114 protein-coding genes (2 of these 114 cut by a window edge) are annotated in these 111,058 nt (G+C 67.8%); 71 read left to right on the top strand and 43 right to left on the bottom strand.

Features of this window, described 5'->3' with window-relative positions; genetic code table 11:
• Together ACIP5Y_RS05500 and ACIP5Y_RS05495 are read left to right on the top strand one after the other, a co-directional pair.
• Positions 1 to 125, top strand: partial view of an LLM class flavin-dependent oxidoreductase gene (locus ACIP5Y_RS05500; RefSeq protein WP_400347821.1) — the final stretch only. Its footprint begins 1,087 nt before the window's first position; 125 of the gene's 1,212 nt are visible here — the last part of the coding sequence; its start codon lies beyond the left edge, outside the window; it ends in the stop codon at positions 123 to 125.
• 1 nt (position 126) lies between these two features.
• Positions 127 to 1,158, top strand: a complete 1,032-nt coding sequence (locus ACIP5Y_RS05495; protein ID WP_400347819.1) for a zinc-binding dehydrogenase — start codon at positions 127 to 129, stop codon at positions 1,156 to 1,158.
• Positions 1,159 to 1,297: 139 nt separating this feature from the next.
• Here ACIP5Y_RS05495 and ACIP5Y_RS05490 read toward each other — a convergent pair whose 3' ends face one another.
• Positions 1,298 to 3,025 (bottom strand): nitroreductase family deazaflavin-dependent oxidoreductase, encoded by a 1,728-nt coding sequence (locus ACIP5Y_RS05490; RefSeq protein ID WP_400347817.1) that lies wholly within the window; start codon positions 3,023 to 3,025, stop codon positions 1,298 to 1,300.
• A 112-nt stretch (positions 3,026 to 3,137) separates the two neighbouring features.
• Between ACIP5Y_RS05490 and ACIP5Y_RS05485 the strand changes: the two genes are divergently transcribed.
• Positions 3,138 to 3,722, top strand: a complete 585-nt coding sequence (locus ACIP5Y_RS05485; protein ID WP_400347815.1) for a TetR/AcrR family transcriptional regulator — start codon at positions 3,138 to 3,140, stop codon at positions 3,720 to 3,722.
• Between the two features lie 5 nt (positions 3,723 to 3,727).
• Here the strand turns inward: ACIP5Y_RS05485 and ACIP5Y_RS05480 are convergent, their stop codons facing one another.
• Entirely contained in the window at positions 3,728 to 4,591 is an 864-nt protein-coding gene (locus tag ACIP5Y_RS05480) for a ribokinase (RefSeq protein ID WP_400347814.1), read from the bottom strand.
• 76 nt (positions 4,592 to 4,667) lie between these two features.
• On the opposite strand from ACIP5Y_RS05480, the gene ACIP5Y_RS05475 reads away from it, so the two are divergent.
• Positions 4,668 to 5,303: a helix-turn-helix transcriptional regulator gene (locus ACIP5Y_RS05475; RefSeq protein ID WP_400347813.1), complete on the top strand. Its 636-nt coding sequence runs from the start codon at positions 4,668 to 4,670 to the stop codon at positions 5,301 to 5,303.
• Here the strand turns inward: ACIP5Y_RS05475 and ACIP5Y_RS05470 are convergent.
• Positions 5,290 to 6,489 carry an MFS transporter gene (locus ACIP5Y_RS05470; protein ID WP_400347811.1) on the bottom strand — a complete coding sequence of 400 codons (1,200 nt, stop codon included), beginning with the start codon at positions 6,487 to 6,489 and terminating at the stop codon, positions 5,290 to 5,292. The two genes, ACIP5Y_RS05475 and ACIP5Y_RS05470, sit on opposite strands and share 14 nt — an antisense overlap.
• Before the next feature lie 77 nt (positions 6,490 to 6,566).
• On the opposite strand from ACIP5Y_RS05470, the gene ACIP5Y_RS05465 reads away from it, so the two are divergent.
• Positions 6,567 to 7,334, top strand: a complete 768-nt coding sequence (locus tag ACIP5Y_RS05465) for an AraC family transcriptional regulator (protein ID WP_400347809.1) — start codon at positions 6,567 to 6,569, stop codon at positions 7,332 to 7,334.
• Positions 7,335 to 7,379: 45 nt separating this feature from the next.
• Here the strand turns inward: ACIP5Y_RS05465 and ACIP5Y_RS05460 are convergent, their stop codons facing one another.
• Together ACIP5Y_RS05460 and ACIP5Y_RS05455 are read right to left on the bottom strand one after the other, a co-directional pair.
• The gene (locus ACIP5Y_RS05460) at positions 7,380 to 7,739 is read right to left on the bottom strand and encodes a GNAT family N-acetyltransferase (RefSeq protein ID WP_400347808.1); all 360 of its coding nucleotides are present in this window, start codon (positions 7,737 to 7,739) and stop codon (positions 7,380 to 7,382) included.
• Positions 7,739 to 9,253, bottom strand: a complete 1,515-nt coding sequence (locus ACIP5Y_RS05455; RefSeq protein ID WP_400347806.1) for an MFS transporter — start codon at positions 9,251 to 9,253, stop codon at positions 7,739 to 7,741. Before ACIP5Y_RS05455 ends, ACIP5Y_RS05460 begins: the two co-directional genes overlap by 1 nt.
• A gap of 150 nt (positions 9,254 to 9,403) precedes the next feature.
• Between ACIP5Y_RS05455 and ACIP5Y_RS05450 the strand changes: the two genes are divergently transcribed.
• Genes ACIP5Y_RS05450 through ACIP5Y_RS05440 form a run of 3 tightly spaced genes read left to right on the top strand, consistent with a single transcriptional unit; the run spans position 9,404 to position 13,080 of the window.
• Positions 9,404 to 10,672, top strand: a complete 1,269-nt coding sequence (locus tag ACIP5Y_RS05450; protein ID WP_400347804.1) for a glutamate-5-semialdehyde dehydrogenase — start codon at positions 9,404 to 9,406, stop codon at positions 10,670 to 10,672.
• A 28-nt stretch (positions 10,673 to 10,700) separates the two neighbouring features.
• Entirely contained in the window at positions 10,701 to 11,585 is an 885-nt protein-coding gene (locus ACIP5Y_RS05445) for an AAA family ATPase (protein WP_400347803.1), read from the top strand.
• 1 nt (position 11,586) lies between these two features.
• A complete protein-coding gene (locus tag ACIP5Y_RS05440) occupies positions 11,587 to 13,080 on the top strand; it encodes a VWA domain-containing protein (protein WP_400347801.1) in 1,494 nt (497 codons plus the stop codon).
• An 18-nt stretch (positions 13,081 to 13,098) separates the two neighbouring features.
• On the opposite strand, the gene ACIP5Y_RS05435 is transcribed toward ACIP5Y_RS05440, so the two are convergent.
• Positions 13,099 to 13,560: a MarR family winged helix-turn-helix transcriptional regulator gene (locus ACIP5Y_RS05435; protein ID WP_400347799.1), complete on the bottom strand. Its 462-nt coding sequence runs from the start codon at positions 13,558 to 13,560 to the stop codon at positions 13,099 to 13,101.
• Positions 13,561 to 13,662: 102 nt separating this feature from the next.
• Between ACIP5Y_RS05435 and ACIP5Y_RS05430 the strand changes: the two genes are divergently transcribed.
• From ACIP5Y_RS05430 to ACIP5Y_RS05420, 3 genes are all read left to right on the top strand, one after another.
• Positions 13,663 to 14,292 (top strand): class I SAM-dependent methyltransferase, encoded by a 630-nt coding sequence (locus ACIP5Y_RS05430; protein WP_400347797.1) that lies wholly within the window; start codon positions 13,663 to 13,665, stop codon positions 14,290 to 14,292.
• Positions 14,293 to 14,336: 44 nt separating this feature from the next.
• Positions 14,337 to 14,822, top strand: coding sequence for a hypothetical protein (locus tag ACIP5Y_RS05425; RefSeq protein WP_400347795.1), 486 nt, complete (start codon positions 14,337 to 14,339; stop codon positions 14,820 to 14,822).
• Positions 14,823 to 14,895: 73 nt separating this feature from the next.
• A complete protein-coding gene (locus ACIP5Y_RS05420; RefSeq protein ID WP_400347793.1) occupies positions 14,896 to 15,231 on the top strand; it encodes an MmcQ/YjbR family DNA-binding protein in 336 nt (111 codons plus the stop codon).
• 7 nt (positions 15,232 to 15,238) lie between these two features.
• Here the strand turns inward: ACIP5Y_RS05420 and ACIP5Y_RS05415 are convergent, their stop codons facing one another.
• The 4 genes from ACIP5Y_RS05415 to ACIP5Y_RS05400 are packed head-to-tail and all read right to left on the bottom strand — an operon-like array spanning position 15,239 to position 19,209.
• Positions 15,239 to 16,258 carry a hypothetical protein gene (locus tag ACIP5Y_RS05415; RefSeq protein WP_400347792.1) on the bottom strand — a complete coding sequence of 340 codons (1,020 nt, stop codon included), beginning with the start codon at positions 16,256 to 16,258 and terminating at the stop codon, positions 15,239 to 15,241.
• A 28-nt stretch (positions 16,259 to 16,286) separates the two neighbouring features.
• Positions 16,287 to 17,129 (bottom strand): hypothetical protein, encoded by an 843-nt coding sequence (locus ACIP5Y_RS05410; protein WP_400347790.1) that lies wholly within the window; start codon positions 17,127 to 17,129, stop codon positions 16,287 to 16,289.
• Positions 17,126 to 18,163 (bottom strand): hypothetical protein, encoded by a 1,038-nt coding sequence (locus ACIP5Y_RS05405; protein WP_400347789.1) that lies wholly within the window; start codon positions 18,161 to 18,163, stop codon positions 17,126 to 17,128. Before ACIP5Y_RS05405 ends, ACIP5Y_RS05410 begins: the two co-directional genes overlap by 4 nt.
• Positions 18,160 to 19,209 carry a hypothetical protein gene (locus tag ACIP5Y_RS05400; protein ID WP_400347787.1) on the bottom strand — a complete coding sequence of 350 codons (1,050 nt, stop codon included), beginning with the start codon at positions 19,207 to 19,209 and terminating at the stop codon, positions 18,160 to 18,162. The genes ACIP5Y_RS05405 and ACIP5Y_RS05400 overlap by 4 nt, the downstream gene beginning before the upstream one ends.
• Positions 19,210 to 19,389: 180 nt before the next feature.
• Between ACIP5Y_RS05400 and nadD the strand changes: the two genes are divergently transcribed.
• The 8 genes from nadD to holA all read left to right on the top strand — a co-directional run bounded on the left by nadD (position 19,390) and on the right by holA (position 26,831).
• Entirely contained in the window at positions 19,390 to 20,034 is a 645-nt protein-coding gene (nadD, locus tag ACIP5Y_RS05395) for a nicotinate-nucleotide adenylyltransferase (RefSeq protein WP_400347785.1), read from the top strand.
• On the top strand, positions 20,031 to 20,450 hold the full coding sequence (rsfS, locus tag ACIP5Y_RS05390; protein ID WP_400347783.1) for a ribosome silencing factor: 420 nt from the start codon (positions 20,031 to 20,033) through the stop codon (positions 20,448 to 20,450). Before nadD ends, rsfS begins: the two co-directional genes overlap by 4 nt.
• A complete protein-coding gene (locus tag ACIP5Y_RS05385) occupies positions 20,447 to 21,106 on the top strand; it encodes a histidine phosphatase family protein (RefSeq protein ID WP_400347781.1) in 660 nt (219 codons plus the stop codon). Before rsfS ends, ACIP5Y_RS05385 begins: the two co-directional genes overlap by 4 nt.
• Positions 21,096 to 21,962: a diglucosylglycerate octanoyltransferase gene (gene octT / locus ACIP5Y_RS05380; protein ID WP_400347779.1), complete on the top strand. Its 867-nt coding sequence runs from the start codon at positions 21,096 to 21,098 to the stop codon at positions 21,960 to 21,962. The genes ACIP5Y_RS05385 and octT overlap by 11 nt, the downstream gene beginning before the upstream one ends.
• Before the next feature lie 32 nt (positions 21,963 to 21,994).
• Complete coding sequence (locus ACIP5Y_RS05375) at positions 21,995 to 22,837, top strand: DegV family protein (protein ID WP_400347778.1); 843 nt, start codon at positions 21,995 to 21,997, stop codon at positions 22,835 to 22,837.
• A 116-nt stretch (positions 22,838 to 22,953) separates the two neighbouring features.
• On the top strand, positions 22,954 to 24,078 hold the full coding sequence (locus ACIP5Y_RS05370; protein ID WP_400347777.1) for a ComEA family DNA-binding protein: 1,125 nt from the start codon (positions 22,954 to 22,956) through the stop codon (positions 24,076 to 24,078).
• 361 nt (positions 24,079 to 24,439) lie between these two features.
• Positions 24,440 to 25,756 carry a ComEC/Rec2 family competence protein gene (locus ACIP5Y_RS05365; protein WP_400347775.1) on the top strand — a complete coding sequence of 439 codons (1,317 nt, stop codon included), beginning with the start codon at positions 24,440 to 24,442 and terminating at the stop codon, positions 25,754 to 25,756.
• A gap of 103 nt (positions 25,757 to 25,859) precedes the next feature.
• A complete protein-coding gene (gene holA / locus ACIP5Y_RS05360; RefSeq protein ID WP_400347774.1) occupies positions 25,860 to 26,831 on the top strand; it encodes a DNA polymerase III subunit delta in 972 nt (323 codons plus the stop codon).
• Positions 26,832 to 26,854: 23 nt separating this feature from the next.
• Here the strand turns inward: holA and ACIP5Y_RS05355 are convergent, their stop codons facing one another.
• Positions 26,855 to 27,835: a zinc-binding alcohol dehydrogenase family protein gene (locus ACIP5Y_RS05355; RefSeq protein WP_400347772.1), complete on the bottom strand. Its 981-nt coding sequence runs from the start codon at positions 27,833 to 27,835 to the stop codon at positions 26,855 to 26,857.
• Positions 27,836 to 27,938: 103 nt separating this feature from the next.
• Here ACIP5Y_RS05355 and ACIP5Y_RS05350 point away from each other — a divergent pair, with 103 nt between their 5' ends.
• Positions 27,939 to 28,544, top strand: a complete 606-nt coding sequence (locus ACIP5Y_RS05350) for a TetR/AcrR family transcriptional regulator (protein ID WP_400347770.1) — start codon at positions 27,939 to 27,941, stop codon at positions 28,542 to 28,544.
• Positions 28,545 to 28,563: 19 nt separating this feature from the next.
• Here the strand turns inward: ACIP5Y_RS05350 and ACIP5Y_RS05345 are convergent, their stop codons facing one another.
• Together ACIP5Y_RS05345 and rpsT are read right to left on the bottom strand one after the other, a co-directional pair.
• On the bottom strand, positions 28,564 to 29,310 hold the full coding sequence (locus ACIP5Y_RS05345; RefSeq protein WP_400347768.1) for an LGFP repeat-containing protein: 747 nt from the start codon (positions 29,308 to 29,310) through the stop codon (positions 28,564 to 28,566).
• 208 nt (positions 29,311 to 29,518) lie between these two features.
• A complete protein-coding gene (gene rpsT, locus ACIP5Y_RS05340; RefSeq protein WP_400347767.1) occupies positions 29,519 to 29,782 on the bottom strand; it encodes a 30S ribosomal protein S20 in 264 nt (87 codons plus the stop codon).
• 370 nt (positions 29,783 to 30,152) lie between these two features.
• Between rpsT and ACIP5Y_RS05335 the strand changes: the two genes are divergently transcribed.
• From ACIP5Y_RS05335 to ACIP5Y_RS05320, 4 genes are all read left to right on the top strand, one after another.
• Positions 30,153 to 31,703: a circularly permuted type 2 ATP-grasp protein gene (locus ACIP5Y_RS05335; RefSeq protein ID WP_400349144.1), complete on the top strand. Its 1,551-nt coding sequence runs from the start codon at positions 30,153 to 30,155 to the stop codon at positions 31,701 to 31,703.
• Between the two features lie 113 nt (positions 31,704 to 31,816).
• Positions 31,817 to 32,782, top strand: a complete 966-nt coding sequence (locus tag ACIP5Y_RS05330; RefSeq protein WP_400347765.1) for an alpha-E domain-containing protein — start codon at positions 31,817 to 31,819, stop codon at positions 32,780 to 32,782.
• Positions 32,779 to 33,621, top strand: a complete 843-nt coding sequence (locus ACIP5Y_RS05325; RefSeq protein ID WP_400347763.1) for a transglutaminase domain-containing protein — start codon at positions 32,779 to 32,781, stop codon at positions 33,619 to 33,621. Before ACIP5Y_RS05330 ends, ACIP5Y_RS05325 begins: the two co-directional genes overlap by 4 nt.
• A 77-nt stretch (positions 33,622 to 33,698) precedes the next feature.
• Positions 33,699 to 34,478 (top strand): aquaporin, encoded by a 780-nt coding sequence (locus ACIP5Y_RS05320; RefSeq protein ID WP_400347761.1) that lies wholly within the window; start codon positions 33,699 to 33,701, stop codon positions 34,476 to 34,478.
• A 7-nt stretch (positions 34,479 to 34,485) separates the two neighbouring features.
• Here the strand turns inward: ACIP5Y_RS05320 and ACIP5Y_RS05315 are convergent, their stop codons facing one another.
• Together ACIP5Y_RS05315 and ACIP5Y_RS05310 are read right to left on the bottom strand one after the other, a co-directional pair.
• Complete coding sequence (locus ACIP5Y_RS05315; RefSeq protein ID WP_400347760.1) at positions 34,486 to 35,067, bottom strand: type II toxin-antitoxin system PemK/MazF family toxin; 582 nt, start codon at positions 35,065 to 35,067, stop codon at positions 34,486 to 34,488.
• A 56-nt stretch (positions 35,068 to 35,123) separates the two neighbouring features.
• A complete protein-coding gene (locus ACIP5Y_RS05310; protein WP_400349142.1) occupies positions 35,124 to 35,792 on the bottom strand; it encodes a TetR/AcrR family transcriptional regulator in 669 nt (222 codons plus the stop codon).
• A gap of 101 nt (positions 35,793 to 35,893) precedes the next feature.
• Here ACIP5Y_RS05310 and ACIP5Y_RS05305 point away from each other — a divergent pair, with 101 nt between their 5' ends.
• The 4 genes from ACIP5Y_RS05305 (at position 35,894) to ACIP5Y_RS05290 (ending at position 44,377) form a co-directional block, all read left to right on the top strand.
• A complete protein-coding gene (locus tag ACIP5Y_RS05305) occupies positions 35,894 to 37,330 on the top strand; it encodes an MFS transporter (protein ID WP_400347758.1) in 1,437 nt (478 codons plus the stop codon).
• Positions 37,331 to 37,441: 111 nt separating this feature from the next.
• Positions 37,442 to 39,280 (top strand): translation elongation factor 4, encoded by a 1,839-nt coding sequence (lepA, locus tag ACIP5Y_RS05300; protein ID WP_400347756.1) that lies wholly within the window; start codon positions 37,442 to 37,444, stop codon positions 39,278 to 39,280.
• Positions 39,281 to 39,722: 442 nt separating this feature from the next.
• The gene (locus ACIP5Y_RS05295) at positions 39,723 to 42,566 is read left to right on the top strand and encodes a hypothetical protein (RefSeq protein WP_400347755.1); all 2,844 of its coding nucleotides are present in this window, start codon (positions 39,723 to 39,725) and stop codon (positions 42,564 to 42,566) included.
• Positions 42,563 to 44,377, top strand: coding sequence for a hypothetical protein (locus ACIP5Y_RS05290; protein WP_400347753.1), 1,815 nt, complete (start codon positions 42,563 to 42,565; stop codon positions 44,375 to 44,377). Before ACIP5Y_RS05295 ends, ACIP5Y_RS05290 begins: the two co-directional genes overlap by 4 nt.
• Positions 44,378 to 44,440: 63 nt before the next feature.
• Here the strand turns inward: ACIP5Y_RS05290 and ACIP5Y_RS05285 are convergent, their stop codons facing one another.
• Positions 44,441 to 46,492, bottom strand: coding sequence for a glycoside hydrolase family 15 protein (locus ACIP5Y_RS05285; RefSeq protein WP_400347752.1), 2,052 nt, complete (start codon positions 46,490 to 46,492; stop codon positions 44,441 to 44,443).
• A gap of 120 nt (positions 46,493 to 46,612) precedes the next feature.
• On the opposite strand from ACIP5Y_RS05285, the gene ACIP5Y_RS05280 reads away from it, so the two are divergent.
• Both ACIP5Y_RS05280 and ACIP5Y_RS05275 read left to right on the top strand, forming a co-directional pair.
• Complete coding sequence (locus ACIP5Y_RS05280) at positions 46,613 to 46,849, top strand: hypothetical protein (protein WP_400347751.1); 237 nt, start codon at positions 46,613 to 46,615, stop codon at positions 46,847 to 46,849.
• 126 nt (positions 46,850 to 46,975) lie between these two features.
• A complete protein-coding gene (locus ACIP5Y_RS05275) occupies positions 46,976 to 47,230 on the top strand; it encodes a hypothetical protein (protein ID WP_400347750.1) in 255 nt (84 codons plus the stop codon).
• Between the two features lie 7 nt (positions 47,231 to 47,237).
• On the opposite strand, the gene ACIP5Y_RS05270 is transcribed toward ACIP5Y_RS05275, so the two are convergent.
• Positions 47,238 to 48,305, bottom strand: coding sequence for a M48 family metallopeptidase (locus ACIP5Y_RS05270; protein WP_400347748.1), 1,068 nt, complete (start codon positions 48,303 to 48,305; stop codon positions 47,238 to 47,240).
• A 126-nt stretch (positions 48,306 to 48,431) separates the two neighbouring features.
• Between ACIP5Y_RS05270 and ACIP5Y_RS05265 the strand changes: the two genes are divergently transcribed.
• The 5 genes from ACIP5Y_RS05265 to ACIP5Y_RS05245 all read left to right on the top strand — a co-directional run bounded on the left by ACIP5Y_RS05265 (position 48,432) and on the right by ACIP5Y_RS05245 (position 52,542).
• Positions 48,432 to 48,521, top strand: coding sequence for an Ms4533A family Cys-rich leader peptide (locus ACIP5Y_RS05265; protein ID WP_379199892.1), 90 nt, complete (start codon positions 48,432 to 48,434; stop codon positions 48,519 to 48,521).
• 196 nt (positions 48,522 to 48,717) lie between these two features.
• Positions 48,718 to 49,758 (top strand): sulfate ABC transporter substrate-binding protein, encoded by a 1,041-nt coding sequence (locus tag ACIP5Y_RS05260; protein ID WP_400347746.1) that lies wholly within the window; start codon positions 48,718 to 48,720, stop codon positions 49,756 to 49,758.
• Positions 49,759 to 49,886: 128 nt separating this feature from the next.
• Positions 49,887 to 50,687: a sulfate ABC transporter permease subunit CysT gene (gene cysT / locus ACIP5Y_RS05255; protein WP_400349140.1), complete on the top strand. Its 801-nt coding sequence runs from the start codon at positions 49,887 to 49,889 to the stop codon at positions 50,685 to 50,687.
• On the top strand, positions 50,684 to 51,493 hold the full coding sequence (gene cysW / locus ACIP5Y_RS05250) for a sulfate ABC transporter permease subunit CysW (protein ID WP_400347745.1): 810 nt from the start codon (positions 50,684 to 50,686) through the stop codon (positions 51,491 to 51,493). Before cysT ends, cysW begins: the two co-directional genes overlap by 4 nt.
• Positions 51,490 to 52,542, top strand: coding sequence for a sulfate/molybdate ABC transporter ATP-binding protein (locus ACIP5Y_RS05245; RefSeq protein ID WP_400347744.1), 1,053 nt, complete (start codon positions 51,490 to 51,492; stop codon positions 52,540 to 52,542). The genes cysW and ACIP5Y_RS05245 overlap by 4 nt, the downstream gene beginning before the upstream one ends.
• A 72-nt stretch (positions 52,543 to 52,614) precedes the next feature.
• On the opposite strand, the gene ACIP5Y_RS05240 is transcribed toward ACIP5Y_RS05245, so the two are convergent.
• The 4 genes from ACIP5Y_RS05240 to ACIP5Y_RS05225 all read right to left on the bottom strand — a co-directional run bounded on the left by ACIP5Y_RS05240 (position 52,615) and on the right by ACIP5Y_RS05225 (position 58,993).
• Complete coding sequence (locus ACIP5Y_RS05240; protein ID WP_400347742.1) at positions 52,615 to 53,595, bottom strand: aldo/keto reductase; 981 nt, start codon at positions 53,593 to 53,595, stop codon at positions 52,615 to 52,617.
• A 75-nt stretch (positions 53,596 to 53,670) separates the two neighbouring features.
• The gene (locus ACIP5Y_RS05235) at positions 53,671 to 57,150 is read right to left on the bottom strand and encodes a carboxyl transferase domain-containing protein (RefSeq protein WP_400347740.1); all 3,480 of its coding nucleotides are present in this window, start codon (positions 57,148 to 57,150) and stop codon (positions 53,671 to 53,673) included.
• Between the two features lie 69 nt (positions 57,151 to 57,219).
• Entirely contained in the window at positions 57,220 to 57,804 is a 585-nt protein-coding gene (locus ACIP5Y_RS05230; protein WP_400347738.1) for a putative glycolipid-binding domain-containing protein, read from the bottom strand.
• Between the two features lie 109 nt (positions 57,805 to 57,913).
• On the bottom strand, positions 57,914 to 58,993 hold the full coding sequence (locus tag ACIP5Y_RS05225) for a CobW family GTP-binding protein (protein ID WP_400347736.1): 1,080 nt from the start codon (positions 58,991 to 58,993) through the stop codon (positions 57,914 to 57,916).
• A gap of 110 nt (positions 58,994 to 59,103) precedes the next feature.
• On the opposite strand from ACIP5Y_RS05225, the gene ACIP5Y_RS05220 reads away from it, so the two are divergent.
• On the top strand, positions 59,104 to 60,582 hold the full coding sequence (locus ACIP5Y_RS05220) for a PucR family transcriptional regulator (RefSeq protein ID WP_400347734.1): 1,479 nt from the start codon (positions 59,104 to 59,106) through the stop codon (positions 60,580 to 60,582).
• Positions 60,583 to 60,645: 63 nt separating this feature from the next.
• Here ACIP5Y_RS05220 and pucL read toward each other — a convergent pair whose 3' ends face one another.
• Positions 60,646 to 61,566 (bottom strand): factor-independent urate hydroxylase, encoded by a 921-nt coding sequence (gene pucL, locus ACIP5Y_RS05215; RefSeq protein WP_400347732.1) that lies wholly within the window; start codon positions 61,564 to 61,566, stop codon positions 60,646 to 60,648.
• Between the two features lie 198 nt (positions 61,567 to 61,764).
• Between pucL and ACIP5Y_RS05210 the strand changes: the two genes are divergently transcribed.
• Positions 61,765 to 63,159, top strand: a complete 1,395-nt coding sequence (locus ACIP5Y_RS05210) for a uracil-xanthine permease family protein (protein WP_400347730.1) — start codon at positions 61,765 to 61,767, stop codon at positions 63,157 to 63,159.
• Here the strand turns inward: ACIP5Y_RS05210 and ACIP5Y_RS05205 are convergent.
• From ACIP5Y_RS05205 to glp, 3 genes are read right to left on the bottom strand one after another with little or no spacing between them, the layout of a single operon-like run.
• Positions 63,111 to 63,536: a molybdenum cofactor biosynthesis protein MoaE gene (locus tag ACIP5Y_RS05205; protein ID WP_400347729.1), complete on the bottom strand. Its 426-nt coding sequence runs from the start codon at positions 63,534 to 63,536 to the stop codon at positions 63,111 to 63,113. The genes ACIP5Y_RS05210 and ACIP5Y_RS05205 overlap by 49 nt on opposite strands.
• Positions 63,529 to 64,572 carry a bifunctional molybdenum cofactor biosynthesis protein MoaC/MoaB gene (moaCB, locus tag ACIP5Y_RS05200; protein WP_400347727.1) on the bottom strand — a complete coding sequence of 348 codons (1,044 nt, stop codon included), beginning with the start codon at positions 64,570 to 64,572 and terminating at the stop codon, positions 63,529 to 63,531. The genes ACIP5Y_RS05205 and moaCB overlap by 8 nt, the downstream gene beginning before the upstream one ends.
• A gap of 45 nt (positions 64,573 to 64,617) precedes the next feature.
• A complete protein-coding gene (gene glp, locus ACIP5Y_RS05195) occupies positions 64,618 to 65,823 on the bottom strand; it encodes a gephyrin-like molybdotransferase Glp (protein WP_400347725.1) in 1,206 nt (401 codons plus the stop codon).
• Positions 65,824 to 65,932: 109 nt separating this feature from the next.
• Between glp and moaA the strand changes: the two genes are divergently transcribed.
• The 3 genes from moaA (at position 65,933) to ACIP5Y_RS05180 (ending at position 67,748) form a co-directional block, all read left to right on the top strand.
• On the top strand, positions 65,933 to 66,991 hold the full coding sequence (moaA, locus tag ACIP5Y_RS05190) for a GTP 3',8-cyclase MoaA (RefSeq protein WP_400347723.1): 1,059 nt from the start codon (positions 65,933 to 65,935) through the stop codon (positions 66,989 to 66,991).
• Positions 66,984 to 67,226: a MoaD/ThiS family protein gene (locus tag ACIP5Y_RS05185; protein WP_400347722.1), complete on the top strand. Its 243-nt coding sequence runs from the start codon at positions 66,984 to 66,986 to the stop codon at positions 67,224 to 67,226. The genes moaA and ACIP5Y_RS05185 overlap by 8 nt, the downstream gene beginning before the upstream one ends.
• A 108-nt stretch (positions 67,227 to 67,334) precedes the next feature.
• Positions 67,335 to 67,748, top strand: coding sequence for a DUF1003 domain-containing protein (locus tag ACIP5Y_RS05180; protein ID WP_400347720.1), 414 nt, complete (start codon positions 67,335 to 67,337; stop codon positions 67,746 to 67,748).
• 25 nt (positions 67,749 to 67,773) lie between these two features.
• Here the strand turns inward: ACIP5Y_RS05180 and nadE are convergent, their stop codons facing one another.
• Positions 67,774 to 68,613 carry an ammonia-dependent NAD(+) synthetase gene (nadE, locus tag ACIP5Y_RS05175; protein WP_400347718.1) on the bottom strand — a complete coding sequence of 280 codons (840 nt, stop codon included), beginning with the start codon at positions 68,611 to 68,613 and terminating at the stop codon, positions 67,774 to 67,776.
• A gap of 5 nt (positions 68,614 to 68,618) precedes the next feature.
• On the bottom strand, positions 68,619 to 69,206 hold the full coding sequence (locus tag ACIP5Y_RS05170) for a TetR/AcrR family transcriptional regulator (RefSeq protein ID WP_400349138.1): 588 nt from the start codon (positions 69,204 to 69,206) through the stop codon (positions 68,619 to 68,621).
• Between the two features lie 206 nt (positions 69,207 to 69,412).
• Between ACIP5Y_RS05170 and ACIP5Y_RS05165 the strand changes: the two genes are divergently transcribed.
• The 7 genes from ACIP5Y_RS05165 (at position 69,413) to ACIP5Y_RS05135 (ending at position 77,127) form a co-directional block, all read left to right on the top strand.
• Positions 69,413 to 69,979, top strand: coding sequence for an NAD(P)H-dependent oxidoreductase (locus tag ACIP5Y_RS05165; RefSeq protein WP_400347716.1), 567 nt, complete (start codon positions 69,413 to 69,415; stop codon positions 69,977 to 69,979).
• Between the two features lie 233 nt (positions 69,980 to 70,212).
• Positions 70,213 to 71,073, top strand: coding sequence for a G1 family glutamic endopeptidase (locus ACIP5Y_RS05160; RefSeq protein ID WP_400347714.1), 861 nt, complete (start codon positions 70,213 to 70,215; stop codon positions 71,071 to 71,073).
• 438 nt (positions 71,074 to 71,511) lie between these two features.
• Entirely contained in the window at positions 71,512 to 71,751 is a 240-nt protein-coding gene (locus ACIP5Y_RS05155) for a redoxin NrdH (protein ID WP_397003201.1), read from the top strand.
• Positions 71,752 to 71,819: 68 nt separating this feature from the next.
• Positions 71,820 to 72,290 (top strand): class Ib ribonucleoside-diphosphate reductase assembly flavoprotein NrdI, encoded by a 471-nt coding sequence (nrdI, locus tag ACIP5Y_RS05150; RefSeq protein WP_400347712.1) that lies wholly within the window; start codon positions 71,820 to 71,822, stop codon positions 72,288 to 72,290.
• Positions 72,291 to 72,349: 59 nt separating this feature from the next.
• Positions 72,350 to 74,431 carry a class 1b ribonucleoside-diphosphate reductase subunit alpha gene (gene nrdE, locus ACIP5Y_RS05145; RefSeq protein ID WP_400349136.1) on the top strand — a complete coding sequence of 694 codons (2,082 nt, stop codon included), beginning with the start codon at positions 72,350 to 72,352 and terminating at the stop codon, positions 74,429 to 74,431.
• Positions 74,432 to 74,560: 129 nt separating this feature from the next.
• Positions 74,561 to 75,538, top strand: a complete 978-nt coding sequence (locus tag ACIP5Y_RS05140) for a zinc-binding alcohol dehydrogenase family protein (RefSeq protein ID WP_400349135.1) — start codon at positions 74,561 to 74,563, stop codon at positions 75,536 to 75,538.
• Positions 75,539 to 76,113: 575 nt separating this feature from the next.
• Positions 76,114 to 77,127: an alpha/beta hydrolase gene (locus ACIP5Y_RS05135; protein ID WP_400347710.1), complete on the top strand. Its 1,014-nt coding sequence runs from the start codon at positions 76,114 to 76,116 to the stop codon at positions 77,125 to 77,127.
• On the opposite strand, the gene ACIP5Y_RS05130 is transcribed toward ACIP5Y_RS05135, so the two are convergent.
• Both ACIP5Y_RS05130 and ACIP5Y_RS05125 read right to left on the bottom strand, forming a co-directional pair.
• Positions 77,128 to 77,370: a hypothetical protein gene (locus tag ACIP5Y_RS05130; protein ID WP_400347709.1), complete on the bottom strand. Its 243-nt coding sequence runs from the start codon at positions 77,368 to 77,370 to the stop codon at positions 77,128 to 77,130.
• Between the two features lie 171 nt (positions 77,371 to 77,541).
• Complete coding sequence (locus ACIP5Y_RS05125; RefSeq protein WP_400347707.1) at positions 77,542 to 78,804, bottom strand: PucR family transcriptional regulator; 1,263 nt, start codon at positions 78,802 to 78,804, stop codon at positions 77,542 to 77,544.
• A gap of 167 nt (positions 78,805 to 78,971) precedes the next feature.
• On the opposite strand from ACIP5Y_RS05125, the gene ACIP5Y_RS05120 reads away from it, so the two are divergent.
• Positions 78,972 to 79,148, top strand: coding sequence for a hypothetical protein (locus tag ACIP5Y_RS05120; RefSeq protein ID WP_400347706.1), 177 nt, complete (start codon positions 78,972 to 78,974; stop codon positions 79,146 to 79,148).
• 1 nt (position 79,149) lies between these two features.
• On the opposite strand, the gene ACIP5Y_RS05115 is transcribed toward ACIP5Y_RS05120, so the two are convergent.
• From ACIP5Y_RS05115 to ACIP5Y_RS05105, 3 genes are all read right to left on the bottom strand, one after another.
• Complete coding sequence (locus ACIP5Y_RS05115) at positions 79,150 to 79,803, bottom strand: histidine phosphatase family protein (protein ID WP_400347704.1); 654 nt, start codon at positions 79,801 to 79,803, stop codon at positions 79,150 to 79,152.
• Positions 79,804 to 79,897: 94 nt separating this feature from the next.
• The gene (locus ACIP5Y_RS05110) at positions 79,898 to 81,202 is read right to left on the bottom strand and encodes a sensor histidine kinase (protein ID WP_400347702.1); all 1,305 of its coding nucleotides are present in this window, start codon (positions 81,200 to 81,202) and stop codon (positions 79,898 to 79,900) included.
• Positions 81,199 to 81,885: a response regulator transcription factor gene (locus ACIP5Y_RS05105; RefSeq protein WP_400347700.1), complete on the bottom strand. Its 687-nt coding sequence runs from the start codon at positions 81,883 to 81,885 to the stop codon at positions 81,199 to 81,201. Before ACIP5Y_RS05105 ends, ACIP5Y_RS05110 begins: the two co-directional genes overlap by 4 nt.
• Positions 81,886 to 82,220: 335 nt before the next feature.
• On the opposite strand from ACIP5Y_RS05105, the gene nrdF reads away from it, so the two are divergent.
• A complete protein-coding gene (gene nrdF, locus ACIP5Y_RS05100; protein WP_400347699.1) occupies positions 82,221 to 83,192 on the top strand; it encodes a class 1b ribonucleoside-diphosphate reductase subunit beta in 972 nt (323 codons plus the stop codon).
• Positions 83,193 to 83,288: 96 nt separating this feature from the next.
• Positions 83,289 to 83,540 carry a hypothetical protein gene (locus ACIP5Y_RS05095; protein ID WP_400347697.1) on the top strand — a complete coding sequence of 84 codons (252 nt, stop codon included), beginning with the start codon at positions 83,289 to 83,291 and terminating at the stop codon, positions 83,538 to 83,540.
• A gap of 83 nt (positions 83,541 to 83,623) precedes the next feature.
• Here ACIP5Y_RS05095 and ACIP5Y_RS05090 read toward each other — a convergent pair whose 3' ends face one another.
• Positions 83,624 to 84,730, bottom strand: a complete 1,107-nt coding sequence (locus tag ACIP5Y_RS05090) for an iron-siderophore ABC transporter substrate-binding protein (RefSeq protein ID WP_400347696.1) — start codon at positions 84,728 to 84,730, stop codon at positions 83,624 to 83,626.
• Positions 84,731 to 84,917: 187 nt separating this feature from the next.
• Between ACIP5Y_RS05090 and ctaD the strand changes: the two genes are divergently transcribed.
• The 8 genes from ctaD to ACIP5Y_RS05050 all read left to right on the top strand — a co-directional run bounded on the left by ctaD (position 84,918) and on the right by ACIP5Y_RS05050 (position 92,108).
• Positions 84,918 to 86,654 carry a cytochrome c oxidase subunit I gene (gene ctaD / locus ACIP5Y_RS05085; protein ID WP_400347695.1) on the top strand — a complete coding sequence of 579 codons (1,737 nt, stop codon included), beginning with the start codon at positions 84,918 to 84,920 and terminating at the stop codon, positions 86,652 to 86,654.
• A gap of 251 nt (positions 86,655 to 86,905) precedes the next feature.
• Positions 86,906 to 88,135, top strand: a complete 1,230-nt coding sequence (serB, locus tag ACIP5Y_RS05080) for a phosphoserine phosphatase SerB (protein ID WP_400347694.1) — start codon at positions 86,906 to 86,908, stop codon at positions 88,133 to 88,135.
• 54 nt (positions 88,136 to 88,189) lie between these two features.
• On the top strand, positions 88,190 to 88,675 hold the full coding sequence (locus ACIP5Y_RS05075) for a protease inhibitor I42 family protein (RefSeq protein ID WP_400347693.1): 486 nt from the start codon (positions 88,190 to 88,192) through the stop codon (positions 88,673 to 88,675).
• A gap of 97 nt (positions 88,676 to 88,772) precedes the next feature.
• Positions 88,773 to 89,516 (top strand): peptidyl-tRNA hydrolase, encoded by a 744-nt coding sequence (locus ACIP5Y_RS05070; RefSeq protein WP_400347691.1) that lies wholly within the window; start codon positions 88,773 to 88,775, stop codon positions 89,514 to 89,516.
• A 46-nt stretch (positions 89,517 to 89,562) separates the two neighbouring features.
• Positions 89,563 to 89,784, top strand: coding sequence for a hypothetical protein (locus tag ACIP5Y_RS05065; RefSeq protein WP_400347690.1), 222 nt, complete (start codon positions 89,563 to 89,565; stop codon positions 89,782 to 89,784).
• A 25-nt stretch (positions 89,785 to 89,809) separates the two neighbouring features.
• Positions 89,810 to 90,643, top strand: coding sequence for an ABC transporter ATP-binding protein (locus ACIP5Y_RS05060; protein WP_400347689.1), 834 nt, complete (start codon positions 89,810 to 89,812; stop codon positions 90,641 to 90,643).
• 121 nt (positions 90,644 to 90,764) lie between these two features.
• Positions 90,765 to 91,214 (top strand): MoaF-related domain-containing protein, encoded by a 450-nt coding sequence (locus ACIP5Y_RS05055; RefSeq protein WP_400347688.1) that lies wholly within the window; start codon positions 90,765 to 90,767, stop codon positions 91,212 to 91,214.
• 51 nt (positions 91,215 to 91,265) lie between these two features.
• Entirely contained in the window at positions 91,266 to 92,108 is an 843-nt protein-coding gene (locus ACIP5Y_RS05050) for an NUDIX hydrolase (protein ID WP_400347686.1), read from the top strand.
• Here ACIP5Y_RS05050 and ACIP5Y_RS05045 read toward each other — a convergent pair whose 3' ends face one another.
• Positions 92,109 to 92,318, bottom strand: a complete 210-nt coding sequence (locus ACIP5Y_RS05045; protein ID WP_400347685.1) for a hypothetical protein — start codon at positions 92,316 to 92,318, stop codon at positions 92,109 to 92,111.
• Positions 92,315 to 92,494, bottom strand: a complete 180-nt coding sequence (locus tag ACIP5Y_RS05040; RefSeq protein WP_400347683.1) for a hypothetical protein — start codon at positions 92,492 to 92,494, stop codon at positions 92,315 to 92,317. Before ACIP5Y_RS05040 ends, ACIP5Y_RS05045 begins: the two co-directional genes overlap by 4 nt.
• Before the next feature lie 73 nt (positions 92,495 to 92,567).
• On the opposite strand from ACIP5Y_RS05040, the gene ACIP5Y_RS05035 reads away from it, so the two are divergent.
• From ACIP5Y_RS05035 to ACIP5Y_RS05025, 3 genes are read left to right on the top strand one after another with little or no spacing between them, the layout of a single operon-like run.
• On the top strand, positions 92,568 to 93,335 hold the full coding sequence (locus ACIP5Y_RS05035) for an enoyl-CoA hydratase-related protein (protein WP_400347681.1): 768 nt from the start codon (positions 92,568 to 92,570) through the stop codon (positions 93,333 to 93,335).
• 47 nt (positions 93,336 to 93,382) lie between these two features.
• The gene (locus ACIP5Y_RS05030; protein WP_397003149.1) at positions 93,383 to 94,360 is read left to right on the top strand and encodes a class I SAM-dependent methyltransferase; all 978 of its coding nucleotides are present in this window, start codon (positions 93,383 to 93,385) and stop codon (positions 94,358 to 94,360) included.
• Between the two features lie 19 nt (positions 94,361 to 94,379).
• Complete coding sequence (locus ACIP5Y_RS05025) at positions 94,380 to 95,564, top strand: class I SAM-dependent methyltransferase (protein ID WP_400347679.1); 1,185 nt, start codon at positions 94,380 to 94,382, stop codon at positions 95,562 to 95,564.
• Between the two features lie 48 nt (positions 95,565 to 95,612).
• Here ACIP5Y_RS05025 and ACIP5Y_RS05020 read toward each other — a convergent pair whose 3' ends face one another.
• The gene (locus tag ACIP5Y_RS05020) at positions 95,613 to 96,011 is read right to left on the bottom strand and encodes a PPOX class F420-dependent oxidoreductase (RefSeq protein WP_400347677.1); all 399 of its coding nucleotides are present in this window, start codon (positions 96,009 to 96,011) and stop codon (positions 95,613 to 95,615) included.
• An 11-nt stretch (positions 96,012 to 96,022) separates the two neighbouring features.
• The gene (locus ACIP5Y_RS05015) at positions 96,023 to 97,030 is read right to left on the bottom strand and encodes an SMP-30/gluconolactonase/LRE family protein (RefSeq protein ID WP_400347675.1); all 1,008 of its coding nucleotides are present in this window, start codon (positions 97,028 to 97,030) and stop codon (positions 96,023 to 96,025) included.
• Between the two features lie 125 nt (positions 97,031 to 97,155).
• Between ACIP5Y_RS05015 and ACIP5Y_RS05010 the strand changes: the two genes are divergently transcribed.
• Positions 97,156 to 97,593, top strand: coding sequence for a MarR family winged helix-turn-helix transcriptional regulator (locus ACIP5Y_RS05010; RefSeq protein WP_400349133.1), 438 nt, complete (start codon positions 97,156 to 97,158; stop codon positions 97,591 to 97,593).
• 13 nt (positions 97,594 to 97,606) lie between these two features.
• Here the strand turns inward: ACIP5Y_RS05010 and ACIP5Y_RS05005 are convergent, their stop codons facing one another.
• On the bottom strand, positions 97,607 to 98,068 hold the full coding sequence (locus ACIP5Y_RS05005; RefSeq protein WP_400347673.1) for a MarR family winged helix-turn-helix transcriptional regulator: 462 nt from the start codon (positions 98,066 to 98,068) through the stop codon (positions 97,607 to 97,609).
• 69 nt (positions 98,069 to 98,137) lie between these two features.
• Here ACIP5Y_RS05005 and ACIP5Y_RS05000 point away from each other — a divergent pair, with 69 nt between their 5' ends.
• Complete coding sequence (locus ACIP5Y_RS05000; protein ID WP_400347671.1) at positions 98,138 to 98,575, top strand: MarR family winged helix-turn-helix transcriptional regulator; 438 nt, start codon at positions 98,138 to 98,140, stop codon at positions 98,573 to 98,575.
• 1 nt (position 98,576) lies between these two features.
• Here ACIP5Y_RS05000 and ACIP5Y_RS04995 read toward each other — a convergent pair whose 3' ends face one another.
• Positions 98,577 to 99,974, bottom strand: a complete 1,398-nt coding sequence (locus ACIP5Y_RS04995; RefSeq protein ID WP_400347669.1) for a PQQ-binding-like beta-propeller repeat protein — start codon at positions 99,972 to 99,974, stop codon at positions 98,577 to 98,579.
• Between the two features lie 142 nt (positions 99,975 to 100,116).
• Here ACIP5Y_RS04995 and ACIP5Y_RS04990 point away from each other — a divergent pair, with 142 nt between their 5' ends.
• Complete coding sequence (locus ACIP5Y_RS04990) at positions 100,117 to 100,863, top strand: acyltransferase (RefSeq protein WP_400347668.1); 747 nt, start codon at positions 100,117 to 100,119, stop codon at positions 100,861 to 100,863.
• Between the two features lie 32 nt (positions 100,864 to 100,895).
• Positions 100,896 to 101,447 (top strand): DUF1697 domain-containing protein, encoded by a 552-nt coding sequence (locus ACIP5Y_RS04985; protein ID WP_400347666.1) that lies wholly within the window; start codon positions 100,896 to 100,898, stop codon positions 101,445 to 101,447.
• A gap of 109 nt (positions 101,448 to 101,556) precedes the next feature.
• Here ACIP5Y_RS04985 and ACIP5Y_RS04980 read toward each other — a convergent pair whose 3' ends face one another.
• From ACIP5Y_RS04980 to ACIP5Y_RS04970, 3 genes are read right to left on the bottom strand one after another with little or no spacing between them, the layout of a single operon-like run.
• Entirely contained in the window at positions 101,557 to 102,819 is a 1,263-nt protein-coding gene (locus ACIP5Y_RS04980; protein WP_400347664.1) for a glycosyltransferase family 4 protein, read from the bottom strand.
• Positions 102,816 to 104,372, bottom strand: coding sequence for a 1,4-alpha-glucan branching protein domain-containing protein (locus ACIP5Y_RS04975; protein ID WP_400347662.1), 1,557 nt, complete (start codon positions 104,370 to 104,372; stop codon positions 102,816 to 102,818). Before ACIP5Y_RS04975 ends, ACIP5Y_RS04980 begins: the two co-directional genes overlap by 4 nt.
• Positions 104,369 to 105,151, bottom strand: a complete 783-nt coding sequence (locus ACIP5Y_RS04970; protein ID WP_400347660.1) for a class I SAM-dependent methyltransferase — start codon at positions 105,149 to 105,151, stop codon at positions 104,369 to 104,371. Before ACIP5Y_RS04970 ends, ACIP5Y_RS04975 begins: the two co-directional genes overlap by 4 nt.
• Positions 105,152 to 105,342: 191 nt before the next feature.
• Between ACIP5Y_RS04970 and ACIP5Y_RS04965 the strand changes: the two genes are divergently transcribed.
• From ACIP5Y_RS04965 to ACIP5Y_RS04945, 5 genes are all read left to right on the top strand, one after another.
• The gene (locus tag ACIP5Y_RS04965) at positions 105,343 to 106,128 is read left to right on the top strand and encodes an electron transfer flavoprotein subunit beta/FixA family protein (RefSeq protein WP_400347658.1); all 786 of its coding nucleotides are present in this window, start codon (positions 105,343 to 105,345) and stop codon (positions 106,126 to 106,128) included.
• Positions 106,129 to 106,163: 35 nt separating this feature from the next.
• On the top strand, positions 106,164 to 107,123 hold the full coding sequence (locus tag ACIP5Y_RS04960; protein ID WP_400347657.1) for an electron transfer flavoprotein subunit alpha/FixB family protein: 960 nt from the start codon (positions 106,164 to 106,166) through the stop codon (positions 107,121 to 107,123).
• Positions 107,124 to 107,224: 101 nt separating this feature from the next.
• Positions 107,225 to 107,620: a hypothetical protein gene (locus ACIP5Y_RS04955; RefSeq protein ID WP_400347656.1), complete on the top strand. Its 396-nt coding sequence runs from the start codon at positions 107,225 to 107,227 to the stop codon at positions 107,618 to 107,620.
• A gap of 9 nt (positions 107,621 to 107,629) precedes the next feature.
• A complete protein-coding gene (locus ACIP5Y_RS04950; RefSeq protein ID WP_400347655.1) occupies positions 107,630 to 108,571 on the top strand; it encodes an aminoglycoside phosphotransferase family protein in 942 nt (313 codons plus the stop codon).
• Between the two features lie 81 nt (positions 108,572 to 108,652).
• On the top strand, positions 108,653 to 109,774 hold the full coding sequence (locus ACIP5Y_RS04945; protein ID WP_400347654.1) for an alpha/beta hydrolase family protein: 1,122 nt from the start codon (positions 108,653 to 108,655) through the stop codon (positions 109,772 to 109,774).
• On the opposite strand, the gene ACIP5Y_RS04940 is transcribed toward ACIP5Y_RS04945, so the two are convergent.
• The gene (locus tag ACIP5Y_RS04940; RefSeq protein ID WP_400349132.1) at positions 109,771 to 110,631 is read right to left on the bottom strand and encodes a LysR family transcriptional regulator; all 861 of its coding nucleotides are present in this window, start codon (positions 110,629 to 110,631) and stop codon (positions 109,771 to 109,773) included. The two genes, ACIP5Y_RS04945 and ACIP5Y_RS04940, sit on opposite strands and share 4 nt — an antisense overlap.
• 115 nt (positions 110,632 to 110,746) lie before the next feature.
• Here ACIP5Y_RS04940 and ACIP5Y_RS04935 point away from each other — a divergent pair, with 115 nt between their 5' ends.
• Positions 110,747 to 111,058 carry the 5' portion of an NAD(P)/FAD-dependent oxidoreductase gene (locus ACIP5Y_RS04935; protein WP_400347653.1) on the top strand. 984 nt of this gene lie beyond the right edge of the window, so only the first 312 of its 1,296 coding nucleotides appear in the window; its start codon is at positions 110,747 to 110,749; the stop codon falls past the right edge of the window.

Here is a 111,058-nt window from a genome sequence, read left to right as displayed (position 1 = left end):
TGGACTGGGCCAGTGTCAATAGCGAGCGGCTCATGTCCGGTATGCGCGCCGGCGTCGAAGCCGCCTTCGAACGGCACGCCCAGGCCCTGCAGGCCGCCCTCACGCCCGCCCAGGAAGGAGAGTGACATGCGTGCGGTAGTCATGCGCAACCGGAAGCTCGTCGTCGACGAAGTGCCGGAGCCGGTGCCGGGTCCCGGCCAGGTGCTGGTGGAAACCATTGCCTGCGGCATCTGCGGCAGCGATAAACAGGCCCTGGATTACACCGACGAATTCCTCCGGGCCAGCCGCGACAGCGGAGTACCGACCTTCCTGTTCGACCCGCACCGGGATCTCGTCATGGGCCACGAACTCGCCGCGCGGGTCGTGGGCGCGGGACCGGATACGCCATTCGTGGAGGGCCGGAACGTCGTCGCCCTGCCATGGGCGCTCGATGCCGCCGGCGGCATCCACGGCGTCGGCTACTCCAACGAGTTCCCCGGCGGGTACGGCGAGCGAATGGTGTTGCAGGCCATGGCTCTCGAACCCATCCCCGAGCACGTACCCCCGCATGTCGCCGCCATGACCGAACCCCTGGCCGTGGGTTTCGGCAATGTGGCCCGTACCGGTATCGGGCCCGAGGGCACCGGCATCGTGATCGGTTGCGGTCCGGTCGGTCTGGGCGCGGTCGCCGCCCTGGCCGAACGCGGCGTCGCGCCGATCGTGGCGTCGGATCCGTCCGAGCTCCGCCGGGAAGCGGCACTGCGGCTCGGGGCGCACCGCGTCGTCGACCCGAATACCGAAGATCCCGTGGAGGTCTGGCAGGAGCTCGCCGCGCCCGGTCAGAAGCTCCACGTCTGGGTCTGCGCCGCGGTCCCGGGTCTGCTCAACGACCTCATGTACAAGGTCCCCCGCGAGACCGCGATCCTCCAGATCGGCGCCGTCATGACCGACGACGTCCTCCGCCCGATCGTCGGCATCTACAAGGACATCTCGCTGCAGATGTGCATGGTCTACCCCCACGAGGAGTACGCGAAGACGTTGCACCGCATAGCCGAAGGCACCATCGACGCCGCCTCCCTCATTACCGACCAGGTCGGTCTGGACGACGTCGCAGGCGCCATCGAATCCCTGCGGAATCCCGCCGACCACATCCAGATTCTGGTACGCCCCAACCAGTGACGACCCGGCACGACGAAAGCCGCGACCGACGTCACGCAGTGCGTTGTCGCGGGCGCGGCCCGTCCGGCGTCATCGCGACCAACGGGCCGAAACGCCGGCGCTCACGACTCCGCTCCCGATAGGGCGGGCCGTCTTCCCACTATCGGTCGTTGAACGTGATTCGGACTGTCACGGGCGTGGTCTCGAGGGCCGCGAACATACCGCGGGCCACGCCGCCGAGCGCGGGGTGCGGGGCGAAGGTGCGGGCGCGGGCCACCACATCGTCGTCCGGGAGGAATATGGCCAGGCCGGACAGCCACCGATCACCCTGGCGCACCCGGATATTCGGGTTCGCCGACAGGTTGCTGCCCCAGCCGGAGCGCATGCCGTGCTGGCAGATGGCCCAGGCGCCGCCGCCGTCGCGATCGAACAGAACGGAGACCGGGACGCGGCGGGGCCGGCCGGACTTGCGGCCGACAGTTTCGATCTCGGTGGCCAGGGCGGTGTGGATACCGACCTTGCCGAGGGCGCGGACGGTGGGATTCATGACGTAGCGGCCGATGGCGCGCTCGCGGCGGAACTTGCGGGCGGTCTTGTCCGGCATGGGGTTTCCGTCCTTTCCGGTAGTGCGCTGGGCGGCGGCGCGCTTGCTGCGGAAGGCGTCGAAGCCGTTGCGGCGCAGCATGGTTCCGGCAGTAAGGAGGGGGGAGCGGTTGAGGTCGGGGTCCTTGCCCGCGCCCAGGCGGTGCAGTTGGTCGGTGTGCCATTGCAGGTCGAGGGCGCCGTCGGCGGACTTCAGGCTGCGGGCGGCGGCCAGGCGCGGCGGCAGGCCGAGGGTGATGTGCGGGGCGTGCAGGACCGCTACCCGTTCGCTGAGGAGATCGGCTGCGGCGGTGGGGAATACGGCTGCGGGGCGGCCGATGCCGACCAGGTCGCAGATATCGTCGGAGACGGCCTCGGACATGGCGGTGCGGGAGCGGAAGCCACCCGTTACAGCGATCGGGACGGTGCCGGCGGCCTTACGGGCGGACTCGGCGTAGTCGAGGAAGTACGCCTCGCGGGCCCTGGTGCTGGCGGAGGCGGTTTGCGGGCGGCCCATCATGGCGGGGGATTCGTAACTGCCGCCGCTGATTTCGAACATATCGAGCTGCTCGGCGGACAATTCCTCGATGACCGCGCGTGACTCCTCCTCGGTGAATCCGCCGCGCTGGAAGTCGGCCGAATTCAGTTTGATGCCCAGGCCGAAGCCGGGGCTCACCGAAGCGCGAATACTGCGGGCCACCTCTACGACGAACTGCCGCCGGCGCTCCGCGTCACCGCCCCAGGCGTCGGTGCGCTGATTCGACAGTGGTGAGAGGAACTGGGAGACCAGATAGCCGTGGGCGCCGTGGATCTGGACGCCGTCGAAACCGGCGGCCTCGGCGACGCGGGCGGCCGTGCCGAAACGCCTGATGATGTCGAGGATCTCGTCCTCGGTGAGGGCACGCGGTGCGGGGATACCCGGAATACCCATGGCCAGGGCCGAGGGGGCGACCGCGCGGGTGCGGGTGACGATCGGATTGGCCTGCCGGCCCGGATGATTGAGCTGCACCCAGACCTTGCTGCCGCCGTCCTTGGCGATCTTGGCCCAGCGGGTCAGGGTGGCCAGATCGCGTTCGTCCTCCATGGCGACATTGCCGGGTTCGCCGCAGTGGCGGCGGTCGACCATCACATTGCCGGTCACGATCAGGCCGAACCCGCCCTGACTCCAGCGCGCGTAGAGTCGTTCCAACCGCCCGTCGGGCGCATTGTCCGCACCGGCCAGGCCCTCGCTGAGGGCGGATTTCACGAGCCGGTTGGGGAGGACCTGGCCACTGGCCAGCGGCAGGGGATCGTGCAGCGTCGTCATGGTGGCCCCGATCGATCGTCGAAGGAAGTGCGGCGGTCTACACTCGGGTAGACCAATCGGTATAAAAGAACCGTAGTACACCGATCGGTATACAGGCAAGGAAGGATCTCCAATGGGAGCGCGCGACCGCCTCATCGACAGCGCCATCGCCCTCATGCGCTGCAATGGCATCGCCGGCACCGGCATCTCCCAGCTGCTGGAACACAGCGGGATCTCACGCCGATCCATCTACCTCAACTTCCCCGGCGGCAAATCCGAGCTCGTCGCCGAGGCCACCCGCACCGCCGGACAGGCCTCCAGCGCCCTCATGCGCGCCCTCACCAGCGGCGCCGACCTGGCCAACGTCATCTCCGCCTTCCCCGGCATGTGGCGTGAAGGACTGCTGACCAGCGACTTCCGGGCCGGCTGCCCGATCGTCGCCGCCGCCCTCGGCCGCTCCGAATCCCCGGAGGCGGCCGACGTCGCCGGCGAGACCTTCACCGAATGGGAAAGCATCCTCGCCGACCGCCTCGAAGCCGAAGCCGTCGCACCCGAAACCGCGAAATCCCTCGCCACCACCATCGTGGCCGCCGTCGAAGGCGCAGTGATCATGTCCGCCGCCACCCGCACGACGGCACCCCTCGAGCGCGCCGCCCAGCAGCTGTCCGAACTGGTCGCCCTGCACACAGGCAAGCGCGCCGCAGAGACTCGCGCCTAGCGCGATCAGGACTGCGCGGGCAGTGCTTGCTCGATTTCCTTGCGCGACGGGATGGCGGCGCTCGCACCGAGTTTCGTGGTGGCCAGCGCGCCGGCGGTGCAGGCCCAGGCCAGGGCTGTCGCGGGGCCTTCGTGCCAGTGGGCGGCGAGGGCGCCGGTGAAGGTGTCGCCCGCCCCGGTGGTGTCCACGACTTCGACTCGCAGTCCCGGATGAGTCAGTGAGCTGCCGTCCGGGCCGCGATAGGCGGCGCCCGCCGCGCCGCGGGTGGTGATCACGTGCGGCACTCCGGCCAGGACCGAATCCAGCTGCGCCGCTTCACCTTCGTTGACCACCGCCACGTCGATCTGCGCCCACAGCTCCGGCGGCAGCTCGCGCACCGGCGACGGATTCAGCATGACCGTCGTCTCGTGCGCGTGCGCATGCCGGGCGGCCGCCAGCACTGTCGGCACCGGAATCTCCAGCTGGCACATGAGCACATCGGCCGCCGCGAGCACATCCAGATCCGCCGCCTCCAGGGCGGTCATCCGGGAATTGGCCCCACCCACCACGATGATCGTGTTCTCACCCTCGCCGTCCACCACAATGGCCGCGATCCCACTCGGACCGTCCACCGTCCGCAGCCGCGAAACCCCCACGCCCGCATCCCGCAACACCCCGCGCAAGGCGTCCGCGAACACATCCGCCCCGACCGCCCCCACGAACTCCACCTCGGCCCCCGCCTTCCGCGCGGCAATCGCCTGATTCGACCCTTTCCCGCCCGGCACCAGCGCGAACCCCTCCCCATTGACAGTCTCGCCCGGCTCCGGCCGCCGCCCCACCGTCGTCACCAAATCCATATTGATGCTGCCCACCACCACAATTCGCGCCATGCCCCGGACCCTAGACGACCCCCACCCCAATCCCCGCCCCCTCGAACGTGTCGCCCCTCCGCGTCACAATCGAAGAGTGAGCAGCACCGAGCGGCCCCCGGACACCCGCCCTCGCCACGCCCCTGCCCCCGGTCACCCCTCCGACGCCGGTCGCCCCGCGGACTCCGATCGCGCCGCAGACTCCGGTCAGGTTCTCGACCCCGATCGTCCGCTCCGCCCACTCGAGCTCACCGCCACCGAGGCCACCGCGCTCCTGGCGGCGCTACCCCGTCTGGCCGGAACACCTTTCGCGGCTGCGGCACGCACCGCCGCCCGCAAGGTACTGGAGCTGCTCACCGATGGTGACGAGGCGCTGTCCACCAGTCTGAGCGACCGGATCCGCCTGCCGTCCGGTGAGTCGTTTGCCGTGCCACCGGAAGTGCTGGAAGCCCTGCTCCGCCGCCGGGTGCTGCGCCTGGAATACACCGACCGTCACGGCAATCCGACCGACCGGATCGTAGAACCCCTCGCCCTCCTCATCGGCGACCACTGGCAGCTCTACGCCTGGTGCCGAATGCGCAACGACCTGAGGGGCTTCCGGCTGGACCGCATCCACGGCGCCGACGTCCTCCACGACACCATCCCGAATCGCGACGTCGACCTCGCGCCCCTGCAAACCGGTACCGCTCGGCTCCTCGACGCGGCAGCACTCACCGCGCTCATTCGGAAGTGACGGTCTTCTGGTTGTGAGGCAAGGGGCTCGGGAGGAAGAAGGCCAGGGTCAGGGCGAGGATCGGGAGGCAGCAGACAGCGGTGATGGCTGCTTGCGGGCCGTGGCCGTCGGCCAGGGCGCCGAAGATCGGGACGAACAGGCCGCCGGCGCTGACCGCCAGGCCGAGGGTGACGCCCGCGGCGGTGCCGGGGCGGGTGGGCAGGTAGTCCTGGCCGAGCTTCACCAGGACGGCGAACGGAATGTTGGCGGTGATACCCGCCAGGACGGCCAAGGGGAGGCCCCAGAGCGGTGAGGGAGCGAGGCGGACCGCGATCGAGGCGGGAATCAGTGCGGCACTACCTATCTGGATGGTGCGCACCATCCCGAAGCGATCGGCCAGGCGGCCACCGCTCAACGTCCCCAGAACGCCACCGACCAGGAAGGCGGTCAAGGCCGCGCCACCCATGGCCGGAGACGCACCGAGGTGCTTGATCCAGAACAGAGCGATGAAGGTGTTCATGCCGAAGAAGATCGTCGAGCGCGCCACCTCCACCGCGGTGAGCAGTGCGAACGGCGCCCAGCGGTCATGGCCGCCGATCACCTTGGCGGCAGCCGTCTCCTGAATCCGCCGCCGCTGATACCGCCACAGCACGAAACCCATCAGCACCGCCGGCGGCAGGAACAGTGCCGTCGCACCGACGCCCAGCATGTCCAAGGCCGGAGTGGCCAGTGCGGGAGCGAGGAAGAATCCGACACTGCCGCCGGCCGCGAACAAACTCATGGCCGCCGCGCTGTCACCCGCATCGCGGCGAGCATCGCGCCCCGCCGCAGGATGGAATGCCGCGACGCCCAGACCGGACAACAGCAATAGCACCCACACCAGCGCATAACCGGGCGCGAGCCCGGCCGATCCCGCGCCGATCCCGGCGAGCGCCAACCCGGCCGGCGCCATCCACGGCATCCGCCGCCGATCGGCCAGCATCCCGAGCAGCGGTTGCGGCAGCGCACTACCCAGCGTGGCAGCCAGCGCGAGACCCGAGGCTCCGACATAGCTGTAGTGCCGCTCCAGCACGAAGAACGGAATACTCGCCGGCACCAAACCCTGATAGAAATCGTCGACAGCATGCGCAATAGCCCAGTACCGCATCCGATTCCACGCCGATTCGACCCGCTCGACCGCCGCTGATTCCGCTCGAACATTCACCATGACCGGTCCTCCTCTCGACTCTCAGGAAAGAGCGTAGAAATCCGGACCGTGGCTTACTTCCGATAAAATGCCAATCCATGTCGGAATTCCGCCACAATTCGGCCGCCGCGCAGCACGATGCCAAGGCCACCTCGGCTCAGCGGTTGCCGGCGGGGGCGCGCATCGATCGGCATCGGCATGCCGAGGACCAGATTGTCTATACGAGTTCCGGTGCGGCAGAGGTGCATACCGATGCGGGGCACTGGATCGCGCCCGGCGACCGCGCCATCTGGATTCCGGCGGGCTGCTGGCACGAGCACGATTTCTACGGGCCCACCCGATTTCACACGGTGGCGTTTCCGCCCGAGCGGCTCCCGCATCGCCGGACGCCCGCGGTGATCAGCGTCCAGCCGCTGCTGCGTGAGCTGATCATCGTCTGCTCCGATCCGCGCGATCTGCCCGCGAACGAGGTCGAGCGGCTGCGTCAGGTGCTGCTCGATCAGCTGGATCGGAGTCCCGAAGAGCCGCTGCGGCTTCCGGCCGCCCAGGATGATCGGCTACGCCGCACCTGCGATCTGGTCGCGGAGGATCTGACCGTGCAATGGACGCTGCCCGAACTGGGCCGGGTCGTCGGTGCGGGGGAGCGCACCCTGACCCGTTTGTTCCGCAGTGAATTCGCGATGACCTACCCGCAGTGGCGAACCCAGCTGCGTCTGCACCGGGCCGTGCAACTACTGGCGGGCGGTGCGGCGGTCACCGCGGTGGCGCACCGGTGCGGCTGGGCCACCCCGAGCGCCTTCATCGACGTCTATCGGAAGACCCTCGGCCATACTCCCGGCGACTATCACGTCGCGGGCATGCGCTGAGCAGCGCTGAGCGGGCGCGGACCGGCCGGCGCGCGTGAGAGCCGCTCAGCCCAGCGCGCTTTCGACGGTGGCGCGGGCCTGCGGGGTGACCGGGTCGAGGATGTCGTCGAAGTCGTGGTGCTTCTGGACGTAGTCGGCGACGAAGGGGCAGATGGGGACTATGCGGCGGCCGGCCTTGCGGGTGTCGGTGAGGGCGGCGCGGATGAGGCGGCTCGCGAGGCCGCGGCCGGCGAAGCGGGGGTCGATTTCCGTGTGGAAGAAGATGCGCTGGCGGGCGTTGTCCACGTACTCCGTCAGGCCGGCGCGCTCGCCGGCGACGTCGATGCGGTAGTACTGCGGGGCGGTGTCGGTGACCTGGGTGATGGTCGGTTCCGGTTGCTGTGCATCGGTCTTCGCGTCGGTCATCATCGCTCGCTTTCGGTCGGTGCGTTGTGCGCTGGTTCCAGGGGCGGGGCGGCCACCGGGCAATTGATGCGGCATTCGGGTTCGGCGGAGGGCGGGGCGGTGCGCAGGGCGTCGTTGCGCACGGTCGTGAAGGCCAGTACGGCCGCGGCCACCATGAGGACGGCGCACACCAGCAGGGCCATGCGGAAACCGTGCTGGAAGTCGGCGGGATGGGTGTAGGCCGCGCCGGTGAGTCCGGTCAGCGGCGGAATCGCCGCTACCGCAAGCAAACCGGCGGCGCGGGCCACCGCATTGTTGACGCCGGAAGCCACTCCGGCATGCCGTTCGTCGGCGGTGGCCAGCACTGTCGCGGTGAGCGGCGCGACCGCCAGGGTGAGCCCGGCGCCGAAAACCAGTGCGGCGGGCAGCACCACGGTCACGTAATCGGTGTGCGTGCTGATGCGGGTCATGAGCAGCATGCCGCCCGCCGCCAGCAGTACGCCGAGCGTGATGGGCAGTCGCGGGCCGATGCGCTGCGCCAGCGCCCCGGACCGCGCCGAGAACAGCAGCATGAGCACCGTCACCGGCAGCATGGCCGTGCCCGCCGCGATGGGCTTGAAGCCCGCCACCACCTGCAGGGTCAGCACCAGCAGGAAGAACACCACGCTCATGGCCCCGTACATCACGAACGTCACCACATTGATCGCCGTGAACTGCTTGGACGCGAACACATCCACCGGCAGCATGGCGGACGGATCGTGCGCGGGCCGGGACCGCCGCCGCTCGGTGAACACGAACCACACGCCCGCCCCGACACCGGCGATCGCACTGCCCCACACCAGTGTCAGATTCGTGTCCTTCTCCGGAGCCATGGTGAGCGCGTAGGTGATTCCGGCCAGGCACAGCGCCGCGAGTGCCGCGCCCCGCACATCGAACTTCCCGCGCGCCTGGGAGTCATAGGTTTCCGGCACATGCCGCACGGTCACCGCGAGCACCACCACGGCCAGTGGAATATTGAGCAGGAACACCCAGCGCCAGCCGGCCGCCTCCACCAGCCAGCCGCCCAGGAACGGCCCGATCGCGCCGGCGACACCGCCCAGCCCGGACCAGGCGCCCACGGCGCGCGCCCGATCCTCCGGCTGGAACGACGCTTGAATGATGGCCAGCGATCCGGGCGTCAGCAGCGCCCCGCCCACCCCCTGCAGCGCTCGCGCGGCGATGAGCATCGAAACATCCTGCGCCGCACCGCACAAGGCCGAGGCGACGGCGAACCACACCACCCCGATCAGGAAGATCTTGCGCCGCCCGAACCGGTCCCCGAGCGAACCGCCCAGCAGGATCAGCCCCGCCAGCGTGAGCGTGTAGGCGTTCACCGTCCATTGCAATCCGGCCATGGAGGCGCCGAATTCGTCACCGATGCGTGGCAGCGCCACATTCACGACGGTCGCGTCCAACATGGCCATCCCCGAACCGAGGACGGTGGCCAGCAGAACCCAACGGCCGGAAGCGGATGACAACCGAATGCTCGCGGTCATGACCACACGGTAGCGGGGCAAGCCGACACCTACCGGGCGAACCGGGCCTCGGGGCGAGCCGTCCGCTCCCAGCGAACCGGCCCGGCCCTCGCGGAGGCCGAGAGGCATCCGCGCCGTCGCCTATTGCCGACCGGTCAGTAATCTGTACCCATGACAGCAGGAACTGCCACCGACCTGGACAGCGTCCGCGAGGTGGTGCACGATGCGGCGCGCCGGGCCCGGGTTGCTTCGCGCACCCTCGCGCAGCTCACCACCGCGCAGAAGGATGCGGCCCTGCACGCCGCCGCCGACGCGCTGCTCGGCGCAAAGGACGCCATTCTCGGCGCCAATACCGAGGACATCGAGATCGCCCGCGCCGCGGGCACCGCGGAAGCGCAGCTGGACCGGCTGCGGCTGAGCGATTCCCGCATCGACGGCATCGCCTCCGGCCTGCGCCAGGTGGCCGGGCTGCCGGATCCCGTGGGTGTGGTGGTGCGCGGTTCCACGCTCCCCAACGGCCTGGAGATCCGCCAGGTGCGAGTACCGCTGGGCGTGGTCGGCATGGTGTACGAGGCGCGGCCGAACGTCACCGTGGACGCGTTCGGGCTGGCCCTGAAGTCCGGTAACGCCGCCCTGCTGCGCGGCTCCTCCTCGGCCGCCCGGTCCAATGCGGCCCTGGTCGCCGTGCTGCGGGAAGCGCTTGCGGCGCAGGACATCCCGGCCGACGCGGTGCAACTGCTGCCCGCCGAGGACCGTTCCAGCGTCACGCACCTGATCCAGGCGCGCGGACTGGTCGACGTGGTCATTCCGCGCGGCGGCGCGGGCCTCATCAATGCGGTCGTGCGCGATGCCCTGGTGCCCACCATCGAAACCGGCACCGGCAACTGCCATATCTTCGTGCACCGCGACGCGGATCTCGAGATGGCCGAGAACATCCTGATCAACGCCAAGACCCGGCGTCCCAGCGTGTGCAATACCGCCGAGACCGTCCTCATCGACAAGGCCATCGCCGATACCGCCGTCCCGCGGTTGATCAAGGCTCTCGAGGACAAGGGCGTCACCATCCACGGCGATCTGCCCGGACTGGTCCCGGCCACCGACACCGACTGGGCCGACGAATACCTCTCGCTGGATATCGCGCTCAAGGTCGTCGACGACCTGGACGCCGCCGTCGAGCACATCACCGAATGGGGCACCGGCCACACCGAGGCCATCGTCACCGGCGACCTGAAGGCCGCCCGCGAATTCACCAGCCGCGTCGATGCCGCCGCGGTCATGGTCAACGCCTCCACCGCCTTCACCGACGGTGAGCAGTTCGGGTTCGGCGCCGAAATCGGCATCTCCACCCAGAAACTGCACGCGCGCGGCCCCATGGGGCTGCCGGAACTCACCTCCACCAAGTGGATCGTGTGGGGCGACGGCCAGATCCGGCCCGTGTAACAAAGCTTTTCGAAGGAAGGAAGGGCGCGTGGCCGCTACCACCGCACCGAACCAGGAGCCGATCTTCTCGTCGGTCGACGATGTGATCGAACGTCTCGCCGGCACCGGCTACCTGGCCGACAAGGCCACCGCCACTTCGGTTTTCCTCGCCGACCGGCTCGGCAAGCCCCTGCTCGTCGAGGGCCCCGCGGGCGTCGGCAAGACCGAACTGTCCAAGGCCGTCGCCGAGGTGGCGGGCGCCGAACTGATCCGCCTGCAATGCTACGAAGGCGTCGACGAGGCCCGCGCCCTCTACGAGTGGAACCATGCCAAGCAGATCCTGCGCATCCAGGCCGGCTCCGAAAACAATTGGGCGGACACCAAAGCCGACGTCTTCACCGAGGAATTCCTCCTCGAACGCCCGCTGCTGACCGCCATCCGCCGCAGCGAACCCACCGTGCTGCTCATCGACGAGACCGACAAGGCCGACGTCGAGATCGAGGGTCTGCTGCTCGAGGTGCTGTCCGACTTCTCGGTCACCGTGCCGGAACTCGGCACCATCACCGCCACCCGCAAACCGTTCGTGGTGCTGACTTCCAATGCCACCCGCGAACTTTCGGAAGCGCTGAAGCGACGCTGCCTCTACCTGCACATCGACTTCCCGGACGAGGAACTGGAACGCCGCATCCTGGCGTCCCGGGTGCCCGAACTCAAGCCCGCGGTGGCCGCGCAACTCGTGCGGATCGTGCATGTGCTGCGCGGCATGCAGCTCAAGAAGCTGCCGTCGGTGGCCGAGTCCATCGACTGGGCGCGCACGCTGCTCGCCTTGAGTGCGAAGGATCTCGACGACAAGACGGTGCGCGCCACCCTCGGCGTGGTGCTCAAGCATCAGGCCGACCACGTGCGCGCACTCAACGAGCTGAAGCTGGCCTGACATGGCCGGCGGTTCGAACAACCCGCGCGGCCTGGTCTCGGCGGCCGTGCGGGCGGTGACCGGCACGCCCGCAGGGAAATCCGCGGCCGTACCGGGGCCGACGGCAGAGCACGGGCTCTCCGGGCATCTGGTCGGCTTCGTGGAAGCCCTGCGCGGCCGGGGAATTCCGGTCGGACCGTCCGAAACCGTCGACGCCGGACAGGTTCTCACCGTCCTCGACCTGATGGACCGCGAAGCCCTGCGCGAGGGTCTGGCCTGCGCACTGCTGCGCCGCACCACCCAGCGCAGCACCTTCGACGGCATGTTCGACCTCTGGTTCCCGGCCGCGCTCGGGGAACGTATCGGGGCCGACGAGGTCGAGATCCCGCAGCGGCCCGACGGTTCGGTCGACATCATCGAACTGCGCAAGCTGCTGGCCGAAATGCTCATGCAGGATCCGTCTCCGGAGCAGGCGCAGCAATTGCAGGCCCTCGCCGCGCAGATGGTCGAGCAGCTGGGGCAGTACAACGCGGCGGGCGGGCCGTCCTTCTCCGCGTATCAGACGCTCAAGGATCTGCAGCCGGAGATTCTGGTCAGCCGGATCATCGCCGGGCTCACCGCCGGTATGGACGCCACCGACTTCGACTCCGAGGTGGCCCGCCGTTCCGCCCGCGATCGCATCAAATCCTTCCGCGGCACCGTCGAGGCCGAGACCCGCCGCCGCGTCGCCGAACGCGTCGGCCGCGAACGCGTCGCCACCTACGGGGTGGCCCGGCAGGCCGAGGACGCCGACTTCCTGCGCATCTCCCAGAACGAACTGGACGAACTGCGTCGCAGCAGTCAGCGCCTGGCCCGAGTCCTGGCCTCCCGCTTGGCCGCTCGCCGCCGTCGCTCCCGCCGCGGCGAGATCGACCTGCGCAAGACCATGCGCAAATCCATGTCCACCGGCGGCGTACCGGTCAATCTGGTGACCCGCAAACCGCGACCGGGCCGCCCGGATCTGGTGCTGGTGTGCGATATCTCGGGCTCGGTGGCCGGGTTCTCCAGCTTCACCATGCTCTTGGTGAACGCGCTGCGTGAACAGTTCTCGCGAGTCCGGATCTTCGCCTTCGTGGACCGGGTGGACGAGGTGACGCAGATCTTCGATTCGGTGACGCCGCTGGATCAGATCACCAAGCGGATCTTCACCGAGACCAAGGTCGTCGGTATCGAGGGGCATTCCGATTACGGTTCCGCGCTGGAGGGTTTCGCCGCGGACTTCCCCGACGCGGTCACCAGCCGCACCTCGCTGCTCATTCTCGGGGACGGGCGCACCAACTATCGTGATCCGGCGCTGGGCACGCTGAAACGACTAGTGGACACCGCCAAGCACGCGTACTGGCTCAATCCCGAGGCCGAGAAGATGTGGGGCACCGGCGATTCCGCCGCGCAGCGGTACGCGGACATCATCGAGATGCACGAATGCCGCAATGCCCGGCAGCTCACCACGGTGGTCGGCCGGCTGCTGCCGGTCTGACCGCAGGCTGCCGCCGGTTCAGCTCTGCTCCAGTTCCCGCTGCCACGCCCGCAGCCCGGCCAGGAAGCCTGCGCGCTCCCCGGCCGTCAGCCGGCTCATGGCGCGCAGGAGGGAATCCGAGCGACGGTCGATGAACCCGCTCACCTCGTCGCGCCGGTCCGGCGGCAGGGAGAGTAGTACCCGGCGGTGATCGGCCGGATCCGGATCACGTTGCAGCCAGCCCGCTCTGGTCAGGTCGCCGGTGATCTGGCTGGCATTCGTGAGGCCGATGCCCAGCTGCTTGGCCAGTTCACTGACGCTGATCGACTCCGCCGACAGCACGGCGGCCAGCGCCGCGCCGTGCCTGGGGCTCAACCCGTGTGCCGCGAAAGCCTCGCGCAAGGATGCGGGCATGTCGGATCGGGCGCGCTTGAAATGCGCCGAGATCATCGGCACGACGGCCTTCAGCTCGCGCTGCTCTGCTGCGCTGACGGGTTCCACTCGACCTCCGGTTCCGGCCGCGTTCGGCCATTGACACCCTCATCATACTAGTTCAATAATGTGAACTGTTCACGAACTTGAACCTTTTGAGTGAGGTCACCCATGACGGATCCACACCCACCCGCCGAATTCTTCGAAACCGCCTACCGCAACCGCCGACCCGACGACCGCGGCCTCGCCGGCTGGGACATCGGACGACCGCAAACCGCCGTCATCGAACTCGAAGAAGCCGGTGAGATCGGCGGCGAAGTACTCGACATCGGCTGTGGCAGTGGCGAGAACGCGCTGTACCTGGTCGCCCGCGGGCACACCGTCACCGGCATCGACGCGGCGCCGGCCGCGCTGGCACTGGCCCGGCAGAAAGCCGCCGACCGCGGGCTGGAACTGACCCTCGACACCGCCGACGCCCGCGAAATGACCGGATACGAGGGCAGATTCGACACCGTCCTGGACAGCGGACTGTTCCACGTCTTCGACGAAACCGATCGCAAACTGTACGTCGACGCACTCCACCGCGTCACCAAAGCTGGTGCGCGCGTGCATATTCTCGCGGTCTCCGACAGCGCGCCCGCCGGCCCCGGACCGCGCCGGATCACGCCGGACGAGCTGCTCGCCGCCTTCGAATCCGGCTGGACCGTCGACACCCTGCGGCATATCGCCATGCTCGGGCGCCTCCCGGGTCTCACCGACGGCGATATTCCAGGGCTGCTGCTGACCGCGCGCCGGCAGTGACCTTCTCCACCGAAAACCGCAGAGCATCAAGGAGATAGAACGAGATGTCCCACCCGATAATCCTCGCCGTCCACATCACCATCGCGCTGGCCCTGACCATCCTCGTCGGCGTCCAGTGCGCCGAACTCGGCCGCATCCGCGAACCCGGCGCAGATACCCGCGCACTGCGCACCACCCTGCGCTGGATCCCGGGGTTGTCCCTGCTCACCTTCATCACCGGCGGGCTGGTGCTGGCCGACGGCGCCAAGGGCGGGCCGTGGGTGGCCGCGGGCGTGATCTCCACGGCCCTCATCGCGGCCGCCTCCGGCTGGACCCTGCGCCGGTTGCGCAATCCCGCCGACACCCGGCCCGCCCTCATCGCTGCTGTTCGGTGGGGAGTACCGGCCGTGACCCTCGCGGCGGCGTTCCTCATGGCCCTGCGCCCCGGCAATCCGTTCGCGGCGGCCGGACCGGTCCTCGGTGCGGCGGCCATCATGATCGGCGCCTACGTCGCAGCGGCCCGGCGGGCAACGGCTGCCGCGACCGTCTAGCTCCTGCCGGCGCCCCCGGTAAACTCGCCGTTCGTACCCGCTGAACAGCGAAACCGGGGGTGAGGAGGACACGATGGACGTACTGGCCTACTGCCTCACCAAACCGGGCGCCTGGCAGGACGAACCGTGGGAGGGCGACATTGTCGCCAAGGTCGGGGACAAGGTGTTCGCCTTCATCGGCGACGGGGAGTCCGTCGGCCTGAAATGCGGCCGCAATCGCGAAGAAGCCGACGAACTGGTCCGCATCTACCCGGACGACGTCTCGTCATCCCACTACATCGGGCGCTTCGGCTGGAACCGTGTCTACCTCGGTGGCAAGATCCCCGACGACGAGATCCGCGAACTCATCGACCTCTCCTACGAGGCCATCGTCGCCAAACTCCCCAAAGCCAAACGCCCCACGGCCTGAACCGCGTCTACTTCTCCGGCCCGAGATCGACCACCTGACCCGGATGCGCAAGCGACGCAACGGTGATGCGGCCACCCTTGGCCTGATCGATGATCTGCCCCTGCCACGCCACGAAGCAGGACGCCGCCTCACTGTTGTAAACCTTGTCCAGCACCGGGGCGATCGCCTTCGCGAAATCGCCTTCCGCGGCAATCAACTGACCCCGATACGGCCCGTAATACGGCAGGATCGCCTCCAGCACAACCGCTTCCACACCCTGCACCTGCGTGATGATCGGATCGATCAACGGCTGATTCGCCGTGATCACCGGAGCGATCTGCGCCAGCACCGGACCCACCAACTGCAGAATCGGCTGATACACCGAACCCAGCGCGAACGCCTCCGACGAGAACGGCCCCGCCAACGGCGCCAACCCGATCAACGAAGCAAGCCCACCCTGCTCCTTCGGCGCCGGCCACCCCAGCGGGCACGCGGGCTGCGTATTCACGGTCTGGGCCGCGAACGGACTACCCGGACCGATGGGCACCGAACTGTTCGGTGCCGCACCGGGAGCCAGCGGCGTAGCGTTCGCCGGTCCGCCACCCTGACCCAAAGGAACAGAGCTGGCAGGCGCGCCCCCGCCGCCGATCGGGACGGAGCTGCTGGGTGCACCGCCACCACCGAGCGGAACGGCGGCGGCCGGTACACCGGCGCCGCCGAGCGGCACGGCATTGCTCGGCGCCGGGCCACCCGCAATGGGAGCCGCGCTCTGCGGCGCAGTGGCATTCGGCGCCGGTGCACCCGCCGCGGGACCGCCCGCGGCCTGCGGCGAACCGTCCGGAACCGGTGCGGGCGCCACGGTCACCCGGCCGGGTGTGGAAGCGGCTGCGGTAGTGGGCTGTTCGGCCGCGACAACGGTCGAAACCCGTTCGTCGGCGCGCACGGTCAGCGTCGTCGCGGCGGCCGCGCTACCGACCACCGTGAGTGCGGCAATCGCGCGTATGGCGGCGACCAGGGCAGGGCGCCTGGTCGGTTCGGCGATGGTCATCGGTCGACTCCTGGTCGTGTGCTCGCGGCTATTTCTGTGGTGCCGTGGTTGGTGCGCTGTTGGCCGGGGCGGCGGCGGAGGGTTCGTAAATGCCTTCCAGGTGCCAGACGCCGGTGAAGCTGTTGAAGGGGCCGCCGACTATCAGGCTGGTCCACTCCAAGGTGAAGGCCTTGGTCTTCGGGTCGTAGGTGCCGGTGGCGGAAGGGCCCTGGGCGGCATCGGATTTGGGGCGGTCGAACCATTGGTGGCCTACCCAGTCCCAGATCTTCTGGACCTGCTCGGAGCCTGCTACCTGGGGGCCCTGTTTTTCGGGGGGCTTGGGGGCGCCCTGGTTGAATTCCTGGTCGTTCCAGGAGGCTGCCCAGGAGGACAGGTCGGCGGTGAGCTTGCCGTCGTTGTTCGTCACGGTCGGAGGCGGTACGTCGCGCTGGGTCTGCGGGTCGACCGGGTTGGTGGAGATACCGAACTCGACGGCGAAGAACTTGGTCGGCTCGGTGATCGAATCCGAGAGCGAATTGCCGTGGTCGAAGCCCGGTTTGGGCTCGCTCTGGTAGCCGCCGACGCGGAGGCCGCCCGCGGTGCCGGGGGAGAGGAGGGTGGTGGAACCGCCTTGGGCGGGGGAGTCGCCGTTGGGCATGTAAGGGCCGTTGTCCGGGGTACCGCCCGGCTGCACCATGCGGAACCAGGTGCCGTGCACCGTGTTTCCGTCGACCGTGCCGGGGGTGAAGCGGAGCAGGCCCACCAGCTGTTCGGGGCCGGTCGACGCCTTCTCCGAGGAGCTGCTGCCGCAACCGGTGGCGAACACCGCGGCGGTCGCGAGGACTGCCGCCATCGCGATCCCACGCAGGGCAAGATGAGATCGTCGGGTCATTCCGGGGCTCCTGCGGTGGAACCTGTGCGGCCGGAGCCGGTTCGGGACAGCCGGGGACCCGCGAGGGCCAGCGCCAGGATCAGTACGCCGGGCACGAGGTAGCCCCAGGCGAGGCCGCGGAAGGCGGTGAAGCCGAGCGGGCGGGTCGAATCGTTCAGTGCGACCACGGCATCGAAGTTGCCGACATTGTCGTTCATCGCACCGACCAGCGCGGCGAAACGCGAGGTCATCGGCTGCCAGCTCGCCTCCAGCGCGGTGATGCCGGTCAGGTCCGCAGTCGGATGAGCGGCCTGCACCGTGGCGACGTACCGGCTGTTCAACTCGCCGTCGGCGGCCACCAGAGTGACGAAATAGCCTTGTAGCTTGTGCACTTCGGACGTGGTGAGGATCGGCCGGAAGCCGTCGATGAGCGGCTGCGCGGCGGGCGCGGCCGGAAACAGGCCGCCGGCGATCGGAACCACGATCAGGCCCAGCCCCGCCAGTGCGGCCAGCGAGCGCCAGAAGACGCCACGCTTGCCCGCCGCGGCGGCACGGAAGCCGAATACTCCTGCGGCGATCAGCACCACGCCCGGCAAGGCCAGCAGCCACGGCAGTGAACCGAAAGGCGCGGTGCCGGAGAGCTTTCCGTAGTTGCCGCGATTGGCGTCGATCGTATTCAGCATGGACGACATATCCGCGTGGATTCCGGGATAGTCCCGGACGAAGGTTTCCACCCTCGGAAAGTCACCGGGCTGCTGCGATGCCGCCTGCAAGGCAAGAACATTCGTCCTGGCCTTGTCCAGCACCTGCAGATCGCCGCGGTAGCCGTCGATGCTCTGCTGCGTCATATACGGATGAAAGGCGTCGATCATGGCCTCGCCCTTGACCGCCCGCGGGAACATGCCCGACGCCAGCGGCGCGATCACCAGCAGCGCCCCGATCACGGCCAGCACGGCGAACGGCCACCGCGCCGCCACCCGCGCCGGCGCCCGCTCGACGTGCGAGACGAATTCGGAGTAGGCGGGCAGTTCCGAGAACGCGGGCACGGTCGTCATCGCCGGATCCGGACCAGGCGTCCGGCGGTGAAGAAGACAGCGGTACCGGCCACGGCGACGATCAGCAAGACCGGCACCAGCCACGAATTAGGCTGACCGCGCGGGATATCCACCGTCTTGGTCGCCAGCGCCGGAGCGGCCTGAACGGTCTGTGGGGCAACGCCACCCGGATTCGGTGCACCGGCCGGGGCGGAGGCCGGAGCCTGCGGTGCGACCGGATTCTGTGGCGCACCGGCAGCCGGCGGGGCAGCGGCCGGGGCCTGGGCTGCGCCGGGCGCGTCCGAGCTCGGAGCCTGGGGCGCAATGGATTCGCGGGCGGATGCGGCCGGCGGGGCGGCGATCGGCGCGGCCGCGGGCGCGGCCTGCGGCACCGTGCCCTGATAGTGCCCGGCCAGATGCCACAGTCCCGTGAAGTTGTTGAACGGCCCGCCGACGATCTGACTGGTCCACTCGATGACGTAATTGCCCGCCTGATCGATGCTTCCGCTGATCGGGCCGGTCTTGCCCGGCAGCCCGCCGCCCGGCTTCGGCGAACCCTGGTTGAACACTTGGTTGTTCCAGGTGACCCCGAGACTGCTCAGATCGCCGGACAGCCTGCCGCCGTCACTGAACAAGCGCGGCAACGCGGTTGCGGCGCCGGTCTGCGGATCGGTCGGATTGGTGGCCGTCGCGAAATCGACGCCGTAGAACCGCACCGGCGTGGTGACCCGGCCCGACTGCGCGTTCCCCGCGCCGTCGAACGCGGTCGCCGGCTGCGGCTGATAACTCCCGGACACCAGCCCGCCGTCCGTGCCCGCCGACAAGGGCGTCACCGTCTGATCACTGCAGCGCGAATCGCTGTTCTGCAGATACGGACCGCTCGCATCCCCGGTGGGCAGGATCATCCGGAAGAAACTCCCGGTCACCACTCCGTTCGCGCACACCCCCGGCGTGAGCGCGAACAACCCGTCCAGAGCCGTAGGCGCCGCATGCGCGGCCGGCGCCGCCAGCACCGACACGCCGACCGCGGCGATGGCCGCAGCAAACCGATACGAATTCCGTGACATGACGTGTTCCCTCGAGTGATCAGGTGCTATGGACTCCAGAAGTGGGGGCAGCACACACATGGCAACTCGAGTCCCGGGGAAAGTCGCGGGTTGCGGTCACGCTGATCCGAACCCGAGAAAAACTGCGGCCCCTCGGCCGCTGCTCGGGCCCGGCAATAGCCCCCGGTAAGCTCGCTTTTCGTGCAAACGAACGGGCGCCGCAAGCTAGGCGTGATGGGCGGCACCTTCGACCCCATCCACCACGGACACCTGGTGGCGGCCAGCGAGGTCGCCAACCGATTCGACCTGGACGAGGTCATTTTCGTGCCGACCGGTGAGCCGTGGCAGAAATCCGACCGGCATATCAGTCCCGCCGAGGACCGATATCTGATGACCGTCATCGCGACCGCGTCGAATCCGCGGTTCTCGGTCAGCCGGGCCGACGTCGACCGCGGCAAGGAGACCTACACCGTAGACACCCTCCGTGACCTGGCCGAACTCCATCCCGACGCCGATCTGTACTTCATCACCGGAGCCGATGCGCTGGCCAGCATCCTCACCTGGCACGATTGGTCGGAACTGTTCGAACTGGCGAAGTTCGTCGGAGTGAGCCGTCCGGGGTACGAATTGAATATCGACCACCTGGCCGACCATCTCCGCGACTACCCCGCCGACACTGTCACCATGATCGAGATTCCGGCCCTGGCCATCTCGTCCAGCGACTGCCGGCGACGCGCAGGCGAGGGACGGCCGGTGTGGTACCTCGTCCCCGACGGGGTCGTGCAATACATATCTAAACGGCACCTGTATGTGCCGGGAGGCAACGGGAAGGTAGAAGCAGGGTGAGCGCATCCGCCGAAGCACTGAAGATGGCAACGGTCGCCGCACTGGCGGCCGACGAGAAGCTGGCTTCCGATGTGGTCGTCCTCGACGTCTCCGAGCAGTTGGTGATCACCGACTGCTTCGTCATCGCGTCCGCGCCGAACGAGCGGCAGGTCAACGCCATCGTTGACAATATCGAGGAGAAGCTGCGCGAGGTCGGGCACAAGCCGGTACGTCGCGAGGGCACCCGCGAGGGCCGCTGGGCGCTGCTCGACTACGTCGAGATCGTCATCCACATCCAGCACAACGATGAGCGTGACTTCTACGGTCTGGAACGACTGTGGAAGGACTGTCCGCAGGTGCCGATCGACGGCATCGGTGATCCGCGCACCAATGTGGCCGCGACGGCCGGAGACGACGAGGCCGGGGACGACGAGTGAGTAAGCACGCCGGCGTCCGGCGGTTGATTCTGCTGCGGCACGGTCAAACCGAATGGAACGCCACCGATCGCATGCAGGGCCAGATCGACACCGAACTCAGCGAAGTGGGCAAGCGGCAGGCCAAGGACTGCGCCCGCGAAATGGCGTCCGGTGAGCTCCTGACCATCGTGGCCTCCGACCTCAAGCGCGCACACGACACCGCGCTGGCCGTCGCCGAACACGCCGCACTACCGGTACTCACCGACCCCCGCCTCCGGGAAACCGACCTGGGCGAGTGGGAAGGCATGAACCACACCGAAGTCGACGCGCTCTACCCCGGCGCCCGCAAGGCCTGGCGGCTCGACGCCACCTTCAGCCCGCCCGGCGGCGAGAACAAGCTCCAGGTCGGCGCCCGCGCGCTACCCGTGGTGCAGGAACTCTTCGCCGAGCGGGCCGACTGGCCCGGCCGTACCGTCATGCTGGTCGCGCACGGTGGGCTCATCGCGGCGCTGACCGCGGCACTGCTCGAACTGCCGCCCTCGAACTGGCCGGTCCTGGGCGGACTCGCCAATACCAGCTGGGTGCAGCTCACCAGCCACGGTCCGGGCCCCGACCAGCCCGGCTGGCGCCTCGACGTGTGGAACGCGCTCGCGAAGGTCGCCCCCGATGTCCTCTGACGGTCCCTCCGGAGAACGGCAGGCTTCCGAAGCGGAAGCGGTCCGGCAGCTGCCGGACGCGCTCCTCGGTGGAGCGGGGGCGCCGGAATCCGAAGCGGCGGAGTCCGATTCCGGGCCGGCTGCCGCTGGGGAACGCAAGACGCTGCTGGTGATCGCGGATTCGCTGTCCTACTTCGGGCCCAAAGGCGGACTGTCCGCGGATCATCCGCGGATCTGGCCGAATCTGGTTGCGGCCGAGCTGGACTGGGATGTGGAACTGGTCGCCCGGATCGGGTGGACCTGCCGGGACGCCTACTGGGCGCTGATCGGGGACCCGCGGGTGTGGGCGGCCGTACCGCGCGCGGGCGCAGTGGTTTTCGCGACCGGCGGCATGGATTCGCTGCCTTCGCCGCTGCCTACCGCGCTGCGCGAACTGATCCGGTATGTGCGGCCGCCGATGCTGCGACGCCGGGTGCGGGACGCGTACGGCTGGCTGCAGCCGCGGCTTTCGCCGCTGGGATGGCCGGTGGCCCTGCCGCCGCATGTCAGTGTCGATTATCTGGAGCAGTCGCGGAACTCGCTGGCGCAGTTGCGGCCCGAGCTGCCGGTGGTGGGAGTGCTGCCGTCCGTGCACAAGTGCGAGGCGTACGCGAGCGTGCACAACGGGCGCGAACCCATGGTGGCGGCCGTGCAGAAATGGGCTGCCGAGCATGACGTGCCGCTGGTGGATCTCGGGGAAGCGGTGCGCGACAACGTCTTCAACGGTCCCGCCAATCCCGACGGCATCCACTGGGGCTGGGAAGGGCACACCGCCGTCGCCCGCGCCATGGTGAAGGTGCTGTCCGAGGCGACCGCGCGCGAGGTACCCACTGCATGAAGGCCTGGCCACGCGGAGAGGGCCGCTGACCGATGACCGTGGTGGTTGTCACCGACTCATCGGCGAGCCTGCCCGCCGACCTCACCGGCGAACTCGGTGTCCTCTCCGTACCCCTGCACGTCCTGGTGGACGACCGCGAAATCCGGGAAGGCCTGGACGACTACGCCATCGACTACGGCTCCTCGACCGTCACCACCTCCGCCGCATCGCCCGGTGACCTGCGCGACGTCTACGAGAAGGCGCTCGAACTCAGCAATGGGGACGGGGTGGTGGCCGTGCACATCTCGCGGCAGCTCTCCGGGACCTGGGAGGCGGGGCGGCAGGCCGTCCGCGATATGGATGCGGGCGACCGGGTGCGGTTGGTCGACTCGCTGAGTGCGGGACTGGGCACCGGACTGCCGGTGCTGGCGGCCGCGCGCCGAGCACAACAGGGCGGATCGCTGGACATCGTCTATGACGCCGCCGTGGCCGCCGCCGGGCGCGGGCGCGCGTTCATCGTGGTGAACCGCACCGAGCAACTGCGGCGCGGCGGGCGATTGAGCACGGCCGCTGCGTTTTTCGGTACCGAACTGGTCACCAAGCCGATCCTGCAGATCGTGGACGGGCGGCTGGAACTGCGTGAGAAGGCCCGCACGCGATCCAAGGCGTTCATGAAACTCGTTGCGGCGGCGGTGGATGCGGCCGGTGAGGACGGGGCGGCGGTCGCGGTCCAGCATCTCGGTGCGGCGGAGGCGGCGGAGACCATCGCCGGACAACTGCGTGATCTCATTCCGGGGATCCGTGAGCTGATCGTCGCCGAGTTCGGGCCGACGCTCGGAGTACATCTCGGCATGGGCGCCGTCGGCGCCCTGGTGGTTCCCGGCGGATGCGGCTGACCTGCTGATGTCGTACCGGAATCCGGTTGTCCACAACCGATTCCGGTATCCACAGGCGCGCTGAAACCCCAGGTCGCGCCGAAGTCCGAATCAGGTATCCGCCATACCGTGGCCCCATGCCACGAATCGACGAAAGCACCCAGGTCCGCCGCCGGCTCGATGCCCTCACCGGTCCCGAACCACCCGCTGACTCCGAACGCGCCCACTCGGCGCGCTGGGACGAAGAATCCATCGAAGCGGCATCCCATGACGCCCACGACCCGGCTGAATCGTCCACGCCCCCATGGCTCTCCGAGCCCTGCGGCAGCGTCTCACTCTGGCACGACCGCCTGGTGCCCGAGCGTTTCCGCGGCACCCGCTGGGATCCCGGCCCACGCGGCGCGTTGATCATCGCCGCGATCGGCGTAGTCGCGGTACTGCTGGCCGGCTACGTATCCCTGCGTGAAGAGCCTGTGTCCCAACCGGTCCCGCCCATCGCCGTCGCCGGCGAAACCATCCCCGCCGACCCGCCGCCGGCCGACGGCGCAGCGGACTCGAACCCTGACGCGCTGAAAGGCGCTCCACCGGCGGCCCGGGACGCCGCAGGGACCCACAACCCTCAACCGGTCGACGCGCCCAACGCGCCCCTGCCGAGCCGAAACCCCGTGGGCACCAACCTGCCCGGCACCGCCACGCCCGGTACCACCACAGCGCCCGGCGCCGGTGCTCCCGTCGGTGGCACCGGCTCACCCGGTGGCGCTGCCCAGCCCGGATCCGCGGTTGTGGTGGTCAGTGTGGTCGGCTACGTCGAACACGGCGGCCTCCGCCGCTTCGCTCCGGGCGCTCGCGTAGCCGACGCCCTGCGCGCCGCCGCCCCACGCCCCGATGCCGACCTGTCCGGCTTGAATCTCGCCCAGCAACTCTGCGACGGCGACCAGATCGTGATCGCCCGCACCACCACAACGCGTCCCAATCCCCAGCAACAAGGCAGCACGGTAGTCAACGCGGCCCGCCCCACCGCTGCCGATCCAGCCGTCCCCACGACCTCCGCCCGCCCGGCCACCCCGCCCGCCAAGGTCAACCTCAACACCGCCACCGAAGCCGAACTCGACTCCCTCCCCGGCGTGGGCCCCTCCACCGCCCGCGCCATCCTCGCCTGGCGCACCCGCCACGGCCGCTTCACCTCCATAGACCAACTCTCCGAAATCGAAGGCATAGGCCACTCCCGCCTCGCCCGCCTCCGCCCGGCGGTGACCCTGTGACCGGCGGTGCCGGGCGGCCCGGCCCGGAGGTCGTGAGATGAACTCGGATGAGGACGAACGCGAAACAGCGGACGACGCTGAGGCCGATATTGAGGCCGCCGAAGCCGGAGAGGTTCTGGATGCGCGATTGGTGCCGGCGACGGTGTGTTGCTGGGGCGCAACGCTCGTGGCGCTGTTGTGGGGATGGCGGGCAGGAGTGGGCCTCGCGGTCGGATGTGCCGCAATAGGAATCGGGTTGTCGGTGCTCATGTTTCGGTCGGCGCGATCTGGTGGGGAAGCCAGAGGGAGCGGCGACCGAGATGGACAGCGTCGCGACGAGTGTAAGGAGAATGGCGGTCGGCAGCGGGTGGGGTGGGTTTTGGTGGGGGCGTTGGTGATCGGGGCGGGGTTTGCGGGGGCGGGGGCCTGGCATGAGCATCGGGTGGAGGTGCATCCGCTGCGGGAGGTGCGGAGTGGGCAGCGGCTGGTGGCGGTGGTTGTGGGGACGGATGATCCGAAGGCGGTGGCGGGCAAGCCGTTCGGTGGGCCGAAGGTCATGATGCGGGCGCAGTTGGTGGAGTATCAGCTGGGTGGGAGGACTGTGCGGGCCGGGGGAGCGGTGGTGGTGCTGGCACCGGCTGCCGCGTGGCGGGCGGTACTGCCGGGGCAGCGGGTGGAGTTTCGGGGGAAGGTGGGCCCGCCGTGGCGGACGGATCTGACCGTGGCGGTGCTCCGGGCCGAGGGTGCGCCGATCGCGATCGGCGCGGCGCCGTGGTGGCAGCGGGTGGCGGGGCGGGTGCGGAGAGACTTCGCGGATGCCGCGCAGCGGACATTGCCCGCGGATGCGGCGGGGTTGTTGCCCGGGCTGGTCATCGGTGACACGTCCCATCTGACCGAGCATGTGCAGAAGAACTTCGAGGAATCGGACCTGACCCACCTCACCGCCGTGAGTGGTGCGAACGTCACGATTCTGCTCGGGGTGGTGCTGGTTTCGATGCGGGCCCTCACCGTCGATCCGCGGTTCGGCGCAGCCGCGGCAGCCCTCGCGCTGGTGATGTTCGTGATCCTCGCGCGCCCTTCACCGAGTGTGCTGCGAGCGGCGGTGATGGGCGCGGTGGCACTACTCGGCATGTGCACTGGCCGGCGAAAGCAGGCACTACCCGCGCTGTGCACTGCTGTCATCGGATTGCTGGCCTGGTCACCGAATCTCGCCGTGGACGCGGGTTTCGCGCTGTCGGTGCTCGCCACCGCCGGTCTGATCGTGATCGCCCCCGACTGGTCGGAGTGGCTGATCATGCACGGCTGGTGGCGAATTCCGGCAGAGGCCTTCGCCGTGGCCGCTGCGGCGTTCGTGGTCACCACCCCACTGATGATCGCCATGAGCGGTCACCTGAGCCTGGTCGCCATCCTGGTGAACATGCTCGTAGAGCCGGTGATCGCCCCCATCACCATCCTGGGCGCAGCCGTAGCGATCCTCGCCTGCCTCTGGTCCCCCGCGGCCACCCTCGTGCTGCACTGCACCACACCCCCGATGTGGTGGCTGCTCACCGTCTCCGACCGCGCCGGCGCCTTGGGTGCCTCGATAAGCCTCCCCACCGGAACCCGCTCGGGCCTCATCGCCGCAGTCCTCTGTGCCCTCGTCCTGCTCGCCCTACGTCCCCGACCCCGCCCACCCGGCACCGAGGCATCGGACGCCTGACTGATCGATCAGTCAGGCCAGGCGGTGTGACGCGAGGCCCCGGTCCGCAAGCCGAGTGACACGGGGTGACGGGGTTGTCGGAGGGGACTCGTAGGATCGGGGCGTGAGCCAACGACCCGCGCCCCTGCATCTTGTGCTCGGTGATGAGGAATTGCTTGTCGAGAGGGCGGTGGGGGAGATTGCCGCGCAGGCTCGAGCTGCTACCAATGAGCCGGATTCGATGCCGGTGGATCGGATGCGGGCGGGGGACGCCAGCACGGCTGAGCTGGCTGAACTGTTGAGTCCTTCGTTGTTTGCCGAGGATCGGGTGATCGTGCTCGAATCGGCGGCCGAGGCCGGGAAGGATGCGGTTTCGGTGATTCAGGATGCCGCGGCTTCACCGCCCGAAGGGGTGGTGCTGGTGATCCTGCACTCCGGCGGTGGACGGGCGAAGGCGCTTGCGCCTGCCCTGCAGAAGCTCGGGGCGGTGGTGCACAACTGCGCGAAGCTCGCCAAGGCGGGGGAGCGGGTCGAGTTCGTGCGCAATGAGTTCCGGGCCGCCAATGTGCGGGTGTCGCCGGATGTGGTGCAGGCCCTCATCGAGGCGGTCGGCTCCGATCTGCGGGAATTGGCCGCGGCCAGTTCACAATTGGCGGCCGATACCGGTGGCAAGGTGGATGTGGCCGCGGTGCGGCAGTACTACTCGGGGCGGGCCGAGGTCACCGGGTTCGACGTGGCCGATCTTGCCGTGTCCGGGGATCGGCCCGCCGCCATGGAGGCGCTGCGCTGGGCCACCGATCGTGGTGTGCCCGCCGTCCTGCTTGCTGACGCCTTGGCGGATTCCGTGCACACCATTGCTCGGGTCGGCTCCGCGGGGCGTGGGGATCCGTTCAAGCTCGCCGGTGATCTCGGGATGCCGCCCTGGAAGGTGAAGAAGGCCCAGGGGCAGGTCCGTGGGTGGACTCCGGCCACTATCGGGGAGGCGCTCCAGGTCGTCGCCGCTCTGAACGCTGATGTGAAGGGGCAGGCGGCCGATACCGATTACGCCCTCGAACACGCGCTGGCGCGCATTCTCGATCTCCGCGAATCCGCCTGAGCGACACCGGCACTTGGTGCCCGTCACGGCACGAGAACGAGTTTGCCTGTGGCGGTGCGATTTTCGAGGCGGCGGTGCGCCTCGGCGGCAGCGGCCAGTGGAAGGACCTCCTCGATCAGCGGTGTGAGCAGGCCCGCCGACGCCAGGGCGAAGGCCTCGGTGCGGGCGGCGGCCACGCGGTCCGCCCAACCGGTGAGCCCGCCGCAGCCGACCACTGTCAATCCGCGGATCAGTAGATCCAGGGGCGTGTAATCCGGCGCCCCGTTCAGCAGGCCGTAGAGCAGGATGCGGCCGGTGCCCGGCGTCAACGTGTCCAGGAGCTCGGTGCCGGGGCCGCCGAGGGATTCGAAGACCAGATCCAGCCGCTCCGCACCGAGTGCCGCACGCACCTGCTCCGGCCACGCCGGATCGGTGTGGTCGACCACGACATCCGCGCCCAGCGCCTTCGCGCGATCCCGTTTGGCGGAAGTGCCTGCCGTGGCCACGATCCGGTGGGCGCCGCGATCCCGGACCAACTGGGTCAGGTACGCGCCGATACCACTGCCCGCGACCTCGATCAGCACATTCTCGGCCCCGGTCAGCCCGGCGGTGTGGAACAAGGCCAGCGCGACCGCGCCCTGCACGCCGAGAGTCAGCGCATCCGGTCCCGGGAGATCTTCGGGGATGGGCGTGAGCGTCGCGACCGGAGCGGTGCAGTACTCCGCGTAGGTCCCGCTGCCGAATTGCCCACCGCCGCCGTACATTACGAACACTCGCTGCCCGATCAGGCCGGCATCGACCTCGTCCCCGACGGCGGTCACCACGCCCACCGCCTCGAACCCGAACGTGGCCGGCGGCCCGCTGGGCATGGGGAACACGCCCGCTCGCATGAGCGTCTCGTGAAAGCTCACACCGATCGCCTCGGTGCGGACGAGTACCTGGCCCGCATCGGCCTCCGGAACCGGAATCTCTTGCAGCCGAAGCGCTTCGGGTCCACCGGGCTCGTGCAGAACGATTGCCTTCATGTTCACGTCTCTTCTCCATGAGCAGTTATCTGAACCAGTGGTTCATTTAATGAACGCTACTATATGAACCACTGGTTCAGATGTCTAGAGAGAAGAGCAGATCGTGGCCGAACCGCGCCGGGTGCGCGCCGATGCCGAGCGGAACCGCCACGCCATCCTGGCCGCGACCGAAAAGCTGTTGCGTGGAAGCGATCCCGGACAGGTGACCATCGAACGGGTCGCCGAAGCGGCCGGAGTCGGCAAGGCGACTGTGTTCCACCGGTTCGGCAATCGCATGGGGTTGATGCAGTCCGTCATGGAACAGCGGGCCACCGCACTACAGGAGGCGATGGTCTCCGGACCGCCGCCGCTGGGCCCAGGCGCACCGGCCCCGGAACGGTTCATCGCCTTCCTGGATGCGGTGACCGATCTCGTCACGCAGAACGCTGGCCTGATGACCGCGCACGATCATGCCGCCGCGGTGCGGAAGAACACTTCCGGTGAGCGGCAGGCGAATTCGGTCTATCAGACCTGGCATGCGCACGTCGCCGGGCTCATCGAGGAAGCCCGCCCGGAGCTGGACGGCGCACTGCTGGCGCATATCATTCTCGGCGGCATGCACACCGAACCGGTGGCCCAGCTCATTCGCGACGGCGAATTCGAGCGCCTGCGCACGAGCCTGCGCGATCTGGCGACCGCGCTGCTCGGCACGACGGGCGAACAACCCTGAGCCCCGGCGTGATCGGGCGCTACTGGGTCGAGGGCGACCAGGTGATCTTGCCGCCCTGGAAGTCCTGGGCCTTGCCGCCCTTGTAGTCGTATTCGTCGCCGGTCGGGTAGCCGTAGCGGCCGTTCTCGCCGCCGGCCCGGACCCAGTCGTCGCGGATGGCGCCCCACACGATGTGGGTGCCGGTGCTCTGCGAGGAGTAGATGGCGCCGCCCTCGAAGAGTTGGTTCACCGCGCTGGAACCCTTGCTCTGATCGGCGATGGGGAAGCCCAGCGCGCTGCTCTCCCAGCCGGCCGCGGCGTACTTGTCGCGGATCGCGCCGGACACCACATGTGTGCCCGCGCCGAGCGACCAGTAGATGGAACCGCCCTGGAAGTGCTGGAAGCGGCCGGGTTTCGAGGTCTCGCCCTCATCGGTGACCGCGTACTTCAGCGATCCGGCCTCGGAACCGGTGGTGCGCCACTTGTCGCGGATCGAGCCGCCGATGGCGTGCGCGTCGGTGGTCGCGGTCCAGTAGATGGACACATTGTTGGTGAAGTCCTGCTTGCGTCCGCCGCCGGCCGCATCGACCTCCGGGCCCACCGGGTCGCCGAAGAATCCGGGACCGCCCGCGCGGTCGTACTCCACCTCGATCTGCCCGCCCACATCGAACGGCCCGATCGGCCGGGCGTCGGCCATTCCGGCACCGGTGGCCAGCATGAGCGCGGCCGCGCTCGCCGCGAGCACTCCCCGGCCGACAGACGACAGATTTCTACGACGCGATGCCAAGACAACTCCCAACGCAGGTGACTCTCCGATTACCCCGACGTTCGCAGCCATCCTGCTGCGAACCAGGCGACGAGGCAAGTTGGCGTCGACGGCATCCGGGCCGTGCGCTGCGGTGTGGAGAGGTGAAACAGGTACAACAAAAGCCGCCGCGGTCATCGTGGCCACGGCGGCTGTTCGAAGTAAAAGCCGGTTTGTCTACCGGGGTTGATCAGCCGAGCTTGTTGAAAGCCAGCGACAGCGCCGACTTCTTGTTGGCGGCCTGGTTGGCGTGGATGACGCCCTTCGAGGCGGCCTTGTCCAGGCTCTTGCTCGCGGTCTGCAGCAGCTCGAGCGCCTTGTCCTTCTCGCCCGCCGAGGCGGCCTCACGGAACTTGCGGATCGAGGTGCGCAGCGCGGACTTCACCGACTGATTGCGCTGGCGCGCAGCCTCGTTGGTGCGGATCCGCTTCATCTGGGACTTGATATTGGCCACGCCGGTTCCTCTGGTTCCTTCGTTTGACGGGATGCAGGATGCAAAAGTCTTCGGGAGCGCACTACAACAGGCCTCGTAACCATGAAAACAGGCTGACGAGCCGACATAGGGCCGCACCGACGATCGAGGTTACCAGGCGACACAGTGACGTATGAAATCGGGCCCGTTCGCTACGTGGCTGAAACCAGAAATTTATCACCGTCCGACTGCGTGTTGCCCCTGCGTGACGGACGATTTTTGCATGACTCCCGCTGCCGCCGCGCCGAGTCCTTCAAGGGCATTGAATACGGTCGCACACGCTTCGTCCACGCACCCACCGGCGGGCGTCGCGCGCGAGAAACACGAGAGAACCGGTGTCTTCGCCGGTTACATGCCCGGCCGCTACGCCCAGGCATACGACGAGATGTTCGACACGTCCGGCCGCATCCGGGCGCCCTACCGGGGCATCTTCAATGCCCTGGCCGTGATCGACGCCGAGGAACTGGCCGCCCGCGCCGAAGCGCTGGCGCGGGCCTTCGTGGATCAGGGCATCACCTTCTCGCTGTCCGGACAGGAGCGGCCCTTCCCGCTCGACCTGGTACCGCGAGTCATAGCCGCCACGGAATGGACCAAACTCGAACGCGGCATCAAACAGCGGGTGCGGGCCCTGGAAGCCTTCCTCGCCGACGTGTACGGGGAACAGACCATCCTGCGCGACGGGGTGATCCCGAAACGACTCGTCACCTCCTGCGCGCATTTCCATCGCGAGGCGGCCGGGCTGGTCCCGCCCAACGGCGTCCGCATTCACGTCGCCGGCATCGACCTGATCCGCGACGAACACGGCGATTTCCGTGTGCTGGAAGACAATCTGCGCTCCCCGTCCGGAGTGTCCTATGTAATGGAGAACCGCCGCACCATGGCGCGCGTGTTCCCCGACCTGTTCGCCTCGCACCGGGTGCGGGCCGTCGGCGACTACCCGAGCAACCTGCTGCGCGCCCTGCGAGCCGCCGCCGCACCCAATGAGGCCGACCCGACCGTGGTCGTGCTCACCCCCGGCGTCTACAACTCCGCCTATTTCGAGCACTCACTGCTGGCCCGGCAGATGGGCGTGGAACTGGTCGAGGGCCGGGACCTGTTCTGCCGCGACAATGTCGTCTACATGCGCACCACCGCGGGCGAGCGGCAGGTGGACGTCATCTACCGGCGCATCGACGACACCTTTCTGGATCCCATGCAGTTCCGGCCGGATTCGATGCTCGGCGTCGCCGGAATCCTGAACGCGGCCCGCGCGGGCAGCGTGGTGCTGGCCAATGCGGTCGGCAATGGCGTCGGCGACGACAAACTCGTCTACACCTATGTGCCCGCGTTCATCGAGTACTACCTCGGCGAGAAACCGGTGCTGCCCAATGTGGATTCCTACCGCTGCTGGGAGCCCGAGGAACGCGACGAAGTGCTCGACCGCGTCGGCGAACTCGTGGTGAAACCGGTCGAGGGCTCCGGCGGATACGGGATCGTCATCGGCCCCGACGCCAGTGCCAAAGAGCTGGAAGCGATCCGGCGCAAGGTGAAGGCGAATCCGCGCGGATGGATCGGGCAGCCCGTGGTCCAGCTGTCCACCGTGCCCAGCAAGATCGACAACCGGCTCGCGCCCCGGCATGTGGACCTACGCCCCTTCGCCGTCAATGACGGCGACGACATCTGGGTCCTGCCGGGCGGTTTGACCCGGGTGGCGCTGCCCGCCGACTCGCTGGTCGTCAATTCCAGTCAGGGCGGCGGCAGTAAGGACACCTGGGTATTGGCGCCCAGAACCTCCGGCGCGGAACGCGAATTGGCGGGGGAACAGCTGGTCAGCGAAATGCATATCGCACCCGAACGCGACCAGTCGCGGGAGGTCGCGCCCGCGCACGGCAGCCAGCAGCAACAGCAACAACAACAGGCCTGAGCAGCAGGCCCACAACAGGCCCCGTGGCGGGCCGGCAACAGGTCCGGAAACGGGCCGGTATTTCGAAACAGCAATGGCGCTGGGCAGGTGACTACTTTTAGGCGGGACCGATCATGCTGGCGCGCAATGCCGAATCCCTCTACTGGATCGGGCGCTATGTGGAGCGCGCCGAATATACGGCGCGCATTCTCGACGTCGCGGTGCATCAACTACTCGAGGACGCCACCGTCGACCCCGACAAAACCTCACGAGTACTACTGCGGGTACTCGGAATAGAAACGCCTGCAAAGGAATTGGATGTCTGGTCGGTGACCGAACTGGTCGCCTTCGGCCGCGACGGCGGCTCTATCGTCGACTCCGTCGGCCGGGCCCGCGAAAATGCCCGGGGCGCACGAGAAGTCACCTCCACCGAAATGTGGGAATGCCTGAACGCCACCTACAACGGGCTGGCCGCCGCCGAACGCGCCGCCCGCGCGCTGGGCCCGCACGAATTCTGCCACTACATCACCGACCGGGCCGCCATGTTCGCCGGACTGTCCGACTCCACGCTCAGCCGCGACGACGGCTACCGGTTCCTGCTGCTCGGCAGATCCATCGAACGCGTGGATATGACTGTGCGGCTGTTGCTTTCCCGTGCGGGTGATCGCACCTCCTCGCCCGCCTGGGTGACGGTGCTGCGCTCGGCGGGCGCGCACGATCCTTATCTGCGCACGCACCGCGGCGTGCTCGACGCCAATCAGATCGCCGACTTCATCCTGCTGGACCGGCTCTTCCCGCGATCGGTCTTCCATTCCCTGCGTGTCGCCGAAACCTGTCTGCAGGAACTGGATCAACGGCCCAACAGTCGCTTCGCCGCCCGGCAGGAGGCGCATCGGCTGCTCGGCCGGGCGCGCAGCGAACTCGAATTCCTCCCCTCGACCGAACTGCTCGAGGACCTGCCCAGCAGATTGCTGTGGCTCCAGCAGACCTGCCGGGAAGTCGGGGAAGCGGTGGCGCTGCAGTACTTCCACGCCGAATCCTGGGTGGCCTGGACCGGGCTGCACGGCCGCAACAACTCGATGGTGGAGGAGCCCGCATGAGCTGGCGGATGCGGGTGGTGCACACCACCGGATACGTGTACGACGCACCGGTCACCCGGTCGTTCAACGAGGCGCGGCTCACCCCGCGCGCCGACAGCCGGCAGAACGTCATCCTGAACCGGGTCGAGACCGTGCCCTCCACCCGGTCCTACCGGTACATCGACTACTGGGGCACCAGCGTCACCGCCTTCGACCTGAACGCCCCGCACACCGAACTGGAGGTCACCAGCGCCTCGGTGGTGGAGACCGAACCGTTCGCCGGTCCGGCCGAAGAACTGTCGTGGGAGCAGTTGCGCTCCGCCGACGTCGCCGACCGCTTCGACGAACTGCTCACGCCCACCGCCTACGTGCCCCGCGAACGCCGCCTCGCCCCCATCGCCCGGCAGCTCTCCCGCGGCGTACCACCCGCCAAAGCCGTTGTGCGCGGCGCGGAATGGGTGCACCGGGAAATGAACTACCTGGCCGGCACCACCTCGGTGCACACCTCCGCCGTGGAGGCCTTCGCCGAACGACAGGGCGTCTGCCAGGATTACGCACACCTCACCCTGCTGCTCCTGCGCACCATGGGGATTCCCAGCCGCTACGTCTCCGGCTACCTGCATCCCGACCCGGCCGCCGAGGTCGGCGACACCGTCGCCGGGCAGATGCACGCCTGGGTGGAAGCCTGGACCGGGCAGTGGTGGGGCTACGACCCGACCAACAACATTCCCGTCACCGAGCAACACGTGTCCGTCGGCGTCGGACGTGATTACGCGGATGTACCGCCCCTCAAAGGTATCTTCAGCGGAAGCGGCTCGACCGATCTCGAAGTGACGGTGGAGATCACTCGGCTCGCGTGAGACGTGCTTCGCATGCGTGATTCAGCAGAACTACAGGTGTTTTCCGCTCCCGAGCGGGACGATCCGGAAGGTGGCTGATGTCTCCCACAGCGCAGGAAATCGTCGAGGAACTGGCGGAGAACGAAGGGATCTCCCTGGGCAGGAAGCTGTTCGCGGAGGCGCTCGGCACTTTTGTCCTGGTGCTCGCCGGTGTCGGCACCGCGGTCATCGCCGGTGAACGGGTGGGTGCGCTCGGCATTGCCCTCGCGTTCGGATTCACGCTGATGTTCCTGGTCTACGCCATCGGGCCGATCTCCGGCTGCCATGTGAACCCCGCGGTCACGGTGGGACAACTGCTGCTGGGCCGGATTTCGGCGCTCACGGCGGTCACCTACTGGATCGCGCAACTGCTGGGCGGATTCGCCGCGGGCGCCGTCGTCTACGCCGTCGCCAAGAACCTGCCGGCCTACGACCGGGCCACCAACGGGCTCGCCGCCAATGGCTGGGGTGCGCACAGTCCCTCGGCGACGGTGCTGGGTGATGTCACCACGGACGGCTACGGGCTCGCCGCGGCCATCACCGTGGAGGTGCTGCTGACGGCGCTGCTGGTGTTCGTGGTGCTCGCCTCCACCGATCAGCTCTCCGATGTGCCGCTGGCCGGACTGTCCATCGGTATCACCCTGGCGGTCATCAACCTGATCTCGATCCCGGTGGACTACACCTCCGTGAACCCGGCCCGCAGCCTGGCGGTCGCGCCGTATCAGGACGGCGCGATGCCGCAGGTGTGGGTGTTCATCGTCTTCCCGCTGATCGGCGGCGTGCTCGGCGCGCTGGTGTACGGCGTGCTGTACGGGCGCTCCCGAAACATGCTCAGCTGAAAGGCGTTCAGTACCAGTGGTATTCGGCGCACAGGCGGTGCGCGACCCGATCGAAGAGCTTGCGCTCCAGGATCGCGCCCTCGCGCCGGATACCCATCTCCGGCACATCCAGCACCCGATCCAGCCGCACCCAGCTGGGCCGGTCCGCGTGATCCCATGGGCCGGAACCGATGCCGACCCAGTTCGGGTGGTGCGCGTGCTCCTCATTGGACGAGAGCATCAGGCCGAGCAGGGTCCTACCCTCCCGGCCCACCACCAGCACCGGACGATCCTTGCCATTGCCCGGATCCTCCTCGTAAGGCACCCAGGTCCAGACGATTTCACCCGGATCGGCGCGACCGTCCAGCTGCGGGCAGTACACGATCTGCCGCGCCCGCTCCCGCGACGGCACCGCGGTCGACGCGGTCGGCCGGACCGTCACGCCGGGTCCCGGCTTCGGCGCGGCGACCGCGCGCACTGCCCGATCCCACAGCGCCGACGCCCGCACCCGCCCGAACAACTTGGGCGCCTGCTGCTTCGCGATCTGTGAACTCTGTTCCTTAGCCACGTTCCCCAACTGCTTCCCCAAGGCGTTCCACCTGCCGGCCATGACCGGCAGCCTAACGGCGGATGTCCGGTTTCTCATCCGGGCCGGATACGGGCAGTTCAGCCGGGTTGTACGGGGCGGGGGAGGGCGGTGAGGGCGGCCATGAAGAAGTCGAGGCCGAAGCTGTAGTGCCGCTCGGGCTCGCAGGAGGTCAGGTAGCCGGCGGCCTCCACGACTCGCGGATAGCGTTGCTGGGGAAGGGTTTCCAGGCGCAGGCGCTTCCGGCGGATCATCTCGGTGACGTCCTCGGGGGACTGTTGCGGGGTGGCGGCGCCCGGTTCGCCCAGGACCAGGGCGATCGCGGTGCGGAGGGCATTGCCGCAGATCGAGGCGGCGCGCTCGGTGTCGAAGCCGTACTCGGTGAGGATCTGCAGCGCGGTCTCGGTGGCCTCCAGGAAGCCGAGGCTCGGCTCGTGATCGCGGGGCATCTCCAGGAGCGGGACCAGGGTGCGGTGCGCGCGGAGCACCGTCGCCACCGATTCGACGAGCGCGCGGAACTGGTCCAGCAGCGGCAGGGAGCGGTCGCGGGCGGTGTCGACCCGATCCCAGAGGCGGTCGACGACGCCGCTGAGCAGCTCGTCCTTGTTCTTGAAGTGCCAGTACAGCGCCATCGGGGTGACGCCCAGATCCTGTGCCAGGCGCCGGATGGTGAGCGCCTCGAGGCCCTCGGCGTCGGCGAGTGCGAGCGCGGCGTCGGCCACCGTCTCCCGGCTCAGTCGGTTCTCCATTTTCGCCACTTGACAAATATACAACGTACAGGCTTTCCTGTACCTCGTACATGTACTTCGTATAGGAACGATGTACGAGCACTGCGTATAGGAGTCGCACGGTGCCAACACTGCCTCGCCGCTGGTGGGCCCTCATCGGGGTCTCCCTGGCCACCTTCATGACATTTCTCGACAACAACGTGGTGAACGTCGCGCTGCCGTCCATCCAGCGCCACCTCGGCCTCTCCATCTCCGGCCTCGAATGGGTGGTGAGCAGCTACATCCTGGTATTCGCCGGGCTCATGCTGGCCGGCGGACGACTCGCTGACCTCTTCGGACGCCGCCGCATGTTCCTCGGCGGACTCGGCGTCTTCACCCTCGCGTCACTGCTGGCCGGACTGGCCGACAGCCAGACCATGCTCATCGCGGCCCGCGTCCTGCAGGGCGTCGGCGCGGCCGCGGCCATCCCACCCACGCTGGCCATCATCTCCGGGCTCTTCCCCGACGACGCCGAACGCACCAAGGCCGTCGGAGTCTGGAGTGCCATCGGCGCGCTCGCCCTCGCACTCGGGCCGTTCACCGGCGGCGTGATCAGCCAGCATGTGGACTGGGGTTGGATCTTCCTGATCAACGTGCCCTTCGGGCTCGTCACCATGGCCATCACCGCCCTCACCCTCGACGAAACCCGTGAACGGGAACGCCGCCGCCTCGACCTGCCGGGCCTGGTGACCTCGACCGTCGCACTGTTCGCCGTCACCTACGCGCTCATCGAAGGCCACGATCGCGGCTGGACCTCGGCCGTGATCCTCGGCTGCTTCGCCCTCGCCGCCGCTGCCCTCGCCGCCTTCGTCACCGTCGAGATGCGCACCGCCGACCCGATGGTGGACATGTCCATGTTCCGGAACCGGATCTTCAGCGGCGGCGTCGTCACCATGATGCTGTGGGGCTTCGGCGTCATGGGCATCTACTTCTTCACCGCCATGTATATGCAGAACGTGCTCGGCTTCTCGCCGACCGCGGCCGGCGCGGCCTTCATCCCGATGGCCGTCAGCATGGTGGTGATCTCACCGATCGCACCCCTCGCCGACCGGCGGCTGGGCACCAATATCACCGTCGCGATCGGCGTCGCCGGCATCGTCGGCGCGCTGCTGGGCATCGCCATGATCGGCGAGCACGGGCACATCATCGACCTGATGCCGCCGTTCATCCTGTTCGGCCTCGGCTCCGGCCTGGTCATGACACCGCTGAACGCGGCCATCATGGACCGGATGCCGCCGGCCGTCGCGGGCGCGGCGGGCGCGGTCGTCAATGCCGCCCGGGAGATCTCGGCCCTGCTCGGGATCACCATCGTGGGTGCGATCCTCACCACCCGCTCGGCGTCCGCCGCCCAGCACGGCGCCGCGCCCTTGCACGCCTTCCTCGACGGGTATCGGCTCGCGATCATCGTCGCCGGCATCATCGTGGCCGTCGGGATACCGCTCGCCCTGGTCACCCTGCGCAGCGGCCGCGACGAAGCGGTCACGACCACCGTCCCCGAACCCGTCCCGGCCACGGTCTGACCGCGCGGTCCACCGCCCCCGCCGCAGCGGGTGCGGTGGACCGATGCACGGGCCGGTGCGTCCGTCATGGGACGATGGTCGGCAGTTCATCGACCATTGTGAGGGAGTGGAGTGCCCAGCTTCGCCGATACGACGTTCACCGATCCCCAGCGGATCAGGAACTTCTGCATCATCGCGCATATCGACCACGGGAAATCGACCCTGGCCGACCGCATGCTGCAACTCACCGGGGTGGTCGAGGAGCGGGCGATGCGTGCGCAGTACCTCGACCGGATGGATATCGAGCGCGAGCGCGGCATCACCATCAAGGCCCAGAACGTGCGGCTGCCCTGGCAGGTCGACGGTGAGGACTACGTCCTGCACCTGATCGACACGCCCGGACACGTGGACTTCACCTACGAAGTGTCACGTGCGCTGGAGGCGTGTGAAGGCGCGGTGCTGCTGGTCGACGCCGCACAGGGCATCGAGGCGCAGACGCTCGCCAATCTCTATCTGGCCATGGAACGGGATCTGACCATCATTCCCGTCCTCAACAAGATCGACCTGCCGGCCGCCGACCCCGACCGCTACGCCGCCGAGATCGCGCACATCATCGGCTGCGAACCCGATGACGTGCTGCGGGTTTCCGGTAAGACCGGCGTCGGCGTGCCCGAACTGCTGAACAAGGTCATCGCCGAGATTCCGGCGCCGGTCGGCAAGCCCGACGCACCCGCGCGCGCCCTCATCTTCGACTCGGTCTACGACACCTACCGCGGTGTCGTCACCTACGTGCGTGTGGTGGACGGCAAGCTCACCCCGCGCCAGAAGATCAAGATGATGTCCACCGGCGCCACCCACGAACTGCTGGAGATCGGCATCGTCTCGCCCGAACCCAAACCCACACAGGGGCTGGGCGTCGGCGAGGTGGGCTACCTCATCACCGGTGTGAAGGACGTCCGGCAGTCGAAGGTCGGCGACACCGTCACCACCATGCGTGACGGCGCGACCGACGCGCTCACCGGCTACCGCGAACCGCGGCCCATGGTCTACTCCGGTCTCTACCCGCTCGACGGATCCGACTACCCGGATCTGCGTGACGCACTGGACAAGCTGCAGCTCAACGATGCCGCGCTGACCTACGTGCCCGAGACCTCCGTGGCCCTCGGCTTCGGATTCCGTTGTGGCTTCCTGGGATTGCTGCACATGGAGATCACTCGTGAACGGCTGCAACGAGAATTCGGGCTGGAGCTGATCTCCACCGCGCCCAACGTGATCTACCGGGTGGTCCTGGAGGACGGCGCCGAGCAGGTCGTGACCAACCCCTCGTACTGGCCCGAGGGCAAGGTGCGCGAGATCTACGAGCCGATCACCAAGTGCACCGTCATCGCGCCGAGCGAATTCATCGGCACCATCATGGAGTTGTGCCAGTCGCGGCGCGGTGAGCTGCTGGGGATGGATTACCTGTCCGAGACCCGCGTGGAGATGCGGTACACGCTGCCCATGGCGGAGATCATCTTCGACTTCTTCGACGCGCTGAAGTCGCGGACCCGCGGGTACGCCTCGCTCGACTACGAGGAGACCGGCGAACAGCAGGCCGCGCTGGTCAAGGTGGACATTCTGTTGCAGGGCGAGGCGGTGGACGCGTTCTCGGCCATCATGCACAAGGACGCCGCCCAGGCCTACGGGCACAAGATGACCACCAAGCTGCGCGAGCTCATCCCGCGGCAGCAGTTCGAGGTGCCGATCCAGGCCGCCATCGGCTCGAAGGTCATTGCGCGCGAGAACATTCGGGCGATCCGCAAGGACGTGCTCGCCAAGTGCTACGGCGGTGACATCAGCCGTAAGCGCAAGCTGCTCGAGAAGCAGAAGGAAGGCAAGAAGCGGATGAAGACGATCGGCCGTGTCGAGGTCCCGCAGGAAGCCTTCGTGGCGGCGCTCTCGTCCGACGCCCCATCCGACAAGAAGAAGTAACACCCGCTCTCGGGACTCTCGTGCCCCGCTGCCTATACGGCAGCGGGGCACGGCTGTTGATAGGGGGATGCCTCGCTGCCTCAGGGCGGTGGGGTGTCGCGGTTGATCGGGTGGGCGAGATGGCTCGCTGCTGGGGCGTGTGGCGGTGGGGGAGTGGGGCGGTGGGCGTGATTGGCACTTGACGTTCTCGAGACATTCAGAAAGAGTCTGTCGATCGGCGAGACCGGTCGGACCGCATCAAAACCTGGGTTGGCTGAGCAGGTGAAAAATGGGGCTTCCGTCCGGATATACAGGCTGTCAAGCTATGTCTCTCACCACTGCGCACACCGCCGCCTACCTGGCGGATGTGACAGACCGGATATCCGGAAATAGGGTGTGAAACAAGCGTGTAAACGGCGGCCTACTCCCCGTAGGCCGCCGAACCCTGAGACCGGGAGCCCGTATGCCACGTGATCTGCCCTACGACGACGACCCCGGCCACGGAGAAAACGCCGGCGACGCCGCGTACACCATTGCCACCGGTGTCGCCCGCGTGGCGAGGGCAGGCGCATACGTGACCGGCGGCGCGCTGATCGCCTCCGCCGGGACCCGCACCGGCGTCACGCCGGCCATCGAACACGACAGCCACTGGTCCGAAGCCGACGACCCGCAGCAGCACGCCCCCAGCGCGACGGTGTCCTTCCCGGACCTCACCGCCGATTCGCTGCCGCCCTCCCGCCCCGGACAGTCCTACGCCCCGGTCAGCTCGCCCGACTCGCGGCACGACTTCCAGCACGGCACGGACGCCGGGCTGCTCCCCGCCAACTACGGCGGGCCCGCCCCCGACCCGTCCGACTCCGGCTTCCACGGGATCGGCGTCTCCGATCCCGGCACCGCGACCAATGCCTTCGGCCTGCCGTACGAAACCGGCGGCGGGGTACCGGGTTCCGGCATACCGCTCGACCAGGCCGGTAATGCTTTCGGCCAGCCGTTCGTCAATCAGCCGGCCGCCGCAGATCCGTTCGGTCAGCTGGGCAACCTGTTCGGCGGCCAGACCGGGCAGCCGATCGGCGACGGCCAGAGCTTCCTGCCGGGGATGAACGGCGGCGGCGGGTTCTTCCCGGGCGCCGGAACCGGTTTCCCCGAGGGATCCGGCGGCGGCGCCGTGCCCGGTCAGTCCGGGCACTTCTTCGGTGACGGCGGCGGCGCGCCGGGGCAGTCGGGGCATTTCTTCGGTGGCGGTGACGCCGGTCAGCCGGGGCATTTCTTCGACGGTGTCGGTGAGCAGCAGCCGGGGTTCGGTGGCGAGCAGCAGGGTTTCGGTGCGGTCGTGCACACCGGCTTGAGCGTCGACGTGCATGTCGGCCTGGACGGCGTGTGGGTCCACTCGGAGATGCAGGTCGATGTGGCGGTCGGCAATATCGGCAATCAGTACAACCAGTTGGGCAACCAGCTGCACGACGGTCTCTCGCATGCGCCGGGTTACCACGGCCAGTCGCTCAACGGTGGCGACCAGGGTGTGAACACCACTGCGGCACATAGTGATTCGCCCGGTATGCAGAATATCGCGGCGGGTGGCCCGAATGCCGTTCCGGGACAGGCGCCGGACGCCGCATTCGGTGGCGGGAATGCACCGGGTTCCACTGCGGGAAGCCAGTTCTCGCCCTTCGGCGGTCAAGGCGCGCCCGCCGGTGCGCCCGGATCCGGTGCGCCCGGCTCGCCGTTCGGTGGCTCCGGCGCTCCCGGTTCGAATGCACACGGTGTCCCCGGTTCGTCCGTGGGCGCTCCCGGTTTCGGCACTCCTGGCGCGTCTGCGGGTGTCCCCGGTTTCGGTGCTCCCGGCGCGCCCGCCGGTGCCCCTGGTTTCGGTGCTCCCGGCGCTTCCGCTGGTGCTCCCGGGTTCGGCGCCCCTGGTGCGGCTGCCGGTGCTCCTGGTTTCGGTCCCGGCGCATCCGCCGGTGCGCCCGGATTCGGCTCGCCCGGTTCGGGTTTCGGTGCCCCGGGTGGGTCCGGTTTCGGTGGTCCGGCGGCTTCGATCGGGGGACCGGGTGCGGTTGCTCCCGCTTTCGGGTCCGGGCCCGCGGCTCCGGTTGCGCCCGTGGCGGTTTCGCCGGTGGCGCCCGTGTCTTCGGTGGTCGCGCCGGTGGTGCCGGTGGCGGTCGCGCCCGTGGTGACGGCGCCGGTCGCCTTTGCGCAGCCGGTGGCGGCGACGCCGTTGCAGACCACGATTCAGCCCGATGCGGCGAATCATCCGATCGGAAACCTGCTCGGCACGACCGGTGGCCCGTCGCCGCTGACCGCGCCCGCGGCCGCCGTGCCGGTGCTGTTCGATCAGCGGCAGCCGGTGCTCACCGCGTCCGGGCTGCGCGATCAGCCGGAGTCGCATGATCCGGCCACCGTGGTCGCCAAGCCGGTGCCCGTCACCCAGTCGCCGTCCGCGGGGACTTCGCCGCAGGTCAGTGTGCCGTCGCCCAAGCCCGATGCGGGTCTCACCACGGTGCCGCCGGTGCCCGCCACCACCAAGCTGCCGACCGTGCCCGATGCCGGGACCACCAAGCCCGACACCGGAACCACCAAGCCGGACACCGGGAATGCGGTGACCACCGCGCCGGAGCCGACCAAGCAGCCGGACCCGACGACCGTCCCGACCAATGACAAGCCGGACCCGGGCACCACGCCGCAGCACCAGCCGACCGATCAGCATCAGCCGACCGACGACGGTGGCAATGGCGGCACCACGCACGGTGGCGGGCCGACGCACGGCGTGCCGAGCGACCCGGATTCGGGTACGGCGCATCAGCCGACCGTGACCCCGGATCACAACACGTTGCCGGACAACACCGTGCCGCCGACCGTCCCGGACGTGCCGAATCACGGTGGCCAGCCGGATCACGGCGGACTGCCCGATCACGGTTCGCAGCCGCAGATTTCGGTGGCGCCGGTGCCGGCGCCGCAGACCGTGCCGTCGATGCCGTCCGTGCCGACGACGCAGCCCAGCATCCCGGATGTGCACGTGCCGGAGGTGCAGCCGATGAAACCGATGGACTACCAGGTGAATCCGGGGTCGCAGCCGGGCGTGCACGATGTGGCACTGGCCTCCTACACCGCGCCGACCTATCACGATCCCGCGCTGACCTTGCACGACACCGCGCTGGTGAGTGACGATTCGTCGCTGTCCATGCACGATCTGTCGTCCGGTCTCATGCACGATGCGGGCCTCTCGTCCGGGCTGCTGCCCGATGCGGCGCCGGCCGACAGTCACCACTACGGGGCGCACGGCCCGTTCGATCACACAATGCTGCTGTGAGCGGCGCCGAACGACTTGCTGTAGTGAAGAATCCCGATGCGATGGGACCGTTGCTCGAGCTGCTCGACGAGCTGCTCGGGCTGACCCATGCCGCGGGCCGGACCGATCTGGCGAACCGGCTGGGCATCGCCCGCGCCCGGGTCGCCGATCCGCGGGTGCGCCTGGTCGTGGTGGGTGAATCCCACAGCGGCATGAGCACTTTGGTGAACAGCCTGGTCGGTGCGCCGGTGAGCGCGACCGACGGGCAGCCCGGCGTGCCGGTGATCGCCGAGTACGGCGCCCAGGCGACCGCCACGCTGGTGAAGGTGGGTGCCGCGGGTACGGCCGAGCGCCTGCCGGTGGATCCGGCGACCGCGGTCGCCGAACTGCGGACCGAGGGCGTCATCCGCGCCGAGTTCACCGCGCCCAGCCCGCTGTTGGCGGAGGGCTTCGTGGTGCTGGACGCGCCGGGTTCGCCCGGCGAGACGCCGTCCACCTGGTCGCTGCTGGCGGCCGCGGATGCGGTGCTGTACGTCGCGGATGCGGGTGCGCCGTTCACGCCCGCGCAGATCGAGCAGTTGCAGCGTATTCAGCAGGTGTGCCCGACGGTCGTGTGCGTGCTCAACAAGATCGATCAGTATCCGCAGTGGCCGCAGGTGCAGCAGCAGGACCGGCAGCTGCTCGACGATGCCGGGCTGGCCTTCGCGGTCGCTCCAGCCTCGGCGCAGTTGCACGAGCATGCCGCCGCGCTCGGTGATCAGCAGCTGGATCTGGAATCCGGTGTGCCGCAATTGCTGGACCATCTGCGCGCCTACGTGCTGGGCCGCGCGGACGTGGTCGCCAGCGAGGCGGCGGTGCGCGATATCCGGCTCATTACCGATCATCTGGCGCTCGCGCTGCGCAGTGAGGGTGAGACGCTGCGGGATCCGCGCCGCTTCACCGTCATCACCGAGCAGTTGCGCCGTACTCGCGAAGAAGCCGAGCAGCTGCGCCTGCGCACGGCCAACTGGTCGCTCACCCTCGCCGACGGCGCGGCCGAGCTGATGGCCGATACCGAACATGATCTGCGGCACCGGCTGCGCAGTCTGATCCGTGATTCCGAATCGCAGATCATGCAGCGTGATCCGGTGCGCAAGTGGGCGGATTTCAGTGCCGAACTGGATGCCAAGATCTGCGAGGCGGTGGAGGAGAACTTCGTCATCGCCCACTACCGGTCGGTGGAGCTGGCCGAGCAGGTGGCGGCCAAGTTCCCCGAGAGCGGCATTCCGACCCCGGATCTGAAGCTGGACAATCCGGGTGATGTGGGTGCGGTGCTGGAGCCCGTCGCCACCATGGAACCCTTGGAGAGCGCGAAACACGGGATCATCCAACAGATCCTGAACACCTTGCGCGGCTCCTACGCGGGCCTGCTGATGGTCGGCCTGGCCACCAGCTTGCTGGGCATGTCGCTGGTGAACTGGTACTCGGCCGGTGCGGGCGTGCTGCTGGGCGTGAACGCGCTGTGGGACGACCGCAAGGGCCGCCGGCAGCGGCGTCAGTCCGAGGCCAAGGTGGCGGTGGCACGGCTCATGGACGATGTGATCTTCCAGGTGAGCAAGGAGTCCCGCTACCGGCTGCGCGCCGTACAGCGCAGTCTGCGTGACCATTTCACCGAGATCGCCAACTCGACCCTGCGCTCGGTGGACGCCTCCATGCGGGCCGCCGAGGAGGCCGCGGCCGTGCATTCGGGGGTCCGCCGGGAGCAGCGGCTCACCGAGATCGAGACCTCACTGGTGCGGCTGCGCGAACTGCGTGAGCGCGCCGACGTGCTGGGCGAAAGCTCTTCGTACTAGACGAGAAACGCCGCCACCCACGTCATGCGGGTGGCGGCGTTTTGCTTTGCGGCTCCGGAGAGTTCAGCGCCCGAGGTGTGCGGGGTGGAAGTTCCCGGCCCGGTGGTTCTCCTCGGCGCGGATCACGTGCATGACGGCATTGATGAGCGCCAGGTGCGTGAACGCCTGCGGGAAGTTGCCGAGGTGTCGTCCGGTGCGGGAGTCGATCTCCTCGGCGTACAGCTTGAGCGGGCTGGCGTAGCCGAGCAGTCGTTCGCACAGCTGGCGGCCGCGCTGCAGCTCGCCGATCTCCACGAGCGCGGAGACCAGCCAGAACGAGCAGATGGTGAAGGACCCTTCGGCGCCGGACAAGCCGTCGTCGGTGGTGTCGGTGCGGTAGCGCAGGACGAGGCCGTTCTCGGTGAGATCGTCCGCGATGGCCAGCACGGTGGCGCGCACCCGGTGGTCGGTGGGCGGCAGGAACCGGAGCAGCACCACGAGCAGCAGGGAGGCGTCCAGGGTGTCGCCGCCGTAGGTCTGGGTGAAGACGCCTTCGGTGTTGACGCCGTTGTCGAGGATGTCGGCATGGATCTCGTCGGCGATCTCGCGCCACTTCTTGGCGTAGTCGAATTCGCCGTGCAGTTCGGCCAGTTTCGCGCCGCGGTCCAGCGCCACCCAGCACATCACCTTGGAGGAGGTGAAGTGCTGTGGTTCGCCGCGCACCTCCCAGATGCCGCGATCGGGGTTGCGCCAGTTCTCGATTGCCGCCTGCACCTGTCGTTCGAGCACGGGCCACAAGGTTTCCGGGACCTGCTGGCGCGACTTCACGTGCAGGTAAACGGAATCCAGGATGGTGCCCCAGATATCGTGCTGGTCCTGGTTGTAGGCGCCGTTGCCGATGCGTACCGGTTGCGCGCCGTCGTAACCGGACAGGTGCGGCAGTTCGGATTCGGTGATCTCGCGTTCGCCGCCGATGCCGTAGAGCACCTGCAGCGGTACGGCGCCGCCGTTGCCGTCGCTGGCGACATCGTGCAGGAAGGCGAAGAAGTCGTCGGCCTCCCGGTCCAGGCCGAGCGTGTACAGGCCCCACAGGGCGAAGCTGGAGTCCCGCACCCAGGTGTAGCGGTAGTCCCAATTGCGTTCGCCGCCAGGGGTTTCCGGGAGCGAGGTGGTGGAGGCGGCGAGCAGCGCGCCGGTGGGCGCGTAGGTGAGACCCTTCAGGGTGAGCGCGCTGCGCTGCAGGTATCCGCGCCACGGGTGATCGGGGAAGCGGCCGGTGGTGATCCACTGCCGCCAGCATTCGGTGGTGGCCCACATCTTCTCGGCGGCTTCCTCGAAGGTGCGCGGGAGCGGCAGGTCCGACCAGGCGAGGGCGACGAATACCTGGTCGCCTTCCTTCATGCGGGTGCGGGCGCGCGCCTCGCGGCCCTCCAGGCCGAGTCGCATGTCGGTGGCGAGGGTCAGGGTGGGGCAGCCTTCGATTTCGGTTGTGGCCGTGGCCTGTTCGTAGACGTCGCCGCTGTAGACCCAGTTGGCGGCGCCGCGGTGGTAGTCGAAGGCGGGCTCGCAGCTCATTTCGAGTTCGACCACGCCGTTCACGCATTTCACGGTGCGCAGCAGGATGTGCTCGGCGTCCCAGTCCATGGGGGTGCGGCGGTGGCTGCGGCTGCGGGAACGGTTGTTGTGCCACGGCCCCATGACGAGGGCGTCGCGCACGATGATCCAGCCGGTCTCGGTTTGCCAGGTGGTTTCCACAATGAGCCCGCCGGGCAGGTAGCGGCGGGCGGCGGGCACCTTGCGGCCGTAGGGGCCGAGGCGGAAGTGGCCGGCGCTGCGGTCGAGCATGGCGCCGAAGACGCTGGGGGAGTCGGGGCGGGGGACGCACATCCATTCGACGGAGCCGTCCCGTGCGATCAGGCAGGTGGTCTCGCAGTCGGAGAGGAAGGCGTAGTCGTCGATGGGGGGATACACCGATTTGTGGGTGCCCCCGGTGGCGGAGGGGAGATAGTCGGCGGAGAGCTCGGCGTCGGGGCGGTCCACCGGACCGTCGTACAGGCCGGTCGGATCGTCTGCGAAATCCTCGGCCTCGCTGCCCAGTGGGCGGGCGAAGGATTCCGGTTCGTCGTAGGACTCCATGCACTACATAATCAGCCCGGTCGGCATCCACCGCCACCCTCGAGCCTGGCCGGTCCCGCATTCGCCCCGATCGGTGGCCCGAATCGTCCGCTGTCGTGTTATCGGCCTAGGCTGGGGTCCGTGCATGCGATTGCAGGATGGTGGGACGGCGTCGAACTGTGGGTGGCCGGCCTGCCCTTCGTTCCCCAGTTCGCGGTGGTGCTGTCGGCCATGGTGCCGGTCTGCCTGATCATCGCCTTCGCGCTCGACCGGACGCTGCGGTTCACGCTGCGCGCGCTCGGCCGCGACCGGGTGGCCGCCCAGGAAGCCCCGGCCTCCGCGCCGCAGCCGCGTCGCATGCGGAAGGAAGCCGCCTGATGCCGCGTTCGCGTGTCCAGCTTGCCCTGATAGCACTTCTTGTTCTCGTAGTCGTCGCCTGGTTGTTCACTCGCTGAGCGGGTTTCGGTACCGCTACGGCGAACTCTCGGCGTACTGTGCTGCACCATGTCAACCGATGAAGGTCTGGAACTGGAGACGTTGTTGTCCGATGAGGACTTCGAAGACGAACCCCGTCTGATTTCCACCCACTACTGCGGCCCCGACGAGGCCGTCGACATGGTGAAGGCGGCCCAGCTGCTGGGCCTGGGCGTGCGGCTCTCGAACCGCATCCGCCCCGACGAGGAAGATCCCGAAACGGCCACCGAGGAGTGGGTGCTCGACATCCTCGAGACCCCGCCCGTGGTCGAGGCCGACGAATAGGTCTGCGTCAGTTCTGATCTCGGCCGGTGATCCGGCGGCCGAGCTTCGAAATGGTTTCCCCTACCTCTTGTCCCACCGTGCTGACCGCGTCCGCCACATCGCGGCCGAGGTTGCGCACGGTGCGGATGAGCGGGTCGTCCGATTGATCGAAATTCTGCCGGTAGATGCGGGCCGCGTCCTTGATCTCGTCGCCGAGGCGGACGTTCTTGTCCTGCTCCCGCAGCGGGTATTGGCCGTCCAGGATGCGGTCGTAGTCGCCGCTCGTGATCCAGCGCCGCAGTTCGGCGGCCCGCAGTACCGAGAACGGGTGGGTCTGGAGTTCCAGATTCAGCAGTTTGAGCACGCCGTCGCGCAGGTCGCCCGCGCTGTCGTAATCGTCGGCCTGGGCCAGGAACGCGGCGTGGCTCATCTCGTCGACGCGGGAGCCGCCCGCGAGCTTCATATGAACTCGCACCGAGGCTTCCACGTCCTGCCCGGCCAGCAGTCCGGCCCGGTCGCCCGAGAGTTCGGATTTGCGGCTCCACTCCATGAGCGCGGCGACGATGGCGCGTAAAGCCCAGCCGCCCACCGGCATCCAGCCGATATTCGAGGCCAGCCGCATCAGGTGCATGAGCATGGTCCGGTACACCGCATGCCCCGACAGCGCGTGCCCGAGTTCGTGGCCGACGACGAAACGCAGTTCCTCGGGGTCCAGCAGATCCAGCAGGCCGGTGGTGAGCACGATGAACGGCCGGTCCATCCCGATGGTGAAGGCATTGACCACCGGGCTCTGCAGCACGAACATCTCCGGGACGGTCGGCGCGTCCAGGATGCGCACGGCGTCTTCGCGCAGTTGATGGATGTTGCGGAACTGGCGTTCGTCCACGCGGACGGCGGTGGCGAGGTACATGAGCCGGTGCTGTCGTTCGGCGAGCAGGCCGGAGAGGGTGCGCAGCAGGGTGTCGAATCCGCTGAGTGTGCGCAAGCCCACAAGGGCGGTGCGGTCGGCCGGGTGTTCCCAGGCGCGGGTGCTGATGCCGGGGAATTCCCGGCGGATGCGGGCCGGTGGCCGGTGGGAGGTGTCGGGCGTGGTCAATTCTTTCCCCCGTCTGCTTTGTCCGATTCTGCCGCGGTGCGCACCGCTCGCTCCAGTCTGCCCGCTTTCTCACAGTGTGGACACGAAGATTCGCTGGTTGACATGGCACTCTGTTAAGGTCTGCTCGTGTCGTCGAGTGCTCTCCCCCAGGTCCGCCATGAATTGGCGTTGATCGCAGTGGGCTGCCTCGCGGTCGCGGATATCCACTGTCGATGATGGCCGACCGGGCACTGCTGCACGTCTGAGTAGACTGGCGCGCGCACCTTTTCGCAGTTCGTGTTCGTCCCCCCGGCGGCCTTCGGGCCCAGCGCCACCGTCACAGCAAGACTGTGACGGGTCTACGGCAGTACGCATGATTTCCCGCCGGCACGACGTCCACTCCCCGGCGGGTAACCCGGAAAGGTCCACGCCGATGTCCCGCAATCTCCGCCTCTCCCGCCGATCTACCTTCGCCGTCGCCGTGACCGCGGTCGTCGCCACCGTGCTGACCGCCTGCAGCGGCGGCTCGAGCGACACCAAGGACGCGGCGCCCGCCGCGGGCGGCAACGCCGGCACCCTGAACCTGTACGCGTACTCGGTGGCGAAATCGGCCTACGACAGCGTGATTCCGGCCTTCAACAAGACCGATGCCGGTAAGGGCGTGCAGTTCCAAGCCTCCTACGGTGCGTCCGGTGACCAGTCCCGCAAGGTCAAGGACGGCGCCGAAGCCGATGTGGTGAGCTTCTCGGTGGAGCCCGACATCACCCGCCTGGTGGATTCCGGCCAGATCGATCCGAGCTGGAATGCGGACGCCGACAAGGGAGTTCCGTTCGGTTCCGTGGTCGTCATCGCGGTCCGCAAGGGCAACCCGAAGGGCATCAAGGACTGGGACGACCTGCTGAAGCCGGGCATCTCCGTGGTCACCCCCAACCCGTTCAGCTCGGGTTCGGCCAAGTGGAACCTGCTCGCTCCCTACGCGGTCAAGAGCGACGGCGGCAAGAACCCGCAGGCCGGTCTGGACTACCTGAGCCAGCTGCTCACCCATGTGCACGTGCAGCCGGCCTCCGGCCGTGACGCCACCCAGACGTTCCTGCAGGGCACCGGCGACGTGCTCATCAGCTACGAGAACGAGGCCATCACCTCCGAGCGCAACGGCGACCCGATCGAGCACTTCGTGCCGGACAGCACCTTCCGCATCGACAATCCGGTCGCGGTGCTGAAGAACGCGAAGAACGCCAAGCAGGCCGTGGCCTTCAAGGACTTCCTGTACACGAAGGACGGCCAGACCGCGTTCGCGACCGCCGGCTTCCGCCCGGTCGACCCGGGTGTGGCCGCGCAGTACGCCAAGGACTTCCCGGCGCCGCAGAAGCTGTACACCATCGACGACCTCGGTGGCTGGAAGAAGGTCGACAAGGATCTGTTCACGCCGAACACCGGTTCGGTGGCGCAGATCTACGACAAGGCCACCAAGTAGCCTGGTGAGCTGGAACACACGTGATACTCGAACCTGTGAGTAACAGCGTTTCGGACGCCGGGACCGAGCACGGTCCCGGCGTTTCGCCGGACAACGGGTCCCGGCCACGCCGATCCCGGCGGTCCTGGCTGCGGGTGACCGGCTCGGTCGGCCCGCTCGGCATCGCCACCTCGGTGCTGTGGCTCAGCATCATCGTGCTGCTGCCGCTGGCGGCGCTCACCTATCACTCCTTCGGCAATGGCTGGTCCGGATTCTGGGATGCGGTCAGCGCGCCCGGCGCGCTGGACGCGCTGAAGGTGACGGTCTTCGTGTCGGTGATCGTGGCCGTGGTGAACGTGGTGATGGGCACGCTCATCGCCTGGGTGCTGGTGCGGGACGACTTCCCCGGCAAGGGGTTCGTCAACGCGCTCATCGATCTGCCCTTCGCGCTGCCCACCATCGTGGCCAGCATCGTGCTGCTGGCGCTGTACGGCCCGGATTCGCCGGTGGGCGTGCATCTCTACGCGACCCAGCCGGCGCTGGTGGTGGCGCTGGCGTTCGTGACGCTGCCGTTCGTGGTGCGGTCGGTGCAGCCGGTGCTGATGGAGGTGGACCGGGATGTGGAGCAGGCCGCGGCCTCGCTGGGCGCGGACAACTGGACCATCTTCCGGAGCATCATCCTGCCGACGCTGGCGCCGTCCATCATCAGTGGCGGCGGGCTGGCCTTCGCGCGCGCCATCGGGGAATACGGTTCGGTGGTGCTGATCGGCGGCGGTATTCCGAAGCGTACGCAGATGGCCTCGCAGTACATCCAGCAGCAGATCGAGGTGGACCGGCCGGTGAACGCGGCGGCGGTTTCGGTTGCGCTGCTGGTGATCTCGTTCGCGGTGCTGCTGGTGCTGCGGTTGTTCGCGGACCGCACGGCGCGGAAGGAGCAGGAGTCGCGATGAAACTCGGTGCCCGGACCCGTATTTCGCTGCGCACGATCGTGCTGGCGTATCTGTTCGTGCTGTTGCTGCTGCCGCTGGGCATCATTCTCTGGCGTACCTTCGGCGACGGTATCGGCGCGTTCTACGACTCGATCAGTACGCCGGCGGCCATTTCGGCGTTCAATCTGTCGGTGCTGATCATCGCGATCACGGTGCCGGTGAATGTGGTGTTCGGCATTCTCACCGCGCTCGCCCTGGTGCGCGGCCGGTTCCCGGGCCGCAATCTGCTGCAGGGGCTGGTCGATCTGCCGTTCGCGGTTTCGCCTGTGGTGGTGGGTGTTTCGCTGATTCTGCTGTGGGGTGTGAACGGCTGGTTCGGCGGGCTGGAGCATCACGGGTTGAAGATCATCTTCAATCTGCCCGGCATGGTCATCGCCACCATTTTCGTGACGCTGCCGTTCGTGGTGCGCGAGGTGGAGCCGGTCCTGCACGAGATCGGCGACGATCAGGAGCAGGCCGCGGCCACCCTGGGCGCGTCCCGCTGGCAGACGTTCTGGCGCATCACCCTGCCGGCCATCCGCTGGGGCCTGACCTACGGCGTGGTGCTGACGGTGGCGCGGGCGCTCGGCGAATTCGGCGCCGTGATCATGGTTTCCACCGGACTGCCCGGTAAATCGCAGACGCTGACGTTGCTGGTCCAGGGCCGGTACGTCAACGACAACAACACCTTCGGCGCGTATTGCGCGGCGACCCTGCTCATGGGTATCGCCCTCGTTGTTCTTCTCTTGATGACCCTTCTCGAACGCAAGCGGGGCGCTGCCAAATGATCACCGTGACCAATGCGAACAAGAATTACGGAACGTTCGCCGCTCTGAACGATGTCAGCCTGGACATTCCGTCCGGGGAGCTGACCGCGCTGCTGGGTCCCTCGGGTTCGGGCAAGTCCACCCTGCTGCGTTCCATCGCCGGACTGGAAACCCTGGACGGCGGCATCGTCACCATCGCGGGCCGCGACGTCACCAATGTGCCGCCGCAGAAACGCGATATCGGTTTCGTCTTCCAGCATTACGCCGCGTTCAAGCACATGACCGTGCGTGACAATGTGGCGTTCGGCCTGAAGATCCGCAAGCGGCCCAAGCCGGAGATCAAGAAGAAGGTCGACGACCTGCTCGAGATCGTGGGTCTGGACGGTTTCCAGCACCGGTATCCCGCACAGCTTTCCGGCGGCCAGCGCCAGCGCATGGCCCTGGCCCGCGCGCTGGCGGTGGACCCGCAGGTGCTGCTGCTGGACGAGCCGTTCGGCGCGCTCGACGCGAAAGTCCGTGCGGACCTGCGCACCTGGCTGCGCCGCCTGCACGAGGAAGTGCACGTCACCACCGTCCTGGTCACCCACGACCAGGAAGAGGCCCTCGACGTGGCCGACCGTATCGCGGTCATGAACAAGGGCCGCATCGAACAGGTCGGTTCGCCCGAGGACGTCTACGATCGTCCCGCGAACGACTTCGTCATGTCGTTCCTGGGTGCGGTCGCCAAGCTCAACGGGCATCTGGTGCGGCCGCACGATATCCGCGTCGGCCGGGATCCGAGCATGGCCCTGGCCGCGCACGAGGGCACCGCGCAGTCCGCGGGCGTCACCCGCGCCACGGTGGAACGAGTCGTGCACCTGGGCTTCGAGGTGCGCGTCGAACTCCGCAATGCCGCCACCGGTGACCTGTTCACCGCACAGGTGACCCGCGGCGACGCCGAGGCCCTGCACCTGGCGGAAGGGGAGACCGTGTACGCGCGAGCGACCCGCATCCCGGAACTGCCGGTGTCGCAGGCCGTCGTCAGCGCGCCCGAGGTGCCGGAACTGTCGGATGCCGGGAAGCCTGCCTGATATCGGAAAACATCGCGCCCGCTGCGGAATTGCTCGCAGCGGGCGCGTTTTCTGTCGGTAGGCAGAACCGGCTCAGGAGGTCGTTCGCGTCTTGGAGGGGACCGCGAAGGATTGACGGTCGCCTGCCCAGCCGTGGTCGGGGACCAGTTTCGCGAGGTCCTCGAGCTCGGCGGGGGTGAGCTCTACCGCTGCCGCCGCGGCGTTCTCGGTGATGCGGGCGGCGCGGCGGCTGCCGGGGATGGGGACCACATCGTTGCCCTGGGCCAGGAGCCAGGCCAGGGCGAGCCGGCCCGCCGAGATGTTCAGGCGGGCGGCCAGGTCGCGGAGGGCCGCCACCTGGTCCAGGTTGCTGGTCAGGTTGTCGCCCTGGAAGCGGGGGTCGTTGCGGCGGAAGTCGCTGGTGGCGACGGTTTCGGAATCGAGTGTGGCGGTGAGGAGTCCGCGGCCCAGGGGGCTGTAGGGGACCAGGCCGATGCCCAGTTCACGGGCGGCGGGGATGATGTCGCGTTCCGGTTCGCGCCACAGCATGGACCATTCGAACTGGACGGCGGCGATCGGGTGCACGGCGGCCGCTTCGGCCAGCTGTTCCGGGGTGGCTTCGGAGATGCCGAGGTGGCGGACCTTGCCGGCCCGCACCAATTCGGCCATGGCGCCGACGGTTTCGGCTACCGGGACCTCCGGATCGATGCGGTGCAGGTAGTAGAGGTCGATGACATCGCGGTCGAGGCGGGCCAGGGAGGCGTCGCAGAAGCCGGGGATATGCTCGGGCTTGGCGTCCAGGCCCACACCGGCTTCGGTGCGGACGATGCCGAATTTGGTTGCTACGCGGATGTTCTCGCCCGCATCGTGCAGGGCGCGGGCGAGGAGGCGTTCATTGTGGCCCTGGCCGTAGCTCATGGCGGTGTCGAAAAGGGTGATGCCGGCGTCGATCGCGGTGTGGATCGCGGCCACCGACTCGTCGTCGTCGGTGGCGCCGTAGCCCTGGGAGAAGCCCATACATCCCAGGCCGATCGCGGACACTGTCAGATCCGCGCCGAGCTTGTGCTGCTGCATGACGTCCATCCTTTCGCGGCGGGCACTGCCGGGCCAATAGAAATCTCTATGGGATCCATCAGCAGTTCAATGGATTCAACGCAGCGTGCGGAGCCAGCGGCGGGTGTCGGCGGGGTCGATGACATCGTCCAGTTCGAGGGCGGTGGCGGCGGTGAGCGCCTTACCTGCGGAGTAGGCGGCGGCCACCAGGTTGTCGAAGGCCTGCTGACGCTGGATCGGGTCCTCGAGGGCGGCCAGTTCCTTGGCGAAGCCGAGGCGGACCGCTCCTTCCAGGCCCATGCCGCCGATTTCGCCGGTGGGCCAGGCGATGACGAAGCGCGGGGCACGGAAGGAGCCCGCGGCCATGGCCTGCGCGCCGAGGCCGTAACCCTTGCGGAGGATGACCGTGCCGAAGGGGACATCCAAGGCGGCGGCATCGATGAACAGGCGGCTGAACTTGGTGACCGTGGCGTCCTTCTCGGCCTCGGGGCCGACCATGAAACCCGGTGTGTCGCACAGGGAGACGATCGGGAGGCCATGGGCTCCGCACAGGCGCAGGAACGCGCTCAGCTTGTCGGCGGCAGGGGCATCGATCGCGCCACCCAGGTGGTGGCAGTCATTGGCGATCAGGCCGAAGGGACGGCCCTCCACCCGGACCAGGGCGGTGACGATGCCGGTACCCCAGTCGCGGCGCAACTCCAGGAACGAATCCACATCGACGACGGCCGTTATCGCCGCGCGGATATCGTAGGCGTGCAAGCGATTCTCCGGCACGGCGTGCCGGGCCAGCCGGGGATCGGGAGCCTCCCAATCATCCACTGTGCCTTGGAAATACGCGAGGTAGCGCCGGGCGATGGCGACGGCTTCGGCCTCGTCGGCCGCGACCACGTGCACTACGCCATTGCGGCGTTGCACCTCGATCGGCCCGATGTCCTCCGGCGTGTACACGCCGAGACCGCCGCCCTCGATCATGGCCGGGCCGCCCATGCCGATATTCGCGTCCGGCGTGGCGATCACGACATCGCACATGCCCAGCAGCGCCGCATTGCCCGCGAAGCAACGCCCGGACACGATGCCGATCAACGGCACCCGCCCCGACAGCGCCGCCATGGCGCGGAAGGTGGTGACGTCCAGCCCGGAGATGCCGCCGTGGTCGGTATCGCCGGGCCGCCCGCCGCCGCCCTCGGTGAAGAAGACCACCGGAAGTTGTTGTTCCCGGGCAAGTTCCAGCATCCGATCGGTCTTGGCGTGATTGCGCACGCCCTGCGTCCCGGCCAGCACCGTATAGTCGTACGACATGACCACGGCCCGCGCCCGGTCGAGCCCGAAGCGATCGGCATCGACGGTGGCGACCCCGGCGACGAGCCCGTCCGCGGGAGTGTTCGCGATCAGATCCTCGAGCCCGCGCCGCGCCCGCTGCGCCGCGATGGCCAGCCCGCCGTACTCCACGAAGCTGTCGGCATCGACGAGGTCGGTGATGTTCTCTCGCGCCGTGCGGCGGCCGAACCGATGCCGCTTGGCAACCGCTGCCGAGCGTGCGGCATCCAGGGTGGTTTCGTGCCGCGCGCGCACCTCGGCGAGGTCCGCACGCACCGAATCCAGGTCCACGAACGCGGATTCGGCGGCGGGACCGTCATGGTCGGCCTCGGACCAGATCATCAGCACGGCATGCGGATCCACCACATCGCCCGGTGCGACGGCATGCCGCAGTACCCGGAGCGGTGTTTCGGCGCGCAGCACATGCTGCATCTTCATGGCCTCCAGCACAGCCACCTCCGCACCGGCGGCCAGCACCGTGCCGGGTTCGGCGAGTGAGACGACCGTTGCGCCCATGGGGGAGCGCAGGGCCTGCTCGCCCTCGGTGAGAACGCTGCCGGTGGATTCGGCTGTGGCCGCGGTGGATTGAGCCGTGGCGTAGAGGGAACCGCTGCCGCCCGGGGCACTGGAACCGCCGGCGCGGGCAGGATCTGCCGCGGCGAGACTGTCGCCGGGCCGCGCGGCGTCGGCCGTGCGGTCGAGGCCGCGCCCCGCGGTCGCCGGCTCACCGGGTGCGGCGGAGCGCCCGGCACGGACGACGGCAGTGGTTCCGGGTGTGGCTGTGCCGAATCCGGCTGCTACGGGGCGGTCGCCGGGATGTACGGCGTCGGTTGCGCGGTCGCTGCCTCGCCCGGCCGTTGCCGGATCATCGGGCGCGCCCGGGTACTCGGCCGCCGGGTTCTCGTATTCTTCGGCGCTGCTGCGCAATTCGGCGAGGTGCTGCTCGAACCAGGCGGTGGTTACCGGGCCGGAGCGGGCCAGCTCGTCGAGGACGGCGCGCAGGAGGCCGAGATTGGTGTCCACGCCCGTGATCACGGTCTCGGACAGGGCGTCCGCGCAGCGGCGCAGGGCGGCGGAGTAGAGCGGGGCGTGCGTGATGACCTTGGCCAGCAAGGAATCGAATCGCACGCCCTGGCGCGTGCCGGAGTGGACTGCGGTGTCCACGCGCACGCCGAGGCCGGTCGGCGCGTCGAAGCGGGTGATGGTGCCGCTGCTGGGCAGGACCGTGCCGTCGGCGGTCACGAGCTCGGCGTTGACGCGGGCCTGGACGGCGTAGCCGCGGGCTTCGAGGCCGCGCAGGCCGAGTTCGGTGAGGGTGCGGCCCTGGGCGAGATCCAGTTGTACCGCAACGAGATCCACGCCGGTCACGGACTCGGTGACGGTGTGCTCCACTTGCAGGCGCGGGTTCACTTCGAGGAACCAGGATTCCTCGCCGCTGACCAGGAATTCGATTGTGATCACGCCGCGGCAGCCGGTGGATTCTGCGATCAGTACGGCGTCGCGGTGGAGTCGATCCCGTACGGCGGCAGGCAGATCCGGGGCGGGGGCGATCTCGATCAGCTTCTGGTGGCGGCGTTGCACGCTGCAATCGCGGTCGCCGAGGGTGAGGGCGCTGACGCCGTCGGCCACCACCTGCACCTCGATGTGCCGGGCCGCGCCGGCCAAGGCTTCGGCGTACACGGTGTCGTCGCCGAATCCGGCGAGGGCCTCGGCGCGGCAGCGCTCGTAGGTCTCGGTCACCAGGTCGGGGTCGTGCAGGGCGCGCATGCCGCGGCCGCCGCCACCGGCCGCCGCCTTCACCATGACGCCATCCGGGTGGGCGGCAAGGAGTTCCGCGATTTCGGTGGGACCGGCTCCGGCGCGGGTCGCGGGCAGCACCGCGATGCCGGCGCGCTCGGCCGCAGCGCGGGCCGCCACCTTGTCGCCGAAGATCCGCAGCACATCGGGCGCGGGTCCGGCGAAGACGAGTCCGGCGGCGGCGCAGGCTTCCGCGAAATCGGCGCTCTCGCTGAGGAATCCATAGCCGGGATGCACTACCGCGCCGGGTCCGGCGGTCAGTGCGGCCGCCACCACGGCTTTCACGTCGAGGTAGGCCGCGGCCCCTTGGCCGGGCAGTTCCACCGCTTGGTCGGCGAGTCGCACGGGCAGGTTCGCGGATTCCTCGGCGGTGTGCAGCGCCAGCGTGGCGTATCCCCGCTCTCGTGCGGTACGCAGTACTCGTACCGCGACTTCTCCCCGGTTGGCAATCACGACTCGCACGTCGTCAGGCTATGACACGGGCATTCCGGTCAGGACACCGGCATTGTGGCGGCCGTCACCGACCGCTGTTCAGTGCACGCGGGTGGCGATGCCGGGATAGTCGACGACGAGGCCGTGGACGTCGTAGGTGAGGGGGCACCGGAAGCCGAGATCGGGCGCCGCGTAGTCGTAGCCTTCGGTGCTCGATCGGGTGTAGGTCTGTTCGAGCCGTTCCACCGCGAGTCCGGTCGCGCGGACATATGCGGCCGGTGCGGAGACGGTGCTGCCGAGCCTCATGCGCAGGCGGTGTATCGGGAAGGTGTTGGTCATGGCCGAGGATTCGAGATCGAGGTCGAGGCAGCCGCGTAGCCGGGGTGCGGGGATGCCGTCGATGGTCCAGTTGCCCGTGCCGTCCGCCTCGATCTCGGTGACGTGGGCGCCCGCGATGCCGCGCCCGGTGATGCGCGCCCAGCGGGTGGACCACGAATTGTCCAGCCGGATGGCGTAATCCACGATCCAGCTGTCGTCGTTCTCGGTGGCGGTGGTGCTGCCCTCGATGCGTACGCCGCGGCCGTCGATGGTGAAGAACGCCACTTCGAATCCGGTGCGGGCGTCCGTATGCCGCCAGGAGGCGGCCGCGGGCAGGGGAGCGAGGGCGATGGTCGGTCCGGCCATGTACAGCTCCCGTCCGTGTGGCGGGCCGCGCAACGCAGCGATGCCAGTATCGGACGCGGACGCCGGGATTCGCCAGTCGACCGTTCGGAATGCTGTGGCTTTCGACGTCCTAATCGCCGGTGGTCAGGGCGTCCTCGGGGGCGACGTAGCGCCAGATGGGCAGGAGTTCCTGCTCGTCCAGGGGTTGGGGGCCGGTGTGGACGGTGGCTTCGAGTCGCGCGGTGACGGCTGCGGCGTCCAGGCCGGCGCCGATGAGGACCAGGCTGGAGGTGCGGGGTTCGTGGCGGGCCCAGTGGGTGGGTTCGACGGTGATGTGGCGGCCGACCATGTGCAGGATGAACTTTCGCTGGTCGTCGGGGACGGCGAAGGCGAGCACGCCCTTGGCGCGGAAAAGGCCGGGCGGCGGATCCTCCAGGACGGCAATGAGTTCGCGGGGGTTGAGGTCGGTGGTGCTGGTGAAGGAGATGCTGTCGTAGTCGTCGTGCAGGTGGTGGTGGTCGCAGTGCTCGTCGCAGTGGTGGTCGTGCTCGTCGGGCGCGTCGAGCAGCAGTTCGTCGAAGCTGAGCTGGTCGCCGGGGCGGGGTGCACGGGCCGCGCGGGCGGGCAGGTCGAAGAGCAGGCCGGGGTCGATGCGGCCGTGCGTGGTCGAGTAGACGGGCGTCTGGCCGACGAGTCCGGTGATCTCGCCGCGCAGCCGTTCCAGGGCCTCGGGTGCGATGCGGTCGGCCTTGTTGAGGACGACCAGGTCGGCCATGCGCAGGTGGGTGGCGAGTTCCGGGTGCCGGGCACTGGATTCCGGGAAGTGTTCGGCGTCCACCACCTCGATCAGTCCGCCGTAGCCGATGCGCGGATTGTCGCTGCCCGCCACCATGCGGATCAGATTGCGTGGTTCGGCCAGGCCGCTGGCCTCGACCACGATCACGTCGATCTGCTGTTTCGGGTGCGCGAGCCGGTCGAAGAGGTCGTCGAGTTCGCTGACGTCCACGGCGCAGCACACGCAGCCGTTGCCGAGCGACACCATGGCGTCGACCTGCCCGGCCACCAGCATGGCGTCGATATTGACCGCGCCGAAGTCGTTGACCACCACGCCGATCCGCACTTCGCGGTGGCGCAGTAGCCGGTTCAGCAGGGTGGTTTTGCCGGCTCCGAGGAATCCGGCCACGACCAGGACAGGGATGCGCCGACTCATCCGGCCACCCTACCGAGCCGGGATATTCGGCCGCAGCATGGACGAAACCGGGTGGAAATACCCGGGTTCTACCGTGACGGACTATTCGGACCGAATACGGGAGGTGCGTCGTGCGAGTGCGGGACATTCTGGACGCGCCGCAGTTGCGGATGCGATTGCTGCACGGGGAAGCCGGCGCATTGGACCGGACGGTCGCTCGGGTCTGTGCGACGGATATGCCCGACCCGCGCCCGTTCGTGACCCCGGGCGCCCTCGTGTGCACCGGACTGGTGTGGCGGCAGGACGCCGCCGACTCCGACCGCTATGTCGGCCTGCTGGCCGCCGCGGGCGTCTCCGGCGTGATCGCGGGCCAGGCGCTGCACGGCCACGTCCCCGCGGATGTGGTGGCCGCCTGCGAGAAGCACGGCCTGCCCCTGCTGTCCTCGCCGCAGAGCGTGCCCTTCAGCCGCATCATCGAATACCTGGCGGAACAGGCCGCCGAAACCCGTTGGCGGCGCGTGCAATCCCGCGCCGACCGGCAACGCCGCCTGCTCGCCTCGGTGGCCGCGGGTCGCAGCGTCGGTGACCTGCTCACCGAAGTAGCCGCGGAACAAGACATTTCGGCCTGGCTGGTGACCGCCACCGGCCGCGTCATCGCGGGCACCGCACCGCTGTCCGAAGACGAGATCGACCGCATGGTCACCACCGCCGTGACCGCGCCCCGCCTCCCCGCCGTCACCACCGGCGCCGTCCGCCTCCTGCAGGTCGGCTCCGGCGACCGGATCACCGCCTGGTACCTGGCGCTCCGTCCCGCCGCCGCCGAACCCGACCCGTTCGGCGCCGATCTGGCCGCCGTCACCGAGCTCTACCGTCAGCGCACCACCGACCGCCTGCACCTGGATTGGGAACTCGCCGACCGCTTCCCGATGCCCTTCCCCGAACCGGCCGACGCCGCACTCGTCGCGGTGGTGTGTGAGATCCATGCCGGCGGAACCTCCGAGGACACTCGCAAGGCGATACGGACGGCCTTGCACGACGCACTGCCGGGCATCAGTACCGCCATCGACGCGGAGGGCCGGATCGTCGGTGTCGTCACCGGTGCACAAGATGAGGTCGCGACCGCCCTGCGCCGCCGATTGGCGCGAATCGCGCCCGCACTAAACGGGATTCGGCTCGCGCTCGGGGTCAGCGCCCGGCATCGGGACGAGCCGCTCACCGGGGCGGTGGGTGCCGCCGCGGCCGCCTCGACCGCGGCGCGGGACGACGAAGGCCGCGTGAGTGTCCGGGTCGCCGATATCGACAGCGCAGTCGGGTTGCTGACAGCGGTGCCGGGGCAGTTGCAGCGCCGGTTCGCGGAACGGGTGCTGGGGCCGATCGTGGATTACGACCGCCAGCATCGGGCGGAGCTGCTGGAGACGCTCGAGGTATTCCTCGGATGTGAGGGCTCCTGGCGGCAGTCCGCCCAGCGAATGCATGTGCACCTCAATACGATTCGCTACCGCATGGGCCGAGTCGAGGAGCTCACCGGCCGTGACCTGTCCCGCCTCGACGACCGCCTGGACCTCTACCTGGCCCTCCGCACCATCACCAGCCAGGCCGCCCCCGCTTGAAAACACGAGTGGCACATGAGGTTCGCAAAACGCGAGAAGCGGCGTCCCTCATGTGCCACTCGGCTAGACGGCGCCGGTGTAGGGGTCCCAGGCGGTGCCGGGGGCGGGGGCGTGCTCGCGGAGGGCGCTGGCGTGGATGAGGCCGTAGGGGCGGTCGTCGGCGTGGAAGACCTCGCCGTTGTTGGGGATGCCGAAGCGGGACAGGTCGAAGTACCAGTGATGTTTGTTGGGTGCGGAGAGGCGGACCTCGGCGAGGCAGGGGTAGGCCTCGAGGGCGGCCCTGCCCATCTCGAAGAGGGTCTGCTGCAAGGCCTTCGAGTGCAAGGTGGCGAAGACCTCGACCATGGCCGCGCGGATGCCGGAGTATGTCGCGTCCCAGTCGTCCGGCGGGGTCGCGAAACGCCAGCGGGCGGTGAGGCTGGTGGCGAGGATGCGGTCGTAGGCGGGTTCGAGGACGGTGAACGGGTCGGTGAGGAAGCCCGCGAACTCCGAACCGGTGGACTTGAGGATCACCAGATCCTTGACGCCGCCGATCACCCACTCCTGCCTGCCGGTATCGGTATCCGCCACCGTGATCGCCGCGATCCGCACCTCCGGCCCGATCCGGGTCCAGGTGTGATCGTGGCCGGAGCCGCCGACCGGAACCCGTTGCCACGCATACTCTTCGATCTCGATGCGGGCCGACTCGACCGGGTCGATATCGTCCACGAAATGCCGGGCCAAGGCCAGCCCGTAGTCCTCGATACTGCCGTCACCGTGCGCCTTGGCGTACGCGTAGATGGTCTGCTTCTGCGTATCCGTGGGCAGCACCGCACCCTGGTCACCGGTGATGTGCGCTTCGTCGAACGCACCGCGCAGGCAGGACGAGACGTTCAGGTCGCGGATCTCGTGCCGGTCGGTGTCGCGGTAGATGCGCACCACCCGGTTCTCGGCCTTGCCGTATTGGTGCGGGCCCAGCACGATCTTGCCGTTGCCATCGTTCATGGTCGCCTCCCGTGGTCGATCATCACCCTGCCCCACTGTGGCGTACCCGCGCCGCCGCACACGCTGGTTCGGGAGACAAAACGTGCGTCCGGCACGGCCCGCTCTCTGGCGAATCGGACAAACCATCGGATCGACGCGGCTGGTTAGCGTTGGCCGCACCAGGCAGAAAGGCAGTGCTCTATGAACATCGGGAGCCAGATGACCGCGGCACCCGTGCCGCATCCCGTCGACACCCGGCTGCCCTGGCATCGGCTGCTGGTGTTCGGCATCCAGCACGTGCTCATCATGTACACCGGCTGCGTCACCGTGCCGCTGGTGTTCGGTGCGGCCGCCGGACTGGACGCGCGCACCATCGCCTTGCTGATCAGCGCGGACCTGCTGGTCGCGGGCATCGTCACGGTGGTGCAGAGTCTCGGGCTGGGCAGGTTCGCGGGCGCGCGGCTGCCGATCATCACCGGCGCCACCTTCGTCGCCATGAGCCCGATGATCCTGATAGCCAAGCAGTACGGGCTACCCGCCGTATACGGGTCCATGCTGGTGGGCGGTGTCGTCGGGCTCGCGCTGGCCTGGCCGTTCGCGGCGATCGTGCGGTTCTTCCCGCCGCTGGTGTCGGGCACCGTGCTGACGGTGGTGGGGATTTCGCTGATCGGCGTGGCCGGTGGGCTGGTGGTGGGCAGTGACCCGAAATCCGCGTCCTATGCCGCGCCCTCGCATATCGCGCTGGCGGCGGCGGTATTGGTGATCGCGCTGCTGTGCACGGTGCTGGGCCGCGGGGTGTGGTCGCAGCTGGGAGTGCTCATCGCGCTCATCGCCGGGGTGCTGATCTCGCTGCCCATGGGCCTGATGAAGCTGGACGGTGTGGCGGGCACGGCCTGGCTGGGTGCGCCGCGCGTATTCCATTTCGGCGCACCGCAATTCCCGATCACGGCGGTGGTGGCCATGAGCATCGTCATGGCGGTGGTGTTCGCGGAGTCGACGGCGAGCATGCTGGCCATCGGCGAGATCACCGGAAAGTCTTTGACGCGTGGGGATCTGGCGCGCGGTCTGGCCGGTGACGGGCTGTCGGCGGTGCTGGCCGGCGTGTTCGGCTCCTTCATCGACACGATCTTCAATCAGAATGTGGGCGCGGTCGCGCAGACCCGCGTCTACTCGCGGTACGTGACGGCGGTCAGCGGCGCGATACTCATTGTGCTGGGCCTGGTTCCGCGTTTCGGCGCGCTGGTGGCGGCGGTGCCGCAACCGGTTATCGGCGGTGTCGGCCTGGTGCTGTTCGCGACCATCACCGTGATCGGCGTGGATACGCTGCGCAAGGCGGAACTGCAGGATCGGGTGAACCTCAGCATTGTCGCGGTGGCGATCGGGGTCGGGCTGGTGCCGGTGCTCACGCCGGGGATGTTCGGGCGCTTCCCGTCCTCCGCGCAGATCCTGCTGAACAGCGGCATCAGCCTGGCGGCGCTCACCGCCTTCGTGCTGAACATCCTGTTCAACCACACGAAGCTCGGTGAAATCGCCCGCGGCGCACTGGAATCCCCGGACGGCGCGGTTCAGCCGCAGGCGTTGACCCACTCCGACATGCCGTCGGCGAACAGCTGACGCTTCCAGATCGGGACCTCGTGCTTGATGCGGTCCACGAGCAGGGCGCACGTGCTGAAGGCCTCGGCGCGATGCGGGGCGGCGACGGCCACGGTGATGGCCAGGTCGCCGATGGTGAGCGAGCCGATCCGGTGCACGGCCGCCACCGGCAGCCCGGCGGTCGCCGCGACATCGGCGCAGATGCGGCGCAGGAACTGCTCCGCCTGCGGGTGCGCCGAGTATTCGAGGGACGAGACATCCTGGCCCTCATCGTGATTGCGCACCTTGCCGGTGAACACCACCACCGCACCGTGCTCCGGCCCGCTCACGGCCTTCTCGACCTCGGTGGGGTCGAGAGGCTGATCGCTGATCCGGGCCAGCAGGTCGCCGTCACTCATGGCTGCCTCCTCCGGCCACCTGGGCCAGCAGATGTTCGAGAAGTGGTTCCAGGACGGCGATCCCGTCCTTCACCCCGCCCGGCGAACCGGGCAGATTGACGACGACACTGCCCCCGGCCAGCCCGGCCACGCCACGACTCAGGGCGGCGAGCGGGAATTTCGCGGTGCCACGCTGGCGCACGGCGTCGGCCACGCCGGGGAGTTCGCGATCCAGCACGGCCAGGGTGGCCTCCGGGGTCGCGTCGGTGGGGGAGGCGCCGGTGCCGCCGGTGCTGATCACCAGCGCCGGTTCACCCGCCAGGGCGTCGGCGAGGCCGTAGGAGATATCCGAGTCGGCGTAGACGAGCGGGCCGCGGACCGAGAAGCCCAGTCCCTCCAGCCATTTCGCGAGTACCGGGCCCGTGGTGTCGACGCGCGTCCCGGCGGCGGCGCCGGTCGAGGCGACGAGGACGACGGCCGGGAGTCCCGTGCCGAACGGCTGCTGCACCACGACATCCTGCGAAGGCTCGTGCTGCTTCGAATGCTGCTGCTGCGCACCGTGCTCCGCCCGATGCGCCCCGGCGGCCTGCGATCGCTCCCAATGTCCGTGCTTGCCACCGTCTTTGGTGAGCAGCCGGACGCCGTTCATGACCGCGCCCGGGTCCACGGCCTTGATCATGTCGTGCAATGTCAGTCCCGCGACGGCGACCGCGGTGAGGGCCTCCATCTCGACGCCGGTGGGCCCCTTGGTCTTCGCGGTCGCCTCGATGGTGATGGTGGTATCGGTGAAACCGAAACTCACATGCACCGAGGAGAGTGCCAGCTGATGGCACAGCGGGATCAGTTCGGAGGTCTTCTTCGCGCCGTTGATACCGGCCAGCCGGGCCGTGGTCAGCACATCGGCCTTGGGCATATCGTCGGCGCGGACCAGCCGGATGACCTCGGCCGTCGTCTGCAGTTCGCCCGCCGCGACCGCGATGCGCGCGGTCTCCGCCTTGGCGCTCACATCCACCATGCGCGCCCGGCCCTCACGGTCGACATGCGACAACTCACTCATGCCATCCACCCTGGCACACCCGTTCGGACGTGCGGCAGTCGCCACTCACAGCGGGTGCACTTCGACGATCGTCCCGGCCGCCACGTCGGTGGCCTGCGGCGGAATGTTCACCAGCACATCGGCTCGAGCCATGCTCGCCACCAGATGCGAGCCCTGACCGGACACCAGGTGCACGCCGCCGTCGGCGAGCTTGCCGCGCAGGAACTGCCGCTTGCCGGCGGGGGAGCGGACCGGATCCAGCAGCGGCAGTTCGGAAATGGGGAGATCGGGCAGTCCCGCCAGGCGGCGCAGCACCGGCCGCGCGAACACCTCGAACGAGACCATGGTGCTCACCGGATTGCCGGGGAAGCTGAGTACGGGGATGTCGTCGACGACGCTCAGGCCCTGCGGTCCGCCGGGTTGCATGGCGACCGCGCCGAACCGGCCGCCGAGCTCGGCGAGCACGTCCTTCACCACCTCGAAGTCGCCCATGGAGACGCCGCCGGAAGTGAAGACCACGTCGGCCTGTGCGACGGCCTCGGCGAGGCGGGCGCGGAATTCGGCGGGATCGTCGGTGGAATGCGCGACCGACACCACGTCGACGTCATTGTCGGTGAGCGCCGCGGCCAGGGCGATGCCGTTCGAGTTGTAGATCTGACCCGGCAGCAGGTGGGCGCCGGCCGGGCGGAGTTCGTCGCCGGTGGTGATGACGGCGGCGCGGACGCGCCGGGTGACGGTCAGTTCGCCGAGGCCGACCGCGGCGAGGGCGGCGATGTGGCGGGGGCGCAGCACGGTGCCCGCGGTGGCCAGCAATTGTCCGGCACGCACGTCGGTGCCGGGTTCGCGGACGAATTCGCCTGCGCTGCGGCCGTGTTCGACGGTGACCGTCTTACCGTCGCTGCGCGTGTGCTCGACGGGGATGACGCAGTCCGCGCCGGGCGGGATGGGCGCCCCGGTCATCACCTTCATGGCCGCGCCCGGCGGCAGCACCGGCTGATCGGTATTGCCGGCGGCGACGACACCCGCCAGCGGCAGGGTCACCGGCACCACCGCGACTGACGCCGCCCGCACCGCGTAACCGTCCATTGCCGAGTTCCGGAACACCGGCAGATCCAGGGGGGCGAACACGTCCGCCGCGAGCCGCCGGCCCAGCGCCGCCGCCATCGCCGCCGTCTCACTGCCACGCATCGCGAGCGGATTCAGCAAATCCTCGATGTGAAGCCGGTGGTCTTCGACGGATCGGGCCGGGGCGACGGCAGGGCGGAAACTCATGCCGCCGAGCCTATACGCGGCCGCACGGCAAAGGCCCTACCCGAGTGCCGTGATATAGCCGAATTCGTAGGATCACACAAAGGCTTGCGCAGGTAGACATAATGGTCGAATGACCGTGGTCGCGATGGGCATGCCCGCAGTGCGCACCGGGCAGCCCTCGTCGGACGGCCGCCCGGACACGCCCCTCCTCATCGACCGCTTCGGCCGGGTGGCGCGTGACCTGCGGGTGTCCATTACCGAGAAGTGTTCGCTGCGCTGTACCTACTGCATGCCCGAAGAGGGTTTGCCGCCCATCCCCGCCGACGAATTGCTGACCGCCGGCGAAATCGTGCGGCTGGTCACGCTGGCGGCTCACGAACTGGGTGTGCGCGAAGTGCGATTCACCGGCGGCGAACCGCTCATGCGCCGGGATCTGGAAACGATCATCGCGGGCTGCCGCGCCGAACTCCCCGATATTCCGATCGCCATGACCACCAATGGGGTGGGGCTCGAGCATCGCGCGCGCAAACTCGTGGCGGCCGGGCTGAATCGCATCAATGTCTCGCTCGATACCGTGGACCGGGACGGGTTCGCCCGCCTCACCCGCCGCGACCGGCTGGATTCGGTACTGGCCGGCATCCGCACCGCACGCGATGCCGGGCTGGCGCCCATCAAGATCAATGCGGTGCTCATGCGCGACACCCTCGCCGGGGCGGCCGACCTGCTGCGGTGGTGCATCGACGAGCGTTGCGAACTCCGGTTCATCGAGGAGATGCCGCTCGACGCCGACCACGAATGGGCGCGCGCGAACATGATCACCGCCGAGGAACTGCTCGCCGAACTCGGCAGGCGCTTCACCCTCACCGAGGTCGGCCGCGACGATCCGGCCGCACCCGCCGAACGCTGGCTGGTGAACGGCGGTCCCGCCACCGTCGGCATCATCGCCTCGGTGACCCGCAAATTCTGCGGCGACTGCGACCGCACCCGCTTGACCGCCGACGGCCGCATCCGCTCCTGCCTCTTCAGCGACCAGGAATACGATGTGCGCGCCGCCCTGCGCTCCGGCGCGGGTGACGCGGAGATCGCCGGGCTGTGGCGCGGCGCCATGTGGAACAAGTGGGCCGGTCACGGCATCGATGCCGCCGGTTTCGTCCCGCCCGAACGAACGATGGGAGCCATCGGTGGTTGAGGTCCGCTATTTCGCCGCCATCGCCGATGCGGTGGGCAAGCAGTCCGAAGTCCTGGACCTGCCCGCCACCGCTACCGTGGGCGATCTGCGCACCACACTCTCCGCCACCTACGGCGAGAAACTCGACCCGATGCTGAAGGTCTGCGCCTACCTCATCGGCGACGAACTCACCCGCGATGCCACCGCCCCCCTCACCTCCCGGGTCGACGTCCTCCCGCCCTTCGCGGGCGGCTAGCGCGCCGATCTGCCGGGCCGCGCGCCTGATTCGCGTCGCGCGCGCGAAGTGCGGTTGCTGCCACTAGCATTCGGCGCGTCCCCGCAATCGCAGCCAGGAGCCCCGGTCATGTCGCAGGCATCGAAGCCCGCCCAGCACCCCGCCGTAATCAAACTCCGCGAGGAGCGCGCCGCCAGTCTGCAACTGCGAGTAGCGGATTGGATCACCAAGTTCGCCGGCTCCATGCGGTTCGTCTACATCCACGCGATCGGTTTCGCGGTCTGGATGATCTGGGTGGAGAAGTCCCCCTGGCCGACCCTCACCCTGGTCGTCTCGCTGGAGGCGATCTTCCTCTCCACCTTCGTCATGATCGGCCAGAACCGGCAGGCCGAATTCCAGCAGATCAAAGCCGATCACGACTTCACCCAGCAGGAACTCGAACTCAAGACCAACACCGAACTCACCCGCGCCATCCACGCCATGACGACCGAACTCCACCGCCGTCTCATCGACGACCCGGACGGCAAGAGCGGCGCGAACTAGCGGGCCATCGAATTCCGGGTAAGGGTCACTGCCACCAATTGTCGAGCGGGGTGACGGGGACCGTGCGCTTGTGGCGGGTGTTGCGGTAAATGGTTTCGAGTTTTTCGGCCACCTCGGGGGTTACTTCCCTGCCTTCGAGGTAATCGTCGATCTGGTTGTACTTGAGGCCGAGGGCCTCTTCGTCGGGGAGGGCGGGGCGGCCGTCCTCGAGGTCGGCGGTGGGGACCTTCTGCCAGACGCTGGGCGGGGCGCCGAGTTCTTGGAGGAGGTCTGCGCCTTGGCGTTTGGTGAGTCCGGTGAGGGGGGTGATGTCCACGCCGCCGTCGCCGAACTTGGTGAAGAAGCCGGTGATGGCTTCGGCGGCATGGTCGGTGCCGACCACCAGGAGATTGAGCTGCCCGGCGATGGCATATTGCAGGACCATGCGCTCGCGGGCCTTGATATTGCCGCGGACGAAATCGCGGAGGCGGGTGTCACTGCCGAGCAGTTCGTCGATGCCGTAGGCGGCCTCTTCGGCGGCGGCGTCGGCGCTGGGCTTGACGTTCACGACCACGGAGTGGTCGGGCTTGATGAAACGCAGCGCGATCTGGGCGTCGGCCTCGTCGGCCTGCACGCCGTAGGGGAGGCGCACGGCCACGAAGGTGGCGTCCTGTCCTTCGGTGCGGAGTTCCTCGACGGCGAGCTGGCAGAGCCGGCCGGTGAGGGTGGAGTCCTGGCCGCCGCTGATGCCGAGCACGAAGCCCTTGGCGGGCGTGGCGCGCACATAGTCCTTGAGAAAGTCGATGCGCCGCCGCACTTCGGTTTTCGGGACGATGGTCGGCTGAACGCCCAATTCGGCGATGATCTGTTCGCGCAGGTCTCCCATGCGGGTCACTGTAACGGTCGGCCCCCCGCGGTGACCTGCCGGACGAGGGTTTCCCACTGGTCGCCGATCTGTTCGGGCGTGTAGCCGTTGGCCCGGATCTGATGCAGCACCAGCTCGGCGTCCAGCGAGGCCAGCAGGGTGTCCGCGAGCAGCGGGATCTCCCCGGGCGTGTCGGCCTGCCGGAGCAGCAGGGACACATGGGTTTTCGCGATGTTGTAGGGCGCGCCGGAGTAGCGGCTGGCGCCGGCGGCCGCGGCCCGGCGGACATCACCCTCCACCTCGACACGCTCCAGGTGGGCGCGCCCGAAGGCGATGAGTCGTGGTACCGGTTCCCCGCCCGGCCCGAGCGGTGGCGGCCCGAACATGTAGGCCCACTGCAGTTTCTGGTCGGATTGGTCGAGCAGGGCGAGCATGAGTCCGGCGCGGTTGCCGAAGCGCCGGAACACGGTGCCCTTGCCGACGCCGGCGCGTTTGGCGACGGCGTCCATGGTGACGGCGTCGGCGCCGAATTCGCGGACCAGGGCCTCGGCGGCGTCGAGCAGGAGTTGCCGGTTGCGGGCGGCGTCGCTGCGTTCCTGGCTGCTGCCGGGCATGAGCAGCGGTACGGAGTGTTCGGGCGCGAGCGCGCCGATGGGTTCGATCGGAAGTGCGACGGTGAACTCCGGACCCGAGTCCGTCGATGGTGTGTCGCGTGTCACAGCTCTGTGCTCCTACCCCGTGGAATGTAACCGGACCGCAGTCCGGTTACAGTGTATCGAAACTTCCACCGTTGAATCAGTACCGCACAGGAGTGATCATCATGTCGCAGACCCGCCTGCTCGTCCTCGTCGGCAGCCTCCGTGCCGCGTCGATCAACCGCCGCCTCGCCGAGGCGGCCGTACAGACCGCGCCCGAGGGCGTCGACATCACAATCTACGAGGGCCTCGGCGATATCCCGTTCTACAACGAGGATCTCGACGTCCCCGGTGAGGCCCCGGCCGCCGCCCAGGCCCTGCGCGACGCGGTCGGCCAGGCCGACGGCCTGCTGCTCGTCACCCCCGAATACAACGGCACGCTGCCGGCCGTGCTCAAGAACGCCATCGACTGGGCCTCCCGCCCGTACGGCGTCGGCGCGCTGAAGGGCCGCCCGGTCGCCGTGATCAGCGCGTCCATCAGCTCGAACGCCGCCAAGTGGTCGCACGGCGACGCGGTGAAGGCGCTGGGCGTGGCGGGCGCCGAGGTGCTCGGGGACGCGTCGCTGAACTTCGGCGGCATCGGGCAGCGTTTCGCGGAGACGCACCCGGCCGACGATGCCGAGGCGCTGACCCAGCTGGCCGGCACGGTCCACCTGCTGGCGGAGGCCGCCAAGGCGCACGCCAACGCCTGAAGGGAACGCGATTTCCGGGATTAGAGGATTAACCCGGAACGCGCTCCGAATCGGGTTCGGCAACGCACTTTGAATCGGGTTCGGCAACAATTTAACAATTTCGGCGGTCATTCCCTGAATTCAGCGCAAGGCCACGGCTTTTCAGCCGTGGCCTGCGGCTTTTCCGGACCATTGCGGGGTAACTTCGAAACATGAAGCTACCAACGGGCAACTCAGTGTTGAGTCGGTGTTGGATGGCCCTCACGCTGACCGTTTCGGCCGCCGTGATGGTGGGGAACGCGGCCGATGCCGCCGCCGCGGAGACCGTCGCCGAGTCGAATGTCCGCCTCTATCTCGGCAATTGGGCCGGTTATGTGGTCCGGGGTGATTTCCACGAGGTGAGCGCCACCTGGGTACAACCGCAGATCTCCTGTGACAACCCGGGTGTGCTGCAGCGGGTGGTGCCATGGGTCGGCCTCAACGGCGCGGCCGCACTGAGCGGGCAGGTCGCCTTGCCGCTCATGCAAACCGGTGTCGAGTCGATGTGCGCGAGTGACGCCGCCGTATATGCGGCCATGCCGGGAATTCAGGTGGAGAACCTGGCCGCCGGTATCGCCTACGCGGATGCGAACCTGTCCGGCTCGGTCATGAACATGGGCGCGGTGATGAGCAATGTGCTGGGCGCCGCGGCGGACGGGCTGTGCGCCCTCGGCGTGCTGGGCGATGCCTGCCGCCCGGATCAGCAGATCGACGGCTGGTGGGAGGGCTATCCGGATCCGCCGATCACCTACAGCGATGTGGTGCGCGGCGGCGATGTCATGCATTCGCGGGTGGCGTGGGACGGCGGCAGCTACATCATGACGCTGGAGAACCGGACGCTCGGCTGGTCGCACACCACGGTGGCGGCGTCCGCCGCGCCGCCGCGGACCGCGGAGATCGTGCTCGAGGGACATCTGAATGCCGCGCTGCCCGGCTTCGACCCGGTGACCTTCACCGAGATCGCCATCGACGGGCAGCCCCTCGCCGCCTACAACGCCGAGATGTACGGGATTCCGGCGATGAATCGCATGCTCGTACCCGGCCCTGTCGAGGGCTCGCGCTTCACCATCGGCTGAGTCGCGACACGCCGAAGCGCGGAAGCCCCCGAAAGTTGGGGCAGTGCAATCGAACCCCTTGGAACCGCTTGGTCGATCGCTGCGTCTGTGACTCGTGTGATGGTTGTTGATCAGCGGGAACGGTGGGTTTGCTGGAAATGTGCTGAATGCCGAAATTGTGATCTACGCCTCAGTCGTGTCGAGTTGCGAATCGAGTGTCCAGGTACTTACCCGATCCGAATTTCACGTTTGTGAGTCGCAACATGTCGTGTTGTCAGAATCTGTCGGCCACTAGGTGTAGTGTCTTGGGAGCTGGAAGGCCACTAGGGCAGCGCCTCGAACGCAGCCGAGTGACCAGGGGCTTCGGTCTCGCTTCCAGGGGTTTGCGCATCAAGTACGTGGATCGCTTTTCAGTCGTGCACAAGCAACGGACCGAAGGCCAGGAGACAGGGGATACCAATGACCATCACCGTTTACACCAAGCCCGCTTGTGTCCAGTGCAACGCCACCTACCGCGCCCTCGACAAGGCCGGTGTCGACTACGAAGTCATCGACATCTCCGAGAACCCCGAAGCCCGCGATTACGTCATGGCCCTGGGCTACCTGCAGGCCCCCGTCGTCGTCGCCGGTGACAACCACTGGTCCGGCTTCCGCCCGGACCGCATCAAGGCGCTCGCCGACGCCGTCGCGGTCGCCTAACCGCGGCCGGAGCCGCCGGCCCGGCCGGCGGCACTCCTGCAGGTTCGTCCGAATCGAAAGGAGGGGAGATGACCGAGATATCTTCCGGGACACCGGATCTCGTCTACTTCTCGAGCGCTTCGGAGAACACGCACCGCTTCGTCGAACGGCTGGGTCTCCCCGCCGCTCGCATACCGATACACACTGCCGACTCCCTTCGCGTCGACCAACCCTACGTGCTCATCGTCCCGACCTACGGGGGCGGTAAGCACGTGCTGGGTGGCCAGCGATCCGATAAGGAATTCGTCCCCCGTCAGGTGGCCAAGTTCCTCAACGATCCACCCAACCGCGCACTGCTGCGGGGCGTGATCGCGGCCGGCAATACGAACTTCGGCGATACGTACTGCTATGCGGGAGAAGTCATCTCACGCAAAACAGGGGTCCCCTACCTGTATCGCTTCGAACTCATGGGAACTGCCGAGGACGTCGCGCGCGTCCGAGAGGGATTGGGATTGTTTTGGCAACGACAACAGCACCGGTCGGAAAGACTGCCCGCGTAGAGCGACCCGTCAGCGGGGACTCGAATACCGCGGGCCTGGACTACCACGCGCTCAACGCGATGCTGAATCTGTACGGCCCCAACGGCGAGATCCAGTTCGACAAGGACCGCGAGGCCGCGCACCAGTACTTCCTGCAGCACGTCAACCAGAACACGGTCTTCTTCCACAACCTGCGCGAGAAGCTCGACTACCTGGTCAAGGAAAACTATTACGAGACCGAGGTACTCGATCAGTACAGCTTCGACTTCACCAAGAAGCTGTTCAAGCAGGCGTACGGCAAGAAGTTCCGCTTCCCGACCTTCCTCGGCGCGTTCAAGTACTACACGAGCTACACGCTCAAGACCTTCGACGGCAAGCGCTACCTGGAGCGTTTCGAGGACCGCGTCTGCCTGGTCGCCATGACCCTGGCCGCCGGTGACGAAACCCTGGCGCAGGAGCTGGTCGAGGAGATCATGGACGGCCGCTTCCAGCCGGCCACCCCGACCTTCCTCAACTCGGGCAAGAAGCAGCGCGGCGAACCGGTGTCCTGTTTCCTGCTGCGCATCGAAGACAATATGGAGTCCATCGGGCGCTCCATCAACTCCGCCCTGCAGCTGTCCAAGCGCGGCGGCGGTGTCGCCTTGCTGCTCAGCAATATTCGTGAGACCGGCGCGCCGATCAAGAAGATCGAGAACCAGTCCTCGGGTGTCATCCCGATCATGAAGCTGCTCGAGGACTCCTTCTCCTACGCGAACCAGCTGGGTGCGCGGCAGGGTGCGGGCGCGGTCTACCTGCACGCCCACCACCCGGACATCTACCGCTTCCTCGACACCAAGCGCGAGAACGCGGACGAGAAGATCCGCATCAAGACGCTCTCGCTGGGTGTGGTCATCCCGGACATCACCTTCGAGCTGGCGAAGAAGAACGAGGACATGTACCTGTTCTCGCCGTACGACGTGGAGCGCATCTACGGCGTGCCGTTCGCCGATATCGATGTCACCGAGAAGTACTACGAGATGGTCGACGACAAGCGCATCCGCAAGTCGAAGATCAAGGCGCGCGAGTTCTTCCAGACCATTGCCGAGCTGCAGTTCGAGTCCGGCTACCCGTACATCATGTACGAGGACACCGTGAACCGGTCCAACCCGGTGAAGGGCAAGATCACCCACTCCAACCTGTGCTCGGAGATCCTGCAGGTCTCCACGCCGTCGGAGTTCAACGACGATCTGTCCTATTCCAAGGTGGGCAAGGACATCTCCTGCAACCTGGGCTCGCTGAACATCGCGAAGACCATGGATTCGCCGGATCTCGGCAAGACCGTGGAGACCGCGATCCGCGCGCTCACCGCCGTCTCGGATCAGACGCACATCTACTCGGTGCCGTCGATCGAGCAGGGCAACAATGAATCGCACGCCATCGGCCTGGGGCAGATGAACCTGCACGGCTACCTGGCGCGCGAGCACGTCCACTACGGCTCCGAAGAGGGCGTGGACTTCACCAATATCTACTTCTATTCGGTTGCCTACCACGCCATCCGGGCGTCGAACCTGATCGCCATCGAGCGCGGCAGCTACTTCGGTGGCTTCCCGGATTCGAAGTACGCGTCGGGTGAGTTCTTCGACAAATACACCGAGCAGGTGTGGGAGCCGAAGACCGAGCGGGTGCGGCAGATCTTCGCCGAGGCGGGCGTGCACATTCCGACCCAGGACGACTGGCGGGAGCTGAAGGCGTCGGTCATGGCGCACGGCATCTACAACCAGAACCTGCAGGCGGTGCCGCCGACCGGCTCGATCTCCTACATCAACCACTCGACCAGTTCCATCCACCCGGTCGCGTCGAAGATCGAGATCCGCAAGGAAGGCAAGATCGGCCGCGTCTACTACCCGGCCCCTTACCTGACCAACGAGAACCTCGACTACTTCGAGGACGCCTACGAAATCGGCTACGAGAAGATCATCGACACCTACGCCGCGGCCACCCAGCACGTGGATCAGGGGCTGTCGCTGACGCTCTTCTTCAAGGACAGCGCCACCACCCGCGATGTGAACCGGGCGCAGATCTACGCCTGGCGCAAGGGCATCAAGACGCTGTACTACATCCGCATCCGGCAGATGGCCCTGGAAGGCACCGAGGTCGAGGGCTGCGTGAGCTGCATGCTGTAAACCACGGCAATGTGAAGGGGCGCTTCCGGTTTCCGGGAGCGCCCTTTTCGTGTCTTCGACCGAAATACTCGAGCCAACCAGCTGGTTACTATGCATCGTCACATGGGATCGAGAATGGGAGTTGTGACGATGCGTGCAGTGCGTTTCGAGGAATACGGTGGGCCCGAGGTACTTCAGCTGGTAGAGCTGGACGTGCCCGAACCCGGACCGGGTGAGGTCTCGATCGAGGTCGCTTATGTCGGCGTCAATTTCGCGGATCTCCAGGCCACCCAGGTCGGCTACCGGGTACCGGCGTTGCCGTTCGTGCCCGGACTGGAACTGTCCGGCCGGATTCGCGCGCTGGGCGCGGGCGTGCAGGGGCTGACCGTCGGCCAGCGGGTCGCGGCCATCACGCAGTCCGGCGCCTACGCCGATATCGCGGTGGTGCCCACCTCCACCGTGTTCCCTATCCCCGAGGGTGTCGACCTGCGCACGGCCGCAACCCTGCCCACCGTGCTGCCCACCGCGTACGCGCTGGTGCACCTGGTCGGCCGGGTGCGCGAGGGCGAGTCGGTGCTGGTGCAGGCCGCCGCCGGCGGGGTCGGCAGCGTGCTGGGCCAGGTCGCGAAGCTGGCCGGTGCGGGCGCGGTCTACGGTGTGGTCTCGAGTGCCGAGAAGGCCGAGTACGCGCGCAAACTCGGCTACGACGACGCCTTCCTGAACGCCTCTTTCGGCGCGGATGTGCGCCGGGCGACCGATGGCCGCGGCGTGGATCTGGTCTTCGATTCCGTCGGCGGCGAGACGCTGCGCCACGGGCTCGGCGCGCTGGCCCGCTTCGGCCGATTGGTGTCCTACGGCAATGCCGGCGGTGAAGCGGCCTGGACAGTCGGCGCGGGCGATCTCGCGCCCGAGGGCCGGTCGGTGTCCGCGTTCTCCATTCTCGGTCTGAGCGTCGACGATCCGGAGCTGTTGCAGGACATCGCCTCCCACGCCTTCGCGCTGGCCACCTCGGGGAAGGTGGAGTTGCCGATCACGGCGGAGTTCGCCCTCGAGGATGCGGCGGACGCGCACCGGCTCATGGGCGGGCGCACCTCGACCGGCAAGTTGCTCCTCGCCGTCAACCCCTGAGAATTACCGCTACCGCTGTGCTCGATCCCCGAGCACACGCGGTGGCGGTTGTGAACTCTCCAGAACCCGATGCCGCCCCGGGTCTCCCGGGCGGCGCCGCGGATACGCTCGCTGTGGTTTCGACGCCACCTCAGCGCGGTCCGGCGTCGTAGCTGAATTCCTCACTGCGACAACGGAATCGGAGGTATCTGGGCCCCGCTCGACTGCCGCAGCCGGGGCCGGTGTTCTCGAACAGCCAGTGCGGCAACAGCCGTACTTCCCCTACCGGAAACAACAGCCCACCGAGCGGAGTTCTCGCGCCCGCTCGGTGGGCCTTTTCCTGTGTGCAGCGAGCCTTTTCGTGTGGGTCTCCGTTTAGAACCCGCACGGTGGGTATTCGTGTGTAGGCGGCCTGACGCCGCGTGTCGTCCGATTTCCGCGCAGTACGCAGTATTTCCGCACGGTAGTCATTGTGACGGGCAACAGCGCCCCGCCCGGGTGGCGGTGAATGGCCCAGATCTTTATCGAATCGACACCTTCGCATCGGGGCCCGCCCTAGCCTCGGTGCTCGAGCGAACCCTACGGGAGGAGTGGCGATGTCGGACATCGTGCAGCGGCGGATGATCGCCGGAGCCGCGGTCGTGATGGCAGCCCTCGCGGTACTGCCGGCGGGCGAAGTGCGGGCGACGCCACCGATGCACGGGCTGACGGCGCACGCGGGGGTGATCAGCAGCGAACAGATAGGGCCGCAATGGGAACGGGTGCAGGTGCACTCGGCCGCGATGAACCGGACGCTGTCGGTGGATGTCCTGCACGGGGCGGGGGACGGCCCGCGTCCGACGCTCTACCTGCTGGACGGCGTCGACGCCGAACCGGTTTCGGACTGGCTCACCAAGGGCAATGCCGCGGACTTCTTCGCGGACAAACCGGTCGACGTGGTGCTGCCCTCCGGCGGCACCGGCAGCATGTACACCGACTGGCTGCGCCCCGACGCCGCGCTCGGCGTGAATCGATGGGAGACGTTCCTCACCACCGAATTGCCCGGAATCATCGAGCCCTACCTGCATTCCGACGGCCGGCGGGGCATCGCGGGCGTCTCCATGGGCGCCCAGGGCGCGATGATGCTCGCGCACCGGCATCCCGGTTTCTACCAGGCCGTGGGCGGTTTGAGCGGCTGCTACTCCACCGTCGACAGCACCGGGGCCGCGGTCACCACCCTGACCGTGGAATCGCGGGGCGGCAATGTCGCCAAGATGTGGGGACCGCCCGGGACCCTGGACTGGCTCACCCATGACAGTCTGCTGGGCGCGGCGGCCTTGCGCGGCACGGTGATTCATCTCTCCGCGGCGAGCGGGCTACCCACCTCGCTGGATCTGAACCAGATCCTGCAGTCCCCGAATCCGCTCGGCGCCCTGCAGCAGGCGGGCGGGGGAGTGGCGCTGGAGGCCGGGGCTCGGATCTGCACCGAGACCTTCGCGCATCGCCTGGCCGATCTCGGGATTCCGGCGACCGTGGACTATCTGCCCGCCGGTATTCACGACTGGGCGGATTTCTCCGCCCAGCTGGGGCCGATGTGGCAAACGCTGTCGACCGCGTTCCCGCCCGAATAGCTAGTGTCGCAGGCCGTATCGCGGTAGTCGGCGCAGGCCGGGCCGCAGCCGGCCGTCGACCGTGACGACCAGTCCGGCATGCACCGCGGCCATGGTGAATTCGCTGGCCTCGGCCCAGGTGGCGGCGTATTCCATGGTGAGTTCGGCGCCGTCGGCCGGTGCGCCGAGATAGACGGTTACCCTGTGCGTCAAAGCTTCCCCCGAGCTGTCGAAAAGTATTCTGTCCTCGGCGATTCCGGTCATACCCTGCTCCTTCGTCCGGATGGTGCCTCGTACCGAAGGTAGGGGTAGCCGGCTGTCACAGACGGTGTTTCGCGGGCCGCCTTGGACAACTCACAAGGGGGTCGCGAGTTTTGTTGTTACTCGTCGGAACAGAAACATAGGCTGGTCTGAACAGGGGATTCGGGTTGTGGCTCAGCCTGCTTCGTAGGTGCGGGCCACCAGCGCCGAGCGTAGGTACCAGAGGCCGGAAGCCTGGGTCGGGTCGAATCCCGTGAGCTGCCCGATCTTCTTCAGCCTGTAGTCGACCGTATTGGTGTGCACATGCAGCAACCGCGCGGTCCGCTGCCGATTCAGATTATTGCTGATGTGCACCTGCAACGTCTCCAGCAACTCCGGATGCTCCTCCAGGGTGTCCAGCAGCGAACCCAGATGATCACGCCCCGGCCCCGGCCGCGTCAGCTGATACTCCAGCGCCAGCTCGTCGAAGCGGAACAGCCCGCGCACCAAGCCCAATCGCTGCACGATATCGAGCAGCTCGTGCGCCTGATCGGCCGCATCCGGCAAGCGCGGCGGCGGCGCCGACACCAGGGTCGCGGTCACCGGCACCTGCGCGGCCCGGGACAGCTGATCCACCAAGGCATCCAGCCCCTCGTCCGAGCCCTCGGCGACCGGCACCAGGATGGTCCCGCCGTCCACGCTCAGCAGCGACAGCGCCTGCCCGGTGCAGCGGGTGGCCAGTTCGGCCTGTACCCGGCGCAGTTTGCGCCGCGCCACCACCTTGCCGTCCACCGCCGGATCCTGCTCCTCCGGATGCGCCGGAATCGATACGGCCAGCACGTGATACGAATCGGCGATCTCGATACCGCATTCGCGCGCCATGGTGGAGGTGCTGTGCCCGCCCAGCAGCGCCGAGGTGAGCGTGTGCACGGCGGTGTGGTGTTCGCTGACCACGGAACGCAATTCGCGCACATACGCCATCGCCACCGCCGAGGTCATCCGATCCAGCAGTTCGACCACGAGTTTCGCGCCGTCCATCATGTTCATGAAATCGGTGACGGAGAGCGCGAGGGTGGTCTCCCCGTCCGGTTCGTCCTGCCGGATGTGCTGCGTCGCGGCGGACGAGATCACCAGCTCGAAACCGATCTTGAAACCCTCGTGGATGGCGTGATGGATGGTGTCGATCGGAATGCCCTCGCGCGCCCACTGCGCGGCGGCCTGCTCCAGGCGCTTGGTCTTCTCCGGGAGGTCGCGGCCGTCCAGCATGCCCACCGCCAGCTCCAGGCAGGTGCGGGTGATGGTGGTGACATCGCCGTGGATGGCGTCGCCGGGCAGCGTGCCGCACGGCGCCACCGTCTCCACGAAATGACCCACCATGTGCTGCGCCAGCCCGCGAACGTCCTTGAGCGGTGAGGAAATCGGGGTTCCCGACACGGTGAGCGGGATGTCGACGGACATGACGACTCCTTACTTCCACCCCCGGTAAGCCAGTCCCCGGACACAGAACGGTAACGCATCGCCGGGCCTTCGGCGATGAGGTTCGATCAACCGCTGTGATGCGGCCCGAGGTCATCCATACCCACGTTGTGAAGGTTCATAACCCGGCACATGGGACGATCGACGCCATGGGTGAGACCACGCGCACCATCGGAATCCTGCTCTTCCCCGGCGGCATGGGCACCCGGCCCCTCGTTCACGACGAACCCACCCTCGACTGGCTGCGCGCCCGCCGCGCGGATATCCCCCTGATCACGAGCGTCTGCACCGGCGCCCTGGTGCCGGCCGCCCCGCAACAACGTTGAGTTATTCCAGATGTGAGGTGTCGTTGTAGGCGATCCGCCGCAGCCCGGAATCCGTCCGCTCCCAACGGGAGATCGAGGCGTTCGCCAGCTGGTTCGACTCGATCTCCAGGATGGCCCGCTCGTCCAGCTCTTCGAGGATGTAGCGCGTCATGACCACGACGATGTCATGCGCGAAAACCAGGACGTGTCCCGATAATTCGGGCAGCAGGCTGCGCAGTCGCAAGGCCACGTCGGTCCACGACTCACCACCCGGCGGCCGATAGTAGAACCGCCCCAACCGCTCTCGTTCCTGCCGCTCGACCGGGTAGCGGCGGGCGATGCCCCGCGCCGTGAGCCCGGAGAGCACACCGTTCTCGCGATCCCGCAGCCGCTCGTCCAGCCGGGATTCCGGTACCAGGATGGATTGCAGTGCGATCCCGGCGGTTTCCCGCGCCCGCACATACGGCGAGCACAGCACGCTGGTGGGCCGCTCGGGCCGCCGCATGAGCCACGCGCCCACCAGTCCGGCCTGGATCTTCCCCCGCTCGGACAGCGGCACATCGGCATCGCGCCCGCCCTTGTCGAATACCTCCGCCCCGTCCTGAATGGCCTGTGCCAGTGCGGCATTCCCGGTACTTTCCCCGTGCCGCACCATGGTCAGCGATTCCAACCCCATACCCGTGCCCTCCACTGGCGTGCCCCGCGACCCGCGATGCTACCCGCGCCCACCGACGGCCGGCCCGCCGCCCGCGTGGCGGATACCCGTGCGGTTATCCGCGGGCGGGGGCCGAAGCGCCGGCGGTGATGTCGGCGGGCGGGAGCCAGAGGGTGGCGATGGTGCCGCCGCCGGCCGCGGGTTCTATGGAGGCGTTGCCGCCGTGGGCTTCCGCGACCCAGGCGACCAGGGCGAGCCCGATGCCGTTGCGGCCGCTGCGGCCGGCGGCGCCACGGTTGAAGGGGCTGGCGGACATGACCGGATCGACGCCGGGTCCGTGGTCGCGGATACTGACCCGGCCCTCGGCGACGTGGACCTCGACGGGGGCGGCGCGGTTGACCGCGCCGTGAGTGAGGCCGTTCTCCAGCATGTTCCGGATGGCGAGGCTCAGCAATTGCGGGTCGCCGACCACCACGCTCGGGTGGACGGTGACCGTGATGCGGGGGTCGGCGGCCTCGTCGGCGACGGCCTCGGCCAGTTGGTCCAGGCGCAGCATGGTGCGTTCGGGCTCGGCGATGCCGGATTGCATGCGGGCGCGGGCGAGCAGGCCGGTGACCAGGCGGGCCATGCGGTCGGCCAGGCGGCGGGCCTCGGCGAGGGTTTGCTGCACCTCCTCCGGTTTCGGGCGGGATTCGGTGAGGAGCTTCAAAGTCGTGAGGGGCGTGCGCAATTCGTGTGCGGCATCGCCGAGGAACTGCTCGTGCTCGTCCAGCATGCGCACCGCGTGCCGCAGGCTGCGGCCGGACAGGAAGAAGGCGGCGGTGGTGGACAGCACCACCAGCAGGCCACCGCCGATGATCAACTCCCACACCAGGTTCCGGTGCGCGCCCGGATTCGCCATGGCCTCCGAACCGGCCAGGATGACCACCACATTGTCCCAGTCCTGCCAGTACACCGGGGTGCCCGCGATCCGCACCGGCCGGCCGGTGATATCGGTGGCGGAGTACAGGTCCGAGGCGTAGAGGACGCCGTCGGAGTGATCGTCGGTCTGGGTGGCGAAGGTGGACAGCTGATTGTCGTCCGGCATGAGCGACCGCTGATAGGTGTGCGCCTGCTTCCAGGGTTCACCCGCCTTGTGCACCATCACCACGACGCCGGTGGACCCCTTGGCGAGTTGATCGTCGATCACCGTCGAGAGGTCCAGTGCCCGTTTGTCATCGTGCTGGATGGCCCGCGCGAGCCCGCCCGCCACCGCCTCGACCTGCCGGTCGGCCGCGGTGGCCCGAGCCCGCGCATCGATGCCGGACGCGACGAAACCCAGCACCAGCACGGAGGTCAGCGTGATCACCGCGACCATGGCGGTCATCATCCAGCGGGCCCGCCGCAGCCTGGCGACCGCGGGTGACCGGTGCGCGCTCACCGCTGCGCCATCCCGGACACGGCCTCACCCGAGATGAGAAACCCGCTGCCGCGCACGGTTTCGATCACGCACGGTTCGCCGAGTTTGCGGCGCAGCTTCGCGACCACCGCGTCCACCACATTGGAGGCCGGCTCCGCCATTTCGTCCCAGCAGCATTCGATGAGATCGGTGCGCGAGACCACGCTGCCGCGCCGGGACGCGATCAGTTCGAGCACGGCGAATTCCTTGGGCGTCAACGACAACAGGATCCCGCCGCGCGCCACCCGCCGCCGCATCAGGTCGATATCGATGTCGCCCAGCACGATTCGCGCGGCGGCCGGCTGTTCGCGGCGCCGGCACAGGGCCCGCACCCGCATCACCAGCTCGGGCAGCGCGAACGGTTTGGTCAGGTAGTCGTCGGCGCCCTGTTCGAAGCCGGCCAGCCGGTCGTGCAGGCCGTCGCGGCCGGTGAGCATGAGCACCGGCACCGTATGCCCGGCATGCCGCGCCCCCGCGACGAGGTCGAGGCCGTCGCCGTCGGGCAGGCCGCGGTCGATCACCAGGCAGTCGTAGCGATTGATGGCGATCTTGAAATCGGCGTCGGCGATATGGTGTGCGTGGTCGACCGCGAACCCTGCCGAGCGCAACCCCTCGGTCACTTCACGGCAGAGCTGCTGGTCGTCCTCCAATACCAAAACACGCACAGGGCCAGAGATTAGGCCATGCGGGTACGCGCGCCCAATGCCGCGGAGGGCCTGCTTAGCGGAAAATGATCGAAAAATTATGCCCCGGGGAACTATCGGCAATCTCCGTGGTGGACGCCGCCACGCCCGGCCCCTGCTGCTGTGTCGGAACACACGCCTGTAATTTGCTGGTCCGGAGGATGTACTGGCACACGATTTCCGGCATAGCCCCAGCCCAGCTCGATGACCTCACTGGGACACAAGGTCTTGTGCTGCAAGGAGCTGACGTCCCCAAGTAGTAGTGTTTCAGGCACGGGAATGGGTGAGCTGAGAGGATGACTGTGGACCATACATCGATGCGGGTGACCAAGGTGATCGACCGGGTATCGGCGATCAACTGGAACCGCGTGCAGGACGACAAGGATGCCGAGGTCTGGGATCGGCTCACCGGCAACTTCTGGTTGCCGGAAAAGGTCCCGGTCTCCAACGACATCCCCTCCTGGGCCACGCTGACCGCCGGTGAGAAGCAGCTGACCATGCGGGTTTTCACCGGCCTCACCCTGCTGGACACCATCCAGGGCACGGTCGGCGCGGTCAGCCTCATCCCCGACGCGCTCACCCCGCACGAGGAGGCCGTCCTCACCAACGTCGCCTTCATGGAGTCGGTGCACGCCAAGAGCTACAGCCAGATCTTCTCCACGCTGTGCTCCTCGCGCGAGATCGACGAGGCCTTCCGCTGGTCCGAGGAGAACCGGAACCTGCAGCGCAAGGCCGAGATCGTGCTCGACTACTACAACGGCGAGGATCCGCTCAAGCGCAAGGTGGCCTCCACCCTGCTGGAGTCCTTCCTCTTCTACTCCGGCTTCTACCTGCCCATGCACTGGTCCTCGCGGGCCAAGCTCACCAATACCGCCGACATGATCCGCCTGATCATCCGCGACGAGGCCGTGCACGGCTACTACATCGGCTACAAGTACCAGAAGGGCCTGGAACTCGTCTCCGAGGCCGAGCGCGAGGAGCTCAAGGCCTACACCTTCGAGTTGCTGTTCGAGCTGTACGAGAACGAGGTCGAATACACCCAGGACCTCTACGACGAGGTCGGCCTCACCGAGGACGTCAAGAAGTTCCTGCGCTACAACGCCAACAAGGCGCTCATGAACCTCGGCTACGAGGGCTTGTTCCCCAAGGACGAGTGCGACGTGAATCCCGCCATCCTGTCGGCCCTTTCCCCCAACGCCGACGAGAACCACGACTTCTTCTCCGGTTCGGGCTCCAGCTACGTCATCGGCAAGGCAGTCAACACCGAAGACGAAGACTGGGAGTTCTGACCACCTGAACAGTCGCGGCCCCGGGCGAAAAGCCCGGGGCCGCCGTGTTTTTCGCGTTCACGAAACGGTCACGATCGGCCTGGTGAACTTCGTGCCATGCAGATCAAGAAGATTTTCGCAGCCGGTGTTCTGACCCTCGGTTTCGCCGCCCTCGGCGCCGGTACCGCACATGCCGCACAGACCTGGGACGATGGCCCGCTCGCGGCCGGCGAGAACTGTGACGACCATGCCAACAACAATGACTGGACCTACAACGGCACCTCGGTCAAGGGCCAGCCCGGCGTGACCTACTCCTGCCCGGTCCAGGGCGACGGCCTGCCCCACTTCTTCATCACCACCCCCAACTAACTGATCCAGCTGGTGGGTTCGACAAAGAAGCCCGGCAATCCGATTCCTCGGATGCCGGGCTTCTGCGCGTCCGCCGACCGGTGCTAGTCGGATACGTAGTTGTTGAGCGACTTGCCGATGTCGGCGACCAGGGCGCGGGCGGCGGTGATGCCGGAGCCGTGCCAGATGCTGTCGTCCACCGCGAACTCGCGGCGATCGGAGACGGCGCCGAGCTTCTTCCAATCGTCGCCGTTCATCACCGATTTGCCGTAGCTCAGGCCGTCGGGCCCATCGAACATCACATAGATGATGTCGCCCTCGATCTTGATCCGGTCGGCTTGCGCGCTCAACGAAGTCAGGTCGAAGGAGTTCCCGCGCTGCGGCTGCGGCCGCTGCACGCCGGTGTCGCCGAGCACCTGCCCGGCGAAGCTGTTCCCGCCCTGCACCTGAATGTCCTTGGCGCCGAAGCGGATCACCGAGGCCTGGGTGAGACCGGAGTTCACCGCCGCGCCCGCGTCACGGGCGGCGGTGCGGTAGTCGTCGAGGTCCTTCTCGGCGGCGGTGTGCCGGCCCAGGGCCTCGCCGATCGCGCCGAACTGTTCCTGCCAGCCGGCGTCGGGGGCGACCAGCACGGTCGGGGCGATGGCCTTCAAGGCGTCGTACTGCGGGCCGTCGGCGGCCGCGCCGATGATCACATCCGGTTTCAGCGCCGCGATCTTCGCGGGATCGATACTGCCGACCGCGCCCACGCCGGGGATGGCGGAGATGCCCGAGCCCAGGTAGGCGGGTTGCGGGGTGGGGCCGGAAACCGTTGCGGCGCCGACCACTCGCTCCCACAGGCCCAGTGCGCAGGCGGCGTCGAGGGCGGCGGTGGAGAGCACAACGATGCGTTTCGGATCGGTGGGCACCTCGGAGACGCCCGCCGCGTGCGCGAGCGACCGCGTCGTGCCGGCGCCCGCGTCGACCGCGCTCGGCAGCCCGCACGCCTGGGTGGTGTCGCGGTCGATGCCGACCACGCCCGCACCCGCGATGACGGTGGTGGTGCGCACAATCGAGCTCTCGGAATCATCGGTCTTGCTGCAGCCCGCCACCAGACTCGCCGCAAGCACCGCCGCAGCGGCCGGCAGCAGCCCCCAACTGCGCAAACGGCGCAAAGAGGTCGGGGTGGAGGCGAACGTGTTTCGGGTGGAAGCGGACTCGCGCACCGGCATGGCTGGCAGCGTACAGCCGCTTGCGCCGACACCCAATTACGACACAGAGTAGGACCAGCCCGCGACCGCTGTGGGAGCACAGTTTACGATTCACGAAGCGCAAGCAGCCCGTCGTTCGTCCAGGCACGAATCCGGACGCCGGAAGCAACCGCGACGCACGACCAAAAGGCACCTGTCAGGAGGTTCAGTGACTGCCGTAGAGCCACGCCCAGTCCAAGAAGTGGAAGCGGCTCGGCCATACCCGCAACGGACGGGGCCGAAGGGTTCGTTCATCTACAAGATGGTCACCACGACCGACCCCAAGGTTCTTGGTGTCATGTACTTGGTGACGGCCATGTCGTTCTTCCTCGTCGGCGGCATCATGGCGCTGCTCATGCGCGCCGAGTTGGCACGCCCGGGTCTGCAGTTCCTGTCGCCGGAACAGTTCAACCAGCTGTTCACCATGCACGGCACGATCATGCTGCTCTTCTACGCGACCGCGATCGTGTTCGGCTTCGCCAACATCGTGCTGCCGCTGCAGATCGGCGCACCCGACGTCGCCTTCCCCCGCCTGAACGCCTTCAGCTACTGGCTGTACCTCTTCGGCGGCACCATGGCGGTCGCGGGCTTCGTGACCCCGGGCGGCGCCGCCGACTTCGGCTGGACCGCGTACGCCCCGCTGTCGGACATCGTCCACTCGCCCGGCGTCGGCGCCGACCTGTGGATTCTGGGCCTGGCCGTCTCCGGTCTGGGCACCATCCTGGGTGGCGTCAATATGCTCACCACCGTGGTCTGCCTGCGCTGCCCCGGTATGACCATGTTCCGGATGCCGATCTTCACCTGGAACATCGCGGTCACCTCGGTGCTCGTGCTGCTGGCCTTCCCGCTGCTCACCGCGGCCCTGTTCGGCCTCGCGTACGACCGGCACCTGGGCGGGCACATCTACGACCCGGCCAATGGTGGTGTGCTGCTCTACCAGCACCTGTTCTGGTACTTCGGCCACCCCGAGGTGTACATCATCGCGCTGCCGTTCTTCGGCATCGTGTCCGAGATCTTCCCGGTCTTCTCGCGTAAGCCGATCTTCGGCTACACCACGCTGGTGTACGCGACGCTGGGTATCGCGGCGCTGTCCATCGCCGTGTGGGCGCACCACATGTACGCCACGGGTGCGGTACTGCTGCCGTACTTCTCGTTCATGACGTTCCTCATCGCGGTTCCGACCGGTGTGAAGTTCTTCAACTGGATCGGCACCATGTGGCGGGGTCAGCTGACCTTCGAGACGCCCATGCTCTTCAGCATCGGCTTCCTGGTCACGTTCCTCTTCGGTGGTCTGTCGGGTGTCATCCTGGCCGCGCCGCCGATCGACTTCCACGTGTCCGACACGTATTTCGTGGTGGCGCACTTCCACTACGTGCTCTTCGGCACCATCGTGTTCGCGACCTTCGCGGGTATCTACTTCTGGTTCCCGAAGATCACCGGCCGCATGATGGACGAGAAGCTGGGCAAGTGGCACTTCTGGACCACCTTCATCGGCTTCCACACCACGTTCCTGGTGCAGCACTGGCTGGGCAACATGGGTATGCCGCGTCGTTACGCCGACTACCTGCCGACCGACGGCTTCACCACCCTGAACACCATCTCCACGATCGGTGCCTTCATCCTGGGTGCGTCGATGCTGCCGTTCATCTGGAACGTCTTCAAGTCGTACCGCTACGGCGAGGTCGTGACCGTGGATGACCCGTGGGGCTACGGCAACTCGCTCGAATGGGCGACCTCGTGCCCGCCGCCGCGGCACAACTTCTACGAACTGCCCCGCATCCGTTCGGAGCGGCCGGCATTCGAGTTGCACTACCCGCACATGGTGGAGCGCATGCGCGCCGAGGCGCACGTGGGCTGGGGCTCCAAGTCCCACACCGTGCAGGAGATGGACAAGATCTCCAAGTAATCGCTTACGCGACAACCGAAACGGCCCCGGGCACTGTGAAGTGCCCGGGGCCGCTTTCGTATCGCGTGTCCCTCGGGCGCCACGGCCATTCCCCGCGCGGAAGAACGCGCGACCCGGCATCCGCGTATCCCGGGCGTGATACCCGCCACCAGCGCGGCGGGCGGCGCGGGCATCCGGTGCGGCACCTGACAGAATGAGCTGCGCTGCCGCTAGGCGGGCGGTGGTGATGTCTGCGAGAAACGGAGTATCGATTGAGCACGTCTGAGACGACTGTTCTGGTCACGGTTACCGGGCCCGACAAGCCGGGCGTGACGTCGGTATTGCTCGCGGCGCTGTCCAATAATGCCGTCAGCTTGCTGGATGTGGAGCAGGTCGTGATCCGGGGGCGGTTGACCCTGGGCGTGCTGGTGTCGTGCCCGACCGATCCGGAGGCGCTGCAGGATCAGCTCGAGGACGCCATGGCGACCGTCGGCATGAACGTGGATGTCGAGATCGGCGCGAATTCGGTTGCGGGGGCGCGGCTTTCGACGCACGCCGTGGTGGTGCTGGGTAGCCCCGTGACGGCCCGCGCGTTCAGCGGGATCGCGCGCAAGCTGGCCGAGCAGGGCGTGAACATCGACTCCATCCGGGGCATCGCCGACTATCCGGTGACCGGCCTCGAACTCCTGGTCACCGTGCCGAAACCGGACGGCGACACCGAGACCGAGCTGCGCACCACCCTGTCGGCCGTCGCCGCCAAGCAGAGCGTGGACATCGCCGTCGAGCGCGCGGGCCTGGCCCGCCGCGCCAAGCGGCTCATCGTCTTCGACGTGGACTCCACCCTCATCCAGGGCGAGGTCATCGAGATGCTGGCCGCGCACGCGGGCGTCGAGGACGAGGTCCGGCAGGTCACCGAGGCCGCCATGCGCGGTGAACTCGACTTCGCCGAATCGCTGCGGCAGCGCGTCGCCACCCTGGCCGGCCTGGACGCCTCCGTCATCGACGAGGTCGCCGATCAGATCGAACTGACCCCGGGCGCGCGCACCACGATTCGCACGCTGCGCCGGCTGGGTTTCCGCTGCGGTGTGGTGTCGGGCGGTTTCCGCCAGGTCATCGAACCGCTCGCGCACGAGCTGGAATTGGATTTCGTGCAGGCCAACACCCTCGAGGTGCTGAACGGCAAGCTGACCGGCAAGGTGCTCGGCGAGATCGTGGACCGCGAGGCCAAGGCGGTGGCGCTGCGTCGTTTCGCCGCCGAAACCGGTGTGGCCATGGATCAGACGGTCGCGGTCGGCGACGGCGCCAATGACATCGACATGCTCAATGCGGCCGGCCTCGGCATCGCCTTCAATGCCAAGCCCGCACTGCGCGAGGTGGCCGATGCCGCGCTCTCGCACCCCTATCTGGATGCGGTGCTGTTCATCCTGGGCGTCACCCGCGACGAGGTGGAGGCGGCCGACGCGAGCGACGGCGGCATCCGCCGCGTGCCGCTGACGCAGTAACGGCCGTTCTGGGTAGCGTGGATGGGGTATTCCGGTCGCTACCAGGAGGCTTCGATGCGCATGCGTACACCCGTGCTGATGGTGCTGGCCGGCCTGCTCATGGTGGCCGGCTGCGGAAAGAACGATTCGAACGACGCGTCGAAGACGACTTCGCCCGCGGCCACCACCACGGCGTCGACGAGCGCGGTGAAACCGACCCCGGACGCGCACCCGGCCGTGCGGATCGGCTCGGATTCCGACGGCAAGGCGATCACCCTGACCGCCGGGCAGGGTCTGGTCGTCACCCTCGACGCCAATCCGACCACCGGATTCACCTGGGCGCTGACCGATCTCGATCAGAACATCGTCAAGCAGAATGGCGCCGCCGAATACGAACAGGACCCGAATCCGGACGGCAGGGTCGGGGTCGGCGGTAAGTCGGTGCTGAATTTCGTCGCCGCGAATCCGGGCGGCACCCGCCTGGTGCTCGAATACAAACGTTCCTGGGAGCAGGGCGTGCCCCCGGCCAAGACCTTCAGCGTGAATCTCACGGTGCAATAGACGGCGCATCCGCGCCATTGAAACCGGTGTGGCAGCGACTTTTCGGCCGATGGCTAAGCTGGCGGGGTCAATCGTTGTAGCCGAGGAGTGATGCCGGGTGTCCAGTGTCGAGTCCACCATCGATGCCGGATTCGCGGCCAGGCATGCGGAATTGGCGCTCGGCTACGGCGGCGGGGGCGATCCGGACGATCCCGCACTCGTGCAGGCCATGCAAATGGTGTTGCACATCGAGAAGTCCGATCCGCCCGCCCGCAGCGCCCTGCTCGCGGCGGCCGCCATGGCGGTGGTGACGCTCTGCCTGGACGAACGGGTCGGTCCCGAAGGCGAATGGGAGGACCGCTACCTGGGCTGGAAGCGTTCCCGCATCCGCAAGGTGGCGCGCCGCGCGCGTGGCGGGCAATGGCTGGCCGCGCAGGAAGTCGACGGTCTCACCGTGGAATTCGCGGGCGCGCGGGCGCGGGCGCTGGTCCCCGGCCCGGTCGGTGAGATCGATCCGCGGATCAAACGCCTGCAGATAGGCGGCACCGAACTACCTTCCGATGAGCTGGGAGAAATTGATTCGGAATTCCCGGTGCTGTGGGTGAACGCAGAATTGGGTATGACTGTAGGCAAGGCCGCCGCACAGGTAGGGCACGCGAGCATGTTGCTCGCGGGCGCCATGCCGGTGCAGCGGGCGTATGCCTGGGCCGGACAGGGTTTTCGCTGCACGGTCGCCGAGGCGGATCCCGATCGGTGGGCGCGTTTGCTGCGTCGCGTCGCCGACGGTACCGCGGTGCCGGTGCGTGATGCCGGTTTCACCGAGGTGGCGCCCGGTTCGACAACGGTGATCGCGGTGGCGTGAACGCCGCCGCGGTGCCCGAGTTTCCTCCGAAAGGAAACCAACGGAAATGAACACACTGCTGGTGATTCTCATCGCGTGGGTGGTGCTCTCGATTCCGGTGGCACTCATCCTGGCTCGCATGTTCCGGTCGACGCGGTCCGAGGCCGGTCGCCGCGAGCACGGCGAGCTATCGCAGGGTTCGCCGGAATTCGACAGCGCCCCTGGTGAATTCCCTGCACGCCCGCAAACTATGGGAAAGGACACGCATCGAGTTTTCCCACCACGTTGACGATCGTCCAGGGTGGTGGGCCAAGATGGACCCCGTGCCGCAACCGGATCCAGATCTGCTCATCGACTTCAACGACGTCACCGTGCGACGTTCGGGCCATACCCTGGTCGGACCGGTGACCTGGCAGGTGGAACTCGACGAACGCTGGGTTGTGCTCGGTCCCAACGGCGCCGGGAAGACCTCGCTGCTGCGCATGGCGGCGGCCGAGATGCATCCCACGTCGGGTATCGCGAATCTGCTGGGGGAGACCCTGGGCCGCGTCGACATCAACGAGCTACGCCCGCGCATCGGACTGTCGTCGGCGGCGGTGGCGAGCCGGGTGCCGCTGGACGAGAAGGTCGCGGATCTGGTGGTGTCCGCCGGGTACGCGGTGATGGGCCGCTGGCGCGAACGTTACGACGAGATGGACACCGATCGGGCCATCGACATTCTGGAAAGCCTGGGCGCGGAACATCTTTCCGACCGCGCCTACGGCACGCTGTCGGAGGGCGAGCGGAAGCGGGTGCTCATCGCCCGCGCGCTCATGTGCGATCCGGAACTGCTGCTGCTGGACGAACCGGCCGCCGGTCTGGACCTGGGCGGGCGGGAGGAACTGGTGGAGCGGCTCGGCGATCTGGCCGCGGATCCGGATGCGCCTGCCACGGTGCTGGTCACGCATCACGTGGAGGAGATTCCGCCGGGCTTCACGCACGGCATGCTGCTGAACGAGGGCAGTGTGGTGGCGCAGGGCCTGCTGACGGATGTGCTGACCTCGGAGAATCTGAGTGAGGCGTTCCACCAGTCGATTCAGCTGGACCGGATCGACGGCCGCTACTTCGCCCGGCGCTCGCAGCGTTTCGGTCGGCACCGCACGCGCTGAGCCGATCGGCGCCGCACACGCCGAGTTTGTTTGTGCCGCATTCTTGCGGCGCGCTGCCGTTGCATCTCCTCCACCCTCCGGGCAAACTGTCCGCAAATAGGGTGGATGGAGGGAGCAGGGGTTGGGCCGGATCATCGGTGCGCTGGCGCTCGTCGCCGTCGCACTCGCCGCGACCGGCTGTGTAGCCGATCCACCCGCGCCGCAGAAGGTCTCCAAATCCCATGCGGCCGCGAGTCTCGGCCCCGCCGCCGTCCCCTCGGACCTGGACGGGAAAACGGTTCAGCTGACCTACGATTCCGGTTCCGGGGGCACGGTCACCTTCGCGGGGGACGGGAAGTCGCTCACTTTCATCGCCGCCGATACCGGCCGCAAGACCACGTCTCCGGTGGCGGTGGTGCCGGTGGAGGCGGGGATCTTTCTCGTCACCTGGACCGAGGAAAATGGCACGGTGATCAGTCAGATTCAGGATTACAAGACCGGCAAACTTCAGGCCACCTTCAGTCGCCGCGCCGACACCGAGACCGGCTTCGTCATCGAATCCCGCACCGGATCCGTGCGTCTGACCGACTGAGACCGAATCGGGTTCTGTTGCTTACCCTGGGCAACAGTTAGTGTGCGAAAGGTGAGCGAGACCGTTATCCAGCCCGAATCCCAGCCCGCCGCCGCGCCCGTGAAGGACGCGTCCACGGTGGTGCTGGTGCGCGACGGGGCGCACGGGCCCGAGGTATTCCTGCAGCGCCGCGTCAATGCCATGGCCTTCGCCGCCGGCATGACCGTGTTCCCCGGCGGCGGCGTCGACCCGTCGGATGCCGAGGTCGCCCTCGACTGGGCCGGTCCCGAACCCGCCTGGTGGGCAGCGCGTTTCGACACGGACGTGGCTCGTGCGCAGGCGCTGGTGTGCGCCGCGGTCCGCGAAACCTTCGAGGAGTGCGGGGTGCTGCTGGCCGGGCCGACCGCCGATTCGGTGGTCTCCGACACCTCGGTGTACGCGGAGGCGCGCGGGCGGCTGGAGCGCCGCGAACTCTCCTTCGCGCAGTTCCTCACGCGCGAAAACCTGGTCCTGCGTGCGGATCTGCTGCGTCCGTGGGATCACTGGATCACCCCGGTGGTCGAGCCGCGCCGCTACGACACCCGCTTCTTCGTGGCCGTCCTGCCCGGCGGTCAGCTGGCCGACGGCGCCACCTCGGAGGCCGAGGTCGTCACCTGGAGCACGCCGCGCGCGGCGATCGACCGCTGGAAGCAGGGCCTCGACGTGCTGCTCCCGCCCACCTGGACGCAGCTCGACGCCATCGCCGAATTCGCTTCCACCGCAGACATTCTCGCGGCGGAACGCACCATCACCCCGATCATGCCGGTCTACGACCCGTCCGGCGGCGGTCCCGCCCTGGCCTTCCCGGACGCCGACCGCTATTTCGCGGACCTCCCGGAGCATGCTCGCCTGCGTGGCTCCCAGCGCCCGGAGTAGTCACCTGCGGCGCGTCACCTGCGCGAGGATGATCACGGTGAGCAGCGGTATCGCGGCGAAGGCGAGCACGCCGACGAACGCGCTGCCGCTGGAGATCCACACCATCACGCCGAGCGCGAAGCCGATGACGAGCGCGATCGGCACCAGCACGACGGTGGCGCAGCCCGTGCCCTGTGTTCCACTGCCTCCGGGGCGCTGTTCGCTCGTCATGCGCGGTGCGTTCCGTCGCGGACCCAGAGCAGACTCCACAGGATGGTGCTGACCGCGAAGCCGACCGCCAGGCCCGCGACCAGCACATGTGTCTCGAGTCCGGTGGCGAGGGCGACCGGTAATCCGACCTGAGCGAGTGCGATCAGCAGTAACCGCACCCCATCGTTTTCACGCATCCGAACCCCGCGATCGAGAAGTAATGCAGAGTGGCCACGATACCGCCGCGAGACGGCAGTAGGGTGTTGCCCTGTGGCCGAATTCGTGACCGTGGACCGGGGCGTGGCAGAGGGCATTGCCGTCCTCCGGATCGGGCGCCCGCCGATGAATCTGATCGATCTGCAAGTGGCTCTCGAGGTGGCTGCCGCCGCGGCCGATATCGGGGGGGATCCGTCGATTTCGGCGGTGGTGGTGTACGGCGATGAACGCGTGTTCTCGGCGGGTGACGAGCAGGCCGAGCTGGCCGCGCTGACTCCCGAGCATGCGGCGGCCATCGTCCCCGATTTCCAGGCGGCGCTGAACTGCCTGGCCAAGATTCCGCAGCCGACGGTGGCCGCCATTACCGGTTACGCCCTGGGTGCGGGGCTGGAATTGGCGCTGGGCGCGGATCACCGCATCATCGGCGACAACGTGAAGCTGGGCCTGCCGCAGATCAAGGCGGGCCTGATTCCGCTGGCCGGTATCCGCCGGTTGAGTCTGCTGATCGGTCCGGCGAAGGCCAAGGATCTGGTGTATTCGGGTCGCTTCGTGGATGCGAAGGAGGCCGCGGCGCTGGGTCTGGTCGATGCGGTGGTGGCGCCGGACGATGTGTTCGCCTCGGCCATGCGCTGGGCGGAGCGTTTCGTCGACGGTCCGAGTCTGGCGCTGGCGGCCGCCAAACGGGTCTTCGAGGCCGGTACGCACGGGCATGATCGGGCGCGCACCGAGTGGGCTGAACTGTTCGGTTCCGAAGATCAGCTGGTTGGAACACGTTCCTATTTGGTCGATGGTCCGGGAGTCGCCCGGTTCACGGGCCGTTAAGCGGCCCGATAACAGGTCTCACCGGGGTATTCATTAGGCTGCCCTGCATGACTGTTGGTCCTGAAGACCCCGCGCCGAACCCGCACGCCACCGAGGCCGAGGTCCAGGCCGCGTATAGCGACAACAAGCTCGCCCAGGTCCTTTACCACGACTGGGAGGCCGAGACCTACGACGACAAGTGGTCGATCTCCTACGACGAGCGCTGCATCGAATACGCCCGCGGCCGCTTCGACGCCGTCGCCCCCGCCGACGAGGCGCCCTATGAGCGCGCCCTCGAGCTCGGCTGCGGCACCGGATTCTTCCTGCTGAACCTGATGCAGTCCGGCGTGGCGAAGCGCGGCTCGGTCACCGACCTGTCCCCGGGCATGGTCAAGGTCGCCACCCGCAACGGCCTCAACCTGGGCCTCGAGGTCGACGGCCGGGTGGCCGACGCCGAGACCATCCCGTACGAGGACGACACCTTCGACCTGGTCGTGGGTCACGCTGTGCTGCACCACATTCCGGATGTGGAGCTGGCGCTCAAGGAATGCCTGCGCGTGCTGAAGCCGGGCGGCCGTTTCGTCTTCGCGGGCGAGCCGACCACCATCGGCAACATCTACGCGCGCCGGCTCGGCCAGGTCACCTGGAAGATCACCACCGAGATCACCAAGCTGCCGTTCCTCTCCGGCTGGCGCCGCCCGCAGGAGGAACTCGACGAGTCCTCCCGCGCCGCCGCCCTCGAGGCCGTCGTCGACCTGCACACCTTCGACCCCTCCGACCTGGAGGCCATGGCCCGCAGCGCCGGCGCCGTCGAAGTACAGGCCAAGACCGAAGAGTTCGCCGCCGCCCTCTGGGGCTGGCCGGTCCGCACCTTCGAGGCCGCCGTCCCCGCCGACAAGCTGACCTTCCGCTACCGCATGGCCCAGTACAAGGCCTGGCTGGCGCTCAGCGCCCTCGACGAGAAGGTGCTCCGGCACGTCGTGCCCCGCCAGTTCTTCTACAACGCCATGATCACCGGCGTGAAGCCCGGCGCCTCCGCCAAGTAGCCACGACCGGCGAAATCCCTTGGGCTACGCCTTCACCCGCGACGATGTCGCCTACCTCGGCAGCGCGGCCGCCACGGCCGCGCTGACCGAGACCGGCACCCTCGCCCTTACCCCGGCCACCTTGCTCAAAGACCTCGGGCAACTCCGCCGCACCCACGGCGACCACGCCGCCGCCCTTGTCGAAACGGTCCGCCTCCGCCGCCGCGCCGCCGCGAAGCTCATCGACGCGGGCGAGTGGCTCTTCACCGATGACGCCCTCCAGCAGGCCACACCGTCGGCAGTCGCCCGCCACCGCGCCACCCGCCTCGCCGGTCGCACCGTCCACGACGTCACCTGCTCCATCGGCGCGGAACTCGCGGCCCTCGCCGAGACCTGCCCCGCCGTCATCGGCAGCGACCTGGACGACATCCGTCTGGCCATGGCCGCCCACAACCTCCGCCCGGCCGGTCCCGGCTCGCCGCCGAGCCGGAATGTGTTGCTGGCCAAGGCGGATGCGCTGGTGCCGTGCAGTGTGGCGGAGGTGGTGATCGCGGATCCGGCGCGGCGGGCCGACGGTCGGCGGACGCATGATCCGGCCAAGTTGCAGCCACCGCTGCCGGATCTGCTGGCTGCTTACGCGGGGCGCGATCTGGCCGTGAAGTGCGCTCCCGGACTGGATTTCGACAAGCTCGCCTGGGACGGGGAGGTCGAGGTCGTCTCGCTCGACGGCGGGGTGCGTGAAGCGTGCCTCTGGACACCGGGATTGGCGGAATCCGGGGTGTCGCGGCGTGCGAGCGTGCTCTCGTCCGCGGGTGATTCGTGGACGATCACCGACGCCGAACCCGACGATATTCCGGAGCAGGCGCCGGGGGAGTGGATCATCGACCCGGACGGCGCGGTGGTGCGGGCCGGGCTGGTGCGGCACTACGCCGCGAAACACGGTCTGTGGCAGCTGGATCCGCGCATCGCCTATCTGACCGGCGACACCGTTCCCGACGGGGTGCGGGGTTTCCGGATTCTCGATCGGCTGGACTTCAGGGAGAAGCCGCTGCGCGCCGAACTGCATCGGCGCGACTGCGGCCCCCTCGAAATCCTCACGCGCGGCGTCGATATCGACCCGGACGCGCTGCGGGCGCGGATCAAGCCCCGCGGCGCCCAGCCGTACACGCTGGTGATCACCAGGATCGGGCGGACGGCCACGGTCTTCCTCTGCGCGACGCCCTGATTCCCGCCGCGCGGCTGTGTGATCTGCCGCAGCAGTAGTCGATCTGCCTCAGCCTTGCTTGGTGACATGCGTGGGTCGCATGACCAGGACGACGCGGCGCGGGTGGTCGCCGACGGGGCGCTCGTAGGCCAGGCCGTACCGTTGCGCGAGGACATCGAAGAAATCACCCTCGGGATCGGGTTCGATGCGCTCGATCACCCCGCGCACCTCCAGGTACCGGTACGGGGCCTCCGGGTCGTTGATGCTCACCGCCACGTGCGGATCACGCGCCGTATTGCGGTGTTTGGCGCGATCGGTTGTGGTCGTGAACCGCAGGAATTCGCCGTCCCAGAGCTGCCAGATCGGCGTCACCTGCGGACTGCCGTCCGCATTGAGGGTGGCGAGGTGCGCGAACAGCGGCCGGGTCAGCAGATCGGCGTGACTGTCGGGAACTACGGGGTGAGTCATGGTGTGCTCCATCAGAGTCGGTTGATTTCTACGATGCGGAAAGGGGCCGGGGTGCCGGGCCCGTACGGCCCGTTCTTGTCGAATTGTGAGACGGTCACCAGCGCGCGGCCACCGGCGTGCACGATGGATGTCGGAATGTCGAGCGCCGGATCGGTGACGCGGTGCTGCAGTTCGGCATTCGCGCCGTCACCGGTGACGTGCCAGCGGCTGACGGCATTGCCCTTGTTGTGCACGATCCACAGGGTGTCGGCGTCGAGTTCGAGCCCGTCGCCGTCGAGGGCGTTGCCGCCGCGCAGGGCTACCTGGCGGACGGCGGGCTGTGCGCCCAGCGCCACCCGGTACAGGTCGCCGTTGGTCATGTCGACCACCAGCAGATAGTGCCCGGCGGTGTCGGCGGCGATGCCGTTGAGAGTCATCGGCGCTTGTGCGGCAGGGTTTTTCGCTGTGCTCAGATCGGCGTACGGCTGCAGTTCCCCGCCGTGCCCGCCGTGTGCGACGGCGTCGGCGATCCGCTCGGGTCCGATGCGGTAGACCACGGGCCGTCCGCTGTCGGTCAGGTAGACGCTGCCGTCCGGGGTGATGGCCAGGTCATTGCGGAACGGGTTCCCGGTGGCGGGCTCGTCGAAGCGTGCGCGCAGCGCGCGGGTTCCGGTGTCGTACACCGCGACTCCCGCGGTGTGATCGATGACCCAGAGCCGCCCGGCGGCATCGACCTTGACCCCATTGGCGGTGCGCCGTCCGTCCGTACCCGCGGGGAGGAAGGTTTCGGCCTGGCTCGCACCGGGTTTCGCGCGGTACACCGCGCCGGTGAGGAAGGAGCTCGCGTAGATATCGCCGGTGCGCGGGTCGGCCGTGATGCTTTCGGGGTAGGCGTTCTCGGGCAGCTGGTAGGCCGTGGTGATCTGATCGGCGGCCGGCGTGGCCGCGGGCGTCGCGGCGTCGCCATTGCTGCAGGCCGCTAGGACCAGCAGCATTGCCGCGATTGCGGGCGCGGCCCAGCGGCGGATCGGGTGGGGCATTGGTCGGGCCTTTCGGGTCGGTTCGTCGGAGCCGGCACCTGAGTGCGAATGCGAACATAGATTAGAGGTCTAATGCTCGTCAAGATTCGAATGAGAGAGTGGGTTATCATGCCTGCGTGACGTCCATGCCCATCGAAGAGCGACTCGGAAGCTTCATCAAGCGCGCCGAACAGGCGCTGCAGGGTGCGAAGAACGCCACCCTCAAACACGAGGGCGTCACCGTCCCCCAATACGCCGCCCTCTACGTGCTCAGCGAGAACCCGGGAATCTCCGCCGCCGAGCTGGCCCGTCGCTGCGGCGTCACCCCGCCCACCATGAACACCATCCTGAACAACATGCGCGACCGCGGTCTCATCGAACGCACCCCGCACGCCTGGCATCGCAATGTCCTGGAGACCTCGCTGACCGACGAGGGCCGCCGGGTCATGTACGCCGCCGACGCCCGCGCCGTGAAGGTCGAACGCGCCCTCGCCGACGAATTCACCGATGCCGAGCGAAAATCGTTGATGGACATGCTCGCCCGCGCCACCACGCTGCTGGATTCCGTTCGCCCCGAAGGCTAGGGCGGTGTAAGAGCTAGGGCAGCGTGAGGGTCTGGTAGTCGGCGACGAATGTGGTGAGCAGCCGGGCGAATTCGGTGCGATCGCGCTCCGGCCAGGCGGCCGTGGCCGTGGCGAAGACGGCCTGCCGATTGGCGTGCGCCTGATCGAGGACGGTGTGGGCGCGCGGGGTCAGGTGCAGCAGGACGCGCCGCGCATCGGTCTGGTCGGCGCGGCGTTCCAGGAGTTCCTCGGCGACCGCACGCCCCACCAGACGGCTGGCGCGCGGCTGATCCACGCCGAGCGCCGCGGCGATATCGGTGACGGTCGCGTCGCCGTCGTGCGCTTCCACGGCATCGAGTACGCCGAAGAGCGTCGGATCGACCGCGGGACCGCCGCTGCGGGCGGCGATCCGGTTCAGTGCGCGCCGGGTCTGGCTGCGGCGGATGGCCACCATGGCGCGTTCGATGGCGACGATCGCGGGGTCGCTCTGTTCCATGCTTGACATCGTACAAGTACTTGCTACATTACATGTATATGTAATCTGACATGTTCTTGAAGGTGAACCATGAACGGCAACACACCCGAACCGATCGGCTACTGGCTCAAGCACATCGACGTGACGCTCGAATCGAACTTCGAAACCTTGCTCGCCACCCAGGAACTGAAGCGCCGCCACTGGCAGATCATGCATACCCTGGCCGGCGGCCCGATCGACGCGGCGGGCCTGAAGACGGCGCTCGCACCCTTCCTCGACGCCGAAGACCCCACGCCCGCACCGTATGTCGCGGCACTGATCGAGCGCGGCTGGGTCACCGTCGATGAGGCGACCGCGCACACCCTCACCCCGGAAGGCATTGCGGCCCACGCGGATCTCTTCGCCCGCATCCAGGTGCAGCGCAAAGCCGTCACCGAGGGTCTCAGTACGGACGACTACAACAACCTGCTCGCCACGCTGCAGCGCATCGCCGACAACGTCGACGCCTTTGCCCTGACGCTGAAGTGACTTACTTCTCGGGTTTGAAAGCGAAGATCTCGCCGATGCGGGTAGTTACCAGCACCTCGCCGTCGGCGCCCACGGATGTCCCGATGGTCGTGCCCTGCGCACCCGGCAGATCGTTCGAATGCACGGTCGCACCCGACCGCGTATCGAACGTGACCAGCGTGAGCTGATCGCCCATCGGCGCGACCGTGTACCCGGTCCCGCCCGCGGTCTGCACCGGCTGCCCGCGCAGTTCGAGATCCTTGCGCTCCCAAGCGATCTCCGCACTGTCGCCCTTGTCGCGCAGCGCCATCAGATGCCCGCCGTCACCGGCCGGTAGCAGCAGCCCGTTCGACACCGAAATGCCCCCGCGCGCCGGGAATCCGAGATCCTGCACCCACTTGGTGTGCCCGTTCGAAGCATCCACGGCCATCAGCCGATTGCTGTTGTCGCCCACGTACACGGTCTTGCCGTCGGAGGACAGCGCCGGGCTGGTGCCGCTGCCGCCGTCGAGCATGGCGGCGCTCCAGTCGCGGCGAATCTCCTTGCCGTCGTAGGTGAGAGCCACCAGGTCGGCCGTGCCCTGCCCGGGCTGCCAGACGGTCGCGTAGAAGCGGCCCGACTTCTCGTCCACCGCGGACACGTTCGCGACGGGGCATTGCGGCCCGCCGGTGGCGCAGTCCTCGATGCCCTGCCCGTCCGGCGGCCGGTTCAGGTCGGGCGCCTGCAGGAAGTCCGGGTCGCCCAGCAGCTGGAAGGTCGGCACCTCGCGCTCACCGGTCTGCCGGGAGAGCACGTCGAGCTGCCCGAACTGGCTGGCGGACAACACATTTCCGTCCCCGGTGAACTGCACGGAGACGGGCACTCCCGCGACCGGGGTGCGCCAGCGCGGCTGCCCCATATTGTTGAACGAGTACAAGGCGCCGTCGTCGCCGACATACACATTGTCGGAGCCGTCCACGGCGGATCCGGCGTCGACCGCGCTGGGCCCCATCTGATTGCAGAAGCGTTTGCGCCCGGTGAGCATCTGGAACGAGAAGATATTGCACGACGAGGTGCGGGTGGTGACGAAGATCTGCCCGTCGCCGCCGATGGTGACCGGCGCGCCCACCGGCCCGCCCACGGGACGCGACCAGCTCAATCCGAGATTCCGCGAGCCGGTGACCGGAGTCGATCCACTGTTGCGGGCGTCCCGGAACGCGAGCGGCCAGCCTTTGCCCGCGCCGACGGTGATGTCGTCGTACTTGGTGCTGCCGAAGGCGCAGGAGCTCAGCGTGACCGCGCCGACCGCGGCGACCACCAGGGCCCGCGCGACGGTCGAGGCGGTGCGTGGCCGCGGACGGTCCGGGATCGCTCCACCGTCCGGCTCGTGACCGGTTCGCGGTGCATGGTCACGTCCGGTCTGCCGCCTGCCGCTTCGCACCTGCTGGTGTCCCTTCTGCCAGTACGGAAGTCTCTGGATAGCCCTGGGCCTGATGCAGCCGGAGCACAGCCTACTTTCGTGCCCTGGGAGGGGTACCGATACCCTCGTCCAAACGGCCGGAGAGTACTACAGGGAGAAGTCTGTGACGAGTATGTGGGGCGCACCGCTGCGCTCGCGGTGGCGGGGTTCGCGACGCCATGATCCGGAGCAGGCGCGCTTCCTCACGGTGGCGTCGTTGAAGTGGGTGCTCGCCAATCGCGCGTACACGCCCTGGTACCTGGTCCGGTACTACCGCCTGTGGAAGTTCAAGATGGCCAACCCGCATATCGTGTTGCGCGGCATGGTCTTCCTGGGCCGCAATGTGGAGATCCACGCGACCCCCGACCTGGCCCGCATGGAGATCGGCCGCTGGGTCCACATCGGCGACGGCAATGCCCTGCGCTGCCACGAGGGTTCACTGCGCATCGGCGACAAGGTGGTGTTCGGCAAGGACAATGTCGTCAACACCTACCTCGACATCGAGATCGGCGAGTCGACCCTGGTCGCGGACTGGTGCTACATCTGCGATTTCGACCATGTCACCGACAACATCAACCTCCCCATCAAGGACCAGGGCATCGTCAAGTCCCCCGTCCGCATCGGCCCCGACACCTGGATCGCCGCCAAGGTCACGGTCCTCCGCTCCACCCGGGTCGGCCGCGGCTGCGTCCTCGGCGCCCACGCCGTGGTCAAGGGCGACTACCCCGACTACTCCATCGCCGTGGGCGCCCCCGCCCGCGTGGTCAAGAACCGCAAGGAAGCCTGGGATTCCGCCGCCGAGAAACGCGCCGCGCACCTCGAGGCCCTGGCCGACATCGAACGCAAGAAGAACGGCGTAGCCGCCTCCTGAAACGTGTCCCCCCGCGCAGGTAGGTTTCACCCATGACCGGTTACGCCGCCTTCCTGCGCGGGATCATGCCCAGCAACCCCAACATGCGCAACGAGAAACTCCGCGCGGTCTTCGAGGGCCTGGGCTACGAGCAGGTAACCACGCTCCTCTCCAGCGGCAACGTAACCTTCCAGGCTCGCGAAACCGCCTCCGCCACACTGGAATCCCGCATCCAGAAGGCGTTGAACACGGAACTCGGCATCCCCGGCGGCACCCTGATCCGCACCCGAGACCAACTCCACGACCTGGTCGCCTCCGACCCCTTCCCCGGCCTCACCCACTGCCGCGAAACCTATCTCACGGTCACCTTCATCAAGGGCGCCCACCTGGACCTCGCCGCGGTTCCCAAGGATGAATCCCCCTCTCCCACAATCCGAGTAGTCGCCTACGACGAAGCCGCCGGCGCCATCCTCAGCATCATCGACAACACCGACCCCAACACCCCCGCCTTCATGTCCTGGGTAGAAAAGCAGTACGGCAAAGACAACGTCACCACCCGCACCTTCCTCACCGTCCAAAAGGCCCTGAAGAAACTCGACTCCTGAGCCCCTTCACTGCCCCCGGAACCGCCCCCTTGTAACGTCCCGAACAACGGTCGATATTTGATCGAGTTCCGGGCGGGCTGGTCCGGTGGCGATTTCGAGGGCGGCTGGGTCAGTACGGCTGGTTCGGATCGCGTTCCGGGAGGGGGCGTTCCGCGATGACCGGGCGGGCCAGGGGGTTGCGGACGCGGCGTTTGGCCTGCTGGTAGACCAGGGTGGTTTCCTGGGCGACGACGTCCCAGGCGAAGTCGGCGGTGAGGCGTTCGCGGGCGGCCCAGGCGCGGTCCTGGGCGCCGGCCGGGTCGTCGAGGACGGTGCAGACCGCGTCGACGATGCCGTTCACGTCGGCCGGTTCGAAGGAGGAACCGGTGACGCCGTCCGTCACCAGGTCGCCGAGGCCGCCGGCGTTCGAGGTGACCAGGGGAGTGCCTGCCGCGGCGGCTTCCAGGGCCACAATGCCGAAAGGTTCGTAGCGACTGGGCAATACGACGGCGTCGGCGCTGTGCAGCCAGCCGAGCAGATCCGTATGGTCCAGGCGGCCTGCGAAATTCACCGCGCGGGCCACCCGATGCGCACGTGCTCGCTCACGCAGCCAATCGAATTGGGTGCCGATGCCGGCGATGGTGAGGGTGGTGCCGGGGTGCGCCTTGCGGATGCGTGGCAGCGCGGCGATCGCGTCCTGGATGCCTTTTTCGTATTCGAGCCGGCCGACATACAGCAGACGCGGGGGGCCGGAACGCGGGGCGCGTTCACGGAAGGTCCAGGCGCCCACGTCGATTCCATTGCGGATCACCGTGATCGGCGTCTTCTCGGGGCCGTAGAGGCGCGTCACCTCGTCCTTCATGGACTCGGAACACGTGATGAGCGCATCGGATTCGTGCGCCAGCCACCATTCGACGGAGTGCACCTGCTTGTTCACGCGGCCGGAGACCCAGCCGCTGTGCCGGCCGGCTTCGGTGGCGTGAATGGTGGAAACCAGAGGGACGTCGTAATACTCGGCCAGGGTGATGGCGGGATGCGCGACCAGCCAGTCGTGGGCGTGCACGACGTCCGGCGTCCAGCCTTCGCCGATTCCCGGTTTGTGCAGGGCGATTCCGGCGCGCACCATGGCGTGCCCCATGGCCAGCGTCCAGGCCAGCATGTCTTCGCCGAAATCGAAGCAGGGCGGGTCCTCGGCGACCGCCACCACCAGCACGCCCTCTTCGATGAACGAGTGGGTCGGGTGGGTGGTGGCGTCGGTGCCCATCGGGCGGCGCGCCAGGATCACGACTTCGTGCCCGGCGGCGGCCAGCTCGACGGCGAGGTGATGGACGTGGCGGCCCAGCCCACCGACTACGACGGGTGGGTACTCCCACGAAACCATCAAGATCTTCATGCGGGTCCTTCTGAAGCGGGGCCGAGCCGGCGCGCATCCAGCGCGGGAAACAGTCCGTCGGCCGCGTACCATCCTGCCGCCAATTGCCCTGCTTTGGCGAGTTGCCCGGCGGCTACCGAAGCGGCAATCTCACGCACCGCGTGCGCGTGCTGATGGGCTCGATCACGGGCGTATCCGGCCGCCGAATCCTTCGACACCATGAACGCCCAGTCGCTGGAGACGGCGAGAATCGCCTCCCGCAGCAGCTGGTCCGCGACCGGGTTGCGCAACCCGCCGGCACTGCCGCCGAGCGTACCGGCGTCCACCCGCATCTTGTCGAGGGTGTCCAGCGCCAGCCGCACCACCTCGGCATTGAGTTCGACGAGATCGGTCACCTGATCGCCGGCCCACACCCGCCAGTCCTTGCCCGAACCCCACGAGGAATCGGCGAGTTCCACGCGTTCGCCCACGTAACCGCGGGCCCGTGCGTCGGCGAGGGTGCCGACGGTGATGCCGGCCTCGGGCAGCGCCCGCAGCACCTGTTCCAGCCACTGCGGCCCTTCGTGCCACCAGTGCCCGAAGAGTTCGGTGTCGAAGGCGGCCACCACCAGGGCGGGCCGCCCGATCCGCGCGGACTCGGAGATGAGCCGTTCGCGCACGGTCTCGACGAAGTCGACCACGTCCCGGCCGACCGCCGACCCGGCCAGGATCGGGTCGTAGGGCGCCTTGTCCGGACCGTCCACGGTCTTGCCGGTGACGCGCGCCGGTTTGAGCCCGGTGGCGTGATCGTAGTGATGGAAATCACGGTAGTAGGGCTGCCCGGGATACCCGGATTTCGGCGACCACACCCGGTAGCTCACCTGCAGGTCGCGCCCGAACGCCACCACATCCGAATCCCACACCGGTCGCCCGAGCGTGGTGTCACCCTTCAACGCGGGCCCGTCGGTCATGAAATGCGAGATGCCCGCCGCCGCGTAATCGCGTTCCATGCCCGGCGTGAAACCGCATTCGGGAGCCCAGATGCCCGCGGGCGTATGCCCCCACCGATGCCGGGCGTCGGCCAGGCCCTCGACCAGTTCGAATTGACGCAGCCGCTGGTCCAGCAACGGCTGGAACGGATGCGACAGCGGCCCGCCCAGCAATTCGATGGCGTCGGCGTCGATGAGTTCCCGCCACACCGGCGAAGCCCCGTGCCGCCAACGGGTTTCGAAGTCTTCCAGCGCCGCGTTCGCCAGCCGATGCTCGTGCCGTCCGAGCGCGGTATTGCCCGCCATGGACGCCTCGTCGGCCCGCAACCGCCAGTTGCCGAGCCAGTGATGCATGCCCGCCAGGCAGTGCGGATCGTCCAGCTGCGCGGCCAGCACCGGCGTGATGCCGAGACTGATCAGATGCGAACGCCCTTCGGCCGCAAGCTTTCTCAATACCTGCGCGACAGGCAGATAGGAGGACGCCCAGGACTGGTACAGCCATTCCTCACCCACCGGCCAGCGCCCGTGATGCGCCAGCCACGGCAGATGCGAATGCAGGACCAGCGTGAACTGTCCTGGGACGGCATTGTTCTCGGCGGACGTCACGGCTTCACCGCGATGGCGACCAGATCGAGGCTGGCATCGATATCCCGCTCGGCATCGGCGAGCAGTTCGAAGTCCTCGATACGCACGGCAGCCACATCGCCGGTGAGATCGGCCGGCCATGGTTCGCCCGCGAGCGCCCGCTCGATCTGCGCGTCGATGAGGGATCCGCCCCACTTCTCGTCCAGCGCGACCAGTGCGGGCCCGTGGAAGATGCCCGCCATCAACTCGACCCGGAAACCGGCCTCGACAAGAAGTTCGGTCATTTCCGCGGCATTCAGTTCACGCGTGTGGAAAGGGTTGAGCGGGGTGTCGCGCCCGGGGGAGAAGGTGATCCGGTTGGGTGTGCTGATCAACAGTTTCCCGCCGGGCCGCAGCACTCGCAGGCATTCGCGCAGGAACTGCGACTGGTCCCAAAGGTGTTCGATCACTTGGAAGTTGACGACGATGTCGACGGCGGCTTCGTCGAGGGGAAGTTCGGCCAGATTGCCCTGGATCATTTCGACGCGCGGGTACTTGGCGCGCACGTGCGCGACGGCGCTGTCGTCGTAGTCGAGGCCGATGACCTGCGTGGCGACGTCGGCGATCATATTGGCGCCGTAGCCTTCTCCGCTGCCGGCTTCGAGCACGGTCTTGCCGGCGCATTGTTCGAGCATGCGCACGTAGGCGATTTCGTGGCGGCGGAACCAGTAGTTCTCCTCGGCGATGCCGGGCACGGTCCGCTCACCGGTCAAAGGCAGGGGATCGGCAGGGTTTTCGGTGTGCGTCACGGCCTCGCTCATTGGATCGACGTTAGCGGTTGCCCATATCACAGCGTTAAGCGGATCGGCTGATGCAGAACATCACAGGCTAAGTTACCCATGAGTAACTTAACGTAGGGTAATCTCCACCGCGAGCTACTTGTGGACGTACGGCAATCGATCGTGCGACCGCCAGATCCAGTGCCCCCAGAACAGGAGGTCGACGAAGACCAATGCCGAACATCGTCGTACTGATCAAGCAGGTTCCCGACACCTGGTCCGAGCGCAAGCTGACCAGCGGTGACTACACCCTCGACCGTGAGGCCGCCGACGCCATCCTGGACGAGATCAACGAGCGCGCCGTCGAAGAGGCGCTGTTGATCAAGGAAGCGCAGGGCGGCGAGGTCACCGTGCTGGCCGCCGGCCCGGCCCGGGCCTCCGAGGCCATCCGCAAGGCGCTGTCCATGGGCGCCGACAAGGCCATCCACATCCAGGATGACGCCATCCACGGCTCCGACGCCGTGCAGACCTCGTACATCCTGGCCGCCGCTCTCGGCCAGATCGAGGGCATCGAGCTGGTCATCGCCGGCAACGAGGCGACCGACGGTCGCGCGGGCGCCGTGCCGGCCATCGTGGCCGAGTACCTGGGCCTGCCGCAGCTGACCCACCTCCGCAAGCTGACCGTCGACGGTGAGCGCATCACCGGCGAGCGCGAGACCGACGAGGGCGTCTTCAAGCTGGAGGCCACCCTCCCGGCCATCGTCTCGGTCACCGAGAAGATCAACGAGCCGCGTTTCCCGTCCTTCAAGGGCATCATGGCCGCCAAGAAGAAGGAAGTTCAGACCTTCACCCTGGCGGATCTGGGCGTCGACCCGGAGACCGTGGGCGTTGCGAACGCCGGCACCAAGGTGACCGGTGTGACCCCGAAGCCGGCGCGCACGGCGGGCGAGAAGATCGTCGACGAGGGTGAGGGCGGCAACCAGATCGCCACCTACCTGGTCGGCCAGAAGATCATCTAAAGCCCCCCGAGCAACGAACTTCAGGAGAAAGAACAATGGCAGAAGTACTCGTGCTCGTGGAGCACGCTGAAGGTGCCCCCAAGAAGGTCACCACCGAACTCCTCACCGCCGCTCGCGCGCTGGGTACCCCGGCCGCCGTCGTCGTCGCCGTGCCCGGCACCGCCGACAAGCTGGGTGACGCGCTGGCCGCGGCCGGCGCCGAGAAGATCTACGTCGCCGAGTCCGACGACGCCGAGGGCTTCCTGGTGACCCCGAAGGTCGACGTCCTCGCCGGCCTGTCCGAGTCCGCCGCCCCGGCCGCGATCCTGGTCGCCGCCACCGCGGAGGGCAAGGAGGTGTCGGGTCGCCTGGCCGCCCGCATCGGTTCCGGCCTGCTCATCGACGCCATCGCCGTGAACGGCGACGGCTCGGTGCAGCACTCCATCTTCGGTGGCGCGTTCACCGTGGATGCCAAGGCCACCGGCGACGTGCCGGTGATCTCGGTCCGCCCGGGCGCCATCGAGGCGGCCCCGCAGGCCGCCGCGGGCGAGAAGGTGGCCGTCGAGGTTCCGGCTCAGGAGGAAGGCGTCGTCAAGATCGTCTCCCGCGAGCCGAACGTGGGCGGTGACCGTCCGGAGCTCACCGAGGCCGCGATCGTGGTCTCCGGTGGTCGTGGCGTCGGCTCGGCCGACAACTTCGGCAAGGTCGTCGAGCCGCTGGCCGACGCTCTGGGCGCCGCAGTGGGCGCCTCGCGCGCCGCCGTCGACTCGGGCTACTACCCGGGCCAGTTCCAGGTCGGTCAGACCGGTAAGACGGTCTCCCCGCAGCTGTACATCGCGCTGGGCATCTCCGGCGCGATCCAGCACCGCGCCGGCATGCAGACCTCGAAGACCATCGTGGCCGTCAACAAGGACGAAGAGGCCCCGATCTTCGAGATCTCGGACTACGGCATCGTCGGCGACCTGTTCAACGTCGCCCCGCAGCTGACCGAGGCAGTCAAGGCCCACAAGGGCTGAGACCTAACGGTCTCGTAGAACAAATCGAGTGCCCCGGCCCTAGGGCCGGGGCACTCGTGTTGGGTGGGGTGGGTTGGGCCGGGTCGTTTAGATTTCCGGGTATGTCTACTGATCCCGTGCTGACCGAAGTGGTCGCGGCGCTTCACTGGGATCTCGCCGAATGGCTGGGAACCGATGCGTTGCCGAAAGTCTTCGACCGGATCTCGGGCGCACTCGACGAACAATTCACGTCGGTCGTGACCACCGGGCAGGCCGTGGATCGGGAAGGGCTGCTGGGCGGATTGTGGTCCGCGCGGAATCTACAGCCGGGATTGGAGATCGAGGTCTCCGATGTGGTCGAGCTGGCACGGAGTGGGAATCTCATCGTGGTGCGGTTCGTCGCGGAGAACCAGTTCGGCGGCGCGGTGACCAAGCGGTGGGTGACCGCCGTGCTGGTCACGGATGGCCGCACCTACCTGTGGCGGACCGTGCACGAGACCGGAGTACCGGAAACATAAGGTGAGGAAATGCCGATCTCACTGCCGCCCGGAATCGCCGAGTCCATCGAGAAGTACTTCGGGGAGCGCGGCAGGGCGTGGGTGGCGGCGCTGCCCGCCTTGGTGGGCGAGCGTTGCGCGGCTTGGGAATTGGAGCTGATCGGCGACAGCTTCGGCGGGGGAACGCATTCCTTCGTCGCACCGGTACGCAGGGCGGACGGATCCGTCGCGGTGCTGAAGGTGCCGGTCGTGGACGAAGAGAACTACGGCGAGCCCACCGGGCTGTACTGCTATGGCGGTGACGGTGCCGTCCGGCTCTACGAATTCGATCCGGTGAGCGGTTCGATGCTGCTGGAGTGGGCGCGACCGGGAACGGAACTGCTGTTCCAGCCCGGGTTTCCGAGCCTGGAGGGCCGGTCGGAGAACATCGGGAAGGTCGAGCAGGCGTGCGCGCTGTACAAGCGACTGCGCCGCGTGCCGGGTGAGATCCCCGCGGGATTCCCGGCCCTGCCGGAGGCCGCGAGCATGGTCGACGGCTGGGTGAAGATGTTCCACGACCCGGATCCGCAGGTGGCACAGGTGATTCCGGCGGGCCTACTGGATCGCGCGGCGCAACGATGCGCGGAACTCGCCGTGCCGGACGGTCCCCTCCTGGTGGTGAATCGCGATACGCATCTCGGCAATATCGTTGCGGCGGAACGTGAGCCGTGGTTGTTGATCGACCCCAAGGCATACCTCGGCGAGGCCGCTTTCGATGCGGGTTTTCTCGTGATGATCCAGGTGCAGAGCAACCCGACCCCTGCGCATGCACGCGCGGTGGTCGAAAGGACGGCGGCCGCACTGGATGTCTCCGCGGATCGCGCCCACGCCTGGGCGTTCATGCGATCGATGGAGGAGATCGTCTGGGCCGTCGAGGATGAGGAGCCCGACGACCTGCGCCTGCACGTTTCAGTGGCGTCCGCGCTGGCGTAGGTCCCGATACCGGTCCCGGGCCTCGCGTCGGTTGCGGCGGTCCTTCCAGGCCACGATGCCGCGCAGGCTAGATTGTGCGCCATGGGGATTCGGATGGCTGTCGCGGTGGGCTTGGCCGCGGGATCGGTGTGCTGGGGGCAGGCGGCGGCGGATGTGCCGGCGGTCGAGCATGAGGCGTTCACGTTTCAATTCGGGCCGGTGAGCGCGGGTGCGGAACTCGATTATCCGGCCGGTGCGCGGAATGCGCCTGTGGTGGTGCTGATTCCGGGTTCGGGTCCGGAGGATCGGGATGCCGATATTCCGACCGCGCACGACGGCACCACTCACATCTTCCGCGATATCGCCGATGAGCTGACTGCGCACGGCTATGCGGTGATGCGCTACGACAAGCGTTTCGTCCGCGAGCCCCATGTGGTGGATCCGAGGTTCGACACGGATGTGGATCTGAACGACTTCCGTTCCGATGCCGAGCAGGTGCTCCGTGCGGCGGAACAGGATTCGCATATCGATCCGCATCGGGTGTTCCTGTACGGCTGGAGCGAGGGCAGTACGGTGGCGGCCGCGCTCGCGGTGTCGCATCCGGAGTTGGCGGGCGCCGTCTTCCAGGGGTCGGTGGCAGCGCCGTGGCGGCTGGTTTTCGCGTATCAGACCGAGCAGGTCGAAGCCGCTTACCTGCAACGCTATTCGGTCGACGGCCTGCTGGGCCCGGACGAGCTGCGGCGTGCCTATACCGGTGAGGGTGGTGCGGTCGCCCGGTCGGCCGTGGGGTACGCGACGGTCGATGCGTCGCACGGTGATTTCACGGTGGCGCCCTACTTCGACTCGAACCACGACGGGAAGCTCGACGTGAATCTCGAATTCCGTCCGGTGTCCGAGCAGTACCTCGATCGCCTCTTCGCTTCGGACGGGTTCATCTACGGTCCGGGGAAGACCTTGCCCACGGTGCCGGAGCAGGCGCCGAAACTGACCGGGCCCGTGCTGATTCTGCAGGGGCGCGACGATGCGAATGTCCCCGCGGAGGGCGCGAGCGCCCTCGATGCGGCGCTGGCGCTGGCCGGCAATCGCGATCACACGCTGCGTGTGCTTCCGGGCCTCGGGCACTCGCTGGGCCGCACGCCCGATGTGCTCGCCGATGATTTCCAGCCCATCGACGCGACGGCCCTGTCCGCGCTGACCCAGTGGCTGGACGCGCACACCACCTAGGAACTGTGCAGCGCGGCGACCAAGGTTTCGAGGATGGCGGAGCGGCGGATGTCGCTGCGCAGCACGGCCGAGACCGGAATCCGGAGTGGGTGTCCGGTGAGGTGCAGGGTGGCGATGCCTTCGATCGAGCTGTCGGCGTAGAGGATGGTCCACGCGTCGGGCCGATTGATGAGCTCCATGGTGGCGGTGTGGTCCGGCGGAATCGGTGGTCCGAATGCCGGCCCGGTGGGTAGATCGGCGAAGGCGCCGCGGACGACATTGTGCAGCAGGACCTGTTCCGATTCCGGTGGCAGCAGTAGTGGGTAGGCCCCGAGTTCGGTGAGGGTGACGTCGCCGCCGCGGATGGCGAGGGGGTGTGCGGTGGAGGTGGCTATGACCGGATCTTCGATCCAGAGCTGTTCCACGGCGAGTCCGGGTTGGTCGATACTGCCGCGGATGAGAGCAAGATCACAGTCGCCGTCGGCGACGGCCTGAATGCGCTGGCGGAAGGGCTTGATGACGAATTCGATCTCGGCGCCGGGATGCGCTTCGCGTGCTCCGGCGATGGCGGACAGCGATCTTGTTGCGAAGCTCATGTTCGCCGCCAGGCGAATTCGCGGCCCGGAAGACCGTACAGCTGCGCGAATGGCCGATTCCAGGCTCAGCATTTGCTTCGCAAGGGGAAGTAGCCGGGTGGTCGCGTCGGTGGGTACGACGGATCGGGTGGACCGCTCGAAGAGCGGTACGCCGAGATCGCGTTCCAGGCGGGCGATCTGGTGACTGATCGCCGATTGGGAGATGAAAGAGCGTGTGGCGGCCTTGCTGAAGCTGAGCTCCTCGCAGACCGCGACGAAGTAGGCCAGTTGGCGCAGCTCCACGGCTCGTCCTCGATTCATGATCAACGTAGATAAGAGTCATCTAGATTATGCGCCCTGACCCCTGGAACATTCGCACTTCGAATCACGGTTAGTAATGACAGAGAAGGGAGTTGTCATGCAGTACGTGGAAGCGGGCATCGAAACCGCGGATGTCGTCATCGTCGGATCGGGCTTCGGCGGGCTCGCCGCCGCGAAGCAGTTGAACAAGTCGGGGGTCAACTACGTCCTCATTTCGAGTACGCCCGAGCACCTCTTCCAACCTCTCCTCTATCAAGTAGCGACCGGTGTGCTGGCATCCGACGAGATTGCCCCGCCGATCGCGAACATCATTCGGCACCACAAGAACGGTGATGCGCGCCTGGGCAAGGTCACCGAGATCGACGCCCCGAATGCCGTACTCACCTATGAGACCGCCGAGGGCCCGCGC

This window comes from Nocardia sp. NPDC088792, assembly GCF_044750615.1.
Classification (GTDB): Bacteria; Actinomycetota; Actinomycetes; order Mycobacteriales; family Mycobacteriaceae; genus Nocardia.
This window is presented reverse-complemented; position numbering and strand designations above follow the sequence as displayed.

Coding starts and splice junctions, on each gene's coding strand:
- ACIP5Y_RS05465 (WP_400347809.1), top strand. CDS start 6,567: ATGTCGGAATTCCGCCACAATTCGGCCGCCGCGCAGCACGATGCCAAG.
- nrdF (WP_400347699.1), top strand. CDS start 82,221: ATGCGGGTGACCAAGGTGATCGACCGGGTATCGGCGATCAACTGGAAC.
- ACIP5Y_RS05210 (WP_400347730.1), top strand. CDS start 61,765: ATGACCGCGGCACCCGTGCCGCATCCCGTCGACACCCGGCTGCCCTGG.
- ACIP5Y_RS05155 (WP_397003201.1), top strand. CDS start 71,512: ATGACCATCACCGTTTACACCAAGCCCGCTTGTGTCCAGTGCAACGCC.
- ACIP5Y_RS05040 (WP_400347683.1), bottom strand. CDS start 92,494: ATGCGTGAAAACGATGGGGTGCGGTTACTGCTGATCGCACTCGCTCAG.
- ACIP5Y_RS05065 (WP_400347690.1), top strand. CDS start 89,563: ATGAACACACTGCTGGTGATTCTCATCGCGTGGGTGGTGCTCTCGATT.
- ACIP5Y_RS05090 (WP_400347696.1), bottom strand. CDS start 84,730: ATGCCGGTGCGCGAGTCCGCTTCCACCCGAAACACGTTCGCCTCCACC.
- ACIP5Y_RS05325 (WP_400347763.1), top strand. CDS start 32,779: ATGAGCTGGCGGATGCGGGTGGTGCACACCACCGGATACGTGTACGAC.
- ACIP5Y_RS05165 (WP_400347716.1), top strand. CDS start 69,413: ATGTCGCAGACCCGCCTGCTCGTCCTCGTCGGCAGCCTCCGTGCCGCG.
- ACIP5Y_RS05075 (WP_400347693.1), top strand. CDS start 88,190: ATGCGCATGCGTACACCCGTGCTGATGGTGCTGGCCGGCCTGCTCATG.
- moaA (WP_400347723.1), top strand. CDS start 65,933: ATGACCGTGGTCGCGATGGGCATGCCCGCAGTGCGCACCGGGCAGCCC.
- ACIP5Y_RS05005 (WP_400347673.1), bottom strand. CDS start 98,068: ATGGAACAGAGCGACCCCGCGATCGTCGCCATCGAACGCGCCATGGTG.
- ACIP5Y_RS05490 (WP_400347817.1), bottom strand. CDS start 3,025: ATGACGACGCTGCACGATCCCCTGCCGCTGGCCAGTGGCCAGGTCCTC.
- nadE (WP_400347718.1), bottom strand. CDS start 68,613: ATGGGAGACCTGCGCGAACAGATCATCGCCGAATTGGGCGTTCAGCCG.
- ACIP5Y_RS05450 (WP_400347804.1), top strand. CDS start 9,404: ATGACAGCAGGAACTGCCACCGACCTGGACAGCGTCCGCGAGGTGGTG.
- ACIP5Y_RS05495 (WP_400347819.1), top strand. CDS start 127: ATGCGTGCGGTAGTCATGCGCAACCGGAAGCTCGTCGTCGACGAAGTG.
- ACIP5Y_RS04960 (WP_400347657.1), top strand. CDS start 106,164: ATGGCAGAAGTACTCGTGCTCGTGGAGCACGCTGAAGGTGCCCCCAAG.
- ACIP5Y_RS05375 (WP_400347778.1), top strand. CDS start 21,995: ATGACCGTGGTGGTTGTCACCGACTCATCGGCGAGCCTGCCCGCCGAC.
- ACIP5Y_RS05115 (WP_400347704.1), bottom strand. CDS start 79,803: ATGGGGTTGGAATCGCTGACCATGGTGCGGCACGGGGAAAGTACCGGG.
- moaCB (WP_400347727.1), bottom strand. CDS start 64,572: ATGAGTGAGTTGTCGCATGTCGACCGTGAGGGCCGGGCGCGCATGGTG.
- ACIP5Y_RS05335 (WP_400349144.1), top strand. CDS start 30,153: ATGCCCGGCCGCTACGCCCAGGCATACGACGAGATGTTCGACACGTCC.
- ACIP5Y_RS05010 (WP_400349133.1), top strand. CDS start 97,156: ATGCCCATCGAAGAGCGACTCGGAAGCTTCATCAAGCGCGCCGAACAG.
- ACIP5Y_RS05180 (WP_400347720.1), top strand. CDS start 67,335: ATGTCGCAGGCATCGAAGCCCGCCCAGCACCCCGCCGTAATCAAACTC.
- ACIP5Y_RS05320 (WP_400347761.1), top strand. CDS start 33,699: ATGTCTCCCACAGCGCAGGAAATCGTCGAGGAACTGGCGGAGAACGAA.
- ACIP5Y_RS05045 (WP_400347685.1), bottom strand. CDS start 92,318: ATGACGAGCGAACAGCGCCCCGGAGGCAGTGGAACACAGGGCACGGGC.
- ACIP5Y_RS05330 (WP_400347765.1), top strand. CDS start 31,817: ATGCTGGCGCGCAATGCCGAATCCCTCTACTGGATCGGGCGCTATGTG.
- nrdI (WP_400347712.1), top strand. CDS start 71,820: ATGACCGAGATATCTTCCGGGACACCGGATCTCGTCTACTTCTCGAGC.
- ACIP5Y_RS05230 (WP_400347738.1), bottom strand. CDS start 57,804: ATGGCCGGACCGACCATCGCCCTCGCTCCCCTGCCCGCGGCCGCCTCC.
- ACIP5Y_RS05410 (WP_400347790.1), bottom strand. CDS start 17,129: ATGACCCGACGATCTCATCTTGCCCTGCGTGGGATCGCGATGGCGGCA.
- ACIP5Y_RS05120 (WP_400347706.1), top strand. CDS start 78,972: ATGGGTGAGACCACGCGCACCATCGGAATCCTGCTCTTCCCCGGCGGC.
- nrdE (WP_400349136.1), top strand. CDS start 72,350: ATGCTGAATCTGTACGGCCCCAACGGCGAGATCCAGTTCGACAAGGAC.
- pucL (WP_400347732.1), bottom strand. CDS start 61,566: ATGAACGATGGCAACGGCAAGATCGTGCTGGGCCCGCACCAATACGGC.
- ACIP5Y_RS05160 (WP_400347714.1), top strand. CDS start 70,213: ATGGCCCTCACGCTGACCGTTTCGGCCGCCGTGATGGTGGGGAACGCG.
- ACIP5Y_RS05205 (WP_400347729.1), bottom strand. CDS start 63,536: ATGAGTGACGGCGACCTGCTGGCCCGGATCAGCGATCAGCCTCTCGAC.
- ACIP5Y_RS05275 (WP_400347750.1), top strand. CDS start 46,976: ATGTCAACCGATGAAGGTCTGGAACTGGAGACGTTGTTGTCCGATGAG.
- ACIP5Y_RS05370 (WP_400347777.1), top strand. CDS start 22,954: ATGCCACGAATCGACGAAAGCACCCAGGTCCGCCGCCGGCTCGATGCC.
- ACIP5Y_RS05000 (WP_400347671.1), top strand. CDS start 98,138: ATGAACGGCAACACACCCGAACCGATCGGCTACTGGCTCAAGCACATC.
- ACIP5Y_RS05310 (WP_400349142.1), bottom strand. CDS start 35,792: ATGGAGAACCGACTGAGCCGGGAGACGGTGGCCGACGCCGCGCTCGCA.
- ACIP5Y_RS05420 (WP_400347793.1), top strand. CDS start 14,896: ATGGACGTACTGGCCTACTGCCTCACCAAACCGGGCGCCTGGCAGGAC.
- ACIP5Y_RS04955 (WP_400347656.1), top strand. CDS start 107,225: ATGTCTACTGATCCCGTGCTGACCGAAGTGGTCGCGGCGCTTCACTGG.
- ACIP5Y_RS05480 (WP_400347814.1), bottom strand. CDS start 4,591: ATGGCGCGAATTGTGGTGGTGGGCAGCATCAATATGGATTTGGTGACG.
- ACIP5Y_RS05455 (WP_400347806.1), bottom strand. CDS start 9,253: ATGACCGCGAGCATTCGGTTGTCATCCGCTTCCGGCCGTTGGGTTCTG.
- ACIP5Y_RS05015 (WP_400347675.1), bottom strand. CDS start 97,030: ATGCCCCACCCGATCCGCCGCTGGGCCGCGCCCGCAATCGCGGCAATG.
- ACIP5Y_RS05460 (WP_400347808.1), bottom strand. CDS start 7,739: ATGACCGACGCGAAGACCGATGCACAGCAACCGGAACCGACCATCACC.
- octT (WP_400347779.1), top strand. CDS start 21,096: ATGTCCTCTGACGGTCCCTCCGGAGAACGGCAGGCTTCCGAAGCGGAA.
- ACIP5Y_RS05425 (WP_400347795.1), top strand. CDS start 14,337: ATGTCCCACCCGATAATCCTCGCCGTCCACATCACCATCGCGCTGGCC.
- ACIP5Y_RS05400 (WP_400347787.1), bottom strand. CDS start 19,209: ATGTCACGGAATTCGTATCGGTTTGCTGCGGCCATCGCCGCGGTCGGC.
- ACIP5Y_RS05095 (WP_400347697.1), top strand. CDS start 83,289: ATGCAGATCAAGAAGATTTTCGCAGCCGGTGTTCTGACCCTCGGTTTC.
- ACIP5Y_RS05240 (WP_400347742.1), bottom strand. CDS start 53,595: ATGCAGCAGCACAAGCTCGGCGCGGATCTGACAGTGTCCGCGATCGGC.
- ACIP5Y_RS04985 (WP_400347666.1), top strand. CDS start 100,896: ATGACCGGTTACGCCGCCTTCCTGCGCGGGATCATGCCCAGCAACCCC.
- ACIP5Y_RS05140 (WP_400349135.1), top strand. CDS start 74,561: ATGCGTGCAGTGCGTTTCGAGGAATACGGTGGGCCCGAGGTACTTCAG.
- ACIP5Y_RS05405 (WP_400347789.1), bottom strand. CDS start 18,163: ATGACGACCGTGCCCGCGTTCTCGGAACTGCCCGCCTACTCCGAATTC.
- ACIP5Y_RS05485 (WP_400347815.1), top strand. CDS start 3,138: ATGGGAGCGCGCGACCGCCTCATCGACAGCGCCATCGCCCTCATGCGC.
- ACIP5Y_RS05285 (WP_400347752.1), bottom strand. CDS start 46,492: ATGGAGTCCTACGACGAACCGGAATCCTTCGCCCGCCCACTGGGCAGC.
- ACIP5Y_RS05470 (WP_400347811.1), bottom strand. CDS start 6,489: ATGGTGAATGTTCGAGCGGAATCAGCGGCGGTCGAGCGGGTCGAATCG.
- ACIP5Y_RS05125 (WP_400347707.1), bottom strand. CDS start 78,804: ATGTCCGTCGACATCCCGCTCACCGTGTCGGGAACCCCGATTTCCTCA.
- ACIP5Y_RS05225 (WP_400347736.1), bottom strand. CDS start 58,993: ATGAGTCGGCGCATCCCTGTCCTGGTCGTGGCCGGATTCCTCGGAGCC.
- ACIP5Y_RS05130 (WP_400347709.1), bottom strand. CDS start 77,370: ATGACCGGAATCGCCGAGGACAGAATACTTTTCGACAGCTCGGGGGAA.
- glp (WP_400347725.1), bottom strand. CDS start 65,823: ATGAGTTTCCGCCCTGCCGTCGCCCCGGCCCGATCCGTCGAAGACCAC.
- ACIP5Y_RS05315 (WP_400347760.1), bottom strand. CDS start 35,067: ATGGCCGGCAGGTGGAACGCCTTGGGGAAGCAGTTGGGGAACGTGGCT.
- ACIP5Y_RS04945 (WP_400347654.1), top strand. CDS start 108,653: ATGGGGATTCGGATGGCTGTCGCGGTGGGCTTGGCCGCGGGATCGGTG.
- ACIP5Y_RS05030 (WP_397003149.1), top strand. CDS start 93,383: ATGACTGTTGGTCCTGAAGACCCCGCGCCGAACCCGCACGCCACCGAG.
- ACIP5Y_RS05060 (WP_400347689.1), top strand. CDS start 89,810: ATGGACCCCGTGCCGCAACCGGATCCAGATCTGCTCATCGACTTCAAC.
- ACIP5Y_RS05260 (WP_400347746.1), top strand. CDS start 48,718: ATGTCCCGCAATCTCCGCCTCTCCCGCCGATCTACCTTCGCCGTCGCC.
- ACIP5Y_RS05020 (WP_400347677.1), bottom strand. CDS start 96,011: ATGACTCACCCCGTAGTTCCCGACAGTCACGCCGATCTGCTGACCCGG.
- ACIP5Y_RS05430 (WP_400347797.1), top strand. CDS start 13,663: ATGACGGATCCACACCCACCCGCCGAATTCTTCGAAACCGCCTACCGC.
- ACIP5Y_RS05170 (WP_400349138.1), bottom strand. CDS start 69,206: ATGCCCGGCAGCAGCCAGGAACGCAGCGACGCCGCCCGCAACCGGCAA.
- ACIP5Y_RS04980 (WP_400347664.1), bottom strand. CDS start 102,819: ATGAAGATCTTGATGGTTTCGTGGGAGTACCCACCCGTCGTAGTCGGT.
- ACIP5Y_RS05415 (WP_400347792.1), bottom strand. CDS start 16,258: ATGACCATCGCCGAACCGACCAGGCGCCCTGCCCTGGTCGCCGCCATA.
- ACIP5Y_RS05355 (WP_400347772.1), bottom strand. CDS start 27,835: ATGAAGGCAATCGTTCTGCACGAGCCCGGTGGACCCGAAGCGCTTCGG.
- ACIP5Y_RS05440 (WP_400347801.1), top strand. CDS start 11,587: ATGGCCGGCGGTTCGAACAACCCGCGCGGCCTGGTCTCGGCGGCCGTG.
- ACIP5Y_RS04970 (WP_400347660.1), bottom strand. CDS start 105,151: ATGAGCGAGGCCGTGACGCACACCGAAAACCCTGCCGATCCCCTGCCT.
- cysW (WP_400347745.1), top strand. CDS start 50,684: ATGAAACTCGGTGCCCGGACCCGTATTTCGCTGCGCACGATCGTGCTG.
- ACIP5Y_RS04950 (WP_400347655.1), top strand. CDS start 107,630: ATGCCGATCTCACTGCCGCCCGGAATCGCCGAGTCCATCGAGAAGTAC.
- ACIP5Y_RS05245 (WP_400347744.1), top strand. CDS start 51,490: ATGATCACCGTGACCAATGCGAACAAGAATTACGGAACGTTCGCCGCT.
- ACIP5Y_RS05135 (WP_400347710.1), top strand. CDS start 76,114: ATGTCGGACATCGTGCAGCGGCGGATGATCGCCGGAGCCGCGGTCGTG.
- ACIP5Y_RS05295 (WP_400347755.1), top strand. CDS start 39,723: ATGCCACGTGATCTGCCCTACGACGACGACCCCGGCCACGGAGAAAAC.
- ACIP5Y_RS04965 (WP_400347658.1), top strand. CDS start 105,343: ATGCCGAACATCGTCGTACTGATCAAGCAGGTTCCCGACACCTGGTCC.